A 115,343-nucleotide genomic window follows, 5' to 3' on the forward strand; every position below is an offset into this window, starting at 1 on the left:
TGGCTGGAGAAGGGCGCTAAGCCGGCAACGGGGACTATCGAGCTTGCCGCAGCGAACAAAGCTGTCATACAAGCAATGAGTGACCATATCACCCTGGGAAGCTATGAGGGAAAGCCGAATACCCTGCAATGGACCGGAACCGGGAATGGCTGGGTCGAATATAAGCTGGACGTTCCGGCCGATGGATTGTACGAGATGGAGGTTTCTTATCGTCCCATTACAGGTAAAAGTCTGAGGCGTCCCGCCGTGTGGAATATGTCGCTGGACGGGAAGAGCCCGTTCCGCGAAGCTTCTTCCATCACATTGTACCGGCAGTGGAAGGATGTCAGGCCGATTAAGAAGGATGACCGGGGCGATGATATTCGACCAAGATCGGAGGACATCTCCGGCTGGATGGTGACCTCCTTGCGAGATTCCGGCGGGGCCTACGCGGAGCCGCTGCAGTGGTTTCTTACAAAAGGGACGCACGTCCTGCGGATTGAAGGCTACGAGCCGGTTGCGCTGGAGTCCATTAAGCTGACGCCGCCTAAGAAGCTCAAGACCTACGCTGAAGTGAAGGCTGCGTATCCGGGCGCCAAGCCGATAGCTGCCGATGTACTGACGATTCAAGCGGAGGAGCCTGCTGTCAAGAACGATTCCTCCATCCAGATGGCTTCGGATACGGACATGCGTACCTTCCCGTTAGCTACGGGGAACATCACCTTTAATTCCATTGGAGGGAAGCGGTGGTGGAATCAGAACCAGGAGCTGACCTGGACGCTGAACGTACCGGAATCGGGTCACTATAAGCTGGCCATGCGTACGCTGCAGAACACGATTTCCCAGAAGGCCTCTTATCGGACGATTCGCATTGACGGAAAGGTGCCGTTCCAGGAATTCCTGACGTATCGTTTCCCTTACAGCACAGGCTGGGAAGGGACGATTTTGCAGCAGGAGGACGGCACTCCATATGAGCTCTACCTGGAGAAGGGAACGCATACGCTCTCCATGGCCGTCACTCACGCTCCATATAAGCCGATTATTCTAGGTATTGAGAAGCTTCTTGATCTTCTGTATACCGTAGATCAGGATTTGCGTTCCCTCACCGGCGGAACGGATGACAAGAACCGAACCTGGAGAGTGGAGAAGGAGCTGCCCGACTTGACTCCTCGCATGAAGGAGGCTGCGAAGCAGTTGACACAGCTCGCCGGGCTGACCGAGCAGGTGAACGGCCGGCAGGACAATATCAGCCAAGGCTTTGCTTCCTCGGCGCTTGATCTTGAGAAGCTGCTGCAGAAGGTCGATGACATTCCATATCACTTAAGCACTATCACCTCGATGGAGGAGAAGGTCGCCAAGTTTATCGATGTCTTGATGCAGCAGCCTTTGCAGCTGGACGAAATTTATCTAGCTCCGGCGAACAAAGAGCTTCCCAAAATGACAGCGTCATGGCCGGCCAAAATCAAAGGAGCCGTTGTTAACTTCTTCTACACCTTCCGGACCAAGGACAGATTAACGGAGATGAAGGACACGGAGCTGAACGTTTGGGTGCATCGCGGAAGAGACTACGTTACGCAGCTCCAGGAGCTTGCCGATGAATTGTTTACACCGGAGACGGGAATTAAGGTACGAGTCAATCTTCTCCCGAATACGCAGCTGCTCGTCATGGCGAATGCAGCGGGCATTCAACCGGATATCGCCCTCGGCCTGTCTCAGGATCTTCCGGTTGACTATGCGATTAGAAACAGCATTCACGATTTGTCCCAGTTCCCGGACTTCAATGAAATCTATAAGCGGTACAGTCCCGGGTCTTGGCTGCCGTTTTATTACAACAAGGGCTATTACGCGATGCCGGAAACCCAGTCGTTCCAGGTGCTGTTCTACCGTAAAGATATCCTTGACCGCTTAAATATGAAGCTTCCGAATACTTGGGAGGACGTATATGCATTGCTTCCGGATCTTCAGCAGAACGATATGAATTTCTTCGTCAATCCTAAGGAATTCATGATGTTCTTCTTCCAGAACCGCAATGACTTCTTCAGCAAGGACGGCATGAAGACCGTTCTGGATACGCCGGAGGGCTTCCAAGCCTTCAGGCAGTGGACGGACATGTTCAATATTTATGCGATGGAGCGCGAGGTGCCAAGCTTCTATCAGCATTTCCGCAAAGGCACGATGCCGATCGGAATCTCCGATTACAATATGTACATTCAGCTCTCCGCAGCGGCACCGGAAATTAGCGGACGCTGGGGTATTGCTCCATTGCCGGGTACCAAGCAGCCTGATGGAAACATTACCCGATGGGCCGGCGGCGGTCAGACGACGGGCGTGATCTTCAAGGCATCCAACAAAAAGGATCAGGCGTGGCAATTTATGAAATGGTGGAATTCCGCCGAGGTGCAGGAGCGTTACGGCGCGGATTTGGAATCGTTCAACGGCATCTCGTTCCGCTGGAACACCTCGAACATCGAGGCATTCACCAAGCTGCCATGGAAGCGGGAGGACGCGAACGTCATTCTGGATCAGTGGCGCTGGTATAAGGATATGCCGAACCTGCCTGGGGGGTATTTCCTGACACGGGAAATCACAAATGCCTGGAACCGCACCGTTGTCGATGGGATGAACTACCGGAATTCCCTTGAGCTTGCCGTAATGGAAATCGACCGCGAGCTGAAGCGTAAGCAGCAGGAATTCGGGTTCGTCGATGTGGACGGCAATGTGAAGAAAACGTTGGATTTACCGGTAGTCGATAAGCCGTGGGAAGGAGTGAGGACGTATGTTAAATAATGGAACCGGCGCTATACAGCCTGCGGTGAAGGGTGTGAAGGCACAAGGAAAGCCGAGCCTGGCATCCAAATTCATGGGTCTTCTTTCCGAGATCTGGGCTTATCGCCTCTCCTATTTGTTCATTGCACCGTTCATGCTGTGCTTTGCAGCATTCATCGTCATACCGGTAGGCGCGGCGATCGTATTGAGCTTTACTTACTTTAATGCGATCGAACCGCCGCGTTTTATCGGCTGGAGCAACTTTCAGTATTTGATTTCACAGGATTTGCTTTTCCTGAAATATGCGCTTCCGAATACGTTCAAATTTGCGATTATTGTCGGTCCGGGCGGCTATATCGCCGCTTTCCTTCTGGCATGGCTTATCTCGCAGCTGCCGGGCTCCACGCGCCGCTGGTTTGCGCTCGCTATGTACACCCCGTCTCTTACGGCGGGGATCGCGATGGCGATTGTATGGCTTCCGATGCTGACAGGGGACCGGATCGGTTACCTGAACAGCATCCTGCTCGAGCTGGGATTTCTGGATGAGCCTCGGCTTTGGGTGACGGATAAGGCGTATCTCATGAACTCGATGATTGCCGTTACGCTATGGTCCAGCATGGGGGTCGGTTTCCTGGCGATGCTTGCAGGGATACTCAACGTAAACAGCGAGCTGTACGAGGCGGCACGCATCGATGGAATGAAGAGCCGCTTACAAGAGATTTGGTACATTACGATCCCTTCGATGAAGCCCCAAATGCTGTTCGGTGCGGTCATGGCCATCGTGTCCACCTTTAAGGCAGGGGCGATCGGGGTGGAGCTGTCAGGTACGAACCCGACGCCGCAATACGCGGGTCACTTGATCATTAACCATATTGACGATTATGGCTTTATCCGTTTCGAAATGGGTTATGCGGCGGCCATCTCGGTATTCCTCTTGCTTCTGATGTACGCATCCAATAAATTTTGCTGGGGCTTGTTCGGCTCGAAGGAGGATGAATGATGCAGCGCACCTTAACCTGGTGGAAGCAGCTGCCGCGGCTGTGGGGAGGGGGCGGCTCCAAGCTCAAGTCCATGGACGGCTTCCAGAAGCTGTTGATCCTGTTCCTTATCATACTGTCGGCGTTTATGCTGCTGCCGCTCGTCTATATATTTAACCATGCACTGAAGCCGTATCATGAATTGTTCGTGTATCCGCCTACCTTTCTGGTAAGAGAGCCGTCACTTCAGAACTTTGTAGAATTGCTGCTGGTAGCCTCCAGCTCTACGGTTCCGGTAAGCCGTTATCTGTTTAACAGTTTGATCATCTCAGGCGGAGCGGTAGTATGTGTCACGATCGTTAGCGCGATGTGCGCTTATCCGATTTCGAAGCATAAATTTCCGGGGCATAAAATGGTTTTCGCCACCATTATCCTGACGTTGATGTTTGCGCCGGAAGCGGTTCAAATTCCGCGTTATCTGGTCGTCAGCAACCTTGGCATTATGAACACGTACTGGGGGCATATTCTCCCACTGGTAGCGATGCCGGTCGGCGTGTTTCTGTTGAAGCAGTTTATCGATCAGCTGCCCAATGAGCTGCTCGAGGCGGCGCGAATCGACGGAGCGGGAGAATTTCTCATATTCTTGCGGGTCGTCATTCCCGTTTGTATGCCGGCGGTAGCGACCGTAGCGATCCTGACCTTCCAGAGCTCTTGGGGGAACGTCGAGACCTCCACGCTCTTTATGCAGGATGACGAAATGAAGAATTTCCCGTTCTTCTTGTCCACATTGACCAATAACTTGGCTAACAGCGTGGCGAGACAGGGAGCGGCAGCGTCAGCAGCACTTATCATGTTCATCCCGAACCTGATCATATTCTTGTTCTTCCAGGGGAAAGTGATCGCTACGATGGCTCACTCCGGGATTAAATAGGAAGGAGGAGAACGTTAGTTGAACAAACGTCATTCATTCAGATCGCTTCTCCTTGTACTATTGGTTGTCCTTATGACGGTTTCGATCTGGCCGGTTTCCGCATTCGCTTACGTCCCATATGACACCAATTATAAAGATAGCTTCGGCCAGCTCGTCTGGACACAATCGGCCTATAACCCTGTTGCGGCACTTGGCCGCGACATCTATGTGCCTGATCCGAAGGACCCGAGCAAGCAGGTATATTCTCCGCTCGTACAGCCTAAGGATTTGTTCATCGACAGCAAAGATCATATTTACATTGCCGATACCGGGAATAGCCGGATCGTGCATCTGGACGAGAAAGGACAGCTGCTTCGGATTCTGGATGTCAAAGAAAGTCCGCTGAAGAAGCCGGAGGGGCTGTTTATCGACCAAAAGGGCGATATTTATGTGGCCGATACCGGCAATAAGCGGGTCGTTCGTCTCGATAACAATGGAAAGCTGATGAAGGAATTCAAGCAGCCGACATCCAAATTTTTGCCGGACACCTTCAAGTATGATCCGATCAAGCTTGTCGTCGACAAGCGCGGGTTCCTCTATATTGCCACACTAGGCGGATATCAGGGATTGCTGCAGCTCGATCCGGACGGCAACTTCCTGAGCTTCTTCGGGGCCAATAAGACGGAATTTTCGGTTATGGACGCGTTCAAACGTCTCGTCTATACCCGTGAAATGTACCTTCGCGAAATCAGCAAGCTGCCGGGCTCGGTAGCCAGTGTGACCATTGACCAGAACGGGCTGATCTACACGGCGACCAAGGAAGTAGCCTCAGGGCAGCTTAAGAAGCTGAACATAGCAGGGAAGGATCTGCTAGCATTCAAGGATGAATTTTCCGACTCAGTCACGACCAAATCGTTCGGGGAAGTCAGATTCCCTCCGAAGGATAAGCTTCAGAAGCCCCAGCTCAGCGATTTGACGGTGGATCGCAGCGGTAACATTACGGCGATTGATTCGACTCTCAAGTATGTGAACCAATACGACGGCAACGGCAATCTCCTCTTCTTCTGGGGCGGCTCCTCACCGGCCTCCTCCAATCGTCTCGGCGTGGTGAAGACGCCTTCGGCGATTGCCAACAACTCGAAGAATGAGCTGTTCATCTTGGATGAAGAGAACGGCGCGGTCCAAATGTTCCGTCTGTCGGAATTCGGCGCTCTGGTGCATAAAGCGAACCAGCTCACCCAAGATGGACGCTATGAAGAGAGCGAGAAGCCTTGGCAGGAGGTGCTGCGCTTAAACGCCTACTATACTCCTGCGGTGCTTGGGCTTGCCAAAGCCGCTTATAAGAAAGGCGAATTCGAGAAGGCGGAGAGGCTGTTCTTCGAGGCGGGCTTCGTGCAAGGCTATTCGGACGCCTACTGGCAAATCCGTCTGCAATGGTTCCAGAAGCATTTCGGCTTGCTGATGAATATCGTACTCATCGGGGGCTTGGCTCTTTATCTCCTGAACCGCTTCACCCGTAACACGAGCTGGAGAAAGGCATGGAAGCATCGCAAGCCGTCGGAGATTCCGCTGGTGAATCAGTTAAAGCATGCCTTTTATATTCTGAAGCACCCTCTGGACGGGTTTGCTGCGATTCGTTATGAAGGAAAAGGCAGCATGCTTAGCAGCGCGATCCTGTTCCTCGTTTCGGCAGCTTCCTTCTGCGTGATGCGGGCAGGCACCGATTTCATGTTCAATCCGTCCGCGGCGCAGGAGATCAACCTAGTGACGATTTTCACCCAGTTCGTCATCGTCTGGTTCGGGTGGGTGATCTCGAACTACTTGATCAGCACGATCTATCGGGGAGAAGGCCGCTTCCGCGATGTGGTGTATGGCAGCTCGTATGCGTTATTCCCGTTTGTACTGCTGGGACTGCCGCTCACGTTCCTATCCAAACTGATGACGCTCAGCGAGGCTGCGATTTTCTCCTTCCTGGAGACGGCGCTGATCGCATGGGTTGCCCTGCTTATGGTATGGAAGGTGCAGGCAATGCAAAATTACAGCGTCGGAGAAACGGGCATGAACATCTTCCTGTCCATGGCGACCATGACGATTCTAGGCGTGTTGATCTTCGTAACGTTCGGCTTAACCAATGAGCTGAAGGACTTCTTCTATTCCGTGTACCAGGAGGTGACGATCCGATGACCCGCAACTATCGGAAATTCAAAATGTTATCCGCAGCCGCCTTGGCAGCTGTTACGGCTGCGGGTCTGCTCGTGTCGCAGTCGCCGCCGCAGCTCGGTATGGCTGCGGCACCGGCGCCGGCTGCTCCTGCTCCGGCGCAGCCGGCGGATTCGAAGCCTGCCGCTCAGACCACACCGGCTCCTGCCCAAGCACCAGCCCAAGCGCCTGCTGCCCAGGCGAACCGGGCAGCGGAGCTCCCTGACGAGAGCAAGTTCCGCATGGTCGCTGAGAATGCACAGCTTCGTCTGTGGGTTGACAGCGCGACTGGTCATTTCAAAACGGAGGACAAACGAAGCGGCAAGGTGCTTCGCTCGTATCCGAATCCGGAGCATTGGTCGAAGGAAACGATATCCGGTACGTGGAGGAACAACCTGCGCTCGCCGATCATGCTCGAATACATTGATATGGCCAATTTCAAGTCTCAGCCGAAGATCATCAGCTGGGTGGAGGACAAAGGCGTTCTGGAAGGGTTTCAGACCACCTCGGACGGGTTTAAGCTGACGTATCATTTTGCCGGTACCGGGTTTAAAATTCCAGTAGAGGTCAAGCTGGCCGACGATTATGTGGAGACGAAAATCGTGGACAGCGCCATTGTCGAAGGCAAGCTGTCGCTGCTCAATCTAAAGCTGTATCCGCTTCTGGGCGCTGAGCCTTCACTGGACCAAGAAGGATACATGCTCGTGCCGGACGGTCCCGGCGCACTGATCCGCTTCAAGCCGAACCGTACGCAGGACAAATCGATTTATCGGGAAAGCATCTATGGAAGCGACTATGCGTTCTTCAACGAAGAAACGGCCAGACAATATGTCGTGGCTCCGATTTTCGGATTGAAGTCCGGAGATACGGCGTTTGTGGCTGTGATGACCAGTGGAGAGGAATATGCAAAGCTGTTCGCATCCCCGTCAGGGGCGTTCGGGATTTCAAACTGGATCACACCGGAATGGCAGTATCGAGTGAAATTTTTCCAAAATACGAGTCAGAAGGGCAATGCCGGGTTCTTCACCTATAGCAAGGAGAGATTCTCCGTACCGCGTACCGTGCGATATTATTTGCTTGACCCGGCCCAAAGCGATTACACCGGAATGGCCTCCAAATACCGGCAGTATCTGATGAAGGACAAAGGCCTAAAGCCGCTGCAGACGGTAAGCAAAAAGATTCCGATGTTCGTGGATATCGTAGGTGCAGACCGGAAACAGGGGCTCATCTGGGATAAGTATTTGAAGGGTACCACGACGTCGGAAGCGACGGAGATGATCAACCGGCTGTATGGGCTGGGCATTGAGAACATGACGATTAACTATTCCGGCTGGCAGGAGGGCGGCTACAGCAAATATGGGGATTTAACCGAGGTGGATTCCCGTCTGGGCGGAAATAAAGGGATGAAGCAGTTTATTCAATTCGCTCACAGCTTGAAGCTCCCGGTGTTCTTGACGGCCAACTACAGCCAAAACAATACGGAAACGAACGGCTTTAGGCCGAGATACGACGGGATGCGCAATTTGGCCGGACGCCTGATTGAGTTTACTAACTTTAATAACCGGGACTTGATCACCATGATGAGTCCGCGCTACGCAACCCAAATGATTTCCAAGGATCTGCAGCTGTTTAAAGAGCTGGGCGCCGACGGACTGCATCTGGAGGACGGCATCGGACGTTACCTGAACAGCGACTTCAATGATCGCCACAGGGCTCCCCGCTCTGAGGTCAGGAAGCTGCATGAGCAGGCTATGAAGGAGATCAAGGAAACGCTCGGCGGCGTCAGCGTCGAAAGAGGCAATATGTACGGTATCGGAGAGCTGAAGCACATTCATCGTATTCAGCAGGATCATTCCCATGATCTCTTCGTCGATGAGGCGGTTCCGTTCCTGCAAATTGCTTTGCACGGGCTGGTCAGCTACACGTCGGACTGGTCTAATCTAAGGGATCAGTATCAAGAGGAGTTCTTACGCTCGATCGAGTATGGGGCTTACCCGGGCTTCATCTTTACTCATGCGGATTCCGGGGAAATGAAGGGCGCGTATTCGATCTGGTACTACAGCTTGAATTACCGGGATTGGGAAGTGAAGGCGCTGGAGGAGTACCAACGCTTCAACGAGGCGCTTGGCGATGTGCAGAACAAGCTCATTACCGGCCACCGGACGCTCGCGCCGAATGTGAAGCAGACGGAATACGAGAACGGGAAGAAGATCATCGTCAACTATAATGCCGAGCCGTATACCAACGGAAGCATCAAGGTTCCGGCACAAGACTTTATCGTGATTACAGGAGGGAAGACTCCATGAACCGTCGCAGATGGAAGCTAAGCGCCGTCTCCCTTCGGAAGCTGGAAGGCTCATTGTTTATTGCACCGTGGGCCTTCGGGTTCCTCACCTTTCTTGCCTTCCCGCTCGCATACTCGCTGTATATGAGCTTTCAAAGGGTTCGGATTACCGCCAGCGGGATTGAGTATACCCCTGTCGGCTTTCAGTACTACCGGGAAATTCTGCTGGCGGACGGGGGCTTGCTTTACAACGACCTGCTGCCGTTTCTCCGTCAATCGCTTTTCATGATTCCGATCATCGTCGTGTTTTCCTTGATGGTGGCAATTTTACTGAATCAGAAGTTTCTTGGCCGCGGTTTCTTTCGGGTCATTTTCTTCCTGCCGGTGATCTTCTCCTCCGGTCAAATTATCCAGGAGTTCATTACCCAAGGGGAAGGGACGCTTGGCTTTGTACAAGAATTCGAAATCGGCAGCTTCATTACCACATATCTTCCTGCCGCCTGGTCCGCACCGATCATTAAAGTCATTAGCTCGTTCGTGCTGGTGCTGTGGTACTCCGGCGTCCAGATTCTGATCTTTCTGGCGGGACGTCAGACGATCTCGGTCTCAGTGTATGAAGCCGCGAGAATCGACGGTGCGGACCCTTGGGAAACGTTTTGGAAAATTACGCTGCCCGGCATGTCTCCGTTTATTTTCCTGAACATCATTTATACGGTCGTTGACCTGTTTACCTTCCCGTCGAACCCGATTATTACGAAGGTAACTACAGCGAATTACGGCTTATCCAGTGCACTGGCATGGATTTATTTTATCATCGTCATGATTTTCCTTGGCATTGCGATCTTCATCTTTAGCAGATTGACCAAAACCGCAACCGCCAGCCGATAGAAGGGAGGGAACGACATGCAACGACTCACGGAGATTGTGAGAACAAGATACAGCCCGAAGGAACTGAATACAAGAAAGCTGCTTCTGAACACGCGCAACACGCTTCTAGGGAAGGAAGCCAACCAAGGACTTATCTTCCGGCTGTTCATGTACCTGATTCTGGTGGACACGGCATTTATCTATGTCAAGCCGATTCTGTATATGGTCACCACCATGATCAAGGATGCCAACAACCTGCTCGACCCTGCGGTAATCTGGGTGCCGCGGTCTCTCTTCTGGGGGCACCTGCAGGAAGCATTCCGGCTGCTGAAATATCCCAGCGCATTCTCCATCAGCTTAACGGCCTCGTTGTCCGTAGCCGTACTGCAGGTGATTTCCTGCGCTATTGCCGGTTATGCGTTTGCGCGGCTCGAATTCCCGTTTAAGAAAACCATGTTCGTGTGCCTGATCTTTTCCTTCGTCATGCCGCCGCAGGTAACGATTCTTCCCTCCATCTTGCTCTTCAAGGAGTTCGGATGGCTGAATACGTACCTGCCGCTCATTATCCCGGCGATTTTCGGGCACGGACTGAAGGGTGCTTTATTTGTTATCATCTTCCGGCAGTTTTTCTCAACCCTGCCTAAGGAGCTGGAGGAAGCGGCCAAGATTGACGGAGCGAGCGTATTCCGGGTGTTCTTCCGGGTGATGCTGCCGATTTCGAGCTCGGCCATTATCGTCGTATTCCTGTTCTCCTTCGTGTGGAACTGGAACGACTTCTATTATCCGTCAATGTACATGTTCGGGGCCAAAGAGGTTCCCTTGTCCATCAGCTTGTCGAGATTGGCCGCTGCGCTTACGGCGGAAGCGGAGCAATCGGGACCTAGCGTCTTTGCGGAGCCGATCAAAATGGCTGCATCCTTCCTCATTATCATGCCTGTGCTGGCGGTATACGCCTTTACTCAGCGCTGGTTCGTAGAAGGAGTGGAACGTACAGGACTGGTAGAATAGAACGGTAGCTATGAAGGAGGCCTTCTTCCGGCGGAGCAATCCGCTTTAGGAAGGGCCTCTTTCTTGCATTCCTGCTTGTCCCAATTGGCAGTGAAAGATATGATAGAGAGAAGAAGAAAGATCAGGGGGGCCGCCATGCGGATTTTGGTTGTTGAGGATGAACCGAAAATACGGGAAGTGCTGATCGCTTATCTTCGGAACGAAGGGTGGGCGGTTGACGATACGGGAAGCGGCCGGGAAGCGCTGGAATGGTTTCAAAGCCGATCCTATGACCTCGTCCTGCTTGATTTGATGCTGGAGGAACTTTCCGGGGAAGAGGTGTGCCGGGAGATCCGGCGCCATTCTATCGTTCCTATCATTATGCTTACCTCCAAATCGAAGGAGAGCGATACGATCGAAGGGCTTAACCTCGGTGCGGATGATTATATTGCCAAGCCTTACCGGATGAAGGAGGTCATCGCCCGGATCCATGCGCTGCTGCGCAGGGTAAGGACCTATGCTCCCGAAGTGCAATCAGCGTCTGTTCTCACGTTTGATAAAGGCAAGCTGGTGTTAAATCTGGAGGAGAAGACACTGCTGGTGCGGGGCCTGCTGACCGGCTTGACGTTGACCGAATTCAAGCTGATGAGCGTGCTGGCCGAGAAGCCGGGCAAGCTCTTCAGTCGAACGGAGCTGACGCAGCTCGTGTTAGGCTACCGGTTTATGGGGGACAGCCGCTCGATCGACACGCACGTGAAAAATTTGAGGAAAAAGATCGAAGAGGATGTCAAGGAGCCTAGGTATATTTTGACGATGGTAGGAGCCGGGTATAAATTCGCCGCGGAGCCTGACCGCAAGGATTGATATCGATGAAAGCTTATTTTCGCAAAATGAATGTCATCCTGTTTATTACCCTACAGATCAGCTTCCTTATCCTGTTATCCATCATTACTTATGGCTACAGCTACAACTGGGGCGATGTTTTTCAGCAATATCAGCAGGAGCAGGTGAAGATCAATGCCTTTAAAATGATGGATGATCTTCGCAATGAAGAGATGAGCGTCGGTCCGTACACGGAGGAGCAGCAAGCCTGGTTAACACGCCGCGCCACGTTGTATGGCATTCTTATTCGTTATGGCGAGGACCGGCAGCAAATATGGTTCGATATGTTCTCGCGCATCACAGACCCTAAGGCGGTCTACCTGCAGGAATTTCCCGTCGTAGCCAAAGGGGAGCATCGAGGCTTGCTTCAGGTCGCGTATCTCAAGCAGATGAACGAGCTGGACCCCAGCTTCGTAGCCTATCAGGGCATGATGAAGAAACGCTCCGCTCTCTTATTCGGCGTTGCTCTCTTCCTTTCGATTGTGATCAGTGTGATGGTTTCAAGGCTGCTCTCGCGCCATCTTCAGCGGCTGAAGGATACTGCGGACAAGATTCGGACCGGGGACCGGGAGACGAAGGCGGTTGTGCTCGGCCCGGAGGAGATCCGGCAGCTGGCGCTGACCTTGAACGAGCTTTCCGTGGAGCTGCGTCGGCAGGAGGATTGGCGTCACAACCTGATGGAGGATTTGACTCACGAGCTAAGGACCCCGTTAACCTCCATGCTTTCGCAGCTGGAGGCTATGATCGACGGCATTTATGAGGTGGACGTAGAGTGGCTGCAGCAAATCTATGATGAAATCATCCGGCTGACCCGGCTTGTAACCGATATGGAGAAGCTATCGGAGGCGGAAGCGGCACGGTTCACCATCCATATCACCAAGGTGGATTTAATCCAACTGACGGAGCAAGTATTTCGAAGCTTTCAGCCGCTCGCCAAAAGCAAGGGCATCCGGATGCGGTTCAGCAATCCGAATGTACCGTGCTACGCTGAGGTGGATCGCGATAAGATCGTCCAGGTGGTCTCCAATCTGGTATCCAATGCAATCAAATACACAAACGACGGCGGCACGATCACGATCGGTGTGGACTGGCACGGCGATTATACGATTCTATATTGCAGGGATACGGGAATTGGCATCGGACCGCAGGACCAGCCCTACGTGTTTAATCGGTTGTACCGGGCAGACAAGTCCCGCTCCCGCTTCAGCGGCGGTGTAGGCTTGGGACTTAGCATTGCCAAGGCGCTTGTGGAAGCGCATGACGGTGTGATTGAGCTGGAAAGCGAGCTCGGTAAGGGGTCGCTGTTCCGGGTGACGATTCCAAATCAGTACAAAAATATGAAAGCCCTGCACAACGAATTGAACGCATAGACGTGCAAGGGAAAGAAAGCATAGGGGAAGCGAGCTTGCCGATGATCGCTATGCCTGGCTAAAAGTGCTATGGACGTGGCTGCAAAGGAAGCTATTCTCGTGGATACGGATTCTGCGTTGGCTAAGTTTGCGGACAAATTAGAGATCAGCGGTTGGGCGTCAAAGGATTTGGCCAAAACAGCGGAGAACGGTCTGGCGCTAGGAACCGGTGAAAACCTGGAACCGAAAGCAAACATGACTCGTGCTGAGACAGCCACTTTACTCCAGCGTTTGCTGTCAAAGTTTAAACTTATTAATAGTAATAAATGAGCTTGAGAGGGCGGCTGCTTTTGCAGCCGTTCTTATTTTTTGCGGTAAGCAGTGGTTCGGCTATAACCATGGAGATACCAATGCAAAGCTGCAAATGTGCAGAAATCTACGTTCCCAACCTAGGTTCAGAGCGTGATTTGTGCAAAACCGCACCTTTCAGAGCCCATAATGGCTGAAAACGAGCCTTAGGGTTTCGGAATGCTGCACATACGCAGAAATCAACTCGCTTTCTTGGAAAAAAACGGATAATTGCTGCACATTAGCAGAAATCCGTTCGACGGTGGGGCGGGGCCTTGGTACTGACGCGCTGATGCCGGTTAGTGTCGAGGTATTGTCAAGTACTAAAGGCTGAGTAGCTGCTTAAAGAGAAGATTCAAGAAAGATGGTTTATAAACGTATTTTCCCTTTCTTTTGGCAAACAGATATAGCATGATTGGTAGGGGCGTAATGGGGGGACCGGGAAGGGCTCACCTCGCGCATTTTTTTTCCGCCGTTAAATGACCAATGGTTAATAAGCGTATTTGGAGGTATATCATTACATGAAGTTTAGTGAGTTTCACCGAACGATTCAGCTTAGAATCGGTCTGGCCTTTGGAACGAGTCTTATGAACAACCTGACGACGCCGTTCATGGCCATTTATTTTGCAAGTAAGCTGGGCATGACTTTTGCCGGGATGGCTACGATCCTCTTTATTCTTGTCGGAGCCTTTAGCGGCTTTGTCGGCGGATACTACGCGGACCGGATCGGACGGAAGAAGCTCGTTCTTCTGGCAGAGGCCATGTGGGCGCTGAGCTGCCTTGTCATTGCTTTGGCCAATTCGCCCTGGTATACTTCGCCCGCTGTCACTTTCCTCATGACACTTGTGATCAACTTCTGCTGGGGGATCCATGGGCCGGCGGTTGACGGAATGATGCTGGACGCGTCGAAGCCGGAGGAACGCAAATATATGTACGGAATGATGTATTGGGCCAACAATCTGTCGATTGCTTTAGCTGGAGTGGTCGGGGCTTATTTGTTCAAGGATTACCTGTTCGGCTTGTTTCTGGCAGAAGCCGCTATGGTAGCTGTGTCCTGGTTTATCATGTACCTGTTCATAGATGAAAGCTACCAAGCTAAGTCCGTACCGTCAGCCAAGAGTGCCGGACTTCGTCTGTGGGACAACTACAAGAAGGTGTTTCAGGATAAAACCTTCATCATCTTCATTGCCGCCAGCATGCTGATTATGTCGGTAGAATTTCATTTAGGCAATTACATTGGGATCCGCTTGGAAAAAGAGGTGGCGGAGGCCAACATTTTTAACTGGGGAGCTTGGTCTTATCAAGTTAACGGCATTCAGCTGCTGGGTCTGCTGCGCACAGAAAATACGATTCTCGTCGTGCTGTTATCGTTCTTGATGCGGACGCTGATGCAGCGTTTCCCGGAAAAGCCGCTTTTGATGGGAGGCTTTCTCGCCTATGTTCTGTTTTACAGCCTGATCGCTTACAGCGACCGTCCGTGGTTGCTATTCGGCGCCATGGTTATCGCGACCTTCGGAGAGCTGTTATACGTTCCGATTAAGCAGGCGTATTTGGGGTACATTGTTCCCGAGCATGCCCGCGGCTCCTATATGGCCATGTATAGCTTAACCTGGCGAGGAGCTCTCCTTATTGCCGGCGGCGGAATCATGCTCGGAGGGTGGTTGCCGGCTTGGATGATGGCATCCATCATTTTGATTACCGGTTTAACCGGGATCGCCCTGTTCTATCTCATACCCCCGAGGATGGAAGCCAAACGGGTTGAGCCTGCATCTTCCGCTTCCGCTTTCACTTCCGCCGAAGCTGTTTCCGCTTAGAAATTTCGATGAGACCGATCCGAGCTTACGGGTCGGTCTTTATGCATGAGCTTCGTTTATGTATATTTGGACGGGGCGACGCCGGTTGCTTTCGTAAACGCCTTATAAAAGTTGGAATAGTCTTCAAACCCGGATAAGCGCGCGGCTTCCGCAGGAGGCACGGATAGCTTTAATAAGGCGGCTGCTTTGGACAGACGCTTGTTCAGCACATACTGCTTAAAGGAAACACCCATGGTCTTTTTGAATAAATGCGAGAAGTAATACTTATTGATATGAAATCTTCCTTCGATCTCATCCAATGTCATGTTGACGGACAAATGGTCATGGATGTAACGGATGATCCTCTCCAGCTTCTCATGCTGCTCAAGTGTCGGTTCATCAGGCCCGGAGTAGGAGGAAATCAATTCATTGATATGGACGAGCAGACGAATGAAGGTGAGTTCGATCAGCAGCCGGTTCTGAGGATTGAGCTCTTGGCCTAATTGTTCGATTTCGGTAAAATAACGCCGGAGCTGCGCTTCCTCGACGATGCTTGCCGGCAGCCGATTGAAGCTGGCGGGCTTCTTCCTTTCGAAATACTGGAGAAGATCATAGCCCGGGCTGCAATAATGGCTGCAAAATTGCGGCTTGAAAAAGACAAGGATCCGCTCATAGCTTTCATCCGTACTGAAATAAGGGCGGTGCATTTCCTTATTGTTAAAGATAAGCAGGTCTCCCGGAAGGAGACTATAGCTTTTGCCCTCTATCTGGTAATCAACGCTGCCGGAAATGAGGTAATACAGCTGATAACGGGATTCCAAATACAGCCGGTGCTGGTCGTTATCCGGCTTCGGTGTCAGGCTGTGCATGTAGGTGAAGGCTCCGTTCCCCAGCTGAAAGGCAACCATTGTTGTGGACATAGGACAATCTCCTTTCCCGAATGGCCAAAGCCGAAACGCGATGATGGTGACCTGGTAAGATGAAGGAGGTAAGACTAGCAATAAAATTGAAGAAATAGCAAGCTTTGCAATTATAATAGCAATATTTACCATACCCAGTAAAGTGGCCTTTGAATTATACTTAGCCCAGTCGGACCCAATGGAGGGGGGATATGGAATTTATTTTGACGAAACAGCCTGTAACTCTTGGACATCCAGTTGATGACTCGATAGTAAGCCACGAAATGGAAGCGCTTAACTAAATGATGGGAGGTCATCGAATGAAAGCTAGGAAAGCATTGGCAGGTTCTCTTCTAGCCTTAAGCTTAGGAATAACAACTGCTTGTACGGGAGGCAGCGCTCCGGAAGGCCCAGCGCCGCAGGCTGTTGAACCCAGCAAGACTAAAGAGCCGGTGGAGTTAATTATTAGTCCTTACTGGCTCAGTATGAGCGACCAAGAATTTGAGGATTTGATGTTCAAGCCGCTCAAGGAAAAATTCCCGCATATCACGATGAAGCTGGATCGGACGGATCCGATCAAGATGCAAGCGAACGGCCAGTTTCCTGACATATTCTACACGGCAAATTCCAGACTCAGCTTATATTTCGATTTAAATATTCCCTATGATATGAGCCAGTTGGTCAAGAAGCACAACCTGGACTTGAACAAGTTCGCCAAGCCCAACATTGATTGGGTTAGAGAGCTCGGTCCCAAGGGCGAAATTTACGGGATCCCGTTTGATTTAAATCACATGGCGCTTTTCTACAACAAGGATTTGTTCGATAAGCGAGGTGTTCCCTATCCTAAGGAAGGAATCACATGGGATGAGCTGTATGACCTGGCGAAAAAGCTGACATATGTAGAAAATGGAGTTCAATACCGCGGGGTCCTGCCGCAAAACCCGGAATTTTTCACCCGCGTGAAGTCTACGCCGCTGATTGATGCCCAGACGAATAAGAGCTTGATCGACACGCCCGAGAATAAAGTCATCTTGGAGAGAATTCAAAGATTTTTTCAAATTCCAGGTATGATTGTTAATAATGAGTATCCGATTAAGGGAGCGGATTTCATCAAGGATCAAACGGTGGCGATGTACGTGAATTGGCTTACCGACGTCTCCAGCACGATGCAAGCAGGCAATGTAACTATGAACTTTGACATCACGGCTGCTCCGGTGCTTACCGAATTGCCGGGTTTGACCATCGACCCTGGTGCCAAGCTGCTGGGAGTTTCCAATACAAGCCAGCATAAAGAGGAAGCGTTCGAGGTCATTCAGTTCTTGACGACTTCTCCCGAAGTGCAATCGCGAATCAACCGCAGGGCACGTCTAACGGCGCTTGCAGACGAGACGATCCGAAGCCAGTTTGGCGCTGACATGGAAGTGCTGAAAGGGAAAAATGTGCAGGCCGCTCTAAAGGTAAAGCCGGCCAAGATGATCCCGCCCAACATTCATACAATCACCGCTGCAGGCGGACTGAACGGCGTGCTGAAGGATTTGGCCTTGGGTACTAAGGATATTAATACGCTGCTGAGAGAAGCCCAGGAAGCCGCGGACAAGAAAATAGAGCAGGACATGAAAGCGAAAAAGTAGGGCTTAACTGTGCCGTATAAAATGTAACCGGATACAAGTGAAGAATTACTAGCGCTATCCATTCTTCTGAACTCTGAAAGGGGAGATTTCTTTGGGGGACAAGGCAAGAACAGCAGTGATGAAAGGAGCATGCTCACCCGCTTTCTTCTTAAGAATGACCATTATGATTGCGTTGCTTGTCGGGATGCTTCCCTTAGCGCCTGCACAGGGGGAGTCGGCGGCAGCGTTACCTACGGAGGGTCCGAACTTGCTTCTCAACGGCAGCTTCGAACAAATAACGAACGGCTTACCCGCTTCGTGGAGTAAATGGATTGCAAGCGGTTATACCGGCAATCCGCAATTTACTCTAGATGAGAATACAGTCAAAAGCGGCAGCCGCTCTTTACGGATACAATCGGCTGAACCCGCGAGGGCAAGCATCAATCAGTCGATCCGCGTAGAACAGAATCAAAGCTACAGGTTAAGTGTTTGGGCCAAGCTGGATAACATCGTCTCAACGGATAGAGGAGTTGTTATGCGCTATCAATTTTTCGACGCTAACAACACGAAGATCGGAACCGATAACTATGTGGGCGCCCGAAAGGGAACGGCGGAGTGGGACCAAATTACGCATCAAGCGACCGTTCCTGCCGGTGCTGCCAGGATGCTGGTCGAGTATTTTCTATGGGCCGCTTCCGGAACCGTATGGTTTGATGATGCGCAGGTATCCAAGGTCATACCGATCACCGATAGAATCAGATCGGAGCATCCGCGGCTGCTGGCAACCTCCTCGGATTTTGCCGCCTTAAAGGATCGTATTGCGGCAGATCCCAGACTTCAATCCTGGTATGACAAACTATACGCTAAAGCCGAAACGATATTGACGGAGCCGGCTTCCATCTATGAAATTCCGGACGGCGTCAGACTATTGGCGGTGAGCCGCAAGGTGAAGGACCGCATTCAAACACTGGGCCTGATGTACCGTCTAACGAAGGATTCCCGGTTTGCCGAAAGAGCCTGGAAGGAGCTGGAGGCCGCAGGCAGGTTTAAGGATTGGAACCCAAGTCATTTTCTCGATACGGCGGAGATGACCTATGCCTTTGCCATCGGCTATGATTGGCTCTACGATTATTGGTCCGCCGAACGGAAACTGTTTCTCCGCGATGCCACGGTCAACAAGGGCTTCAACCCGGCGCTGGCCGGCTACAAAAGACCTGACTTTTGGGTGAATACAAGCAACAACTGGAATTTTGTAGTCAATGGGGGCATCGGCATGGGAGCTCTGGCTTTCGGAGATGAACCGGAGGTGAAGGCGCTTGCAGAGGATCTTCTCGGGCGCGGCTTCCAATCGCTGCCTAAGGCGCTGGCACAATGGGCTCCGGACGGAGGCTGGTATGAGGGACCCGGCTACTGGGCATATTCCGTCGAGTACGCCGGACTATATATGAAGGCGCTGAAGACAGCCGTTGGAACGGACTTCGGCTTGTCTCAAAGCCCTGGTTTTCCATTAAACGGAGATTTTCCGATCCATATGTCGGGGCCGATTAACATGACCTTTAACTTTGCGGATGCGGGCTCGGGTCTGCCTAATTCTCCCTCGCTGCACTGGTTCGGATCCGAATTCAATAAACCGGAATACGGCTGGTGGCAGGCCCAACGCGCAGACCTAAGCCCGTCGCCGCTTGATTTGCTCTGGTATGCTCCGAACGACTATCCCGGACCGCGTTCTTCCCATTTGCAGCTGGATAAATACTTCCGCAATGTGGAAGCTGTCTCTATGAGAAGCTCGTGGGAAGACCCGCGTGCCGTTTTTGCGGGCTTCAAGGGAACGAGCAAGGAAAAGAATCACAACAACCTCGATGCGGGTACGTTTGTGCTCGACGCACTAGGCGTGCGCTGGGCGCAGGAGCTAGGGGCCGACAACTACAACTTGCCGGGATATTTCGGCGGGGAACGTTGGACGTATTACAGGATGAGAGGCGAAGGCCAAAATGTTCTTGTGATCAACCCGGATGAAAGTCCTGATCAAGAACCCGCCGCTACCATCAGCATCAGCAAATTTGCTTCATCGCCTCAGGAGTCGTTTGCCGTTGCTGACCTGACACAAGCCTATGCGAAAAACGTGGTGAAAGCGGAACGCGGCATCCGCCTACTGGACCATCGACGCCAATTGCTGATCCAGGATGAAGTGCAGGCGAAATCCCCATCCGATGTGTGGTGGTTTATGCATACCGCTACCCAAATGGAGCAGATCGCACCTGACGGACAATGGGCTATGCTTAACAGTAACGGAAAACGGCTGTGGGCGCGCATTCTTTCCCCGTCTCAAGCCAAGTTCGTGGTGATGGATGCCGTACCGCTGCCAACGTCCCCCAACCCGGAAGGTCAAAATTCGAATGCGGGAATACGAAAGCTGGCTATTCATCTGGAGGATGTACAGGATCTGAGATTAGCCGTTCTGATGGTTCCGCTGCGCGAAGGGGAATCTCCGCCGGTGGAGCTGCCTCAGGTAATGCCGCTTTCCGAGTGGAATACACCTGCTGCAGAAGTATCTTTGTTACATTCGATTACCGTTGGCGGCAAACCTCTAGAAAGCTTCACGGCTGAGGCGTTCACCTATGACGTTAATCTGCCCGATGGAACGACGACAGCACCGATTGTGACAGCAGTTGCAGCTGATTCGAATGCTTCGGTTCACGTGCGGCAAGCTTCGGGAGTCCCGGGAACGGCTTGGATAAACGTATCGACTCCCAGCGGGGGTACCGGAACGTATCAAATTCATTTCCAGAGCAAGGTTAGTGTAGGAGCCGTTGGTTTGCCCGTTGCCGATGTAACGGCCAGCAGCGATGACGGCAATATCGCACTGAACACGATAGACGATGATTTGGACTCCCGATGGTCGGCAGAGGGGGATGGTGAGTGGATCCGCTACGCTCTGGGTGCCCCGAGCACCATACGCAGCGTATCCGTTGCCTGGTATAGAGGGAACGAGCGGACTTCCTCGTTTGATATTGAAGTCTCGGGCGACGGCGCTTTGTGGACACGGGTATTCAGCGGAAGAAGCAGCGGCATTACGACAGGACTGGAGAATTACGCTATCGGCGAGCATCAAGCACGCTATGTCCGTATTATCGGCCACGGTAATTCGCAAAATCAGTTCAACAGTATTACTGAGGTTCGTATATATGATCGCGTCGTGAGTGATCCACACAGGACACCTGAGTTAAAGAGCGTGTCCCTTTCTACGAATACTACCGGTCTAAAGGTATCGCAGTCCACCCGGCTGCAGCTCTCGGGAGCGATGAACACCGGAGAGTCCGCCGACCTAACCAGGGCTAAGGTGGAGTACTTCTCGAGCAACCCTGAAGTGGTATCGGTAAGCGGTGACGGGGTAGTGACGGCAGTCGGCGAAGGCAGCGCAAGGGTAGTAGCCGCCGTGACACTGGACGGTTACCTTAAGTTTGCGGGGCTGAACTTTACGGTAATGGACCCGCTGAACCGCGTATTTACTCCTGCTAAGGACACGTTCGCACGAGACGGGAGCTACGCCGACATAAACTATGGAAGCAGCGGCAATTTGACGGTCAAGAGGAGCAGTATAGGGTTTCAGCGTGAGGCTTTCCTTCAGTTTGATCTCGGAGATCTGACCGGTGACGTAGACTCAGCGGTGCTGTACCTCTACGGCAATGTTGCCGACAGCGCAGGGACGGAGATCGATAATACGGTTCGTGCGGTGGAAAACGATAGCTGGGCGGAAACCGGTCTGACCTGGAACAACCGGCCATCCACAGGCGCATCATTGGCAACGACAAGAGTCAATAGTCAGCCGGCATGGCGGGAGTTTGACATAACGGACTTTGTCAAAGCTCAGGCCGCTGGAGATCGCACGGCAAGTCTCGCGGTCATTCAAGAAACGGAACCCGGTTTAAGCACCAATTTCTACTCCAAGGAATCAGGTAAATTCAAACCATATCTGAAGGTGAAACTGCTTGATAGTCATGTCCCTGCTATTAGTGTAACGGGGATCACCTATGGGGGAAGCTACGCGAACAGCGTTACCCCGGTCATAACGGCCGAGGACGCGGAGACCGGCGTCAAGAGTTTGTCTATTACGGTTGACGGGAAGCCCCATGATTCCGGAACAAACATAACGGCCTTGGGGGTTCACGAGCTTACCGCAACCGCTGCGGATTATGCCGGCAATGTTTCGAACGTATCCGTAACCTTTGCTGTTTATGACCCGACGGCAGGACCGGTAACCGCGGCGGGATGGTTCAGTGCCGCCAATACGGAAACGGTCACCGGAAGCACTTACGGAAGCAAGGTACACTTACAGGCAAACCTCGGATATAACAGCTTGGGTCAGCCGGAAGGGAGCTTGCGAATTCACGATGAACCGCGTGGAATCCGGTTCGAGCTGCAGCAGATCAAGTTCCTGGTCATTGCAGAACAAACGATGAGCCTGGTTGGGACCGGAATCGGTACGGACGGCCAACAGTACCATGCGCAACTAGAGCTCTTGAATGACGCCGCGATGAACGGAAAGCCTAAACCTACGGTTTCTGTGTCCGTATGGCCAAAGGAACGCAGCACCCCTGTGATGGAGGCAACCAGCCGACAGTTCACAGGAAACATAACGTTTCATAAATAACCTTTCCCGGGCAATTCTTGGATGATCCGTTCATCTAAAGAATTGCCTTCTTTTTCATGAAGCCAGGCAACCGCAAAAAAACACTCAAACACAGAAAGGAATCCCATGCCGAATGGCCCGAAAGAACGTATGATGGAATCGAAGGAGGGAGAGGGCGTCATGAAGCTATGGACGAAAGAATGGTTTGCAGAGATCAACGAGAAGGCGGCTCGCTCCCATCGGACTCAAGATGTCAAAACGCAGTTGTTTAACCGATTGGATTCCGAGGCTGAAAGGCCGTTGAGTATTCCGCTAACGGGAGGCGGCTGGTACCATCGTTACGTATGTCCGAAGGACGGAACACGACTTACCTATAAGGCACGTGATAGGCATCTTTGCCCCAAATGCGGGGCGGTGTGGTCGGGTTCGCCTTGGGACGAATGCGGTGTCGACCTGGAGCATAGGCGGTATGCCGAATTAGCCAGAGATGCAGCTATCGGTTATGCCTTACAAGGGGAGCCGCTGTGGAGTCAGGTGGCAAAATCTATCGTGCTTTTTTATGCCGAACATTATGAACGGTATCCGCTGCACGATAAGCATGGCGGAGCGGGAAAGACGTCGGGCAAGGTGCACTGCCAGACATTAACCGAGGCCTCATGGATCGTTCCTATTGCTCATAGCTATCATATTCTTAAGGAGCACGGGCTATGGACGGCAGTGGAAGAGGAGCATTGCAGAAGAGGTCTGTTTCATAAGGTTCCGCCCCTTCTGCGGCAAAATCGGATGGGCATTTCCAATTGGCAGTCGTATCATAATGCAGCGTTAGCGGCTATTGCAGCAGCGACCTATGACGAAGAGCTGTTACACGAGGCGATATTCGATGAAAACAACGGCTTTTTGTTCCAAATGGAGCATTCACTCGATGAGGACGGCTTCTGGTACGAGGGGGCTTGGGGTTATCACCTTTATGCGTTGTACGCGCATGTCCAACTGGTGATGGCAGCAGATACATTCAATATGGATCTGAAGAATCATCCGCGGTTCAAGAAAATGTTTGAAATCCCATTGCTCGCGGCGATGCCGGATGGAATGCTTCCGGCCGTCCATGACTCGGAGAAGGTGAATCTGACGGGACGCGCCGCACTCTATGAATGCGCTTATGCGTGGTGGGGGCTGGGGACGGACCTGTTAAGCTTATCCAAGCGCGACAGCTTGTACAGCTTGCTGTTCGGTAAAGATTTGGATAGAGCTGCACCGGCAAACGCACATGACGAGAAGATTGTAGAAGGGCAGCAGAGCATTTCTGCCATTCACCTTAAGAAAACGGGAATGATCGTGCTTAAGGAAAACGGAAGCCGCCCTAGAGCACTTCTTCTGGATTACGGACAGCATGGAGGGGAGCACGGCCACTTCGATAAGCTGCATTATTCTTTCTTCTCGGAGGGGAAGGAATGGGTCACCGATGCCGGAATGCTTCCCTACGGACATCCGCTCCATTACAGCTGGTTCCGCCAAACGATAGCCCATAACGGGATCGTGATTAACGGAGCGTCCCAGCGGCCGACCGAAGGTCAATTAACGGTGAACGAGTATCGGAATGGAGCTTATATGCTGCAAGCGGAATCGAGCGAGGCCTATCAAGGCGTGAAGCTTCGCAGGACGCTGTTCCTGGAGAGCCGATTTCTGCTCGATATATGCGAGGCGAAATCGGAGGCTCCCGTCACCATGGACTGCTTTCTTCATTTGGAAGGCGAACCGGAACCGGCGGATCTGATCCGCTTGGGCAGGGAACCTGCCGAAGGCTTGACCGGAGCCGACGGATATTCGCATTTGCAGAACGGAATCAGATTAGCTGACTGGCAGCGAAGCTGGCTGATCCGTTGGCGCTCCGGATCAGGTACGGAGCATCCTCTAAGGATGTGGGGGATCGAGGAAGCTCCGGGAGTACAATCCTACATGTACGACACCCCGGCCATGCCGACAGTTGGGCATAGGAAAACGCTCGTGCGCCGGCAGCAGGCAGTAACTTACGGCCGCTTTATTACAGGTTTTAGCAGGGAACAGCAGGATATGGAGGAGGTGCTGACATGGCTACAACACAGACTGCCGATAAACTAGGGACGAGCACTCCTTGGAAACTGCAGCGGATTCGTTATATGTGGAAATATCGTACGTTATATTTTCTGGCGCTTCCGCCGATTTTGTATTTCGTTGTATTTAAATATATTCCCATGTTTGGTTCCATTATAGCCTTTAAGAACTACAATATTTTCAAAGGCATTCTGGACAGTCCCTGGGCCGGGATGGATCATTTTCGCGCGATGCTGGAGTATCCCGAATTTCGGCGAATCCTATCGAATACGCTGCTGATTAATTTATACGATCTGCTGCTGTCCTTTCCGGCGCCGATTGTGCTGGCTCTTCTTCTGAACGAAATTCGAAGCACGCTTTATAAGAAATGGGTGCAGACCGTCATCTACATGCCGCATTTTCTGTCCTGGGTTATCGTCAGCGGGATTGTCGTAGGCTTTCTCTCCCCTTCCTCAGGGATGTTCAACACCGTCCTCGGCTGGTTCGGCGCAGAGCCGATTTATTTCATGGGAGACAGCGCCTATATTCGTTCGATCATTATCGGTTCCGGCTTGTGGAGAGACATCGGCTGGGGGACGATTATTTATTTGGCGGCCTTGGCCGGTATTCATCCTGATCTGTATGAAGCGGCCGAAATCGACGGAGCAGGCCGGTTTCAGCAGACTGTGTCGATCACGCTTCCCGCGCTTCTTCCCACGATTGCCGTGTTATTCATGCTAAAAATCGGTCACTTTATGGATTTCGGATTTGAACGTGTGTTCGTTTTCCTCAACCCGTTAAACAGCCAAAATGGAGAAATTATCGATACCTACATTTATAAAGCGGGTCTCTTGGAGCAGCAGTACAGCTATACCACAGCGATCGGGTTGTTCAACTCCGTCCTGGGACTGCTGCTGGTTTTCTTGGCGAACCATCTGCATAAAAAAGCAACCGGTGAAAGCCTGTATTAGCCTGTATTAAAAGGAGAGTGATTGCATATGCGAAGGGGAAGTTCAGGCTATCGGTTGTTTCTGAGAGCGAACAACATTCTGTTATTCTTACTAAGTCTCGTGATGTTCCTGCCGATGGTCAATATTGTGGCCAAATCCTTCAGCGACAGCAAAGCGATAGAATCGGGAAGGGTTGGCTTGTTTCCCGTAGATTTTTCGTTAACGAATTATGAGTTCGTATTGATGGATACCGCGATCTGGCGGTCCTTCGGGATTACGGTATATATTACGGCAGTAGGCACGCTGATTAACCTGATCATGACCGCGATGCTGGCCTACCCGTTATCCCGGCAAGAATTCGTTGGCCGCAAGTATATACTGCTCATGGTGCTCTTTACCATGATCTTCTCGGCACCGCTCATTCCGAATTTTTTATTGATTCGTCAATTGGGTCTAATGGATTCCTTATGGGCTCTTCTGCTGCCCGGGGCGGTAAGCGCCTTTAACTTTTTCGTCATGCGATCCTTCTTTTTGCAAATCCCGGCTGAGCTCATTGACTCGTCCCGAATCGACGGCTGCGGCGAAACACGGATACTCTGGAACATCATTGTTCCGTTATCCAAGCCTGCCATGGCGACAGTGGGCATTTTCTACGGGGTAACGCATTGGAACACCTATCAATCTGCGATCTATTACATTAATGACAAAAGCTTACAGCCCTTGCAGGTCAAGCTTCGGGAGATGATCGTGTCCGACAACATGAACTCCAGTTCCGGAGCACATCTGTTCGATGCCGCTCTGCTGGCTTCCCCCGAGGGCATCAAAATGGCCACCATCGTGGTAGCCACACTTCCGATTATTGCGATTTATCCTTTTCTGCAGCGTTATTTCATTAAAGGGATGCTGCTTGGTTCCGTAAAGGCATAAGCCTCCCGAAACCGCCGAAACATTAGAAGCCTATGAAGATACTGTAAAAAAAAACGGATTCACAGCAAAATATCCTTAAGACAGCTGCGATCATTCCAGTATACTGGATTCATCGGCAGCATCATTAAAGAAAAGGGGTTACGAAAGCATGAAACCAACCGTATCAGCCGTTCTTGCCGCTACTCTGGGGTTATCCGTGCTGGCAGGATGTTCAACCACTGCGAAGGATAGTACCCAAACGGGAACCGGTGAAGAAGGTAACAAGGGGCGCACGCCCATCTCCATGTCCATTCGGATCCTAAACGGTCCTCCGGAGTTCAGCCAGAACATAAATGAAGAGAAATGGCTGAAGAAGATGGAGGAGCTGGCTAACGTCGATTTGACCTTAAAGCCGATGCCTCATAAAGAGTTCGATCAGAAGATGGCGCAAATGTTCGCCACCAATGACATTCCCGATGTGGTGCAGGGGTATACCTTGACCGGAAAGGACATGGGAGGCTCCGTAGAAGCGGGGATTTTCATGCCGCTGGATGAGCTGCTTCAGAAGCATGCGCCGAACCTGATGAAGAAGATTCCGAAGGAAGCGTGGGAAGGCGTGAAATACAACGGGAAAATTTATGCCATCCCCGATGTATTGAATCATACCAGCCGGCGCGGAACCTACATTCGAATGGATTTGCTTAAGAAAACGGGATTGCCCGTTCCCAAGACGGTAGATGAGTACATTACGGTGCTGCGTGCCTTTAAGAAGCTCGGAGTAGAGCATCCGTACGCCGGCCGGGAAAATTTAAAATATTCCGACGTGTTCTTCGGTGCCTATGACGTATACCCTTACAACAGAATGTACGAGAAGCAGGGAGACCAAATACTTCCGAAATTTATGGACATCGAGAACATGAGCCAAGCGATTCAAACGTATAAAACAATGTTTGATGAAGGGCTTATCAGTAAAGAATTTGCCACGACCAACGGAACCATCTGGAAGAACAGCATCAACGCAGGAAAAGCCGGAATATGGAATTCCAACAGCAATGAGCTTGACACGTTTGTTAGAGAAATCAGAGCATCCGTACCCGATGCCGAGGTAGCGCTGATCCCTTCGCCGGTAGGTCCTGACGGAAAAGGCGGACAGATGGTGTATGATTCCGTGCTTCGAAGCCATTTTATCAACGCCAAGACGAAGCATGCCGTGGAAATTGTGAAGTTTTTCGATTGGATGATTTCGGATGAAGCTGTGAAGTTCTTTAACTTCGGTATTGAAGGCGAGAACTACACCATGGACAACGGAAAGATGAATTATAAGTATCCGACGGACAAAGCCGGTCTGGACGATCAGGGGATGCGCGGCTTCTTCAGCTTCATTAAGGACCCGACCTTCAAGGATGGTGTGGAGACGTTGACGCCGGAGGGACAAAGAACGAAGGAGCAGCAAATCAATATTGTGGATAAGGAAGGCCGTAACGGGATCAGCTTTAATCCTGAGCTGAAGTACAGAACCCCGGATGTGGCTCCGAAATTCGATGAGCCCGCGCCGATCATCCTGCAAGGCATTATCCAAATGATCTATGGAAAACGTCCTCTCTCCGATCTGCCGAAGGTCATTGAGGAGTGGAAGACGAAGGGCGGCAATGACTTGATCAAGGAAGCGACCGATCGATATAATAAGAAAGAAGGTGTCATTGTCCCTTAATCGAAAGGCGGTGCTCGTGCAATGTGGAACATAGTGGTAACGGATGACGAACCGATCATCGCCCGCACGGTGGCTAAGCTGCTTGCTCAAGGCCAATATAGCGAGCGCTTACATATTCGAACGGCCAAGAACGGAGCGGAAGCGCTTCAGCTGATGGAACAGGAGATTTGCCACATTTTATTTACCGACATTCGCATGCCGGTAATGGACGGTCTGGAGCTGACCCGAAGGGTTCGGGAGCAATACCCATCAACCTTAACCGTGGTCATTTCCGGCTATGGCGACTTCCATTATGCTCAACAGTGCATGCAGCATGGCGTAAAGGAATATCTGCTCAAGCCTCCCTCTAAGGAAGAGCTGAACCGTCTTCTGGGCAAGCTGGTCGGTGAGCTGGAGAACGCCTGGCCGGCGCCTGCTTCCATTACGATCATAGACACCTGGTCGGAACGGTTGGCCGAGGCGATCTGGTCGCAAGATCATCGGCTTATCGATACCCTTGTTCAAGAGCTGATTGAGCACGGAAGAGCCTTCTGTTATACTCCGGCGCAAACCGGCGTTTTCATCGAAGAAAGCTGCGGACTGCTTCTACGAAAAATTAATGCACGCGGGATATATTCACTGCAGGAAGAGGAGTTTGTCGATACATCCGCTGTTGAGGAGCCTATGGAAAGACTCAGGCAGCGTATCGCTTTTCTATCCGAATGGATTATGACTAAGCGAAGGGGGAATGCGAAGGATCCGATTGAGGAAGCGAAGACCTACATTGATCACCATCTGGCGGATGAAGCGGACCTGGAGGAGGTAGCGGAAATACTGGGCATTAGCGCGACTTACTTCAGTCATCTGTTCAAGCAGAGAACCGGTGAGACCTTCGTTAAGTACAGGATGAGGAAACGACTGGAACGGGCCAAGCTGCTGCTGGAGCTTCCCCAATACCGCATTACGGACGTCTCGATGGAGGTTGGATATACGGACCCGACTCATTTTTCCAAGCTTTTCAAAAAATATAACGGCCTGACTCCCTCCGAATACAGAGAAAAGCTGGGCATTTCATGAGAATCGGAAAAAGCTTGGCCGCTAGAGTTTATCTTGGTGTAATTTTGGTTACATTGCTTGCCATTTTTCTCTTGGGTGTCGGCTCCTATCTGCGCTCCTCCGGTGAACTGGAGGAGCAAACGGGGCAATATTTGCGTCAGATGGTTCGCACGGCGGCCCACCAGACGGACTTGTATTTCAAAACCTATGAATATGCCGCTACCACTTTGCTTATCAATACGGATTTGCGCCGTTTTTTCGAGATAGATAAGAGTGATTACGATTACGTCCATTATTACAGTCAGGTTCGGCGCTACGCGCTTCAGCCTACTCTTACCTTCTATCCTCAGATCAATTTCATCGCGGTCATCGGAGAAGACGGCAGGTATATTGCCGAGCAGCGGGAAGGGACATTTGTTCCGCAGCCCTCCGCGATTGCTTCGCATTACCGTTATTTAATCGATCAGATCGGTCCTGCGAATCGTCCAGCCATCATCCATCATGGCATTAGCTCAGTGGATGATAGGGCCATGATTACCATTGCCAGTAAGGTGAGGGAGCTTCGGAGTCTTCGCGATTCCGGAGTAGTGACCATGGAAATTAGAGCAAGTGAGCTCTCCCAGCTTTGGGCGAAGGTAGATCTTGGCGAAAAGGGGTTTTTCTTCATCGCAGATAAGCAAGGGAAGCTCATCTACCATCCGGACGAAGCGCTTATCGGCACTTTGTTGGATGAGAGACTCCTAACGGACACTCCTGATGAAGGCCCAGTCATGAAGGTCAAAGGAATGGACAGGATCTTCGTGTCAGCCGTATCCGAATATACGGGATGGAGATTATTCGTATCTTTGCCTGTTGAGGACGTAACCCGGCCGGTTTCCAATATTCGTCAAAGCACCCTCTGGGTGGGATTATTCGCATTGGTGGCGACCGCCTTTGTTGCCTTCCGTTTTGCCTCCTCCGTAACGAAGCCGATCCAAAAGCTTCGTTCTGCCATGAGACAAACGGAGCTGGATAGCTGGCAGCCCATCGCCCTGCCTGAACGCCAGGATGAGATCGCTCAGCTGTACCAAAGCTATAATCATATGGTGACACGTCTTGCTGCGATGGTAGATACCGTTTATAAAGAGAAGATGGAGCGGCAAACGGCGGAGTTCCAAGCCTTGCAGCTGCAGATCAATCCGCATTTCCTCTACAATACCTTAACGGCTGTATACGGTTACGCCGTGGAGCAGGAAGCTGAAGAAATTGCGGAAATGTCCCGAGCCTTATCCTTCATGTTCCGTTATGCGGTGCAAACGAATCTGGAGGAAATCACGGTTGCCAATGAGCTTAACCATGTACTGAATTTCATGATCATCATGAATCATCGCAACCAGCAGGAATTTGAGTTGGAGGTGCTCATTCCTCCGTCACTGCTGCTCGAGCACATGGTCCGGCTTACTCTGCAGCCGTTAGTTGAGAATTGCTTACAGCATGCCTTTCCCGAGGGGATTGCAAGCGGTCATTATATCCGTATTGATGCGAAGATACAGGAACGTTGTTTTCTCGTGACCGTTGAGGACAATGGGATCGGCGTCCGGCGTGAACGCCTTGCTGAGATTCAAGCCCGCCTTGCAGAGAATCGCTTGGGAGGGCAGGGCGCAACCGGTTATACCGGGGGGATCGGGCTCATGAATGTTCATCGCAGAATCCAAATGGTCTTCGGCGAACAATACGGGCTGCGAATCGACAGTACGTATGGGGCAGGAACAACAATTACTCTTGTCATGCCCAAACAGGTTGATAAGCTCAGGAGATAGTTCTAAGAACCGTGGGACTATCTCGGGTATCAATCACCACATTATGAAAGCGTTTACATTAATTTGATATAACATTTATTACGAGAGGGGATTTGATTTTCAATGAAAAAGAAGAAGTTGGCGCTACCCGCTTTGGCACTGTCTCTAACGATGCTGGCCTCCGCTGCATGCTCTACCCAAGAGCCGGCTGCCACCAAGGATGCGGAGGCTCCGGTCTCAAGTAAGTTTACCGAACCTGTCGAGCTGTCTTTCTACCACAACGCGGGGATAACCGAGGAGCAGTTCGAAGCCCAATTCGGCAGCTATATCAAGCAAAAGCTCCCTAATGTAACGGTGAAATTCGTTCCTAAGGACAAGAACGTGCAGTTGAGTGAAATGATTACCAGCGGAACGACCAAAATTGATATTTTTATCGATTCCATCGGTCAGATTGGGTTAAAAGGCTCCTTGTTAGATATTGGCCTCCAGCAAGACATTTCGGATTTAGTGAAAAAGCACAATGTCGATTTGAACCGGTTTGAGCCCAGTACCATCGAGGCCATTAAGGTCATGGGCGGATTATATGGTCTTCCGATCAGCAACAGTACGATGGTTATCATGTACAATAAAGACATCTTCGACAGGTTCGGCGTGGAGTATCCGAAGGACGGCATGACTTGGGAGGAGTTATCCGATCTTTCCCAGAAGCTGACCCGCAGTGACGGAGGCGTTAATTACGTGGGGTACTCGACTTCGATCAACCATTACTTACGGATGAATCCGCTCTCCCTAGTGAATGTCGATGCACAAAGCAAACGGGCCTCGCTCGATAACGAGCAATGGAAGCGTCTCATGCAGGAAACGATTCTAAATCCGATGAAAGCGGAAGGCTACAAAACGGTTGCCGCAGAGCTTAGCAAGCAGTGGTACAAGATCCCTTACATGGACGAGTTTAATAAAATACGAAACGTAGCCATGTTCTCCTTCATTTATGCAGATTATCCGTGGCTTAAGGACATGAACTACGATCTGGTGTCGCTCCCTTCGTTTAAGGATCGCCCGAAGGTAGGGGCCCAATCCTATCCGACCTATATGTTTCCGACGTCAACAACGGAGCATAAAGACGCAGCTATGGAAGTGATCAAGCTCTTTATCTCCGATGAATATCAAACGAATTTCTCCAAGACAGGCGGAATCACTACGCTGAAAAACGATGCCATTAAGCAGGTATTCGGACAAGAGACGCAGATGAAGGACAAAAATATGAAAAACGCCGTTTTCTACAATCAATTCGCACCTGCTACCGTGAAAACGAAATATGATACCTTCGTTGAAGAAGCCATTCGCGGTCAAATAACGAAGCTCATTACCGGGGAAACCGATCTGAACACGGCAATACGTACCGCAGAGGAGAACGTGAACAAAAAGATCGAGTCGGAAAACAAGTAAAGGGAAAGCGGACGGATGAAGGTGATGACAACAGCAGGTATACGACTCTCTCTTGTGGTTTTATTCGCTATGATCGCAGCTTCCTGCACAAGTCAAGGGGAGCATGACTCCAAGTGGAGGAGCGCTTTATATCCTAAGGACTGGAAGCCGGGCTTTAAGGATGCGGACGGACGATTCCTGCACGATTTCCCCTATGCGGGCTACCGCAAAGGGGAGAAGCCCCTTCCGGCGAAGCCTCCTGGTAAAACGTACAATGCTTTGGATTTCGGTGCCGATCCGACAGGGCTAAACGATTCCACCGAAGCCATTCAAAAGGCGCTGGATCAAGCGGGAGCGGACGGCGGGGGCGTCGTTTATTTGCCGGCCGGTACCTACTCGGTGCGACCGCCCAAGAATCAAGATTGCTCCTTGTGTATTCGCCATAACGGCGTAGTGCTGCGCGGGGACAGCAAAAGCTCCACCTTCATTACTAACGAAGAAACCGTGCTGCGCGGGAAGAAAGTTGTACTCATTGCACCAAAGAGTGGAGGCGATTGGCATCAACCGACGGGAAAGAAAACCCCCTTATCCAAGGATGTCCTTGAGCCGACAACGACGATTCCGCTTGAATCGACCGAAGGGCTGAAAAAAGGAGATTACGTTGTCCTTCATTCCAGCGCTTCGGAAGCCTTCATCGCTGAGCATGGCATGGCGGGTAAATGGGACAGCAGCCTCAAAGGGCCGACATTTTATAGACAAATCGTGCAGGTGGATAGCAAAAGCAAGGAGATCACCATTGATATTCCTACCCGCTATGCTCTCAAAACGCGGGACGGGGCAGCGGTCTACCGTGTGAGTCAGCCGATCGAGGAAGCGGGCATTGAGCAGCTGTCCATCGGTATGCGGCAAAACGAAAAAAACGGGTGGGGAGACTTGGACTACCAGAAAAACGGCACAGGAGCGTATGAAGTTCACGCCTCCAAGCTGGTACAGTTTCGCCATGCGCTGAATTGCTGGATGAACGAGGTCGATTCCTACCGCCCCAAGGGCAATAAAGATGATGTTCATACCTTGTCGGATGCGGTGGAAATTTACAAATCCCGTTCGATCACGATACGAAACAGTACCATGCAAAATCCGCAATATAAGGGAGAAGGCGGCAACGGATATGGCTTTATCCTTGCCGGAAGCGATAGTCTCATTGTTGGAAGTAACGCTGTAAAAAGCCGTCATGGCTTTAATTTCAAAAGCATGTGGACCAGCGGGAATGTCGTGCTCCGCAGCACGTCGGTTGAGCCCAGACTAGCCAGCGACTTCCATATGCATCTGAGTATGGTCAATCTGTTGGATAACATGACGCTGGACCGCGACTTTCTTGAGGCCAAGTACCGGCCTTACGGCACCGTCTTGCACGGACATACAACCAGCCAATCCGTATTCTGGAACACGAACGGGGTACAGTATATGAACGGCAAAACCCATATCATCGAGTCCAAGCAGTTTGGGCATGGTTACGTCGTTGGCACGAGAGGTCCGGCGAGTCAAGTGCTGACGAAGATTTCCGGGACGGATGCTTCCATGCCGGAGGATTTCGTGGAAGGCGTGGGGCAGGGAGAGCAATTGGAGCCGCAATCCTTATATATTGACCAGTTGAAGCGCAGAGGCTTCGGGTTTAAAGAGTAAGCCGGTCAAAAAGCAGAGGCTATCCTCAGGTCAGTTTGGACCTTTGGATAGCCCCTTTCAGTGCCATACCTAGGAGATGAAGGTGAGGACAAGATAAAGGGCGGTTCCCCACATAATGCAAGCGGATGTTTTGTTCAATCCCGTCATGAGCTTTCCGGATTGATCAAGTCTGCCGACTTGTTTACCGGCAAAGGCCAATGAGAAAAACCATATCCAAGATACTACGATGCAGGCGCAAGTGAATATTACTTTTTCCATGCCTGAATAGGATAAGGAATTGGTTCCAATGACGCCGATCGTGTCCATGATGGCATGCGGGTTAAGAAGAGAAACGGATGCCGCAAAGGCGATTTGCTTGCCTGGAGTAAGCGCGCTTGCCGTGTCGGAAGATGCGTTAGGCTTGCTTTTCCACGTAACGAAGCCCATATAGAGCAAAAAAACGATGCCCGTCGCCAGCAGCGCCGCTTTAATCCAATATACGCCAAGAACAATAACGGAGACCCCAAGTACAGCTAATGAAATAAGAACCGTATCGCAAACGGCGGCAGTAATGACAACAGGCATTGCTCTAAGCAGCCTGGGCTGCACAGCTCCCTGGTTAAAAACAAAAACATTCTGCACACCTAGGGGCAGGATCAGACCGAAAGCCAAGAAAATGCCGTGAAGAATCGCACTCGCCATGGATGAACTACTTCCCTTTCCTTAATGAGTTAGCACTTATCGTATAATGCCAATATACTAGTGTACCTGTATGGGAAAGTCAATCGATTTTCGGACTAACACGTAATAAGCACTCCATGCTGACATGGAGTGCTTATTTGCACAATATGCATTAATATATATCATTCTATGATGACAATTCGCGTAATTCGATAATAGGCGCAACCTCGCTAAAGTGATAAGGAACCGTCCAGCCGTTTTCCAATTCCACCGTATAGGGGAACGAGCTGCTAATGTCAACCTGAAGAATTTTTCCGGTAATCTCGCCGTGATAGGGAGCGGCCAAGATGCGGACCTGGCTTCCTTTTTGTATTTTGCGGACATTTCCCAATTCCCACATCTCCTTCCGGCAAATCTACCCCAAAGGAATTCGTTACTTTATGTGAATTTGTGTCCGTAGCGGAATTGCATACCGGTGACGACCTTATGAACATAAGAGGGAATTGCAGGGAAGCCGGCGAAATAAAGAGGCGAAGCGGTTGTTGCAAGCCGGAGGGGGCAGTGGAGTGGAAATCACCATTCAGGCGTTAAAATACGGGGACCGGCTGCATTATGAATGGAAAGCGACGGTTCTCGAGCAAACCGAGTCCTATATCATTGTGTTGGCTAAGAAAGGGAGAGAGCTGCATCACCATACCAAGCAGAGGGTGTTCACGGTACCTCATTGGACGATTGAATTTTTTCCTTTCGATTCCTGGTTTACCGTAAGTGCCGATATCGTAGACGGGCAGGTAAAGCAGTATTATTGTAATATCAACGAGCCGGCCAAATTATCGGGAGAAAAGGTGTCCTTCGTCGATTTGGATCTGGATTACGTGTATCGAAGCGGGGAATGGCGTGTAGTGGATGAGGATGAATTCGAGACCCATGCGGTTTTATTCGGTTATCCGGAGTGGTTGATACATAAAGCAAGGGCGGAGTTAGTTCAGCTTCAGCAACGGGTTCAAAGCAACCGGTTTCCATTTGACGGGACCCTAGAGGCATTCATTGCCTGTATCCCTGAAGAAACATGAACCGATTCCGCAAATCATTCAACCTATCCAAGCGGGAAAACAGGAGGTACAATGTAAGAATGGAATGGAACTACTGATCACTTGCGTGAAGGGAGCGAATGAGCTTGCATAGAAAACAGGTTTTTTCCGGTTCTCCTTGGGAACCCATTGTCGGCTACTGCCGGGCGATCCGTGTGGGCAACCGAATTGAAGTGGCTGGAACGACAGCGATGAAGGACGGAGATGTTGTCGGCGTCGGAGACCCTTACAAGCAAACGAAATGTATTCTGCAAACGATTGGGAACGCTCTGCTTGAATTGGGAGCCGAGCCTCGGCACGTCGTGAGAACACGGATGTTTGTTACGGATATTACGAAGTGGGAAGAGATCGGCAGGGCACACGGCGAATTTTTCAAAAATATTCAACCGGCTTCAACCATGGTGGAGGTCAAAGCGCTGATCGATCCGCGGCTGCTGGTGGAGATCGAAGCGGAAGCGATCGTAGAGTAAAGCAGTGAGTGCAAAGGCAATACGCCGGCCACATTGCCCATTGGAGGAAACGATGCGAAAAACAACCTTGATAGTTACCGGTTATTATGCTTTTATCTTTATGGCGCTGGGAGCGTTTGCTTCTTATATTAGCCTTTATTATGTGCATTTGCAGCTTACGACAGCGGATATCACATGGCTAACTACGATGGGCTCCGTTGTGGCTATTCTGCTGCAGCCGGTGTGGGGCACCGTTGGCGACCGCGCACGAACAAAGAACCAAATTTTGCTTATGGCGCTTGCAGGGGCGGGATTGGCCGTGTGGTTATTTCCTCTTGCCGCACAATCGCTATGGATGCTGATGCTGGCCGTGGTGGTTTTCTACGCGTTTCAATGTGCCGTGAACCCGCTTAGCGATACCATTGCATTGGAGCAATCGGCCAAAGGTTTGTTCCAATTCTCCCGTGTGCGCATGGCGGGATCGGTCGGTTATGCCATCATGGCAGCGGTGGCGGGATGGCTCTTCTCGAGAAATATTGAGCTGATGTTTCCGCTCTTTTCCGTATTTATGATCGGGGCATGGGTATTAGCATTTTTTGTTCCTAAGGTCGAAGGACATCAGCGCGGCAAGCCGAAGGTCAATCCGCTTATTATGCTTCGAAATCGAAACTTGGTCGTTATTTACGCGTACAGTTTTATTATTTCTACGACCCTCGGGTACTTCTATGCGTTTCAATCGGTGTACAGCTTCGAACAGGGCATCAGCATGGGGTGGATCGGGCTAGGCATTATGATCGGATGCGTTCTGGAGCCTTTGTTTATTTTACTGTTCAATCGAATGTATCAGGGAGCGGGTATCCGCAGTGTGCTTTTGCTGGTCGGGATGATTGCCGTGCTGCGCTGGATCCTGTTCGCGGTAGGGGTTAATCAGGTCACGTATCTCGTGATTTGGGCGCTGCACGGGGGCACCTACATTATCCTCTATCTGGCGCTTGCTGAATTTGTTGCGAAGCATGTACCTGCGGAGCTGAGAGCCGGTGGACAAACGATGAATGCGGTCGTCATGGGGGCCAGCCGTGTCGCGGGCTCTCTCTTCGGCGGTCTGTATGCGGCGGCTTACAGCCTTCAGTCCGCTTTCATGGTTTGCGCGGTAATATGTGCCGCAGCACTCCTTGTGCTCTATAAGTGGGGGAAAATCAACAAGGAGCAGCCGGCGATAGGGATTCACGGGGATTCATAAGGGGGCTGCTCCCGGGGGGTTGCCAAGTAAAGGTTCATTATAACGAAGAATTCCTTTGCGTCGATTGCTTACGGAAGGTAAGCTGAAAGGTGGCTTGTATTTTTTATTCAGGATAGAGAGGTAGTTATTCATGAAATTCGAAAAGTTTCCAACGGTTGAAACAGAGCGGTTCTTCTTGCGTCAAATGACTGTTGACGATGCACCTGCGATATTCGAAATTTTCTCCGATGGCGATGTGACAAGGGACATGGGAATCGATCCGTTCACCGGCATCCATCAAGCGGAAGAGCTGATTGATTTTATGAACCATCTGTTTATAGAGAATAAGGCATTCCGGTGGGGAATCGTCAAAAAAGACGACCTTTCCTTAATCGGCACTTGTGGCTTCAATGGTTGGGAAACGGACAGAGGCTCGCGCGGAGAAATTGCTTATGACCTAGGTAAAAAGCATTGGCGGCAGGGATATATGACGGAAATTGTTCAAGGCGTCATCACATTCGGGTTCGAGGCCATGGAGCTGTACCGAATCGAAGCTTTCACGAATCTGGATGCGATGCCCTCCATCCGGCTGTTACAGAAGCTGGGCTTTCACGAGGACGGGATCTTGCGAGGGTATTCCTTTTTTCGGGGAGCGTATGCGGATCAACGTTGTTTTTCTCTCTTGAGGTCGGAATGGTCGCATGCGGAATGATCCTAGTGCATTGACATTGCATTCGTTTGTTATAGAATAAGAATATACGTTCTTATTTTATTGGAGGCTGCTGCCATGCACAAGGAGTCCGTTCAAGACCACAAGGTCATACAACCTAGCATTTTATATTACGGCACACCCGTTGTCCTGTTAACCACCCTGAACGAAGACCGCACAACGAATATTAGTCCGTTGTCCTCATCCTGGGCATTGGGGCAACATATCGTTCTGGGGATTGGGGTAGGCGGGAAGGCTATGGAGAACCTGAGAAATCACGCAGAATGTGTGATCAATGTCCCGGATCCGAGTCTTTGGAGGCAGGTCGAGGCACTGGCTCCGCTAACGGGAAAGGATCCCGTGCCGGATTATAAATTACAAATGTCCTATCGGTATGAAAAAGATAAGTTCGGCGCTGCCGGGCTTACGAGCCAGGCGTCGGAGCTGGTACAGCCGAGCCGGATCCGGGAATATCCGCTGCAAATCGAGAGTGCCGTAAGGAACATTCGTATTCCGGAGCACAGTCCGAGCTTTGCTATTGTCGAAGTGGAAGCACTGCGGGTCCATGCACGCCAGGATATTGTCAAAAACGAGAATCACGTAGATGCATCCTCCTGGAGTCCGTTAATTTATAACTTCCGGCATTACTTCGGACTGGGGCCAGAGCTTGGAAAGACGTTTCGTGCGTAAAATGGAAGGCCCTGATCCAAATAAAAAAGAGAAAGTGACGGATTATCCGTCGCTTTCTCTTTTTTTTCCTTATTCGGCTTCTTACTTCCTGTAGCCAAGCTGAAGGGAGATATCCTGCGCCGTCTGGGTAACCAGCCTCGTAAATACGGGGATGGCCGGTGTCACACGGTCGCTCGGACCGATCATGCTGATCGAGGCATTGACCGTTCCGTCCGCATCATAGATGGGAGCGGCAATACCCGTCACACCGACGTTTCGCATGTCCGAGCTTAGCTCGAAGCCCTGCTCGCGTATGGTCTCGAGTCGTGACTTGAGCTCGTCCGCATTTTTCATGGAATAAGGGGTAAAGGTCTGCATTTCCCCCGTAAGCACTTCCTCAATAAAATCAGGGCTTCGAAAGGCAAGGATAGCCCGCGATGCGGATGTAGCGTAGAGCGGAAAGCGGCGATAAGCCTCCACATTGAACCGGATCGGATGCACAGAGTCAATTTTATTCACATAAATCGCTTCGTTCCCGTCTCTGACGCAAAGACAGACAAGCTCCTGGGTCGTTTCGGCAAGCCGCTGAAGGAAGGGCTTCGTGAAATCGACCAGATTATGATTCTTGAGCACGCGATTGCCAAGCTCCAGAAGGGTATAGCCGAGTGCATACTGCTTGTTAGCGGGGTTCTGCTTAATGAAGCCTTCACTTTCGAGCGTCATGAGGAGCTTATGAACGGCGCCTTTCGACAGTTCCAGGTGACGGCTAAGCTCGCTTACGCCCATTTCCTTGTCCGACGTAAGAAATAGCTTTAATAATCGGCAGCTGTTCTTGACTGAAGATAAGTGATTATCCATGGGGTGTAAGACTCCTTAGATGGGGTAGAGACCTAGAGACCGTCATCGACACGGCAATTTACGTGTAGTGTAGCAGAAGAGGTAGGGGATGACTAGTCAAAAAATGATCAAAAAACGTTAACAATTTCGTAATTATTAATTGCGTTAATACGGTAACGCATGCTATTATCTTACTATACATTTCACAAATAGTAAACAATGTTCATGCATAGTGAACAATTTACATCACGAGGAGGATTTTCTAATGAAAAAATGGGGATCAATTGTTACAATTGCAGCATTGTTCGGGACCTTGCTTGCGGGCTGCGGAACAGCAAGCACACCAAAGCCGGCAGAGAATACGGGAGCGGCTCCCGCTGCGGGCACACCTGCTGCGCTGGTACCTGAGAAGCAGCTGGTCATCGCAGGTAACGGCGCTACCGTGGAGCAGATGATGAAGGACGACATTTTCAAAAAATTCAATCAGAAATATCCTGACGTTAAGCTGACTTATGTTTCCGGGGTTTCCACAGAGATCGTGGCTAAGGTCAAGGCACAGAAAGCCGCTCCGCAAATCGACGTAACGATCATTGAAGGCGGGGAGCAGGAAGCCGGACGCGTTGAAGGTCTGTGGGATACACTCTCGGATAAAGATATCCCGAACATGAAGAAGGTAGGCGAGGACCTGAAGGTGAAGGATAACAGCGGTGTTGCCGTTAACTTCACACCGATGGGTATTTCCTACAATGCAGAGATGGTGAAGGCGAAGGGCCTCCCGGTACCGGAATCGTGGAATGATCTGGCGAAGCCGGAAATGAAGGGAAATATTACGCTCTCCGAAGTGTCCAGTAACTTCGGCCGTTCCGCACTCATCATGCTGGCATACGCAAACGGCGGCTCCGAGAAGAATATGGATCCGGGCTTTGAGAAGCTCGCAACGATCGCCGGATATATGCCTACCTTCGCGAAGAGCGCTGCTCAGCTGCAGCAAAATCTGCAGAACAAATCGGCGGCCTACACGGCTTGGACTATGGCTAGAAGCTTGGTACAGAAGGATGCCGGGCTGAATCTGGAATTCGTTATTCCGAAGGAAGGCGCGAACCTGGTTCCTAACGTAGCCACCATTGTAAAAGGCGCTAAGAGCCCTAATGCCTCCAAGCTGTTCATTGACTTCTTGCTGACCGACGAAATTCAGACCATGTACGGAGAGAAGCTCTACTACAACCCGGCAACGGATGTTAAGCTCTCCGGTGATGCAGCTAAGAAGCTGAGCTTCGATCGCAGCAAGGTCAAGAAGTTCGATCTTGAGGTTGTCGGAGGCAATACTCCGGTATGGCTGGACCGCTTCAACAAAGAAATCGCACCTAAAGTCGGAAAATAAGGTGAGCCTAGTGAGTAGAAGCATAGATGTAGAACTCGTCAATATTCAGAAAAAATTCGGAGACAACGTGGTCGTTGACAGCTTCAACCTGCAGATTGAGAAAGGGGAATGCATCTCCTTTCTCGGTCCTTCCGGGTGCGGGAAAACAACTACGCTTAACATGATCGCAGGCTTCCTGGAGCCGGACCAAGGCGACCTTCTCATCAAGGGCAAACGGATGAACGGCGTACCTTCCAACAAGCGCGAGCTCGGTATGGTGTTCCAGACGTATTCGCTTTTCCCTCATATGACTATTTTTGAGAATGTGGCCTACGGGTTAAAGCTCCGTAAGGTTGGCAAGGCGGAGATTGCCGAACGCGTACGCAAGGTACTGGAGCTAGTCAAGCTGCCCCATGTAGCCGACCGTTACCCGAAGCAGCTTTCCGGCGGCCAGCGCCAGCGTATCGCTATTGCCCGTGCGCTAGTGACGGAGCCTTCCCTGCTGCTGCTCGACGAACCGCTAAGCAATTTGGATGCGAAGCTTCGCGAGGAGCTGAGGGATGAACTGAAACGTCTTCAGCAGGAGATCGGGGTTACGACGATTTTCGTTACGCACGATCAGGAGGAAGCTTTATACTTATCCAACCGGATCGTGGTGCTGGATCATGGCAAGGTAGAGCAGATCGGCACGCCATGGGACATTTATAACCGCCCTGCTTCGGAGTTCGTACATACGTTCATCGGCAAGTCCAATCGAATGCCGGGCACTTTGCTGAAATCGGAAGGAGAGCAGCTGCTGCTGAGGACAGAAGCGGGCTTCACCTTGCAGGCACCGGCTAGGGGACGAACGTTTACCGGGAACCAGCCTGTATCCATCTATGTAAGACCGGAGAAGATCCGGCTGGTGGTGGCGGATACAGCTGCTGAGAGCGCTAATCAGGTTAAGGGGACGGTAAAGCTGACCTCCTTCCTTGGAGCTTACACGGAATGCGAGGTTGAAGTCGGTGGCGACGTGCTGACCGTTCGAATCGAAACCGGGAATGAAGACGCCGGCCTCACTGCAGGTTCAACGGTCTTCCTGCAATGGAAGTCCGAGGATGTATTTGTATTTGCAAGGAAGGGGAACGAGCGATGAATCAAGGACAAAGCCGCGGGGCACGAACGGCTCTCCTGCTGCTTGCTCCCGGGCTCGCGGTGATTCTGGGCGTTTTCCTGCTTCCTATGCTGTACATCCTTCTGCTTAGCTTTCAGGACAAGCACGAAGCCTTTTCTTTCGAAAATTATGTATTGCTGGTTAAGGATCCGTATTACCTGCAAATCCTATGGCGCACGATCAAGCTAAGCCTGCTTACCGTGGCAGCATGCTTCCTGCTGGGCTACCCGGTTGCGATGTATATGGCCCAAACGACAGGCAAGATGAGGGGAATCATTACCTTCTTGATTATCTCTCCCCATCTGGTGAGCGTCGTCATCCGTAACTTCGGCTGGGTGGTCATTCTCGGGGACAAAGGCTGGGTAAACGAAACCTTGCTTAAGCTCGGCTTGATCGACAAGCCGCTCAAGCTGCTTTATAACGAGCTGGGCGTAGTGATCGGATTAACGGATTCCTTTATCGTCTACATGATCCTGGCGATTGCAACAAGTCTTTATCAGATCGACGGCTCCTTATACAAGGCAGCCAGCATACTGGGGGCCGGAAGGCTGCGCACCTTCTTCACGGTAACCCTTCCGCTTACGCTGCCGGGAATGGTGGCGGGGACGACATTGGTGTTCAGCTTGTCGATGAGTGCTTTTGTCACCCCTGCATTAATGGGGGGAACCAGCGTGAAGGTACTGCCGGTGATTACCTATGAGAAGGTAATGGCCCAGCTGAATTGGCCGCTGGGAGCGGCGCTCGCTTTCCTTCTGCTCGCTTCCACGATTGTGCTGGTCACCTTGTTTACCCGCCTTGTGGAGACGAAGCGTTATAAGGAGGTGTTCTCCTCATGAGCCGGAAATTCAGTCCGCTGGGAGTCATTACGTTTTTTGTCGTGCTGTTCATTATCTCACCTTTGCTTGTCATCATACCGACGTCTCTGACCTCAGTGAAATATTTGTCGTTCCCGCCGGTAGGCTTTTCCTTTCAATGGTACGTCAAAATCTTCGATCGCCCTGAGTTTGTCGATTCGTTCTTGTTCAGTCTGCAGCTCGCGGCGCTCACGGCGGTCATCTCGACCATTCTTGGTACGCTGGCCGGAATTGCCTTGCATAAGTATAAATTCCGGGGCAGCGGCATGATTAACGGATTGCTACTCTCGCCGCTAACCGTGCCTGCGCTCATTATCGGTATTGCGGCGCTCCTGTTTTTTACCCGGATCGGGCTCGCCGGCACCTTCATCGGATTGCTGCTGGCCCATGTGCTGATCTCGATCCCGTACGTGGTTCGGCTTGTACTGACCGGGCTCAGCTCCTTCGATTACACACTGGAGCGGGCAGCTTATATCATGGGGGCCAAACCGTTCCATGTATTTCGGGACATTACGCTGCCGTTGATTAAACCGGCCATTATGTCCGGAGCGATCTTCGCTTTTCTGACATCTTTTGATAATGTGACGGTTTCGCTCTTCCTGGTTTCTCCGACGACAACGACGCTGCCACTGGCTATCTTCAGCTATATGCAGGAAACGTTGGATCCGCTCGTAGCTTCGATATCGTCGGTTGTTATTTTACTTAGCTTAGTTTTCATCATTCTCTTGGAACGCGTGTATGGCTTGGACCGCTTGTTCGGCTCCAATTCGCATTCCCATTAATGGAGCTGCATTACCTTCATGTCCACATCTATGATAGAGCAGTATAAACTATATCTACCGGAGCTGCTTCGGCTGCTTGAGGAAAGCGTCAATATGGATTCCCCTTCGCAAAGCAAGCTCCACAACGATCTAATGGCCGACTGGTACACCCAGCAGTTTGTAAGACTGACCGGGGGCAGCGTCCGGCGTGACCGCCACCCCGTTGCCGGCGATCGCTTGCTGTGCGAGGTAGGCGGCGGACCTGACCGGATCCTTCTGGTCGGGCATTACGATACGGTATGGCCGCTTGGGGAAGCGGAGCGGAGACCGTTTCGGAACGAAGGCGGGAAGGTATTCGGTCCCGGTGTTTATGATATGAAAGCAGGGTTGCTGCAAGCGATCTTCGCGATCAAGGCGCTGCAGGATACGGGTCGCTTCCCTGTGAATAAAAGGGTCGTTCTTCTGATGAACAGCGACGAAGAGATCGGCAGTCCGAACTCGCGCGCTTTTATTGAGGAGGCGGCAAGGGGAGCGAAGGCGGCGTTCGTGCTGGAGCCCCCGATGGAGCCGACCGGTGCGCTGAAGACGGCACGTAAGGGAAGCGGTCGTTACCAGCTGACGGTAACGGGCCGCTCGGCGCATGCCGGAGTCAACCCGCAGCTTGGCGTGTCCGCGATCGAGGAGCTTGCAAGGAAGGTTCAATTGCTGCATGGGATGACCGACCACGCCCTGGGGACAACGATTAACGTCGGAGTCGTTCGAGGGGGGATCGGCGCCAACGTCGTTGCAGATCATGCGGAAGCTGAGATTGACGTAAGGGTTTCGACGCTGGAAGAAGCCCTGCGGCTTGAGAAAGAGCTGACCGGGCTGAAGGCGAGTTTGCCGGATGCCCATGTGCAAATCACAGGCGGCATGAGACGCCCTCCTATGGAGCGCACCTCCGGAACGGAAGCGTTGTTCGCACTGGCTCAAGAAATTGCACGGGATGAACTCGGCTTCATATTGGAGGAAACGTCAACAGGCGGTGTAAGCGACGGAAACTTCACAGCTGCAGTCGGTACGCCTACGTTAGATGGCCTGGGAGCACGGGGAGATCACGCGCATTCTCCTTTGGAGTATGTGCAGGTGGACGAGATCCCGGTTCGCGGCGCTTTACTGGCGCGATTAATCGAACGTTGTTAAGAAACAAGGACAGTCCGGAAGGTGCGGACTGTCCTTGTTTTGTGCGTTAACGGATTATGGATCCGTAATTATGTCGGTTTGGATAGGCGTATGGTCATTAACGGATTTTGAGGGAGTTATATCCACAAATTTTCTCCGAAAACCGCGTTAATTCCGGCATCCCTTCGAATAAGTCCCTCAGAATCTCTTACTTGCGAAAAACCATTATTACGCCAGAAAATAAGTCCCCGAAAACCCGTTATTACTCTCGAGCTGCCCGTTACCGATAGAACGGGGATTGGAACGGCGTTAATGCGGCAATGACTGCTTCACTGAAAATAGCCGCACGAGTAATACGGCCACCGGTAAACAAGCCGTATGCTCCTTCCTGATGATTGCTCCCAGTTGTTCCGCTTAATTCGTCGATTACATGACGGAGCTCCAGGTTGTCGCGCTTCAGCTTCTCCCCAATCGCATGAGGAATGGGGAAGTACAATCCTTTGCCCAGATACAGCTGCTTGCCGTCCCAAGCGGCACACACTGAGAAGAGGTACCACTGATTCGTATGCACATCGTCATAGGTGAGCCCGCCCTCCAGACCAAGACCTATGTTCGCACCGGGGACGGCTTCCAGTACCCGTTTCGCCCGGTTAACGGCGCCTTGTATGGTTTCCTGCTCCGTCATGGGCTGATCGGATACGCCGGAAGGAACGCTCTTACAGATTGGCTCGGCACCCGTAGCCATCACGACGGCCGAGCGTTTCGCTTGATTGGTTGTACCGAGCGCATAGATCGGCTCTTTTCCATGCATGGTTTTGCACACTCCTATTCATTACTTAGAGGGGGAGGAGGGACCAGCGGAATCCGCCATGGTCCTCGGATGACCACTTGGGGCTCCCCAATATAAAACGTGATGCTTTTTGCCTTTGGCTCCGCTGGCAAGTGAATACTCTTCATCGCTAGGCTGTCCTCATGAACGCTCCAGCTGTATCCGTTATCCTCAGGCTGCCTTCTATCGATCTTCACCGTCTGGAGTGCTGCAGTCTTATTCATATCAAAGCCCAGATCGACTTCGATGAGTACGCCGCCCTCCAGACTGCGTTCTACTTTTGTGAATTGAACGGGAAACCCGTCAAGCGTTACACTTTCTTGAATCACAACGGCACCTGTCTCAGGAACCGGAAGGGTCACCTTCCGCCATTCAGCCGATGGGTTAACTACTAACACGGATGGAAGCGTGAGAGTATGCGGCTGCTTTCCTGCGGAAGGATCACGATATACAGCTTCATTTTGCAGCAGAAAGCCATAATGGTCAACCTTTATCTCCGCTTCCTTCCCGTCGGCGTCCGTAATGAGAAGGCGTTCCTCCGGAGTGATCGGCTGTGCGCCATAGCTCTGAATTCGCCGATTTCCCGGAAGCCGGGAGAGGAAATTCACTTTGGTCCAGCCATCACTGAGGGGCGTTGTAACTGCCGTAATAGTGATATCCTGCTGTGTGTCGCTGCTCCCGATCTTACTCATATCCTCGCCCTGAGTAGCCGGAATAAGCGTTAATGGCCCAACTTCTTGGTCACCAATCACTAGGGTGATCCTCGAGCCTTCATGTACCGGTAAACTGCCCTGATAATAGTAGGTACCGATCCAGGAGCCCGAATGGGTGAGAGTTGAAAATTTTAATGAGTAGCTCGCACCGTCCTCTATTTTAAGCTGAATGTACTCGGCGGATGCGCTGTTACTGCCGGAAAGCTGAACCAGTACTTGATCGCCGGTAACCGCCACGGCATCCACGGAAATCTCGCTAGCCCCGAAGCGATGAACATAAGGCTTCCCGAGTACAAGAGTCGTTTGATCAACAGGTGTTTCCGTTACGATCCCAAGCCCCGGCAGAAATTGCAGCACCTTTCGCAGCTCTGCTCCTACGTTAGTTGTGCTTGCAATGGCTGAAGCGGAAAGGAAAAGGACGCAGGCGGCGGCGATTGCCCAGCCACGCTTACGTTTTTTCGATGTTGCTGCTGCCATGTACTGCAGCTCCAGCTTGCCCTTCGTCCTCTGCTTGATTCTTTCCAAAATGTCCGCATCGAGCGGAGCTTCGCTGCTTTCCGATACACCTGACATGCTGCGTACCGCCCTAGGATCGAGCCGATCCAGCAGGTTCCTGACTTCACGTTCCTTTCTATCCATCATGGGAGGTCTCCTCCTTAAACCATAGACTCAGCTTGCTGCGAAGCTGGACTCTGCTGCGATAGAGCCGATTCTCGACGGCCTCCTTGGTCATGCCGTAACGTTCTGCGATAGCTTCCAACCGTTCATATAGAAAGTTCATAATTCTCGAGGCCAAGGAATACAGTACCCCGCTATACTCATTCATAAGAAGCTCGAGAGCTTGGGGAGATCGACGGCGAAGCTCCTGAAGCACATGGTCCTCCCGAATGGTCATGATTTCCTCCTGTTGTTCCTATAAAGGTTCCTTCCTATCTTACTACGCTGACGGAGGAGAGAAACACTCAAGCAATTGAAATAGTAGTTGTGAATTTATAATAAATGTATTAATATGGTAAAAACCAAACCTTTTAGTCTATCTGCACGGGATGAGAAAATGGAGAAAACCCAAGATAACTAAAACTACCTTTAAGAGGGTAGTTTTAGTTATCTTTTTTTATTCATACTACCGAAAAGGGGATGCTTGTGAAATTGATGAATACGGACAGCATCAAAAACAAACTGCTGGCGGCACAGTGGGGATGTACGCTTGCTTGGAGGATCGATAAAAAAATGTTTCTGTTCTGGACGATCCTTAACGTTGGAATAGCTGTACTGCCTGCAGTGGCCCTGTTTTATAATCGGAATATCATTGCTAATTTATCAGCATTTCTTTCTACCGGAACGGGAGACTTTTCAACGGTGACAACGGATATTGTCCTGCTGGGAATCATTCTGACCGTATCCGGCCTTTCAGCTCGAATGAACGACGGATTTCTTTATATGGTGATGTATGACTCCTACTATTTGGGGCTGGAGGAGTATATGATGGATAGCGCACAACGTATAGGGCTATCGGAAATGATGAAAAAGAAGGTAAAGGATGAATATTTTGCAGCAATCACACGCTGCGGCTCCCTCACCGATCTCATGAGCTCCGGGTGTGCGCTTCTTGCAAGGCTGGCCTCCATTGTCTCCCTGCTGGCCGTTGCCTTTGTTGTATCTCAATTTATATTTTTCGTCACCTGTCTTTTTATTGTAGTTGTTATTTACCTCAATTCCGCCCTTTCCGGGAAATCACGTGTTGCATGGAAGGAAATGAGGGAGATGCTTCGTAAGGCGGACTATTTCGAAAAGCTGGTACAGCATGGAGATACGTCAAAGGAAACGAGAATTTTTAATTCTGCGGAACAAATCAAACGCGAATGGGCGAACGCCTATCAGGGTATAGAGGTAAGCGGGAAACGTCGAGCATACGACATAGCGCAGCTAACGTTCTTTAGTAAAGCCGGGTTTTATTTGTTCATGGTTCTCATGCTGGTCTACTCCTTATACCAGGTTGCTGACGGCAAGATGGGTCCCGATGTACTGTTGATGATTTTTACACTCTGTATCAATATTGCCGATTCCGTCTCTACGATTTCCAAAAGCTATCAGCAGCTGGATTACGGGCTCTACGGCTTGGACATACAGAGGCGGTTCTTTGTGAGCAACGTTAAGAACGATGTAGAGGAGGATCAGTCGAAGGCCGGCACTGCGCTTGATCCTCATGTTTGCTTCGAGGTAAAAGATATGTCCTTCACCTATACCGAAGATAAACCGGTTCTCCAAAATATTACATTCCAAATCCGGCAAGGGGAAACGGTGGCTTTGGTAGGGGGGAACGGCAGCGGGAAAACGACCCTTATTAAGGTTTTATTAGGGCTCTATCGGCCTTCAGCAGGGGAAGTTAAGTTTATGGGGAGATCGCATTCGGATTACCGTAAAGATTTTGTGACGGAGAAGATCGGTGTGTTTTTTCAGGATTTTTATTTGTTTCATTTAACGCTTGGGGAGAATGTAGGAATCGGTAATGTAAAGGACATCGCCAACGATAATAAAATAAAAATTGCTATGGAGAAAGGCGGCGCAGCCGGTCTTATCCTAAAGCTGAGGAAGGGCTTGAATCATCTTCTCGGTAAGCAAGTAGATAAAGAGGGGGCGGTTCTCTCGGGGGGCGAGGGACAGCGTGTTGCTGTAGCCCGTACCCACATGAGCGACAAAGAAGTAATGATTTTCGACGAGCCGGCCTCGATGCTTGACCCTATCGCTGAGATGGAACAATTCTATTATATAAAGGAAAAATTAAAGGCAAGAACCTCGATTCTGGTATCGCATCGGATTGGCTTTGCCCGCTTGGCTGACCGCATCTTGGTGATGGATAACGGCAGCATTGTCGAAGACGGCACTCATGAGGAATTAATGAGAAAGAATAGTTTGTACGCCCATTTATTCAGAGAACAAGCCCAATGGTATGACCAAGAAAACAGTGAGATTGCTGCAGCCAGTCACGAGCAAGGTAAGGGGGCTAGAACATGACTCAGTTAGAAACCAATGAATCGCTAAAGCTGACTCAATGGGTACACATATCATGGCGCGCGTTAGCGGTAAGCCTTCGTACGAAGAGTAAAATGTCCTTGTTCATTCAAATGTTAGGCTTTATTATGGCATTTATGCCGGTTTGGATAGCAGGCTCTCTTCAGCGGTTTACGGACCATGTTCAAATGATCTCTCAAGGCCAAGAGACGGTCAGTAAGGCGCTTGTCATGTTCATTATCCTGATAAGCCTATATTTGCTTCAGACTGCGTACACATTCGCACATGATTATTATTCAGAGGTGGATCGTCAGCTCACAACCAAATATATAAAAAATGCCATCATGGAGTGTGCTAGCCGGGTACAATACAAATACATCGAAAACGATGGGGACTTTCGGGAAAAGCTGGCTTTTGCCGAAATGTTCGGAGGGGCGCGGGTTGCGGCAAGCATGCAGCAAAGTATCGTTATCCTTCAACAATTGGCTGCTTTCCTAAGCATTGTCACTGTACTGATGGGGGTTAGCGCTTGGATTGTTGCCATTCTGCTATTAGCCTGTATCCCCGCCGTCATACTTTCCATGATTCTAAAGGATGAGGAGTATAAGGAAAAGACGAAAAGTATGAAGGAAGGCGCGATGTCCGTACATCTGTTTTATATGGCATCCGGTGCCAATGAGCAATGCAAATCGTTGAATGATGTTAGATTTTATGGGATTTATCCATGGATTAAAGAGAAATGGCGCAAGGTCTCGAAGGACTATTTAAGTAAAAAGAATGCAGTGACCAAGAAGCATCTCCTCTATAACTCGATTGCGGATATTTTACGGAACGTTGTTTATATTGGTATTTTACTAATGGTTGCGAAGCAGATCTACAGTGACCCTGCCATAGGGCTAGGCATCTTTATGCTTGTGTTTACTTTGTCTGCACAGCTGCAAACGACGACCACGAAATTATTTGCCGGGGCCGCCCAATTTATCAGCGACATAAAGTATATGCGAGACTTCTTTCAATTACAGGATACCCCAAGGGAAAAGCTGGAAGAGAAGCCGGCGCTGCTTGAACGTGCGGACATTGTATTTGACCATGTGGATTTTGCCTATCCGAACTCAACGGGAAAGACGCTTAAAAATATTCATATAACCATCAAGCACGGGGAAAAAATTGCAATTGTCGGGAAAAATGGGTCCGGAAAGTCTACATTTATCAATTTGTTATGCGGAATGCATGAACCAACGGCCGGACAGGTTAAAGTCAATGGGATCGATGTCCGTAATCAGTTATCAACGGTGCGCAATGCGATCTCGGTCGTTTTTCAACATTTCGGAAGATACGAAACCTCGATTCGCAACAACATTACGATATCGGATTCCGACCGCTCCGTTACGGATGAGGAGCTGAAACGGCTGGCAAAGAGGGCAAATGCCTATTCGTTTATTGCAGCGCAGCCGGAGGGAATGGATGAACTGGTCGGAGCGTTCAGTGAGAGAGGAAATAATTTATCGGGCGGAGAATGGCAGAAGATTGCGATTACTAGAGCATTATTTAAAGAAAAGGCGAAGATCATGATTTTGGACGAGCCTACCGCGGCGCTTGACCCCGTTTCCGAAGCACAATTATATCGGGACTTTACCGATCTTACCGAAAATAAAACAACGATATTAGTGTCACATCGCATGGGTATTACCGCCTTGGTGGATCGCATTCTGGTTTTTGATAATGGAGAAATCGTAGAAGATGGGACTCACGAACAATTGCTTGCCAAGGGCGGTCACTATACATCCATGTACGTGGCCCAGGCCCAGTGGTATAAAGAGGAATTAACAAGCTAGCAAAAAACGTATCTCACAAGTGAACAACGGTCACCGAACGGGCAGTTTTCCGGCGGAATGTGCTATCATGGAGAGGTGGGTCCGGATGATTTGCTATCAGAAAAGGGTGATGACCAAATGAAGAGAAAAATAGGCTGCTTGCACGCCCATTATTCCAATATTGAGTATATTCAAACTGCTATGGCATCCGATGAGTGGGAAATGGTACATTTTGTGGATCCCGGTTTGATGAATAGAATTCTAGCAGATCAACATTTTGATGAAACAGCGGCGAAAAACAAAGTCATCGAACAAATGGAATGGATAGTACAATCCAATGTTGATGCGATTCTTATTACGTGCACCAATTACATTGCTCTCCTTGATGAAAGCCGACTTCATACGACGATCCCAATAATAAAAATTGATGAGCCTTTTTTCCGTTATGTCTGTGATATAGCCGAAGCGCAAATCTTATTATTCACCAACCCGGCAACCGTCGAAGGAACCATGAGAAGGCTGCATCAATTTGCTGCTGCGTACCATAAGCCAACAAGCCATATTGAGGTACGTGTTATAGAGAATACATTCGAGCTCATCATGCAAGGGAACAAAGAGCAGTATGAGCAAGAAGTATCTAAGTACATAAGAGACGTACTGGTCTCGGAAAATAACAAGAGAGTTTCTGTTGCTCAATTATCCATGGTAGATACGGCGAGGAATGTGGAGCGGGAGTTCGGTGTAACCATCGGAAATCCTTTACATTCATTGGTTGCGCATATGGATAACATTCTAATCGGCGGCAAGTAACCCCGGAGTGAAATAGCTCACCAACCTTGCACAGCACGGAGGTTTCCTGTGGGGAAACCTTCGCATGCCGGGGATCGGGTAGAGCCTATTGACCCCATCTAAGGTACATCGTTAATGTACAGCATTTAGAAGCTTGAGCTTGGGCGTGAATGGTGAGTAAAACCCCCGTTGGAGTGTATTGCGTTGTAACGGGTGCGCTTGTTCCTATTGATTTAATTAATCGGTCCACTTCCTGGCGATTCCCCATTTGTGCTGCTTCCATCAAATTGCGAGCATACTGCGGTTCGGCAAACTTGGTAAGGATAGCGCCTGCATCGGAAACCATTCTCTGAAAGGCGGCTACCGAATGCTCGAAGGTTGAGATGTCTATCGCGGGATAAGGCCGTAATTGTCCGAGGGATATGATATTTGCCTGGAATAGCTGCGGGGTAAAGGAAGGACTATAATAAGGGAAGGGCATATAATGAGGGGAAGGAGTAAAGTAAGGAGTTTCAAAGGTAACGCCCAAAAACGGATTGCCCAAGTGCCCAACACTTCCCAAATGTCCGTGAATGCCCATCGAATTGATCCTCCATTTTATAAAATGGTGCAGAGATTTCATTATGTATTGTATGGGCTTTTGTCATAAGGGTTCGAGGCGGTGGGGAAATAGGCGGCACAAAATAAAATAGACAAATAACCCGCAGATGAAACCTCGCTGCGGGTTGCTTATAACTGGAATAGGAGGTGTCCAGATGAAAAAGTTATTTCCCGGTTTGTTTTTTGTACTCGGAGTGATCGTGCTTTATTATGGAGTCCGTATCGTCTCAGGTATGATCGTTACGATGTATTATGTACCCAATATCATCAACAGCTATGCTTCGGTCGATTCGCTCCAGTCGAAGACGAGCTTCGGTGTTCAGCTTGGTTCCTATGGACGAGCAGTGGAGGCCTTGCTCGTAGCTGCTGCGGGGCTTGGGCTTTATGTGGCGGGAAAATGGCTGCTGCGAAAAAGAGGCTAAGCCGAAAGCGCCAATGCCTCCAGTGCGAGAAGGGCATTGCCGCGGAACTTTTATCAAGCAGGGGCAGCTCCGCAGTTCCCGATAGGCTTCCTCAACGGGTATAATTTTGAGGTAAGGTTGAACTTCCCGCAGTGTTGAATTATAGTTATAAACAAAATGCTAATAAAGAGGTTGCTGACAATGGAGTTGGGCAAACGGATTAAGTACTTCCGCAAGTCACAAAGAAGGACGCTGAATGAAATCGCACAGGTATGCGGTTTTACGAACAGTCTGCTTTCCAAAATTGAAAACGGCAAAACAACGCCCCCGATTTCCACATTGGTCAAAATAGCCAATGCATTAGGGGTACGGGTATCGGATCTGTTAGGCGAGAACGAACAGGTGGGTACCGTTCTTACGAAGAAGGATGCCATTGAGGGGAACCTGATCTCCACGAACAAGGGCTACTCCTTCTACACCTTCGCGCCGGAATTGAAGGACAAGCTGATGCAGCCGTTTCTTTTCCATGCTCGTAAGGATGAAATCAAACAGCATGTGTTTTCTCACACCGGCCACGAGTTCGTTTACATGCTGGAAGGGCAAATGAGATATAAAGTAGGTGCTGTGGAATACACGCTGCTGCCGGGGGATAGCGTTTACTTTAATTCACTGGAAGAGCATACGCTGGTTCCCATAACCGAGGAAGTGAAATATTTAGCTGTGTTTGCCGATACGGGCGAGACCCATCCGGAGAATCGGGAGGAAGAGTAGAGGGGTGTTTTGAAGCTGAACATCTCTCTGTTTTTTTGTATTGAAATTCAACTGCATTGAACTATAATTAAGGTAATTGAATTTTTTAATTAATTAAAGAGAAATCAGGAGGTCATCTAACATGCCGGAATTGAAAAACAAAAGGCCTAATATCGTGTTTATATTAGCAGACGACATGGGTGCCTGGGCACTCGGCAGTGCGGGTAATAATGAGATTCGCACTCCGAACCTGGATCGGTTGGCGGCGGAAGGCGTTCGGTTCGACAATTTCTTCTGCGCATCTCCGGTCTGTTCGCCTGCGCGCGCTTCGATCATGACAGGGCGTATCCCGTCCCAGCATGGCGTGCACGATTGGATTCGCTCAGGCAATGTGACCAAGAGCGAGCTGGAAGACGATGTGCGTTCGAACAAAGTGTTTGGCGAAGAGCGAGTTGCTATCGATTATTTAGAAGGGCAAACGACGTATACAGAACTGCTTGCCCAAGCAAATTATTCCTGCGCTTTAAGCGGTAAATGGCATTTGGGCAACAATGCGGTACCGCATAGAGGATTTGATCGCTGGTTCTCGATAGCGCGAGGCGGCTGTTCTTATATGAAGCCGGATATCGTGAAGGACGGAAAGATCTGCATCGAAGAAGGGTATATTACCGATTTCATTACGGAGCATGCTTTGCAATATCTGAGTGAAATGGCAGGAGAGGATAAGCCCTTTTATTTGAGCGTTCATTATACGGCACCGCATTCTCCCTGGGATCGTTCGGAGCACCCGGAGGAATACGTTACCCTTTATGACGATTGCCCGTTCCATTCGGCTCCCGAAATGCCGTTGCACCCGGACCAAGCTAGAACTTGCCCACAGGGGGTTGGAGAGAAGCGCAAGGAGCTTCTTAAAGGCTACTACGCGTCTATTACTGCCATGGATGCGGGAATCGGACGGATCATGGAGCGGCTGGGGCACCTGGGGTTGGACGACAATACCCTGGTTATTTTTATGGGTGATAACGGAATGAACATGGGGCACCATGGAATATGGGGCAAAGGAAACGGAACGTTCCCGCTCAATATGTTCGATACCTCAGTGAAAGTTCCGGCTATCTTCCGTCATGCCGGCGAGATACCCGCAGGTCAGGTTAGGACCGAGCTGTTAAGCCAATACGATCTGTTCCCTACTTTATTAGATTATGCGGGACTTGAGAAGCTTGAGCACAACGGGCAAACGGAGCTTCCGGGAATAAGCTTCGCCGGTCTGCTGAAAGGGGAATCCGGCTCTGATCATGAGAACATCGTTATTTACGACGAGTACGGTCCGGTAAGGATGATTCGTACCAGGGAGTGGAAATATGTGCATCGGTATCCCTATGGACCGCATGAGCTGTATGATTTGAGTAACGACCCGAACGAGGAAATCAATAGGATTGACGATCCGCAATGCAAGGATATGCTGCATTCATTGCGTGTTCGCCTAGGGGAATGGTTCGGGAAATACGTGAATCCGGAAAGAGATGGAGTATATGCGCCTGTCAAAGGCTTCGGACAATTAAGACCTGTCTCCCCCGGCAGGAGTGAGGAAAGCTTCAAGGATTTCTAGAAACCTTTATACTAAGAATCGCAGTAAAGCAGCCCGCACTTGGGGCTGTTTTATTTTTTATAACATTATATCCCGGCTTAGGGGAGCACCATTCACATGTAATATATACGGAATAACGGAGTATTGACTTATTTCCCAATCATTTCGGAAAGGGGGTTATGGGAAAGATCGTGTTCCTTTATTATGAAGATTGAACGTCCGACATATAGGAACGCAGTTCATTACAGGAGTAAAAATGGGCCCGGCCGTCAGAAAAAAACTGTTGAGCTTTTCGGCAAAGTAGGTATATAATGGATTTGTAGATAATTAATTCATTTAATTAATAAATGTGCAAAGAGGGATGGTTCATATTACCGATCCCTCATGCGGCAAGGGCGTGATATTGGAGATGGTGAAAATTCGTTACGGCATGGTCGGCGGGGGAGAGGGCGCTTTTATTGCTGACGTACACCGTAAAGGCGCCATGTTTGACGGACTATGCGAGCTTACGGCCGGCTGCTTCTCGAGAAGACAAGACAACAATGCGGCTACCGGACATAGACTCGGGCTGCATGACTCGCGTATATATGCTTCCTACGAAGAGATGGCAGTGAGCGAGGCGAAGCGGGAGGATGGCATCGACTTTGTTGTCGTCGTGACACCGAACGACTCACATTATGAGATCGTGAAGGCATTTCTGCTTCAGGGCATCCCCGTCATGTGTGATAAGCCGCTCGCCTTAACGTTGTCTCAAGGAGAGGAACTGGCAGCCTTATCCGCGGAGCGCGGGCTTCCCTGCGCGGTAACCTACGCTTACTCGGGTTACCCCATGATCAAGCAGGCGCGCGAGATGATACGCCGCGGAGACATCGGAGAGCTGAGAAGTGTGGTAGCCGAATATGCCCAGGAGGGGATTGCGAATCCTACCAGGAAAGGAACCAACTGGCGTACCGATCCGAAAATTCAGGGGGAATCGTTCGCCGTAGCCGATATCGGTACCCACATTGAACATACCGTCCGTTATATGACGGGGCTGCGCATCTCCTCCTTATGCGCCATGTTCAACGGCGCCGGCCTGGATAACGGCTTGGAGACGGACGCCAAGCTGCTGGTCCGGTATGAGGGCGGACCGAATGGGATGTATTGGTGCACCAAGCTCGCGATCGGCAGCAAGAACCGGTTCGTCATTCGGGTACAAGGTTCCAAGGGGACTCTCGAATGGGAGCAGGAGCAACCGAACGACCTGCGTGTATGTTTGAAGGGCGAACCGGTTCGATTGTATGCGCGGGGAAGGGAGCCGCTATATCCTGAGGCCGCGGCATTCAACCGCCTTCCCGGCGGCCATGCGGAGGGCACATATGAGTCTTTCGCCAATCTGTATCGCGCTTATGCATTGGCGATTGGGAAGTGGCGGTCGGGCTTGCCTCCAGAAGAGCTCGATTTCGACTATCCCAGCTTCGAGGATGGAGTGCACGGCTTGCGCTTTATCGACGCATGTCTGAACAGCGCCAAGGGCAACTCTTCATGGGTCTCCTTACCGTGCGGTGCCGACGAGAGTATGAAAGCGTTTTGACATCGGGCCGGATAATTATTATGATTCATTCTATATTAAGCTGATACTATCGAAAACAGGTGAGCCCGTGAAAAGAGTAGGACATAATACCGCCCGTACGAAACAAATGAATCGCAGCCTGGTACTGCAGACGTTATTTCGTCATTCTCTCATATCCCGGCAGGAAATTGCGGAGCTGACCAAGCTTACTCCCGCCACCATTACCAACATTACCCGCGAGCTGATGAACGACAATCTGATTACCGAGGCCGGCAGCCTAAGCGCCTCCGGAACCGGCCGAAGACGAATCGGGATGGAGTTGAATGCGGATGCATACTGGGTGCTGGGAGTGCACATTAGCTTGCGTCGGCTGGAAATCGGCTCTGTCAATCTTAAGGGGGAGGTCGAGGATCCGGAAGTCCATGAGCTATCGTCGCTGAACACGGAGGAGTTCCTTCGTCTTCTGCAGGAGCTGCTGGAACGCTACATCTCGAATCGTCCGGGGAGAATATTTCGTGCAATCGGCGCAGGTATTTTCGGGTTTGTCAGTTTCCGAACCGGTGTAGTCAATTGGATTCACTCCGGTTGGACCCATATCCCGCTGGCGGCATGGCTGGAAGAACGCTTCGGGCTGCCCGCCTATGTCGATAACAACGTTCGCGCGATGGCGCTTGGTGAAAAGATGTTCGGAGACAGCAAAGATATATCCGATTTTATGTCCGTATTTATCGGTACCGGTATCGGCTCCGGCTTGGTCATTAATGATACGATATTCCGCAGCGGTTATATGGAAACGGGAGAATTCGGCTTCGGTCATATGACATACATACCCGACGGAATTCCGTGCTGGTGCGGCAATCGAGGCTGTCTGGAGCGGTATGCATCCGAGTCGTCCATTCTGGAGACGCTCGGGCTTTCGAAAATGGACGAATTGCTCTCGAAATACCGGGAACAAGACCCCAAAGCGGTTGCGCTGCTGCATGAGACCGGTCGTATCATCGGCAAGGTACTCGTCTCGTTTCTCAACATGCTCCATGTGAAGCGAATCGTAATTGGAGGACGCCTCGCTTCGAAGGAGCTGCCGCTTCTGAAGGAAATCCGCGAAATTGTTCGCGAAAGGTCAGTCACAATGCGTTATTCGCAAATCGAGATTACGGCTTCAACGCTCGGCAGGGAGATCGGTATGATCAGTGCGGCGGCCCTAGCTATGCACGGTGAATTTTTCGGGGAACCGACTTGAAGAGGTGATCGGATAGTGTCGATTGGATGGAGGCGCGATCGGCGCCGGTGTTTCTCTCTACCAATATAGTCAATAAATTAACAGACATGGGTGGTTTCAAATGAAGCTGGCATTTCTCACAAACGCTCTTGTCGGCGAAAACATGAATAATATCGAAGAGATGGCGGCATGGGCGCAGAACCATGGCTTCAAGGCGATGGAGGTCGGCCCGAAGCTTCCGCTTGATGAAAGCGCATACATGCGTGTGGTCGAAGCTGGTAAGGTGCAAATTGCGGCGCTTACCTACTGCCGCAACTTTCTAAGCAGCGACCGTGAAGAAGCCGAAGCCCATCGCGCCGAGCTGCTTCGAAGAATCGAAACGGCCGGGAAGCTCGGTGTTCCTCTAGTAGTGACGTCTACGGGGATCAACAACAGGCGAACGAACGAAAGATACGATTCGTACGATTCAATACGGCCGCTGCCGGCGCGCAGCCTGAATGAGGTCGTATCGTGGCTCGGGCGTGTATTGGAAGCAGCGGAGAAGAACGGTGTCAACATCGCTGTGGAGAACTGTCCGCTCATGGGGAATATTGCTATATCCCCGGAAATGTGGACTCTGTTGTTCGAATGTCTGGACAGTCCGCGATTCGGGATTGCTTACGACCCGTCGCATTTGATATGGCAGTTTATGGACCCATACGCTCCGATAAGGGAGCTGGGTCGACGCATCTTTCACGTCCATGCGAAGGATACGGAAATCGACCGCGACAGGCTGCGCCGAACCGGCATTCTTACCGATTTCACGTGGTGGCGCTACCGGCTGCCCGGGCTGGGAGAGCTCGATTGGACACGGTTCTTCTCTGCTCTGCATGAGATCGGCTATACTGCGGCAGTTAGCATTGAGCATGAGGATCCGGTGTGGAGCGGGACGGTGGAGAAAACCAAGCAAGGATTATGCCTGGCAGCAGGCTTTCTACAGAGCGTTCCCGGCGCAGGCTTGACGGCGGGGACCGGAGAAATCATCCGATGACTTGGAGTGTAAGGTGCAGCCGGTTAAATGCTTCGCACATAATGAAACGGCTGAAAGACGGCAGCAACCGTCGTATCGGCTTATATTTTGGAGGTTAGCGTATGATAGAAGTGAAGGGTAAACAGATTGTATTCGTCGATAAGGATCGAGTCGAGCTGCATGAAGCTTCCTGGGCCGAGGATCAACTGAAGGAGCAAGAGCTTCTGATTGAAACGGAGGCATCCTTTATCAGTGCGGGAACAGAGCTTGCCATCCTGACAGCAAAGACACCGAAGGTATATCAAAAAGGCTCGTGGAACGCCTATCCATGGAAGGCCGGTTATGCCAGCGTCGGAACCATACGCGCAACCGGGCGGAACGTACGAGGCTTCGAGCCCGGCGCCCGCGTATTTCTACACGGCAAGCACGGCTCGGCTACCATTGCCAAGGCGGGCGAGCTGCTCGTGCCGGTACCGGAGGGCATGGATGCTTCGGTCGCGGCTGCGACCCGGCTTGCCAGCATCTCCGCGACGGCGCTGCACGTCTCCGACATCCCCCGGAATGGGTGGGTCGCCGTATTCGGTCTAGGACTTGTCGGGAACTTTGCAGCACAAGTTTACCGAATTATGGGCTGCCGTGTGATCGGCGTCGATCCAGCGGCGAGAAGACGTGAATTGGCCGAGGCGTGCGGAATTCCATATACGGTACATGGGACACCCGAAGAGGTAACCGAACGAATCCGGGACATTACCGGGGGAGACATGTGCGCCGTCACAGTCGATGCCGTCGGGCACAGCGCCGTTATCCGACAGGCGATGAAGGCTGCGGCGAGCTTCGGTCAGGTCGTGCTCCTCGGGACGCCGCGAACGCCGTTAGAGGGTAATCTGACCGAGCTGCTGGCCGATATCCATTTCCGCTGGTTGTCTCTGCGCGGTGCGCTTAACTTTAACGACCCCGACCGGCTGAAAGAGATCCAGCGGACCACGTTCGATTGGGTACAGTCCGGACGACTGCACATAGAACCGCTCATCTCTCACCGGCTGAAGCCGGAGGAAGCATTGAAGGCTTACGACGGCCTTCAAAACCAGACGGAGGAGTACATTGGCGTCTCCCTGTTATGGAAGTAGTTGACTAGTGGCAGCGATTGATTCTAAGGAGGAGAAGGAATGAATCAAGGAAATTGGCAGCCGGGCCATTATGTATTTATTGGCGCGGACAGGATCACGGAGCAGTATATCTTGGATAATTTCAAAGGTGTACAGAAGGCGTATCAATGGAAGGATCTCGAGCCTGAGAAGGGGCAGTACGATTTCACTGAAGTGAAGAAAGATCTGGAGTTTCTCGGCAAGCATGGCAAGTTTCTTGTCATTCAGCTTCAATATAAGGGCTTCACCAAAGGACACTCCATCATTCCTGCCTATGTAAAGGGTGCGGAATACGGCGGAAGTCCATTGGTTTCGAAGGTAGGGGCTCTGAATTCTGTCGTTTGGAATAAAAATGTGAGAGAACGAATCGGCGAGCTCATCCGCGCGCTAGGTAAAGAGTTTGACGGCAACCCGTTCCTGGCGGCAATCAACCTCCCCGAGACTGCGACAAACTACAATTTTAACAACCCGCAGGAAGGCATTGAGGAATACACCCATGCTAAATATGTCGAGAGCTTGAAGTATCTCATGAAAAGCTTGCGCGAAGCGTTTCCGAATACGGTGGTCATTCAGTATACGAATTTCCCGGCTGTCGTTTTGCCGGAGCTGATCGAGTACCAGGAGGAAATCGGAGTAGGTCTGGGAGGGCCGGACGTATACCCGGGTAAGATAGGCGTAAGTGATGTAAACGATCCGGAAAGAGGCGTTTACCGTTTTTATTCTCGGTTATCGGGAAAAGTTCCGCTTGGCGCGGCTGTACAGTCGGAAAACTATGCGGACATCCTCAAAAAACAAAATGCCATACGCCGTGGGGAGCAAGTGACGATACTTCCCGGCGATGAAATTCCGTTCCCGGTACGAGATCATCTAAAGCTAGCGCAGGAAAAGCTTCACCTGAACTACATGTTCTGGGCAAGGCTGCCGACCGACAGCTTCGAGAACGTCAAAAAACTATTGGCGGAGCCGGATGTGGCGGGCGACCCAGCTGGGGGCTTGGATGCTAGGCTGCCGGAAAAGACATTTCTGAAGTAACAGGCTGCAGTGACGATCGATGTTAAACGAGACCCCGGATAGACAGCAACCATCGGCCGGGTTTCGTAAAACATACATCAATCATGATTATTAGGGGGATTTCTATGAAAAGCACAGCGATGAAGGCAATGGCATCAGTCCTGGTGTTGACCACCGTTTTAACCGCATGCAGCAAAGAAGAACCTGCAGCCCAGAAGAACGATGCGCCGCAGGAGCCGGTCACCATCCGCATGATGCGCTACCAGGGCGGGTACGACAAGAGTGAATTTGAGAAATATGTCAGCGAGCCCATGAAGAAAAAATACCCGCACATTACGTTTGAATACGATGTAATGCCGCAAAACACAACGCTTCAGGATTTGATCGTTTCCGATAGGGCGCCGGACATCTTTTTGACTGGAGTAAGGGGTCTCAGTGACTTGCTCGCCGTCGATTTCCCGTTGGATGTCCGGGATATGTCGAAGAAACACAATTTGGATTGGAATGTCTATGAGTCTACTGCACAGAGCATGGTTAAGGCGTACGGCTCCAACGGTGAAATGTATGCAGTTCCTATGTGGCTAAACTACTATGTAACGTTCTACAACAAAGACATTTTCGACCGTTTCGGCATTGCGTATCCGAAGGACAATATGACCTGGGAGGAGATGTACGATCTGGCCAAAACGTTGACCCGTCTCGACGGGGGCATCCAGTATAAGGGACTGCAGCCGGGTCAAGTCAGCCTGATGGGCAGCGGACTGGCACTCCCTTACTTCGAGCCGAATTCCGATAAGGTCAATTTGGTGACGGATAGCTGGGCTAGGGTATTTAAGCTTGCGAAAGACTTCTATACGATCCCGGGCAACGAGCCGGTGCCTAACCTGGGCAGCATCTTCCCTAACTTTATCACCGATAAAAATATAGCGATGCTACCTTCCTACGGAAGCAGTATGACGAGATTGGCCGATCCTCAGTTTAACGCAGGAGTCAATTGGGATATCGTCTCTTATCCGAGCTATAGCGAGAAGAGAGGGTTCAGCGCCGAAACCGACGGCAACGTCCTTGTCATTAACAAAACGAGCAAGGTGCTGGATCAAGCGTTCAAGGCTGCGCAGGCAATGTCAACCGATCCGGAGATGCAGCTGGACCTTGCCAAAAGGGCGGCGACGCTGCCGGTCTTGAAGCTTGAGCAAACACAACAGGTGTTCGGGCAAGCGTTCCCGATGTTGAAGGAGAAAAACCTGAAAGCGATTTTCGCCGTGAAGATGCTGGATACCCATCCTTATAATCAATATGACAGCCTCGCAAGAGGACCGATTATGAACCGCAATTTCCAGACGTACCTCAGCAAAAATGAGGACCAGAATACGGTGCTGCGCCGGATTCAGGAGGAAGTGACCAAAGCGGTCGAAGCCGCCAAGCTGGATAAGCAGAACAAGAAGCAATAATGTATCGTTAGGAGGTTTACCATGCACACCCCATCTATTCGTACCGGGCCTCGCCGTCGCTTATCGTTCGATGAAGATTGGTCTTTCCGTCTTACGGATATCCCCGAAGCCTCGGCCCCTCAGTTTGACGATTCAAGCTGGAGAATGCTGGATCTACCGCACGACTGGAGCATCGAATGCGACTATCATCCGGACAATCCGACCGGTAAATTCGGCGCTTATTTGCCGGGGGGAATCGGCTGGTACCGCAAAACGTTCCTGCTGACTCCGGGGCTTCAGGACAAAAGGCTGTACCTCGAATTCGAAGGCGTGTACATGAATAGCGACGTCTATATAAACGGCCATCATTTGGGCCGCCGCCCGTATGGATATTTGGGATTCGAGTACGATCTGACGCCATACCTTGTGCCGGACCGCAACGTCATCTCGGTTCGTGTCGATAACTCGCTCAGCCCTAGCTCACGCTGGTATACCGGAGCGGGAATTTATCGCCATACCTGGCTCACCGTAACCGAGGATGTGCACGTCGCTCATTGGGGCACCTATATCACAACGCCGCAAGTCGACGAACGACATGCGGCCGTATCGGTCCGAACGGAAATTGTCAACCGTTCGGACCGGGCCCGCACCTTAACGCTGGTGTCGCGGTTTCTGAACCCGGAGGGCCTAGGTGTGGCTGAAGCCAGCTCGGAATTTACGGTCGAAGCGGGTGCCGTCCTGCCGGTACAACAGTCCGTGACGGTAACCAACCCGGCTTTGTGGTCGCCGGAACACCCAGATTTGTACTCCCTGCAAAGCGAAATTCGGGAGAACGGTCATCGCATCGACGATTATATCACCACCTTCGGCATACGTTATTTTGAGTTTTCTGCGGAAGCCGGCTTCAAGCTAAACGGAGTATCCATGCTGCTTCAAGGAGTCTGCTTGCACGACGACGGCGGGCCGGTCGGGGCGGCCGTGCCGGAGAAGCTTTGGGAGAAGCGGCTCCGCATGCTGAAGGAGATGGGCTGCAACGCCGTGAGAACGTCCCACAATCCGTTTGAGCCGGCCTTTTACGACCTGTGTGACGCTATCGGACTAATGGTCATCGATGAGGCGTTTGACGGCTGGAATACTCCCAAAATTCCATATGACTACTCGTTATACTTTGATGAGTGGTGGGAAAAGGATCTTGGCGATATGATTCGCCGGGACCGCAACCATCCGTCTATCATGATGTGGAGCATCGGGAACGAAATCAGGGAGCAGAAGGTAGAGACTACGGTCATGCTTCAGGATTTCGTACACCGGCTTGAACCGACTCGTCCAGTCACCTGCGGCATAAACTTCGTAGGGGAAGCAATGGATGAAAACCGCGGCGTACTGGATATCGCCGGATATAACGATGGAGGCGGTGCCTGCTTTGTATATGAGTCGGATCATCTCAACTACCCGGACCGGGTCATGCTGGCTACAGAAGCGCCGCATACGCTGCATACACGCGGGTTTTATCGTACCCAAACGTGGTGGAGGGACAAAGACCAACCCAGGATCGAGATCCCGAACTTGACAGAAGAGGAACTATTCACTAATGCGTCAATACATTACAGCTCATCGTATGACAACTGCGGTGTTCGAGCTTCCGCACGCCATTCTTGGGATTTTGTGAAAAAATATCCGTATCTGGTGGGCGAATTCCGCTGGACCGGTTTCGATTATTTAGGGGAGACGCGGCAGTATCCGGCGCGGAGTAACAGCGCGGGGGTTATCGACCTGGCTAACTTTCCGAAGGATCATTACTACTTCTACCAGAGCCAGTTTACGACGAAGCCGATGGTTCATCTGCTTCCGCATTGGACCCATCCGGGAATGGAAGGCAAGGTTATTCCGGTGTGGGTCTATACGAACTGCGAAGAAGCCGAGCTGATCGTTAACGGTTGTTCCCTCGGAAGGAAACCGATGGGCGAAGATATGTACATTTCGTGGGATGTCGGCTACGTGCCGGGTTCCATCGAAGCGATCGCTTATCGTGACGGGCATGCTGCTGCGCGAAAGCGGTTCGAGACCGCGGACCGTCCGGCTGCAATCAAGCTGAGTACGGACACGACCGATCTGAATACGGATGGTCGGGATTTGGCACAGGTATCGTTTGAAATTGTGGACAGCAAGGGACGACTTGTCCCATACGGCGACAATACCGTACATTTGGCGTCGACCGGACCGGTCGAGTTCCTAGGCTCCGAGAACGGAGACATCATCGATGTGACGCCTGCGAAATCACCCTCGCGGGCAGCCTTTTTCGGACTTGGAATGGGGCTCTATCGCTCTACCCTGGAGAGCGGGGATATTGAAATTACGGCAGCGGCCATTGTCGGCGAACGGATTTTCCTGAACGAGACGACGGTGTCCATATCGGTGGACAGCATTGCGCTTCGGGGCGCGCTTTCCGCTAAATCCTATGACATCTACTACACTACGGACGGCACCAAGCCGACCGCGGCATCTGCTGTATATGAAGGGTCTCTTCATATTGATGAATCCTGCACAGTTCGTGCCGTCGTGGTCGATCGAGATAGGGTTGTGTTTGAATTGGAGACGACATTTGTCAAAGGGGAGCAGGCTGCCGCCGTAGATACGTCTCACGGCAACCGGCGCGAGTACATCCCGCCGTTTCGTGACCGTCCGCAATCGCCTAAGGTATGCGGCGTATGGCTAGGTAACGGGACGCGCTTCCTATTGATGAATAATGGCGACGTATTCCTTTTTCACGGATCTCCGAAAGCAGAGCTTGCCGGAACATGGTGGTACGAACTCAGCGAGGGATCGGAGGATGCAGGGCGAGGAGAAATTCGCTGGGCGGACGGCACGGTTCAACCACTCGCTTTGGAATCCGGGGAAGGCCGGCGATTGCTGATGCTGTCGCAGGACAACGAACCGATTCACTTGGCGAGATGGAAAGGAGATATTACCCGCTAATGCGGCCGCTGCCATCCGAAATCCGGATGACAGCCCTAAGTGGCAGTTAATATTAGGAAGCCGAGATAACGGGGAACGGAAAATTTCGGATACTTTTGCTGGAGGCTGCATAATTGAACAATCATACGCAAGATCGGCCGAATATATTATGGATTTCATTGGAGGACACAAGCCCGCGATTCGGATGTTACGGGGATCGATTAGCAAGGACGCCCAATATCGATAGACTTGCTGCCGAAGGGATGAGATTTCCTTTAGCCTTTGCAACTGCCGGAGTATGCGCTCCCAGCCGTTCGGCTATCATCACGGGAATGTACCAGACCTCAATCGGCACCCATCATATGAGAACGACCCATACGGAGACTTGCGCTCCCGAACTGCCGACGCCTTATCATGCGGTAGTTCCACATTACGTCAAGACGTTTACCGAATATTTGCGGGCAGCCGGGTATTATTGCACAAATAACAAAAAAACCGATTACCAATTTGAAGCGCCGGTAACGGCATGGGATGAACTTGGCGATGATGCTCATTGGCGTAATCGGGAGGAAGGGCAGCCGTTTTTCTCCGTGTTTAACCCGATCTTGACCCATGAAAGCGCAATGTGGCCGGAGAAAGAAAGACATGCGCTGGAAACCGATCCCGAGGAAGTGACGCTGCCGCCGTATCTTCCGAATACGAGAAAATCCCGTGAGGCACTTGCTCGACATTACGACAATATCGCAGATTCGGATCAAATTGTCGGCCGGCTTCTGGGGCAGCTGGAGGAAGACGGATTAGCCGATAATACGATCGTCTTCTTATGGAGCGATCATGGCGAAGGACTTCCCCGAGCGAAGCGTTGGCCGTACGATGCGGGTATCCGTGTTCCGCTTATTGTATGCTGGCCCGGGCGGATCCGCCCGCAAACCGTCTCGGATCAATTGGTAAGCCTAATCGACTTGGGGCCGACAGTGCTGTCGTTGGCTGGCCTGGAGGTGCCTTGCCATATGCAGGGTCAACCGTTTCTGGGCGATCATGCAAGGCAAAGAGACTACATTTATGCAACGCGGGACCGGTATGATCAAGCCTATGATATGATTCGCGCCGTTCGAAATACAAGATACAAATATATCCGGCATTATGATCCCAATCAGCCCTACTTGATATGGATCTCTTATAATAATCAGCATCCGATCCAACAGGAGATGTGGCGCCTTCATTTGGAAGGTAAGCTGGAAGGCGTACAAAACATCATGTTTGGAAAAAGACCGGTTGAGGAATTGTATGATACGGTGAGTGACCCGTTCGAGTTGAATAACCTGGCGACTGATCCCGGCCATAGGGATCAGCTGCTAGAGCTGCGGCACGCTTTGGACGAATGGCGCAAGCAATATGACGAATATGGGGATATGTCTGAGGAGCAAATGGTCGAACGCTTCTGGCCAGGCGGCTTCCAGCCTCATACTGCAGCACCTATATTCGTGCCGATAACCGCAGAATGCCCGGGAATCGAAGCGACAACGGAAGGAGGCACTTTCCGTGGGCCTCTCATGATTCAGCTCTATTGCTCAACACAAGGCGCTTCCATTGCCTATACGACCGAGAGCGGCGAGAAAGCCCGGTGGAAGCTCTACACCGGACCTATTCGTTGTAACGCAGGATCGACGACTGTCAGGGTGAAGGCTTGTCGTATCGGCTACAAGACCAGCGAGGAAAGAGCGGCGACGTTTACGGTTACCGAGTAATTCCTTCCTTATGTGAGCCTTTCGAAGCCTTTCGAAGCGGAACATGAATCAAACGAAAAACGGCCTGTCCTTGCCGAAGCATGACGGGCCGTTTTTTTTTTCGACATAATGGAAGCGCTACTGCCTAAGCATGGGGATCGGGCAGGTCACGATCGGTTATAGGGATCGTGCCCGCGGAATTGGCTTGGGGATACTCCGTAACGGGTTCGGAACGTCCGGCAAAAGTACGGATAGCTTTGAAAGCCGGCATATTCAGCTATATCCTCCAGCTTCATTCCGCCGATCATAATGCGCTGCGTTGCAATGGACAGACGCACCTCCAGCACGTAGGACATAATCGTTTGTCCGAAGGATTGCTTGAACAGCTGGGATGCGGTAGAAACGCTGACGTTGTGATGTGCTGCAATGTGCGGTAATGTTAGAGGCTTTGTCGCATGTCTTTCGATATACGTCTTGATTTGGTAAGAAATATAAGTGCGGCTCCGGGGCGATATGGCTTTACTGTCCTTCAGCAGACGACCCAGAGACAGAAAGAATAATTTCAGCAACGTTTCCAGCATCTCGGAATTGTTCTCATGCACGTTCCTCTTCTCCATGATGAGCTTTCTCCATATAAAGAGAAGACCTTCGTCCAGCTCAATATTCGCTACATCAGGTAGGCTTGATTCTTCCCACCATTGCTTTATCCAAGGACCGTCGCAGATCAAATAGTAATCCGCGCTGTCAATCGGCTGATCGACTCCTCCGATGTCCAGCACATAGCCCTGATTCGGAATGGAAAATACCATATCGCCAGGCCCCAAATCGTATTCCTTCCCGCGAATGGAAACCCGGCATTTGCCTTTAATCTGAAGCCGAACCAGGTAGCAGTGGCGATTGAGCGAGCTTTTGTCATTAATGAAGGGCTTGGTATGCCGAGCGTAGTCAACGGCGATTACCGACAACGAATGACCTATCATGTCCATCACCTCAATGGCCGAATTTTCCTTACCGAATGAAAATCTGCGAAATAAGTCAAGTGCTCGGAATCCTGTGTATGTTGGGAACGGTTGAACGTACTTATAATCATTAGTATAACGATAGAATAGGGGGCAACACAATTGAAAAAATGGATAACCTCCGGAATATCCTCCATGCTGGCACTCTCTCTTGTAACCGCTTGCGGATATGACGGGGCAGCGCCAGGCAGTCCGTCTGATCAAGGAAGCTCGGCTGTAAACATGGACAAACCGATGACAATTACCATTGCAGTGCCTCCCTTTGCCGATAATGAATATGAGACGATCCTTAGCAAGGCGGCGAAAATGAAATTTCCCCAGGTGACTTTGGAAAAGGTTGCGCTTGGCCCTGGCGGCGATTACGAGGTAACGGTGCTGGCCAAAGGAATGAAGCCGGATATCATGATTGTCGGACTTGGCAGCAGCTTTCTCATTCCGCTAAGGGACACGGGAATCGCCTTCGATCATTCCGAATTGTCTAAGGCGAATCAAGTCGATCTTGGTCTCCTCGAGCCGGTTCGGATGGATTTGGCGCAGCATGTGGACGGAAATCCGGATGTAACGGCGATCCCTTATGCTCTGGATACGGCGGCCTTGTACTACAATAAGGATATATTCGACCGCTTCGGCGTTCCTTATCCGAAGGATAATATGACATGGGATCAAGTCTATGAGCTTGCGAGAGTCTTGACGAGAACGGAGGACGGCGTTCAATACCGCGGATTGGAGCCGGATATGATAGACCGGGTATCGGGACAAACGGGCCTAACCATCGTGGATCCCAAAACGAACAAAGCTTCCGTAAACACGGAGGGCTGGAATCGGCTCTTTACGATGATGAAGCAAATTTACGATATTCCAGGCAATAACCAGTTGAAGTGGGCGGCAGCGGCACGTGAGTCATTTTCCAAAACGAAAGACTTGGCGATGCACGCCGGGCTCGGTCCGGACGGGTACGACTCTGCTCACGGATTGAATTGGGATTTGGTCACTTATCCCGTAACGAAGGAGGCGCCTACAACAAGTTTGGCACTCGGTGGACGCGCATTCTCGGTGACATCATTAAGCACGCAGAAGGAAGAGGCGTTCCAATTGGTCAAATTATGGTTGTCCGAGGACGTTCAAAAGCAGCTGTCGGCTATTGGCAGAGCGCCCGCATTGAATTCTCCCGAAGCAAGAAAGCAATTCGGTACGGGTCTCCCCGGGTTTAAAGGCAAACACTTGGACGCACTGTTCATGCTGCAGGCCGCCAAATCGCCGAGCGTTTCCAAGTATGAGGCGGAAGGGGCCAAACAGCTTCGCAGCGCTTTTCAGAACATGATCAAGCAAAACTTGGATGTCAATACGGCCCTTCGCCAAGCGGAGGAACAAATCAATAAAGCCGTTGAACAATTGGCGAAATAACCGAGGTGCAATGAAGGGCGGCCGGTTGCGGCTGAAACCGCGCAAGCCGAAAGACAGAATGCTTCAGAGAGACGAGGCGTATATCGGCGTATCGTTTCTTTGGAGAAGAGGGCATTCAAATCATTTGAATTACATTTAAAAATATTGAATATCATGTGATGAGGAGACGGTTCCATGACGAAACTAACCATGCTGAACGCAATGGCAAGTCCCGATTTTATCCAATCACTGGATACTCAGGCGGCTTGGGGGATCGAAGTTCTTGATTTGAAGGACCGTATATGGGGGAAGTCGTTGCTTGAGCTATCGGAAGAAGATGCGGAAAGAGCAGCCCTGGCCATCAAGGAAAGAGAGCTCACTGTCCATTGCATGTCAACGAGCTTGTTCCATGACGATCTGGAGCGCGGGGAGAACTATTTCCGGGACACTCACCTCTCGCAAATCGAACAAACGATCAAGATCGCCCGTATTCTTCGCCCAACGGTCATCCGCCTGTTGTCTCCTAAGATAGAACGTATCGGCACCCTTACGGACAGCATCGGGCGCATGAAGAGTGAGTTCGCCTGGTTTTTCCCGATGCTGCGGGATGCGGTCGATCGACTTAGTGATGAGGGATTTGGGGTGACTATCGAGAATGAATGTGAGCGCAATATTTTCTCCCATCCGCAGGAAATCATAGAATTCTTTGAAATCCTGAATCGCCCCGATTCCGTCTATTTTACCTATGATGTACAAAATTTATGGCAGATGGGCACCTTTCCGACGCTAGACGTATACCGGACATTAAAGCCGTTGATAGGCTACTTTCATCTTAAAGGGGGCCGGGCCGGGGAAGACGGTCGTCTCCTGTGGAAATCAACGCTTGAGGACGCCTCTTGGCCGGTGGCTGAGATGACGCTGGAGGTTGTACGGGACGGAGTCAGTCCGGTCATCTGCCTGAACCCATCACACGGAGGTAAACTGGAGTGCTACGACTACAGCCGGATGTTTCAGCGTGATCTTGATTATATCCGGTCTGTGATTCTAGGGGAATGACATAGTGACGAAAGCGAGGGGCACCTGTTGACTTATCAACGCGATGCGGATAAAAAGCTGAAGGTAGCGGTAGTCGGTTTAGGCTCACACAGCTACCGTAACATTTTGCCGGCGCTGACCTATCTTCCGGTGGAGCTCGTCGCCGTTTGTGACTTGAATGGCGAACTGGCAGCCTTAACGGCAAAGCAATACGGCCAATGCGCCTGGTACACCGAAACGAAGTATATGTATGAGAAAGAGCAGTTGGACGCCGTTTTCCTAGTCGTTTCCCCTTACAAGCATCCTGAGCTTGCGATCGAAGCGTTTCATGCAGGTGTGAACGTGTGGATGGAAAAACCGGCGGCTATCCGTGTTCACGAGGTTGAAGCCATGCTTGAGAACAGGAAACAAACAAGGGCTATGGTGGGCTTCAAGAAAGTGTTTATGCCGTCCGCTGAGAAAGCGATGGAGGTATGCCGGATACCGGAGTTCGGGAAACTGAACTCGATGTTAGCGTCGTATCCCATGTGTATGCCGAAGAACGGGAGGGAGGTGCTGGAGCATCGGCGGTTCCAAAACTGGCTAGGTAACGGCTGTCACCCGTTGTCCCTGATGATGGCCGTCGGCGGCACCGTATCGGCCGTAACCACGCATGTCGGGGCGAATGGATATGGCTGCGTACTCCTTGACTTTGCAAACGGGGTGACAGGAACCTTACAGCTTGCCTCCGGGCCTCAGCCCATAGAATTTTACCATTTCTACGGGAGCAATTGGCACCTTGGCATTGATAACTGCTTGAAGGTAACGCTTCAGCGGGGCATTCCATTCGAATACGGCAAGACTACCAGCTACGTACCGGCTGGTCTGGAGTCCGGCGCTATCGTTTGGGAGCCGCAAAACTGTATGGCAACACTCGAAAATAAAGCGTTGTTCACCCAAGGAGTTTATGGCGAGCTGCATTACTTCTGCCGTTGCCTGTTGGATGATAAACCAGTGGAGAGAGGGTCGCTGGAATTTACACTCGAACTAATGAAAGTTTACGAGGCCGCGCTAATTTCAAACGGAGCGACCATTGAAATCCAATAAGTACAAGGTGAAAAATGCATGGTTGGTGTCAAACGGCCATCCATTTATACCATATCTTATTCATCAAAAAAAGGGAGGATAAGCAAGGTATGATGATCAGACGTGTATCAAAGAAAATGACAGCTATCATTCTGTCTTCAATGATGGCTGTGACGATGGGGCTGACCCCAGTAAGCGCCAAAGTGGTTCTACCGACTCACCGGGACGCGCAGACTTTTAGCTACGACGGCTTAACGAAAGACAATTATCTCCAAAAGCTGGCTGAAAGAGGGGTGGATGTGACAAGCGGTAAGGAATTTATCCCCATTCCATGGGGTTCGCTTCCCGGGCAGCCGCCGACTCCGTATGCACCTGTCACTGAGGGCATCGATATTAGCCCCCACCCTGAGCTGGGAAATCAGACCCTGGCTAAGCTCGGGATCCTCGACGTAACGGCGGGACCGTTCCATGTCGATAACACCGGGACGACAGATGTGACAGAACTATTGCAAAGCGCACTCGACTATGGCAAGAAACATCAACTGGCCGTATTTTTGCCCTCCGGGACTTATCTGGTGTCCGATACTTTACTGCTCCAAACGGGAATTTCAGCACGTACCAAAAACTTTATAGACACCATAGCTAACAAAAATGAAATGCCTACCGTGCTGCTCGGTTCTCGACTAGGAAACGGCACCACCATCAAATTGAAGGACAATGCGGCTACCTTTGATGATCCGCTGAATGCGAAGGCGGTTTTGCATTATTATCAGCCTGAAATCACGACAAACAAGAACACCAAGGAAGTCACGATTGAATGGGGCGGCAAGCATGCTGCCGATAAAGAAGGCAATATTACGATCGACCATATTAACGTCGTGACCGGTAATAACCCGGGAGCCATCGGCATTCACGCGGCAACGGCCCAGGGCGGTGTCATCAGCGATGTGAACATTAATGCTACCGGCGGTCTGGTCGGCATCATGGGCGGAGCGGGGAATGGGGGCAGCTGGACCAATATCACCGTAACCGGCGGGAAGTTCGGTTATGATTCCAGACTAACTACCATCTTACTTCAATCCATTCAAAATATGACGCTGCAGAACCAGACTCATGCAGCATGGCTCGCAGGCAACGGAGGCTCCGCTACCGTTACGGGCTTGAAAATTATAGCCGACTATGAAGGGCCTGCGATCATCAAAGGATACAGGGGGCAGCCTTTTTTCGGTTCGCAGAGTATCATTGACGCCGAGATCACCTATACCCGTTCCTACAATGGACCTGCTATTGCAGGCTCAACGGAAAATACCAAAGCGATCGATAATGTCGCCTGGCCAAACAATAACGTAGTCAGCAGCGCCGAAGTACCGGCTCTTTCAAGCTACTTGCCCAAAGGCTTATATCTGAATAATGTATACTTCAAAAATGTTTCCAAAGTGATTGATGCTTCCGATTTCAACGCCCAGGTGGATGCCAATCCGGACGGATGGTTCCATGTCAAAGAATTTGCGTATGGCAAAGATGAATCTTGGACGAATGCAGGCGCAACGGCGCCGAAAGTGAATTGGAAGAACGTTGTATACATCGATAAAGTCAATCAGGGAAATACATATCTTGGCTCGACAGCCCATGATATCGCCCCGCCTTCGGATTTGCAGGTGAGGCACGGATGGCTGCCGGGACAAATTCCGAGCTTTGAAACACCGGGTCTTGTCGATGTAAAGGCAGTATACGGTGTGACAGGGGACGGAAAAACCGACGACACCGCAGCACTCCAGGCGGCCATTGATGCAAATGAGTACGTATTCCTCCCTAAGGGCTACTACAGAATCACCGACACATTAAAGCTGAAACCAAATACCAAGCTGTTCGGTCTCGCTTCGGCCTATTCTTATATCATAACCGATGTATTCGATATTCCGAATTGGGGCTCCGGTCCAAAGCCGATGGTGGAGACAGCGGACGATAAGAACGCCTACACCGTGATCAGCGATATCACGATCACGCCTACCAAGGAGGTACCAAGCACCTTCGAGGGCAGCTATCCGCTTTATTCCATCAAGTGGCAATCCGGCAGCAGCTCGATCATGCGCACCGTCCAGATTGAGCCGACCCGTACCTACGGCTTTATCGGCTCGGATAATGCTGCGGCATACGGAATGAAAACGTCTCTTTATGAATATCCTACGCTGCTGATTACCGGGAATGGCGGAGGTAAAATTTATAACGTGTATAACCAGCTCTTCCTGGCAGCTCTTGTACCATCCGCTATGAGAGTAATGGCTGTCCGGGGGACGACGAGCCCGCTGTCTATTTACGCTGCGAACTGGGAGTATATTAAGAGCAGCGCGACAATAGAAGTCAGCAATAGCCAGAATGTTACCTTGTACGGGAACAAAACCGAGGATAACAACACCTATCTGGATATTAGCGATTCCAACAACGTCAGGGTCTTCGGACATAGTGGCAGCGGCGGCGCCGCTTACCAGTACTCGAACGATATTACAGCGAATATTAACAACACAACAATTCCGAACCCTATCGATCCGAATAAAAAAGGTGTATTTTACAAGGCGACCAACTCGACGAATTTGCTGATTACGAACTTGAACGATCAGGTTACGGTCAGAAATAATGCAAAAAACGGCTTAAATTTAGTCCAAGCGCGATATGACCTGTTCTGGCCGATTAAGGTAGATTCCGACCCGGTACCATCCGATACAAGACCTGTCATGTATAAGCTGGGTACACCGTCAGACGGCTTCTATGATGAAACCACGGCACCAATCTGGACTAACGGCAATTTGACAGCATCGAATGTCACCGGCAGCGGGGTAACTTTATCTTGGAGCGGAGCCTCCGATAATGTAGGGGTATCAGGCTACAAGGTGCTTCAAAATGGTGTGGAGCTGGGTACCGTAGTTGCAACGACCTATGGAGGTACTTATCATGTAAACGGACTGACCGCCAATATTCCATATACCTTCCGGATTGAGGCTAGAGATGCGGCCGGTAACTGGAGCACGAGCGGTCCTAGTCGCACGGTATTTGTCGATACCCTTGCACCGGCGTGGACCAATGCAAATTTGACGTCATCGAATGTAACGGGCAACGGCGTAAGCCTAGCATGGAGCGGGGCCTCCGATAATGTAGGGGTAACAGGTTATAAGGTGCTTCAAAATGGTGTGGAGCTGGCTACCGTAGTTGGAACAACCTATGGAGGTACCTATGATGTAACGGGACTGACCGCCAATACTTCATATACCTTCCAGATTGAAGCCGGAGATGCGGCCGGTAACTGGAGCACTAACGGTCCGAGTAAAATCGTAATGATTGATACCCTCGCACCGGTATGGACCAATGGAAGCTTGACCCCAACCCATGTCGATCAGACTAGCGTGACACTGAACTGGAGCGGGGCAAGCGACAATGCAGGGATTGCCGGCTATAAAGTCTACCAAGGAACTACGCTGATAGCTGCTTTGGACAATGTTACCAGCTACAAGATTCCGTCACTGGATGTCCGCACGGGTTATACCTTTACCGTTCAGGCAGGGGATGCTTCGGGTAATTGGAGCACATCCGGGCCGTCGGTCACGGTCACGACCTTATCCGTTGGCGGCGGCAACAACAGGGACGGCGATAAGGAAAAAGACAATAATAAGGACAAGGAAAAGGAAAAGTACAATAACGGCAACAACGGTAACGGTAACAAGTAAACGAAAGCCTCTGAAAAATTCCACTTAAATCAGGTGCAGTCTCCTTTCTATAGGGTAAGGAGACTGCATCTTTTCCTTTATAAGCGGGTGTCGTGGGACCATGAGGGAATCAGAAGGAGGGATGATCTGAAGTTGAATTAACAATCGTAAATTGTATTGACATTCAACTATGTTGAACTATAATTAATATGGGTGAAAGAAATAAGGAGGATCTACGATGGCGACAATAACCGATTTACGGAAGCAGCAGCATGTATTGGATATGGAATGGGGGAAGATTCAATGGCTGTGCGGACAGGAAATCGATCCCGATTGTGAGATGACCTTCGGTATGGTGTACATCAATGCGGGGGATACGAACCCAAGGCATATTCATCCGAACTGCGAAGAGTACATCTTCGTGCTTTCCGGGGAGTGCAATCATACGTTAGGAGACGAAACGTTCCATCTGGAGCCGGGGATGATGCTGCGGATCCCGCGCGGCGTACCACACAACGCCACGGTGACTAGCTGGGAGCCCTGCCGCATGATGATTATGTACTCGGCTCCGGATCGCCAAACAATCGGTGAATAGACTGCTCTTATTCTATGTAAAGGATGATAACCTATGGCTAAGAAAGCGCTATTGATCGGAGCCTTGGATACCAAGGGCGCTGAATTCGCATTTGTCAAAGACATCCTTATGCAAGCCGGCGTAGAGACGCTGGTGATCAATACGGGAATTCTGGAAGAACCGGCCTTTACCCCTGATATTTCAAGCGCCGAGGTTGCTGCTGAGGGTGGAGCTTCGCTTGACGAGCTGCGGGAAAAAGGATCGAGGCAAAGCGGTTGCGGCAATGACGGCGGGCACTGCGCAGATCGTCAAACGATTGGTAGCGGAGGAGGAGGTCGGAGCGCTGTTTGGCATGGGGGGCACTGCCGGCACTACAGTAAGCGCTTCCGCAATGCAGGCGTCGCCCGTCGGTATTCCGAAGCTGCTTGTGTCCACGATAGCCTCCGGTAATACTAGGCCGTACGTGGGCGAGAAAGATATCATGATGATGTACTCGGTCATCGACATCGCGGGCCTCAACTCCTTGTCGATGAGGATACTGAGCAACGCGGCTTATGCGCTGATCGGCATGATCCGGGGCCGACAAGGGGAAAAGGCGGCGGCCATGCAGAAAGCGAAACCGATGCTCGGCATGACGATGTTCGGGGTCACGACACCCTGCTGTACGAAGGTGAGGGAGGCGCTTGAGGCGAAGGGCTTCGAAATTCTCGTGTTCCACGCAACAGGCGCTGGCGGTATGGCCATGGAGGAATTGATCCGAGCCGGCTTTATTCAAGGCGTACTCGACATCACAACGACAGAGCTGGCTGACGATTTGGTCGGGGGCGTCTTCAGCGCCGGGCCGGACCGGCTCCTGGCAGCAGCCGAGAGAGGCATCCCTCAGGTTGTGTCCGTCGGAGCGCTCGATATGGTTAACTTCGGACCACCGGGAACGGTACCGGCTCAGTTCCAGGGACGGACGTTCTACCAGCACAATCCGACGACCACACTGATGCGGACAACGGTAGAGGAGAACCGGGAGCTGGGAAGACGATTGGCCCGGAAACTGAACCTTAATGCCGGTCGTACCATCGTCTTATTTCCGCACGGCGGCGTTTCTCTGCTCGATATGAGCGGCAAGGCGTTCGACGGGATCGAGGAACGTAAGGCGCTTTTTGAAGGGTTAAGGTCGGAGCTCGATCCGGCCATTCCTTTAATCGAAACACAGGACGATCTAAACCATCCAGCGGTAGCCGATACGATCGCCTCGCAATTTTTAACTTTATACGATAAATAAGTGGGTGATGAGAATGCCAATTTCCAGAACGGATGCGATTGCGCGATTACGCGAGCAGATCGATCGGAACAAGCCGATCATCGGCGGGGGAGCCGGAACCGGCTTGTCTGCGAAATGCGCGGAAGCGGGCGGCATCGATCTGATTATTATTTACAACTCGGGACGGTACCGGATGGCCGGTCGCGGCTCCCTCGCCGGCCTGATGCCCTACGGCGACGCCAATCAGATCGTCGTCGAAATGGGCAGCGAGGTATTAACCATCGTGGAGGACACACCAGTGCTTGCCGGGGTATGCGGCACCGATCCGTTCCGGCGGATGGACGTATTTTTGCCGGAGCTGAAGCGGATGGGATTCTCCGGCGTTCAGAACTTCCCCACAGTGGGCTTGTGCGATGGCGTGTTCCGTCAAAATCTGGAGGAAACCGGCATGGGCTACGACCTTGAGGTGGATATGATCCGCAAGGCGCATGAGCTCGATATGCTGACCTCCCCGTACGTGTTCAATGAGGAGGACGCACGCAAAATGGCTGAGGCCGGCGCGGACATTCTCGTCGCCCATGTCGGGCTTACCACGAAAGGCAGCATAGGGGCGCATACGGCACTGACGCTGGATGAAGCGGCCGAGCTTGTGCAGCGCATCCATGACGCGGGTAAGGCGGTCAACCCGGACGTCATTGTCCTCTGCCATGGCGGGCCGATCTCTGAGCCGGAGGATGCCGCCTATGTGCTGCAGCGGACCCGCGGAGTCGCCGGATTCTTCGGTGCATCCAGCATCGAGCGGCTGCCGACCGAGGTTGCGATCAGCGGCCAAGTGCGGTCCTTCAAATCGATTTCAATATGAATGAAATCCGGATTCGGGGTACAGGGTATCCGCTTGTGCGGAACATTGGATTTACGCATACCCAGGAAGGCTGGACACATCCCGACCGTCTGCTTGATTATCACGTGTTCATCTATGTCATCCATGGGCAGATGCAGGTCGTTGAGGACGGGACGGAATATATTTTACGGGAAGGCGACGCATTGTTCCTGAAACGGGGAATTCATCATTGGGGCGGTGCCGGGACGCTGCCGGGAACCTCGACATTCTGGATTCATTTTTATGATTCGCATCCGACTTCGGAGGACTTAATGGAAGCGGGGATAGGGGACCTGGAGAACTGGCTCATGTCACCTTCCTATACGGTATTTATGCCGGAGCATTACGACTTCACTCTGGAGCTCCCGAAACGGACACAAGTCCGGAACTTACCCTACATGTATCGCAAAATCAAAGAGCTGTACGACGCGTACAGCTCTTCCCGATACTACAATCATCTTCACATCACTATGGGCACGATGGATATTTTTCTCGATATGCTTCGTGCATCGCGGGAGACGCCGACGGGCAGTAAGTCGGATCTCCTCATTCGGCGACTGATCAGACATTTAGAGGAGAATTGTACGGAGGAACTCGAAACCGACCGGATCGCCGGCCAGTTTCAGTTGAATTACCGTTATATAAGCACGATGTTCAAGGCTCGCGTAGGCACGAGCATCTTCAAGTACCATGAACGTTTACGGATTCACCACGCGGCGGAGCTGCTCAAGAACACCTTGCTCAATATCTCGGAGGTCAGCGATCGAGTCGGTTTCAAGAGTCCTTATTATTTTAGCAGAGTATTTAAGAAGGTAATGGGCGAAGCGCCATCCGAATACATTCGGAACATTTACCGCAATTAGCCGCTTCAGCCGAAGCCGTCATTCAAAGGACGGGATCATCACTTCTTTCCCGCCGTTCATGGCGGATTCATGCGCGCAAATGCCGGCGGCCGTCCAATTGGCCGCAGTAACGGCGTCGATCGAAGGCTTGCGCTCCTCAACGATACTGCGGATAAATTCGTGTACCAGATGCGGGTGCGAGCCGTGGTGACCGTTGCCCTGCAGCACCGATTGGTGAGGATTGTTCGGGTCCACTTCCGCCTGATGCGTGATGTAGTAGGCAAGCTCCGGTGGCAGCAGGTCGGGTCTGGACGGCGGGGAGATTCGCTCGATGCTGATCGGTCTCGGCTTGCCGGGCTCCTTCAAGCCCATTCGGAACAGCACTTGGGGATCATTCTCCATATGCCATTCCATGGAGGCTTTCTCGCCGTAGATATTGAAGCTTTCCATATAGCTTCTTGCCGTCTCGAACAACGTGCGGGTGACCTCAGCGCTCAATCTGTCCCGATCAAGCTGAAAAATTGCTGTTTCGACCGGGAATGGGTTTCCGTATTGCTGAACGTGCGACTCCTTCATCACACCGGATCCGAAGCAGTGTACCTTCGTTGCGCGGGCTTCCGCAATGGCGAGCAGAGGAGAGACGGCATGGGTGGCGTAATGCATCGGCGGGAGACCTTTCCAATACTCGGGCCAATTCTCCATGTCCTGGTAATGGGCACCGCGAAGAAACTGAATGCGTCCGAACTCACCGTTCGCCTGCATCTGTTTGGCCAGAAGGAATTGGTACGTATAAACGGCCGTCTCCATCATCATATAGTTTCGGTTATTGCGCTTCTGCGCCTCGACGATTTGCTTCAACTCTTCAATGGATGTAGCCATCGGCACGGTACAAGCGCAATGCTTGCCGGAATTAAGCACATCCAGTGTTTGCTGCGCATGCGCATGAATCGGCGTGACGAGGTGAACCGCGTCATACTCGTCGGAACGGAGAATATCCGCAAGATCAGTGTATCTTCGCTCGAATCCGAATTTCTCGCCGTATTGATCCAGCTTCTCGCGGTCCGAATCGCAGATCGCTACGTACTCAACGTCCGGATGAGCGTGATAGATGGGAGCGAACGCTCCGCCGAACCGTAAGCCGACAACGGCGACGCGCAATTTTCGAGGTAATGGGGTGGACATATGTTTCATCTCCTTCGTGAATAAAGTTCTCGTTTCTATTATCATGGAATAAGAGAGGTATGTGAATGAAGAAAACCTCAGAAAAGCTGTACTTTGTTCAGATAAGTGCTGCTCCGCATTGGCGGGGAAACAAATTCATATTAAGATCGGAGTGTCTGTGATGGCGCGAAAGCTGAAATTTATCCATGTCGGTACCGGAGGCTTCGGATCCAACTGGTGCAAGAACGTGCTGCCCTATGCCGTAAATGAATTGCAGGCTGCGGAGCTTGTTGCTGCTGTGGATATCAATCCGGAGGCTCATACCAATGTCATTGAAGCCTTAAACTTTGATCCCAAGCAGTGTTATACGGACCTACGGCAGGCGCTGCAGGAGAATCCGTGTGATTTCGTCAATATTGTAGTACCTCCATTTGCTCATGAGTACGCGGTCGACTTGGCACTCGAATTCAACTGCCATATCTTGATGGAGAAGCCCATTGCCGAAGATATGGAGTCGAGCTGCAGAGTTTATCATAAGGTGAAGCAATCCGGGAAAAAGATGGCGATCAGCATGAGTCACCGTTACGACCAGGACAAAAAATCGCTGGAGGCTTTAATCAAATCCGGAGATTACGGCAAGCTACATTACTTGATCGGGCGGTTTACCGCGAATAACCGGCATGCTGTGAACAACCTGAAGGAATACGCGCATCAAAACTTTTTAATCTCCTCGGTGATTCATCACTTTGATATTATTCGGACACTATCCGGAGCTAATGCCAAAACCGTCTATACTCAGTCATGGAACCCCGATTGGGCGCCGTTCAAGGAGCATGCGACAGCGCTGATTCAAATGGAAATGGAGAATGGGGTACGCGCCTTTTTTGAAGGCTCCAAGACGAATGCCACTGCTCTGAACAACTGGACCCGCGATTACTTCCGGGCGGAATGCGAGCTGGCGACGCTTGAGCTGAACCACCGGGAAATTACACTGCGCAGCGACCTCGATCCGGCACAGAAAATCAACCGGCCCGTTCCGCTGTTAGAGGGAGATAGCTGGAGCCACCGGCTTATCATGAAAGAATTTATGGAATGGGTGCAGGGCGGGCCGGAGCCGGCTAACAGCATTGACGACAACATTCAAAGCACAGGATTGCAATTTGCGGCCATTCAAAGCGGCTTGACAAAGCAAATTGTGGATGTTCAGGCATTTCTGGCGGAGCATCTGCACCGGACGGCCGTCCGATAGAACGGCAGACAGGCTTGGGGCGAAACCCAAGCCTGTTTACTGCAATAAATATGCTACAATATGGAGGATGTTTCCAAAGTGAATCGGATTCCGAATGAAATGGTAGATGACATTATTTGGAACCGTTAAATAGGAGGGAAAATAGCAAATGACCGAAGATTTGCAACGGCTCAAATCACTTTTTACCGGCTGCTTGAGTGTGGCGGAAACGGAGGAAGGTGTTGCCCCGGTTCGGTTTACGGAACGGCAGCTAGGCGTATATGCACAGAAAGAAGCGCAGAGTCTGCGGAGCCGTTGTCTGGCAGGATGCCGGCTGGAGATGCGGACCGATAGCGAATATATTCGCTTTGATTACGTCAGGAAAGGAGGTGCCCGGAAATATTTGTATTTCGATATTTGGGTGGATGGCAGATGGGTGGCGGAAATCGGAGAAGACAACCCGGAGCAGCCGGAAGGCTCGTTCAGCTATGAGATAATCGGGAACAGAGTCGGAATGAAACAAATTTGCATCGATCTGCCGCATAATGCGGAAATTGTATTCCATTCGTTTCAATTGTCGCCGAACGCCCTGTGCGAGCCTATCGGTCAAGCACATGGCGGCTTGTTATGTCTCGGAGACTCAATCACACAAGGAATGGATGCCAAACATCCGTCCAGCACGTATCCGGCACTTCTGGCGCGAGCGCTCGAAATGCCGCTGCTCAATCAAGGCGTTGGAGGGTACATATTCAACGCCGACAGTTTGGACGAGAATTTGCCTTTTAAGCCACAAATCGTGACCGTTGCTTACGGGACGAATGATTGGGTCCGCTATGAAACGATGGCTCAATTTCGTTACCAATGTTCCGCATACATCGATGCCGTCAGCCGGCACTATTCCTATGCCCGCATATTCGTCATGACACCTATATGGCGCAGCATCAGAAATGAAAGAAAGCCGCTCGGCACTTTCGATGAGCTTGTCCAAACGATAAAGGAGATTTGTGCCGATCACCCTTCCATCCATGTAATCGACGGGGAAAGCCTTGTCGCTCATTGCGGGAGACTATTTGCCGACGGCACTCATCCTACCGATGAGGGATTCGCTCATATGGCATTGAATTTATACAAACAAATCCATAATACGTTGTAATCCTCTATATGATAAACGGAAGCATTCTATGTTGTGGCCTTTCGGGCAACTGTGTAGAATGCTTTCATTTTTTTGCGCGTTGCGTTGACAACAAAAAAGGAGCCCGATTCTTCATCGGACTCTACGGTGGCTGAGGGTTACTTTTATTTGAACTGGGTTACCTGCCGATTTCCACGATTTTTTTGTCGGCGGATTCCTGCGCTCTCATCAGTGCTGTGTTGATGTCCTTCGCCCCGCTTGCTACCTCATTAAACGCAGTATTCATTTCGCTCGATAAAGCCGAGTCATAAGGGGTAACCGGAGCGAGCGGGGCCGGCTTCGTCTTCAGGATGGAGGCCACGTTTTTCCCTTTCAGCAGGGACAAGTTGCTCCCGAACTGCTTCCGAATTTCTTCGCTGCCAAGCACGGTCATTTTCGCGTTTTTCGTCATTTCAGTATGCAACGGCTCATACGTTGACAAATGCTTGATTACTTCGAACGCAAGCTGCTGATTTTTGCTTGCTTGGGAAACCATCATGATTTGAAAGTCTACGCGGCGTCCAACCCCCGGAAGCTCCTTATGGCTAGGCTGAGTTGTCATATCCCAGTTGATCGGTGCACCTTTTTTCTCGAGATCCGCTAAAATACCAAAGGCATTTACATCCCATTGCGGCCACATGGCCGTTGTGCGCTCCTCTACAAAGCCGCGGTTTAGCGGAGGCACTTTACCGGTGGAATCAAGCACGCCCGGAATTTCATAAAATTGCTTCATGAGCTGCATGATCTTGGGCCACTGGTCATGGGTCGTGGCTGTCGACTTTTTGGTCTTGGCGTCAGCATAGGGAACCGATCTCTGGTCGGCGAGCACGTTCAGGCCCGGAAGCACAACTCCACGATACTGCACCCCACCGTCCGTCCGGGTCAGCTTTTTGGACAATTCCAAAATATCCTCCCATGTGGACGATTCTTTCGGATAAGGTACGCCGAACCGGTCGAAAATGTCTTTATTGTAGAAAAGCACGCCGAGGTTCATTGTAAAGGGTAAAGCATAAATCTCCCCATTGTCGCCATATTTGCGCAAAGCATCGATAACCACCGGATCAAACTTAGCCAAATCCAAATTCGAGCGTTTCATCTCCGGATCAAGGGGAATAGGGTATTGCAGGGTGCGGAAATGCATCAATGAAAAATTGCTTGTAAAAATAATGTCCGGTGCATTGCCGGTGGACAATATATTTTCCGGTGACATATTCCCGGTCGTTTCCCCTTTGACGAAGTTCAACGTGACATTGGGAAACTTCAATTTCACCGGCTCGACAATGTATTTAGCAAACTCGTCGTCAGTAAGGCCCGTGAAATAACGGTAAAAGTTAAGCGTCACCGGGTCCTTTGTCAGCTGAGCCACGTCCGGCTCTTTTGCGCTTGGCTCCGGCTCTGCCGGTTTCGAGACGGAGCAGCCGGCTACGGTAAGAAGTGACGTCAGAAGCAGCAGTGATACGATGCGTCCCATTGTCTTCCCCCCTAAGTCAGATAGGTCAATTAGCACATTACACCTTGAATTATAACGATTTCAAAGCGCTTTCAACATGCACAAATTGGCGGGCTATTGACTTATATCTTAAGAATTGTTTTGTGTTCTTCGCTTTGATTTCACGGGGAAAAAAGTCGCAAGGGGAATGGTATCGGTGGTCGGGATTCCTACAGTCTTCTGTCGCGTGCCGCATATGCGGTCGGTGACATGCCTGTATACTTGCGAAACATTTTGTGAAAATAGGAGGTATCGTAATAGCCTAAGTGATGAGCGATGAAAGTGACGGTCAACGTTGTATTCTGAAGCATCTCCATGGCGGAGGCGATACGCAATCGGTGCTGGTATTCTAACGGCGTCTGGCCTACCGCTTCCTTGAACAGCGTTAAAGTATAGTTTGGAGACCGACCTATAAGCTCAGCGAGCTCTTGCAGTACAAGAGGCTTGCGGTAATTCTGGGAAATGTGATGCTCCAGCTTGTCCACGTGATCCGCACGGCGCTTCGGCAATGGAGGAGCTTCAAGCTCACGGCACGCGTTACCAAGCATTTCAAGAAGAATACCCGTCTGGATTGTGTTGTAATATTCCCTACGCTCCATAGACTGTCGGTGGAGAGAAATGAAACGCTCTCGATAATAATCGAACATGCGGACCCGTATAAATTGCGGCTCCGTTTTTTTGATTAACGGCAGGCTCAGCTCGGGTGAGCAAGTGAAGGTGACGGCATACTTTTGATGAAGAACCTCCTTGTCGTTGAAAGCTTCCCGCTGTGTGCCGGACGGAATGAAAACCAGATCGCCCTTCGATGCCTGCCTGGTTACATCGTTCAGCCGATAGAGCAGCTTCCCGTCCGTTACGAGCACGAGAACATGATATTGTACATGCTGCAAACGATTGTGCCAATGCGGTATGAAATCGTCTAAATATACATTGAGGTTATATATCATATGGACAGGAACCCCCTGTCGAAGTGAATGTGGTTCTATACATGTAATCGTAACTTTATACATGGAGTTTGTAAAGCGTTTCCGTCTATACTGGACATGAGGTGAAGACGATGAATGCCAACAAAAGGCCGAATATACTGTTCATCATGTCCGATGATCATGCTTCCCATGCCATGAGCTGTTATGGAAGCCGCATTAACGAAACGCCTAACATCGATCGTATTGCAAATGAGGGAATGCGCTTTGACAACTGCTTTTGCACCAACTCCATATGTTCCCCGAGTCGCGCGGCGATTCTCACCGGAAAGTACAATCACTTGAACGGTGTGAAATCGATCAACGACGACTTCGACGGCAAACAGATGACCTATCCGAAGCTGCTGCAGGCGGAGGGATATCAGACCGCCATAGTCGGCAAGTGGCATCTGGGTCACGGGGGTGATGCCGACCCGACGGGCTTCGACTACTGGACGGTCGTACCAGGGCAGGGCCATTATCATGATCCCGTCTTTATCGAGATGGGGGAACGAAAGCAATACCCTGGATATGTAACGGATCTGACAGCGGACTTTTGCATCAACTGGCTGGATCAGCGCGACAAGGATCGTCCGTTTATGCTGATGTGCCATCATAAGGCGCCGCATCGGCCATGGGAGCCGGCGGCCAAGTATGCGAACCTGTATGAGGATATCGAAATTCCGGAACCGGAGACATTCTACGACGATTATTCCAATCGCTCACAAGCTGCCGTTGAGGCAAAAATGCGAATAGATCGCGATATGGTGGACGAGGTGGACCTCAAAGGATTGCCGCCTGAAGGGCTGACGCCACTTGAGGAGAAAAAGTGGAGATATCAGCGGTATATTAAGGACTACTTGCGATGCGTCGCTTCGATCGATGAGAATGTCGGACGACTGCTTGATTATTTGGACAGGGAAGGCTTGACGGAGGATACCATCGTTGTTTATACATCGGATCAGGGCTTCTTCTTAGGGGACCATGGCTGGTATGACAAACGGTTTATGTACGAGGAGTCTTTGCGTATGCCTTTCGTAGTTCGTTACCCGCGCGCGATTAAGCCGGGCTCGGTAACGGAGGCAATGACGCTCAATATCGACTTCCCGTCGACATTCCTTGATTATGCGGGGGTTGCGATTTCGAAGGAAATGCAGGGACATAGCCTGCGTCCGATCTTTGAGGGAAGTAAGCCGGATGATTGGCGAACCTCGATGTATTACCGTTATTGGATGCATCTGGACGAGCACCACAATGTATATTCCCATTACGGCATCAGAACAAACCGTTATAAGCTGATCTATTATTATGCAGAGGCTTTGGGAACGTCAGGGTCCATTGAAGAGAAACGCCCGCCGGAGTGGGAACTATTCGACTTGGATAAGGATCCGCATGAAATGAATAATGTATATTCAGATCCTGCTTATGCTGAGTTAATACCTGCGCTTAAAGCGGAAATGCATACACTTCAGCGGGCAGTTTTAGACGAGCCGGTTGAAGAGATCGAGTAAATCAATTGTCGGCAAAAGCAGGAAAAGCCCCGAAGCGGGGCTTTTTCTTCGTTTAGGATGGCATCGTGTGGGGCTAGGCTGGGTTCCTTACCCATTCGACCCGGCCCCATCTTTCTATAATTTTACGCGAATTTCCTCGATCGATACCCTGCGTTGGCCTCCCGGTCTAGATTCTGCCGATGCGATAACCGGTTCTGGTTCACCGATCTCAACCAAACGGGAAATCAGTCTTCGCTTCAAATCGTCAGCCACGCTTCGATATGATTCAAGCCCAATCAGGTTGACGAGCTCATATGGATCCGACTCGAGATCGTACAACAAATCCTCGACATAATGCTCGGAAGCGGAATCGCTCCAGCCGTGAAGCTGCGGCGCAGTGACGCTATACTTCCAGCGGTCGGTTCGAATCGCTCGACCCACCTGAGATTCGCTGATTTGTACCAGAACCTCCTCAGGCCATTCCCCGGATTGTCTCCTGACAAGCGGCATAATGGAACGTCCCTGCATTTCGGAAGGAACGGGGATGCCGGCTGCATCCAGCAGCGTCGGAGGGAGGTCCACCAAGCTGACCAGCTGCCGCAGCTGTCCGCCCTGCATAAAGCCTGGACCGTAGATCGCCGTAGGGGTCCGAATGGAGCTGTCATGGGCACTGCGTTTATATTCGCCGTTGCGGGTTTTGAAATGGCAGCCGTGATCGGACGTGAAGAGGATGATCGTTTTTCTCGTCAGGTCCAGACTCTTCAGTGCATCCATCAGGCGTCCCAGCGCTTCGTCCAACCGCTTGACCATCCCATAATAACCACCCAGGTGCTGAGGCGCCGTACCGACTAACGCCTTCAGATCAGGCGGTGTCCACCGGTCCGTATACATTCTCTCGTACCCGTCGGGCGCCGGGTAATTGTCCCGATGATTCTGGTGGTGCGGTTCAATATACGATAGGAAGAGGAAGAACGGATCCTGCTGATGCCGATCGATATACCGAATGGCCGCATCCGTCTGCGCATCCACACGATAGCCCGGCAGCTTCACCTCTTGGCAGTCGTTATCGTAAAGCACGGTATTATACGCATCGGAGGAGAATTCAAGGACGTTGGCCGCCAGCCAATACTCGTAGCCGCCGCGGTCCTCCACGGGAACAGGCTCATGCTGCGAAAGATGCCACTTACCGATATAGCCCGTTTCATAACCCGCATCTTTAAAATAATGAGCTAAAGTACGCTTCTCATGAGGAAGCGGAATGTTGTTACGGTAACAGCCCGTTGTTGTAGCATACATTCCCGTTTGGAGACAGGAGCGTGCAGGGCCGCATACCGGCTGACATGTGAAGGAGTTGTACAAATGCGTTCCTTCCTGTGCCATTCTGTCAAAATTCGGTGTCAACCCGAGCGGGTTGCCGTGCACTCCCGTCGTATCCCAGCGCTGCTGATCGGTGAAAAATACTATCACATTTGGACGTTCGTTCTCTTTCATCGCCATCCGCTACCACTCCTCAAGGATCATATCGTATTCCGAAGATATATAATAAATTATAATGATCATTGGCAATTTGATTAGAGGATAAACGACGGTATAATATAAGAAAACGAAGATTGTGCGATTCGGGGGAACAGCCGTGGACCATCAGCTGTATCGCAGGGCAACCGGCGAGTACGACGTGACCTTTTATTTTGTTTTTGAGTGGCAAAGAGAGGCAGATTGGAATTTTACCGACTATAGGATACCCGTTACAACGTTCTGGTACATCATTGAAGGGAGCCGGCTCCTCATTGCTTCCGGCGAGCAGCACGAGCTGAAGCCCGGTATGCTGGTAGCCTTGCCGACGAACACGAACATTTCTACAACATATGGAAGACAGGATAAGGCACCGATTCATTATTTGTCCATGGGGATTCAAGCGATCGCGGGAGGCCTCGATTGGACGGAGCGATACGGCATTCCCATTGCCATGCAGGCGTTTCCCCGGCATGAGCCACGGGAATTAACCCGCATTTGGCATAAGCTGAAGGAGGAGGCCCCCATGTTCCGGCAAATCCTCTCTGAGGGGGCGGAAACCTTCGTCTCCGCTGCACACGCCGGCTTTGCACTGGCCTGGGAGAGCAAGCTCAAAATGTGGCTTTCCCTGATGACGCAAGCCATGCTTCCCTATATGACCACGCCGAACCCCGTTATCGACCGAAGAGTCAGCGACATCTGTACGTATATCCGAAGAAATTATGCCCGCAAGCTGCAGGCGGATGAACTGGCGAGGCAGGCGGCTCTAAGTGAAGGACATATGCGCGCGGTGTTTCGGCAGGTCATGGGTATGTCACCGCATCAATATATCCTTCAGACCCGCATCGAGAAGGCCAAGGAGCTTCTAGCCGCAAGCGGACTTTCCTTAGCCTCCATTGCCGAGCTGACGGGCTTCGAGGATCTTAGTCACTTCGTCCAAATGTTCCGGAAGCGCGAAGGCGTGACCCCAGCAGCGTATCGTAAAAGGTTAGGAGCGTGGGAAGGGTAGCTTGCTCAGCTTGCAGCCTCGGGGAACAGCATACTAGCGAACCGCTCCGCTGCCAGGGATAGCCGGACGTCTCGGCGTACCGCGAAGCCGATGCAGCGGGGGGGAAAGGCTTCCTCCAGCTGAAGTGCGAAGAGTGCTTTGCTGCGAAGCTCCTCTTCGACGAAGGAGCGGGTGATGAAAGCGGCGCCATACCCGCGTATTGCGAATTCTACCAATAAATCGATGCTCCCGAGTTCGAAATCCGGTTTAACCGCCAAGCCTCTTGATCCGAACCATTGCTCAACAAAGCTCCTCGTACTGCTCCCTGAAGAGAGAAGAAGCAGCGGGAGCTCCACCAGCTCTTTCGATGTTAACGGACGCCCCGCAAGTTCCTTATAAGCCTCCCCAACTACGAAGCATTCCTCCAGCTTTGCTAATGGTCGTATCTCCAATAAGGAATCCTCCAAAGGCAGATGAACTAAAGCACAATCGATCTTGCCTTCCCGTAAACGCTGGGCAAGCTCCGGCGACTTTCCGTGAGATAACCGGATACGAACCCCCGGATGCATGCGGTGAAATAAATCTAGCTTCGGCAGCAGAAGATGCTTGATCAGGGATTCGCTTGCACCAATCCGAAGCTCACCCTCCGTCAGCTGCTTAAGCTCCTGCACATGCTTCTGGGCGGCATCGAGCAGAGAGAAGGATTGCTCTACGTAAACCAGCAGCGACCGCCCCTCCTGTGTCAGCTCAACCCCCTTGGATAGTCTGTAAAACAGCTTCAACCCGAGCGCTTCTTCCATCTGCTTTAACGCATAACTCACGGAGGGCTGGGTAATGTGCAGCTCCTGGGCTGCCTTCGTTAAATTCCCATGCCGAGCCGTTTGTAAAAAAATGCGATACCACTCCAGATTCATCATATGTTATAGAACCTCTCTATGGGTTTATTCGAAAATTGCGATTTCACTTATTTCATTGCTCTTATTATAATCGGGTTAAGTTAACCGATCAATGGAGAGGTGATAGCAAATGGAACAGCACAACCCGGATCTGGAATCGCGGTCCCCGTGGTCCATGAATCATGAGAAACCGATGATAACCATCCATCCTCCTAAGGCTGCGGTAGCAGGCACAATAACTTTATCCGGCAGCAAAAGCCTGACCAATCGGGCTCTGATTATAGCAGCGCTTGCCGAGGGCACCTCCCGGCTTGAAGGGATCTTACGAAGCGACGATTCCTATTGGTGCTTGGATTGTTTAACCAAGCTTGGTGTGAACGTATCCATGGCAGGAGAGACGGCCTACGTAACAGGCTGCGGCGGCGCTTGGCCGGTTCGCTCCGGCGAGCTCTACGTAGGCGCGGCAGGCACGGTAGCACGCTTTCTGCCTGGGGCGTTAGCCACCTCCGATCACGGTTGCTGGACCGTCACAGGCAGCAAACGGATGGGCGAGAGGCCGCTGGCGCCGCTGCTGAGCGCGCTGTCGGATCTGGGTGCAAGCATTCGAAGCGGAGAAGCGGACCGAAGCGTGCCGTTCACCTTGGAGGCACGGGGGCTTCGAGGAGGAGAGGCCGCGCTGCCGGGCGCGACCTCCAGTCAGTTTATCAGCGGTTTGCTGATAGCCGCACCATACGCGGCAAGCCCGCTGACGATTCGCATCAATGGCGAGGTAGTTCAGCGCGATTATGTGGACATGACATTATCTATGATGCGATTGTTCGGTATTTGCCCCAAGGTAATCGATAACGGTCAGGCTATAAGCGTCCCGGCAGGCAAATACCAGGCACATTCCATTCGGTTGGAGCCGGATGTGTCCGCATGCTGCTACTTCTGGGCATTAGCCGCGATAACAGAAGGCCGTATTCGAATCGAAGGCATATGTGCCGCAGCAACAAGCCAGCCGGATATCGAAATACTGAAGGTGCTGGAGCGGATGGGCTGCTACGTCGTTCGAGGCGATGATTTCGTGGAGGTTACGGGAACGAGGCAATTGAAAGGCGGATTCACCGTAAGTATGAAAGCCTGGTCCGATCAGACGCTTACGATTGCTGCTATGGCTGTATTTGCGGATGCGCCCATTACAATGACCGACGCGGCTCATATCCGGCACCATGAATGCGATCGCATTTCCGCCGTTTGTGCCGAGCTTCGGAAGCTCGGCATCCGGGTCGAGGAGCGAATGGATGGATTGACGGTGTACCCCGGTCAGCCGAAAGCGGCGGTACTAGAAACCCATGATGATCACCGGATGGCCATGGCGCTATCGCTCATCGGTGCTAGAAGCGAGGGAATCCGCCTCATGGACCCGGGCTGTGTATCGAAGACCTGCCCGGATTATTTTGAACGATTGGCCGCTTTGGGGATAGGAATAGAATAAAGATGCTAAGGAGGAAGCCTTATGGCAGGAAATACGTTCGGAGAGCTGTTTCAAATAACGACCTTCGGGGAATCCCACGGCGAGGCCGTCGGAGTCATTGTGGACGGAGTCACCCCAGGCGTCGATCTCTGTGAAGCGGACGTACAGGTTCAAATGGACAGGAGAAAGCCGGGACAATCCTCGGTGACCTCTCCGCGCAAGGAATATGACCGGGTTCACATACTGTCGGGAGTGTTCGAGGGTAAGACCACAGGTACACCGCTTATGGTCATGCTGTATAACCAAGATATGAGACCGGAAGCTTACAGTGAGATTCAACACGCCTTTCGTCCGGGGCATGCAGATTATACGTATCTGCAAAAATACGGCATTCGCGATCACCGGGGAAGCGGGAGGGCCTCCGGAAGGGAGACCGCCGGCCGGGTTGCGGGCGGAGCTATTGCCCGTAAGCTGCTTGCTCGAAGGGGGGTACATGTGCTGGCATATACCCAAGAGCTAGGCGGGATTGCATGCCAATCCTTCGATGAGCAGGCGATCGAGCGAAATGCTGTCCGTGCTTGTGACCCCGAGGCAGCGGTAAGGATGATCGAGAAGGTGGAGCAGCTAGCTGAGGCGGGCGACAGCTGCGGAGGCATTGTGGAATGCCGTATCCGAGGTGTGGCTCCGGGGCTGGGCGAGCCCGTATTCGATAAGCTGGATGCAGAGCTGGCTAAGGCGATGTTGTCTATAGGCGCGGTAAAAGGCATTGAGTTCGGTGCCGGCTTCTCCGCCGCCGGGATGCTCGGAAGCGAGCATAACGACGGGATGTGCGCGGAAGGCTTCATGACCAATCATGCGGGAGGCATTCTAGGCGGGATCAGCACAGGGCAGGACATCGTGTTCCGGATCGCTGTGAAGCCGACTTCGTCGATCTCCGTTCCGCAAAGGACGGTCAACGTTCAAGGTGATGAGCAGGAGATTCGTACGATAGGCAGACACGATCCGTGCATATGCCCGCGTATTGTGCCTGTTGTTGAGGCGATGGCCTGTCTTGTGCTGGAGGATCAGTATAAACGGCAGGCAGCGATGCTAGGCTAAGGCTTGACTCTCCCCATAACAATGGTGCTGTAGTAATGGCCGTCGGAGAGCAGCTTGTCGTATTTCAGTACGCCTTCGACTTCAAAGCCAAGAGACGTGTACAGTTCGATGGCCTTACGGTTCGTTTCCAGAACCCGTAAGGTCATTTTTTTCAGCCCTGTCTCTTCAGCCCAAGCTATCGATTGCTGTAAATGCTGCTCCCCTATGCCATATTCCCAACAATCCCGCAATACGCCTACTCCGAATCCCACCTTATGAGCGAGTCTCTTCAGCTGATCTCCTTCACGCCGTGAAAACCCGACAATACGTTCATGAGCTTGATTCATGTTCACAAGGAGTTGTATGTATGTTACATTAAAAATAATGGATAAATATACCACATTGAACGATAGATTCATCCGATTTATGGCATCTAAGCCTATGGAGGGATGTTATGGTAAGCGGTTTCGATCAAGAGCATACGACAGCACGCTTTCGTCAAGCGCTGCAAGCGTTCGTCAAAAAGGTAGAGCAAGACGACCAAGTGATAGCTGCGATTCTTCTAGGCAGCTTATCTTATGATCAAGTTTGGGAAAAATCGGACATTGACCTGAAGCTCATCGTCCATGACCAGAAGCTGGGTGTCGGCTACAAGTGCTTCGTTGAAGATGAGGTTCCGATGAATACCGGCATCCTGACGCGCAATGAGTTCAAACGCTGGGTAGAGCGTGCGATAGCGGGGTCATTTCACCATTCCATGCTGGTGCGCAGCACATTATTGTTCACGAAGGATGCTTCGATTGCAGACTACTTTGAGCGAATTCGGTACGTAGGGAGCCGGGACCGGCAGCTGCAGCTGCTTCGATTGGGAAGCCATACCCTCAGTATGCTGGCGAAGGCGGAGAAGTGGCTCTATGTCAAACGGGATGACTCTTACAGCGCGTTCTGGATTATAAAGATGGTCGACATCTTGTCGCAAATCGAGGTGTTACTGCACGCCGATGTACCGATGCGGGAGGCGGTTCATCAGGCGCTGGGCTATCATCCTGAATTTTTCCGAGCTATCTACACAGAGATGATCCGTGGGGAAATAAGCGAAGCGAAGGTTGAGTCGGCCTTGCAAAAAATCAATGACTATTTGAATGACAAGGCGGAGCAGCTGTTTGAGCCGATTGTAACGTACCTCAAGGAAGAGAAGGATATCCGTACGGTTACGGAGCTCGTGGACAAGTTTCGGGTCGTTATTGAGATCGATGCAGGGTCAGTGACGACGGCTTGCGATTGGCTGGCGGAACGCGGCCTCTTGATGAAGGCGGAGGCGGAGACGAAGGCTACGCCGAAGAGCCGGGTAGCCTTGACGGAGCCGGCTTATGCCTTCGAAAGCGAAGAAGATACGGATTGGGAGCTGATGGGGAGCTAATGAAGCAGTACATTGAAGTACGCGGCGCAAGACAGAACAATTTGCAAAATATTGATGTCAATATTCCTCGAGATAAACTAACGGTTATTACCGGGGTCAGCGGCTCGGGCAAATCCTCATTGGCGTTTGAGGTGATCTACGGAGAGGGACAGCGGAAATTTCTTGAATCTCTCTCCAACTTCTCGAAGAGCCGCATGACGCAGCTGAAGAAGCCGGACGTCGATTTTGTCTTCGGTTTGTCCCCGGTCATTGCAATCGAGCAGAAAAAAGGGATCGTCAATCCCCGCTCGACGGTAGGGACGATGACGGATATTTATGATTTCCTTCGGCTCCTGTTTGCCTCGGCGGGGGAAGCGAGCTGCCCGTTTTGCGACCATCCTGTGCCTATCCGTTCGGCTGCCCAGATGATCGATCGAATCCAGCAGCTTCCTGATGGGACCGTGCTGGAGGTACTGGCTCCGATTTTTAAAATATTCGGCGAAACCTATGAAACGACATTTGATGAAATACGGGGAAAAGGCTTTCGAACGGTCAATATCGACGGAGTACGCCATAGTCTCGGCGATCCGGTCGAGCTGGATGAGGAAGCGGACTACCGAATGGAAGTTGTGGTTGATAAGGTGATCGTGGGCCGCGATGTATTCAAGCCGCTCACTAAGACGATTGAGAACAGTCTGAAGCTCATTGGAGAAGGCTACATTCGCTTTGAAATCGTCGGTCATCCTAACGGGGCGGAAGCTAACATCGAGAAATTCTATAACGGCTTCGCTTGTCCCGAGCATCATTTAACGATGGGGGAGCTGCAGCCGAACTATTTTTCCTTTAACGATCCGGACAGCGCTTGCCGTACCTGTGGCGGCATCGGCACGTTCATGCGGGCGGAGGCGCGGTTCTTATTGAAGAACGGGAACAAGTCCATCAACAAAGGCGCGATAGATCCGAAGCTGATTAATACGAGCAATCCCTCCACTTGGATTTGGTCGCTGGTACGAAGTATGGCGAAGCATTACGGCATCGATCTCGATGCGCCGTTCCATGAGCTTCCGGAATCGGCGCGTCAACTGCTGTTCTACGGCACGAAGGGGGAGAAGTTCCCCTTCCTTCCGGAGGAGGCGGCATCGAAGACACAATCGCGGCACGCCGGAAAGCTGATGAGCTTCGGCGGCTTCGTGGGCATAACCAACCGGTGGTATAAGCTGTATTTGAAGCGCAAGGCTTCATCCCCAAGCGAGGAGGAGTTCTACAAACGCGTGATGGTGGAGCATACGTGTCCCGACTGCGAAGGCAAGAAGCTGAAGCCCCAGCGGTTTCGAGTCAAGGTGGGCGGAGCGGATATTCACGAGCTTTGTGAGCTTTCGCTTCAAGAGCTATACCCGTTCCTGAATCGTGCGGAGCTGATGCCCGCTAAGGCGCATGTCGGTCGGCAGATTATCGCCGAGATCGTTTCCCGGCTTACGCTGCTGCTGGATATCGGGCTCGATTATTTGAGCTTGGGACGGCGCTCGGATACGATATCCGGCGGCGAAGCGCAGCGCATCCGGCTTTCGACACAGATCAGCTCAGGGCTCATGGGAATGTTATATGTATTGGATGAGCCCAGCATCGGGCTCCACGCAAGGGACAGCATCCGGATTATCGATACTCTGAAGAAGCTGCGAGATATCGGGAACACGATCATCGTGGTGGAGCACGATATCGATACGATCTGCAGCGCCGATCATATTATCGAAGTGGGGCCAGGTCCGGGAACCCGCGGCGGAAGAATCATTGCCGAGGGTTCGGCGGAGGAGCTAAGGGTCCATCCCGAGTCGGTTACAGGCTCCTTCCTTAAGGGAAGCAGCCGTATTGAGATTCCTCCGGTTCGCCGGTCTTCGAACGGCTCCGTGTTATCTATTCGCGGCGCCCGAGCCAATAATTTGCGCAATGTGGACGTGGACATCCCTCTCGGAGCTCTTGTCTGCATCACCGGGGTTTCCGGTTCAGGCAAAAGCACGCTCATTAACGAGGTCATGAGCAAGCAGCTTTATGCCCATTTTCACGATGCCCGCATTGTCCCGGGGGAACACGATGCCCTGCTGGGGCACGAGCACTTGACCGGGATCGTGACCATAGACCAGTCACCGATCGGGCGCAGCACCCGCTCGAATCCGGCGACGTATGTCGGCTTCTTCGATAAGATCCGCGAGCTGTTTGCCGCCGCCGCCGTCGATGAGGGCAAGGGGCTGACGAAGAATGATTTCAGCTTCAATCAAAAGAACGGCGGACGCTGCGAGCACTGCCAAGGCGAGGGAGTAGTAACGACGCAGCTGCAGTTCATGCCTGATATCGAATCCGTTTGTCCGGCATGCCAAGGGGCGAGGTTCAACGAAGAAGTGCTGGAGGTTCGCATCAAGGATCGTCACATCGCTCAGGTGCTGGAGATGAGTATCGAGGAAGCGGTCGAATTTTTTGAGCATCAGCCCTACATTCAGCACAAGCTCCGAGTATTGAATGAACTAGGTCTCGGATACTTGAGGCTGGGTCAATCCTCGACAACGCTTTCGGGCGGAGAAGCGCAGCGTATTAAGCTTGCAACGGAGCTAAGTAAAATAAAACGGGGCTCCCACAACCTGTACATCCTTGACGAGCCCACGACAGGCTTGCATTTGCGCGATATTCAGAAGCTGATTGATTGTATTCAAAAGCTGGTGGAGGCCGGGCATTCGGTTGTGGTGATCGAACATCATTTGGATATGATCAAGGTAGCGGACTACGTGATCGATATGGGACCCGAGGGAGGGAAGAACGGAGGCAGGGTCGTCGCCTGCGGCACGCCGGAGGAAGTAGCACGTTCGAAAGGTTCGTTGACAGGAAAGTTTTTGCGCGAGCTTCTCTAGTTGATAGATTTCTTTGACCAATGGCATCCGGTAAGTAAGGGGGAAGGAGGGCGGCTATTGCTGACGGTAGAAGGTATAGGCAAGACCGGATTAGGCGGAAAAGCCGCGATCCTCAATAAAGCAAGCTCGGAAGCGGATCGGGAGCTGGTTGAACGTGCGCGGAGCGGGGATCAGGAAGCTTTCGGCGAGCTGGTGCGGGCTCATCGGGCACAGGCCTACGGCTGGGCGAATACGATCGCGCGGGACGCCTTTTTGGCGGAGGATATCGTTCAGGATGCACTAATTCGGGCATTTTTACATTTGGGAACTTTGGCGGATACCCGGCGGTTTCTGCCGTGGCTTCACACGATCATTCGCAATCAGGCCTATATGAAGCTTCGCCGCGGCGGTCCTTTTCGCAAAGAACAGCCGTTCACCTCCTTAAACCCCCGATCCAGCCGTTCAGAGGATGCCGGCGGTGAGACGGATTGGGGAGATCTCGACCGCATTCTGTTTCGGATGTCCCGATCGGCAGCAGAGGAAGTCACAAGAAACGGCGACCCTGCACAGAGTGATCTTCGAAGAGAACTGATGGAGCAAATTCATGCACTGCTGCACTGTCTCAGTAAGCGGGAGAGGCAAATCTTTGAAGCTCATTTCTTCGGCGAGCTGTCCCCTGTCGACATAGCGCAGCTGTTCGACACGTCTACGGCGAATGTATATAACCTGTTATCGAGGTCGAGAGCAAAGGTGCAGAGGGAACGAATTCGCGTAACGATCAGCGGGTATGTTCAGAAACGAGCGGAGACGGGGCGAAAGCGGGTTAACATTTTGTCCTGCCCCTCAATCTAATGAAGAAAGGAGTTAGTATATGGCAGAAGTCCAAAGCAGCGTAAAGGATTGGACGAAAACCTGGACGAGCGCCGCAGCCGCCATTCACGGAGCCGTCGCCTATACCGATAAGAAGCATTATTCCTTGGTTGACGTGATGGGGATTACCGGCCATGCGTTTCGGATCAATATCGACCCCGACCACATTGATGTTGCGGGCCCTACCATGTTTCCCGGGGGGTATTTGGTTCGCCGAAATCTATGTAATTTAGGCTTTATCAGCAATCTGTCGGATACTACGAAGCCTTATTCGCCGGAGAAGGTGGAGCAGGTGATGGCCCTGATTCAAGAATCGATCGATAAGGGTATTCCCGCCATTGCCTTCGATCTTTTCATTCCGGAATTTGGTTTGATATACGGTTATGATGACGACAGGCAGCTGTTCCATGCGAAGGATGTATCGAAGGAAGGGACGGTCACGTACTTTGATTTTGTTGAAAAGAGAAACATGCTCTGGGTAACGACGATCAGCGAAAGCCTCCCTCATTCCAAATATGAGATTCTGCGCATGGCCCTTGATATGATCGTCGATCATGCAAGGGGAAGGGAATGGCAGCATATTTTTAAAGGAAAGTACCATATCGGACTTGAAGGTTATGATGCCTGGATTGACTGTATGGAGAGGCGGGCGGCTGATCCTTTCGGCAACGCCTATAATATTGCCGTGGTCAGCGATGCCCGCGAATATGCGGCACAGTTCCTGCATGAGCTTACGATACGTTGGAGCGGGGAGAATGTCGTGGAGCGTACGGTACGGAAATTAGCCGGAGAAGCGGCGGTACATTATGCCAAGGCAGCCGCGACGATGGTTGAACTGAGGCAGATGTTCCCCTTTCCGCAGGGAGGACAGCCGGATGATCCCGCTGCGGCGGATCGCGCTGCCCAGCTGCTTCGGACGGCCAAGGAAGCCGAGACATTAGGAATTGAGATGCTGGAGCGTCTGCTGTCCTTTATGAAAGCCTATTGGTCGGAAACCTGGATTAAGTAGCCCATAGCTATTCGGATAGCATCATCGTGAAGGATTCGGGTATAATGAATTGGAAGAAGTAAACAATAAAACGAATCCGATAGAGCAGAAGCCGAATGAAATGGGAGATACGATGACAGAGAAAAACAGCAAACAAGGAGCGGGCTGGAGCTTCGACAATAGCTACGCCCGGCTGCCTGAGTTATTTTATTCCAGTCAGAGCCCGACGCCTGTTCCTTCACCGAAGCTGGTTATCCTTAACGAGCCGCTTGCTGCATCCTTAGGCTTGGACGTAAAGGCGCTGCAAGGGGAAGATGGGGTTACCGTATTTGCCGGCAATCAGGTTCCCGAAGGGGCCTCGCCCCTTGCTCAAGCGTATGCGGGGCATCAGTTCGGTTATTTTAACATGCTGGGGGACGGACGCGCTTTGCTGCTGGGGGAGCAAATCACGCCACAGCAGGAACGGTTTGATATTCAGCTCAAGGGCTCGGGAAGAACGCCCTATTCCCGCGGCGGCGACGGCAGGGCTGCACTAGGTCCGATGCTGCGTGAATATATCATTAGCGAAGCCATGCATGCGCTCGGCATTCCTACTACCCGGAGTCTGGCGGTGGTATCGACCGGTCAAATTGTGAATCGCGAAACCGGTCTTCCGGGTGCCGTCCTTACTCGCGTGGCGTCAAGCCATCTGAGGGTGGGCACGTTTCAATACGCCGCGAATTGGGGGGAGACCGAAGATCTTCGGGCTTTGGCGGATTACACGATCCAAAGGCATTATCCGGAAGCAGCTGCAGATGCAAATCGCTACCTTAGCTTGCTCGAGCAGGTAATCCGTCGTCAGGCCGCGCTTATTGCCAAGTGGCAGCTCGTCGGCTTCATCCACGGAGTGATGAACACCGACAACATGGCTATCAGCGGGGAAACCATCGATTATGGGCCATGTGCCTTCATGGATGCTTATGATCCGGCAACGGTATTCAGTTCGATCGACTCCTCCGGACGTTATGCCTACGGCAACCAGCCGCCTATTGCCGCTTGGAATCTCACGAGATTCGCAGAGTCACTCTTGCCGCTGCTGCATGAGAACGAGGAGCAGGCCATCGAGTTGGCCCAGCAAGCTCTTTCCGCATTCTCCGAGCAGTTCCGCAGCCATTGGCTCACGGGGATGAGGGCAAAGCTGGGGCTTTTGGATACGGAGGCTGAGGATGAGGTGCTGGTGGAAGAGCTGCTTCGTACGATGCAGAAGTACGGTGCCGATTACACGAATACGTTCCGTGCCCTCACGATGGAGAAGCAGGAGGATACGGTTTTATGGGATTCCCCTGAATTTGCCTCCTGGCACGGGCAATGGGAGGCAAGACGAGGCAGACAGCAGGGGTCCAAAGAAGCTTCGCAGCAGCTTATGAAGCGCAGCAATCCTGCCGTCATCCCTCGCAATCACCGGGTAGAAGCCGCGTTGGAAGCGGCAGAGAACGATGGAGATCTAAGCGTTATGAAGAGCCTGCTCGAAATTCTACGGTGTCCGTACGCTTATTCTCCCGAGCAGGAGGAGTACACTGCACTGCCTGCCCCTTCGGCGCGTCCCTATAGAACGTACTGCGGTACATGATCAGGAGAAGGCTGCCTGTTTAAGGGCAGCCTTCTCTGTTATAGCTGCCGGATCCGCAGCTTCCACTCTCCTTGCTGTACCGCATTGTTCGCCTTGAGTACTATGCGATACAGCTGATCTCCCCAAACCGAACGTACGCGACTATCGGTTAAAGGAATCTCCTCTACCACGGCGGACAGTTGATCCTCGTCGTAATCCAGCTCCACCCCCGTACCGGAGGAGGGGTCACGTACAAGGAGCTTCCCTTCGGCCGCAGACGGAGCATGCAAGCTTATAAGGCTTAGCATAAGCTCGGATACAGGATGCTTCAGCATGAATCGATCCGACACCGACACCTCAGCGGGCGAGCCCTCGCCGCGGTTCAAACGGAAGGTTCTTATCCACTGTTCGATTCCGGCCTCCTCAGGATAAGCCCCGGCAAGCTCCATACGAAGCTCGGCGAAGCTGTCGTCAGCGGCATAGTGGACATCCCTCGCCCGATACGCCTTGCCTGCCGCTTGTTGTATTCCCCCAACGGTAGGCAATGAATGGAAGGCGGATTGCATCGTCCAAATTTCGTATCGTCGCGGACTGAAGGTTTTGGAGGTATAATTCTCTACTCCGACATCAATCAGCATGGGCTTGCCGTCGGCATAGACGATAAAGTGTCCGACATCGTTGTGATTGTGGCTCTCGTCATTGTGCCCGCCCTTGGCGGCAAGATAGAGGCCTTGGGCCGAGCCCTCCCGCTCCCGCGCGGCGAACACCTCGATCCCGTCCATCCACACGTCTCTTGGATAGGCCGGGACTTCCTTATGTGTCGTGAGCTCGGTGTACAAGGAAAGGCTTGGCACAATGCGTAGCAGCGGAGCAAACTTCTGCTCTTTCCAGCCGCGCCGTTGAAAGGCATACGCACCCAGTGACTGCATACCGGGATCCTCGATGCGTTTTCCGTACCGGTACACCACATCCCCGTATATGCGCAATCGGGCATCCCCGTCGGCGAAGTTCACGAACCAATCCCCGTCAATATGGACCTTGGCAATATATCTTCCGATAGCCTGCACAAGCGGCAGCCGGAAAAAGTTCATTTGACCGTCCGTGGCAGTGTAGAGCAGATCCAGACAATCGAACAAGGAAGCTCCCGCATGTCCCCAGTAGCCGGGTCCTTCGTCACAGCCTCCGTCGGGATGGTAAACGGCCAAGAAAGCTTCCAGACTGCGAAGAGCTTTATGTATAGCCGACGCCCGGCGTACTTCATCCGATTCCATCAATAAGAAGGAAGCGATGACATTGGAAAGTATCCACGGATTCCAATTATTCACTTTGCGGTCCTGGAAGCCCATCCACCAGAAGTCGTCCCGTTCCAGGAACGGGTTCAGCATTCTGCGCTCGAGTTCACGCCCGATTCGGCGCCCTAGCATAGGACAAGCCTCGTCCAGCGCGGGAGACAGCAGGTATAGCGTCCATGACAACAACGATGCAGTCTCCGCGGAGAACAGGTCGATGACCGCATCATCCACATCCGGCAGAGCGAACCCACGGCTTAGCAGAGAGATGCTCATGTGTGCAGGTACGACCCAATTGGATTCTTCGCAAATCAGCCAGACGCCGTTGACGATTTGTTCCATGAACCGCCCCTGACCTTCCACGCATTCGGCGAGCACAAGCTCGGCAAGCGCTATCCTTCGATCGAAATACACCTCCTCGAAGCGGCTTCGGTTCCCGTTCTTCACAAAATCCATGTAGCGTGAGGCGAGCAGCGGGGGCCAACCGTAATCGAAGCGCGCCTGGCCTCTGGTCACCCATTCCGACTTCACAGCCTCAGGGAGAGCGTCCCAGTATTCCCTTTCGTTCGCTTGGGGGACCGGGCGAAATTTCTCTTGACTCCGTAGGATTCCGCGCAATCGTTCTTGGGGGTAATCTTCGTGCAGCACCGACATCACCCTGCCTTTTCTATTGGAAATGAATTACCTCTCCATTGTAAGTCCTTCCCCCAAGAACGGGAATAATCTTTTGAACTGATTACGGCACAAAAGCCCATAGCTGAAAGGAATTTCGAATGATCATCTGAAATGAGCACTGAGCCAGCAGGTGAAAATGTAAGCGTTCTATTCTCAATTGAAATGATTATATCCATTTCCACAACTTCCAAATATAATCAATTCCACGAGGCAAGCATTCCAAAATAAAGGAGCGTGGCAGAGCATGAGTCTTGAAGCGGCGGAGCTGGAAGTAACGGCTGTCCGTACCAAGCGAAAGAGACGAAGCGGCATATTCATGGATTGGGATTTGTACTTGCTGCTGCTGCCGGGTCTTCTCTACTTCCTGGTGTATAAGTACATCCCTATGTGGGGCATCGTGATTGCATTTCAGGATTATTCCCCCTTCCGAGGAATTCTGGGGAGCGAATGGGTGGGAATGAAGCATTTCGTCACACTGTTTACCTACGATAAATTTTGGCAGATTTTCCGAAATACGCTGCTGATCAGCTTTTATAATCTGCTCTTCTTCTTTCCGGCACCGATCATCATGGCATTGCTTCTTAATGAGCTGAAGAATCAGATTTATAAGCGAACCGTGCAAACCATCATCTATTTGCCGCATTTTATTTCGTGGGTTGTCGTGGCCGGGATGACGTACCTGCTCCTCGGGACCCAAGGCGGTCTTGCGAATGAAATGATCAAATCGATGGGCGGAGAAGAGGTTGCTTTCCTGACGACGCCCGAGTATTTCCGAGGACTGATTGTTTCTCAGAGCATTTGGAAGGAAGCCGGCTGGGGCACTATCATTTTTCTCGCGGCACTGTCTGGAGTGGATACGCAGCTCTATGAAGCAGCAATTGTGGACGGTGCAGGGCGATGGAGGCAGCTGTGGCATATTACGCTTCCCGCCATCCGAAGCACGATTTTCATTCTGCTGATCTTGCGCCTCGGCAACATTCTCGATGTCGGCTTCGAGCATATTTTCCTTATGCTGAATTCAACGGTCACTAGCGTAGGGGATGTGTTCGAAACGTATGTATACCGCGAAGGCTTGATCGGCGGCAAATTCAGCTATACGACGGCTGTCGGCTTGTTCAAGTCTCTGATCGGCCTGGTGCTGGTCATGGGAGCGAACTGGCTAACCAAAAAATTCGGCGAAGAGGGCGTTTACTAAGCCCGGGTCGATGGGAAAGGAGCTGGCTTCACATGCATTATAAACCATCCTTCGGAAGCCGATTGTTCGATACGGCGAATGTGCTGATCTTGGCTTTGTTTTCGCTGATCACGCTGTTTCCCTTCTTATATATAATGGCGACATCGCTCGCTCCTTTGCAGCAGGTGCTGCGCGGCGGCGTGATCCTGTGGCCGGAGAAGGTAACCTGGGATGCTTACCAAACGATATTCGGCAACACGCACTTTGTGCGCTCCCTTTATACGACCGTGTTCATCACGGTGCTCGGCACCTTGACCAATCTGCTGTTTACCGTGTTCATGGCCTACCCGCTTGCGAAGAAGAGACTCAAGGGCCGCGAGGTCATCCTGTTTCTTGTTGTCTTCTCGATTCTTTTCAGCGGAGGGATGATTCCCACATACATGGTCGTGAAGGGCACCGGATTGATCAACACGCTGTGGGCGCTGATTATTCCCGGAGCCATTAGTGCCTTTAACCTGATTATCCTGAAAAATTTTTTTCAGAGCATCCCCGAGGAGCTGGAAGAGGCGGCACGTATCGACGGCTGTAAAAATCTTGGCGTGCTGTCCCGCATCGTGCTTCCGCTCTCTCTTCCGGCATTGGCAACCTTTACGCTGTTTTATGCCGTAGGGCATTGGAACCAGTTCTTCGCAGCCATCATGTACGTGACCAAATCCAGCCTTTGGCCGATTCAGGTGGTGCTGCGGCAGATGATCATCGAAGGCTCCACGCAGGAGTTCGAGGTGGCGATGGGAGAGCTGAAGATCATCCCTACAACCATAAAGATGGCGGCTATTATCGTGGCAACCGTCCCTATCCTGTTTGTGTATCCGTTCTTGCAAAAGCATTTTGCCAAAGGAGTTCTACTTGGCTCCGTCAAAGGGTAGCAGCATCAATTGATGAAAAATAAGGAGGTCGACGGTATGGTTAACAGAAAAGGAGCAGCCGTTTCGATGACGGCATTGCTGCTGGCGGCAGCGGCAGCGGGTTGCAGCGGAGGGGATGCCCCCGGTGCCGGAACAGGCAGCGGCGGAGCGGATTCAAGCAAGCGGATCAAAGTCAGCATGATGTATCCGCTCTATGCCGAGCCGCCGCAAAAAACGGAGGCGTGGAAGCTGATCGAGGATAAGTTCAATATCGAATACGAGCCCATTGCCGTTCCCAACAACAGCTATAACGATAAGCTGAAGGTAACGCTAGCCTCCGGAGACATGCCGGATTTGATCCTGTGGACCAACTATCCGGACCCGGAGCTGGTCAAGTATGTAAATCAAGGCGCCTTTCTCCCGTTGGATGACCTGATCAAAGCATCGCCGAACATTATGAAAACGCCGCAGGACATTTTCGATAATGTGAAGATCGAAGGGAAGCTGTACAGCGTACCCAGAACACGCGCATTGAACCGCTCCGCGGTGATGATTCGTAAGGATTGGCTCGATAATCTGGGGCTGCCTGTACCGAAGACCGTAGATGACCTCTATAAAACGGCGCTCGCTTTCACGAACAACGACCCCGACAAGAACGGGAAAAACGATACCTTCGGCATAGCGATGGGCGAGAATCTCAGCCACTTGGACGCTCTCTTCATGGCGTTTGACACCGGCAGCGGCTGGCGCAAGATGGAGGACGGCTCCTTAATGAACGATGTCATTACACCGGGCAGGAAGCAAGCTCTCGAATGGCTGCGGAGGCTGTATGCCGATGGCGGGCTTGATAAGGACTTCGCTGTGCTGAAAAACACGCAGGTATGGGAGAAGCTGGAGGGCGGCAAGGCGGGAATCCTGATCGGCGGACAGACGAGCGATTATGCCCGTTATGTGGAGAATCTCGGCAAAATCGATCCGAAGGCGAATCTTATTATGATCGCGCCACCGACAGGGCCAAGCGGCAAATCCGGCTACGGCGAGACGTCCGGCTTCTTCGGACAATGGCTGATCCCGGCCAAGACGGATAAGGAAAAGGCGAAGCGGCTGATGCAAGTTCTCGATTGGCAGGCCGGGGATGAAGCCTACAAGATGAAGCGTTATGGCGTCGAAGGAGTGCATCATACGATGGAGAACGGCAAGCCTAAACTGAACGCGGACAAATACAAAGCGGACGGCGTGGACAACTTGATTCCGCATAACCCGTACGATCCTTACAGCTACGTGGTTCTGACCGCTCCGGAGGCGGTGCAGAAGGCACAGAAGGATAACCTTGATTTTGTCGCCAAGCTCGGGATCAAGAATCCTGCCTTGTCCTTCGTAGCGCCGACTTCCGTGGAGAAGCAAAGCGATTTGAATAAGCTGAAGGACGAAACCTTTGTGAAGATTGTGATGGGCAAAGCACCGCTGGAGGATTTCGATAAATTTACGAAGGAATGGCTTGATAAGGGCGGAGCGCAAATCACCAAAGAAACCAATGAGTGGTTCAAAAAGCAAAAGTAATCCGTTACAAAAGGAAGCCACTATCCCTGGGAGCCTCGGCACTTCTTGTCGAACCCCTAGGACCGTGGCTTCATTTTCTTTTTTCGGGAAGGAATCGGAAGAGGTGAAGCGTATACTTTATGTATGAAGCGCTTTCAGCTTGTCAGGTAAGGAGGGGACTGGGTTTGCTGCTGCGTATATTCGGAGATATGTGGTCGAGAGGCTCGATGCGCCTCAAAATCCTCATTGCCGCCTCGCTGCTGTCCATCGTGCCTGTCATTATTCTGGGAAGCGTTACGTATATGATTGCCGAGTACTCCCTATTTGATGAGGTGGGGAAGGCAAACCGGGAAACGGTGAAGCAGGTACAGCAGCGTATCGACGAGAAGCTGGTCGGCTTGGATAAGGCTGTGCTGCAGCATGCGTTTAATCCGATGCTCCTGCACTACTTGACCCTCCCGAACCCCTATGAGAACGGGGAGCAATTCCGCGATGTGATGACTGTGCTCTCCTCTATGGAAGGGCTTATTGATGATGCGAATGCCGTTTATTTATATATGAAGGATCAAAATCTGATGATGAGCCCGAGCCAAGGGATAACGACAACGGATCGGCTTCCGAGGGATGTGCTTGAGAAAATCCAAACGGACCCGAGGCCTTATTTCTGGCTGGACCGCAAATCGGCGTCCACCATTACAAGAGGCGGCTCCAATATTGTCACCTTTGTTCGAAAGCTGCCCGTGAACATGGACAAACCGCTCGGATATTTGATCGTCGAGCTGAACGACCGGGCTTTTTTTGATATTTTCGCCCATACGAAGGTTGGAATGAACGGGGAGATGTTGATTGTCACCTCCAGCGGAAATTATATATCCGATTGGAACAAAAGCCTGATCGATCTGAGTGTACAGAATCCGGTGATCGATCGGCTCTTGCAATCCGAACAAGAGGAGCATACGTACACGGAAACGATCGGCGGACAAGAGCTTCTGCTGAATTACAGAAAATCACCCTATAACGAGTGGAAATACATCTCACTGCTGCCGGTCCATGATTTAACTTCCCGGTTCAATTGGATCAAGCAGACCACGCTGGGGCTCGGGGCTGTGCTGATCGGGATCAGTCTTGCAGCGGCGGCGGTGTTGTCGGGAAGCTTCTTCCGTCTAATCTACAGCGTTGTAGAGACGATTAAGCAGGCGAGGGGGGAGCTGCCGCAATCTCTCTCCAAGCTGAACGAAATTGGGGTGATCCGATACTACGTCGATTTGCTGCACCGCTCGAATCATGCCCTAGAGCAGCAAATTGCCGATTCCATGCCGATCCTTCGCACCAATTTTCTCCACCGGCTGCTTACTGAACCGATGAAGGAGAAGGAAATTGCCGATAAGCTGGCATATTACGGCATTGATATACCGCATCCGTATTATACCGTGCTATCCATTGAGCTGGACAACCTGCGGGGGCAGACGGAGCAGGATCTCCATCTGTTTCTCTATGCGGCAATGAATATCGCGAAGGAAATTATGGGCAGATATACGAACGGCGTTGCCTTTCAAAGTCCGTCGGATCATATAGCCGTCATCCTGAATCATGGTCCCGGGGACGCTCATGACCGGCAAAAGCTCGTATTTCAAATTGCCGAGGAAATGCAAAGCGTGGCAGAGCGGCTGCTGAGGGTTACAGTAACCATTGGAATCGGGTATAGCTACGAAGGGCTGGAATTCATCAGCCGCTCGAATAAGGAAGCGCTGGAGGCGCTGCAATTCCAGCTGGTGGAGGGAAGCGGCAGGGTAATTTATATCGGCTCCGTCCTGCCTGAAGCGAATAGCGTCAGTTACCCGTCGGAGCAAGAGCAGATGATTATTAACGGAATTAAGCTGTGCCATGAAGAGCAGGTGGTCCAGGGGGTTGCGGATTTTGCCGCCGTCCTTAGCGCAAGGGCCCGCCAAGCTTCGTATGACCATATTCATCAATCGTACATCCAGTTGATTGCAACCTCGCTCAAAACCTTATTCGAGCTGGACCCCGAGGGAGGACCGAAGCTGTTTGATTTCAATCCGTATCAACGGCTGGCCAAAATCAAAACCCATGCCTCCATCGTGTGCTGGCTTACCAAAGAAATATATCCGGCCCTCATATCCCACGTACATGAGCACCGTAACAGAAGACAGCGGACTACCATGGACCGCGTACTTCAGTACATTCATGAGCATTATGATGAAGAGCTGTCCCAGCCGATGCTGGCCGAGCTCGTTTCCCTCCCGAATTCCCAATTCAGTGCTATGTTCAAAGAAGAAATGGGCATGACCCTAACCGATTATATTATCGCTTATCGCATCGACCGGGCCAAGGAGCTGCTCCGCACCACGGATATGAAGATTTCGGATATCGCCGAGAAGCTTTGTTACAACAATGCGCAAAACTTTATTCGGATGTTCAAGCGCAGCTGCGGCATCACACCGGGGGAGTACCGGTCGCGTGCTGTGAGCAGAGAAGAGATGCCGAACTAGTCATAGCCGTCCACCTGCCGTCAGCAGCGTCACGGCCAACTGTCATTCCTGACGGTTAGCCGCGGCGTCCGGGTACTTAGACTTTATTGCAGGCATTGCACCAATTCTCCACGGAACCAACCGATAAGCCAGAAAACATGGATATATGAGCTTAAGACTACGCGAAATCCCCGACAGGGCAAGGTTTCGCGTATTTGTGCATGCCATGGAGAAATGGTCAGTTGAATTCACAAGCCGGGGGGCGGTAAGATGGCGGTATCGAAGCAGAGGAGGTAGTGGCGGTGGCAGAAGTGTACCCACAGAAGAAGCTAGTGTCCGCCAAAAGCAAAGCACCGGCAGGCAAGCCCACATTAGTAAGTATGTATCTCGCGAACATGAGAAAACATTGGATGCTGTATCTGATGGCACTTCCAGGTGTGGCATTTTATCTTGTCTTCAAGTACGTGCCGCTGGCGGGCAGTATCATTGCATTTCAGAAGTACCAGATTTTCAAAGGTATTCTGGGCAGCTCCTGGGTAGGTTTGGACAACTTCATTTATTTGTTTACTTACCAGGATTTTTACCATGTGCTCCGCAATACGGCGGTCATTGCGCTGTATCAGCTGATCTTTGGTTTTCCGGCGCCGATTATTTTGGCCCTTCTATTAAATGAGCTGCGGGTCATGCTGGCCAAGCGGGTCATACAAAGCGTCTTTTATCTCCCCCACTTCCTGTCCTGGGTCGTCGTAGGGGGGATTGTATTCGAGCTGCTGGCTTCCCAAGGGGTCGTCAACTCGATTCGCGGCTGGTTCGGCTTGGAGCCGGTTCTGTTCATGCAGGAGCAAGCTTATTTCCGAACCATCGTGGTGATCTCCGGAATTTGGAAGGAGGTCGGCTGGGGAACCATCATTTATTTAGCGGCCATCGCAGGTATCAACCCGAATTTGTATGAAGTGGCCGTCATGGATGGCGCGAACCGGTGGAAGCAGACTTTGCATATCACGCTGCCGGTGATGTTCCCGACCATTCTGGTGCTGTTCTTGCTCAACATAGGGAATTTCCTGGAGCTCGGCTTCGACCAAATTTTCAACCTGCTCACACCGATGACGTATTCCGTCGGGGATATCATCGAGACGTATGTGTACCGCGCCGGGGTGCTGCAGGGGCAATACAGCGTAACGACCGCGATCGGGTTATTCCAATCGGTCATCGGCTTCGCCTTGTTATGGACATTTAACCGGCTGGCACGAAAAACGGAACAGGGGTTGTGGTAATGAGACTATCCGCGGGAGAGAAACTTTTTCAGACATTAAACTACGCCATGCTGGCGATCGCCGCCGCTACGATGCTGTTTCCTCTATTGCAGCTGCTGGCCGTGTCGTTCAGCTCGCCGATCGCCGCCGATTCGAAGCAGGTGTTCCTGCTGCCCGTGGAGTTTACGCCGGCCTCCTGGGTACATATTTTGAAGAACAAGGGCTTGTGGATGTCTTTCGGCGTTACCGTATACATTACGGTGCTCGGAACGTTCCTCAGCATGCTGTTCTCCGTGCTCATGGCTTATCCGCTGTCGCATAAGGAGTTCCTGCCCAAGAAGGCGATCATGCTGGCCATTGTCGTGACGATGATCTTCAATGCTCCGCTCATTCCGTTCTTCCTGACGGTTCGCGAGCTGGGGCTGATGAATTCGCTATGGGCATTGATTCTTCCCGGCCTAATCGGTACCTTTAATATGATCATCATCCGAACCTTCTTTATGGGATTACCTTCGGAGCTCTACGATTCGGCCCGAATCGACGGATGCAGCGATGCCGGCGTGCTGTTCCGCATTTACCTGCCGCTCTCGAAGCCCGTTCTCGCCACGGTCAGCCTGTTCTATGCTGTAGGGTACTGGAATTCGTTCCAGCGGGCGGTTTTATTTATCCGGGATCCTTCTTTGTGGCCGCTGCAAATGAAGCTTCGCGCCTATTTGACCTCACCGGAGGAGCTTGCGGCTGTGAATTTGATCCTGGGCGATTATGAGTTCAATACGACCACGCTGAAGGCGGCGACGATTTTGTTCGCCACCATTCCTATCGTGTTGGTATATCCGTTCTTGCAGAAGTATTTTGTAAAAGGCTCCATGGTGGGGTCGTTGAAAGAGTAGAAAAAGGGAGGATCCACACATGACGAAATCCGCATTCCTAACATCAGCCAAGCTATCCGCACTCACCGCCGTGATGGCTGCCGCCGCCCTGAGCGGCTGCTCGAACGGGGGCGAAGCCCCTCAAGCTTCAGATACCCCTGCTAAAGACGGGAAGCCAGTTCAGGTGAAGGTGTTCAAGAGCCATATGGGCGTAGGCACTATCCCCGACAGCAATAACCCCCACGTGAAATATGTTGCCGAGAAAACCGGGGTAGAATACAAGCTCATGACGACGCCACCGGGCTCCGAGCCTACCGAGTATCTCAATTTGCTCATTGCTTCCGACGATCTGCCGGACATTCTTCGTCCTATCGGCGGGGTAGAGCAGACGCTCATCGGACAGGGAGGCGCACTGCCGCTGGACGATTTGCTGCCGAAATATGCGCCGAACGTGTGGAAGAACATTCCGAAGGAGGCTTGGGATATCGTTCGCTCCGCCTCTCCGGACGGCCATATTTACTACATTCCGAAAGTGTTCCTCGTACCGGAGCGGGCTCCGATGATCCGAAAGGACTGGCTCGATAAGGTAGGCATGCAGATGCCTAAGACGACGGAGGAATACAAGGAAGTGCTGAAGGCATTCCGCGATAAGGATCCGAACGGCAACGGGAAGAAAGACGAGCTGCCGACCTCGGGACGCGAATTCGGCAAATGGATGGACCATCTGTTCGGCATGTACGGCGTAGCTATGTGGGAAGGGAACCCCGAGTGGGATATTTATGACGGCAAAATCCAATACGCAGGTGTAACGCCGAACATGAAGGCCGCAATCGCTTATATTCGCGAGCTGTATGCTGAGAAGCTGCTTGATAACGAAACCTTCTTGAATAAAGGCGATGTGTGGCAGGCCAAAATCAACAACAACCTGGTCGGCAGCTGGTATCACCTTCCGGCCAACGTTCGTGACCGGTACACGGCCATGCTGAAGGGACAGCCGGACGCTTACATCGTCGGTATGCCTGTGCCTAAGGCGAACGGGTTCCAGGGCTTCGTCACCCAGAAGAGCATGGGCGAGCCGGAATGGATTATTCCTGCCGCAGCGAAGAAAAATGCGGAAGCGTCCCTGCGCCTGCTGGATTTCTTCTACGACCAGAACAACGATGAATTCATTCGTTTCGGTCTGGAGGGTCAGCAGCACCAGGTGGTGAACGGCAAGAAGGTGCTGCTGCCGCCGGAGGACAGCCGTCCGATCGCCCTCGGCATGCGCAACCTGACAACGAAGGCGGATATGGATATTCGGATTAAGGAGACGATCCCGGAGAACATGCAGAAGATGGTGCAGGACATCTTCGCTATCAGCACAGCGGATGCCCGCAGAATAGCGGGAGACGGTCTGCCGAATACGGTATACGAAGGGTACCCCGACATTCAGTCGCATAAGCTGTTCCAAGAGTATTTGACCAAAATCGTCATCGGCGATTGGCCGCTGGAGAAGTTCGATGAATTCGTCAGCCGCTGGAAGCAGGCGGGCGGCGATGCCGTTACGAAGCGTGTGCAAGACTGGTACGCCAAGGTGAAGAAATAAGAGGGAACGGTGATCTGATCATGAAGAAGCGTTATGCAATCTGTGGAGTAAGCGGTAGGGCGCTCGGCATGTTCGCCAAGCCGATTCTGAGCACGTTCTCCGCCAGCTGCGAGCTGGTGGGGCTGCTCGACCGGGACCCGGTCCGATTCGATCTGTACCGGTCCAGGTACCCTGAGCACGCCGATGTGAAAACATACGGGGAGCAGGACTTTGACCGGATGGTAGACGAAACCCGGCCGGACGTCATCATCGTAGCCGGGCGTGACGATACGCACGCCCGGTATGTGATCGCTGCGCTGGAGCGCGATCTGGATGTCATTACCGAGAAGCCGATGGTTACGACGGGCGAGGACTGCCGACGCGTGCTGGAAGCGGAACAAGCGAGCAAAGGGACCGTAACGGTAACGTTCAATTACCGTTACGCCCCGATTCATACGCGGATTAAGGAGCTGATCCTCGAAGGAAAGCTCGGCCGCATTACTTCCATCGACTTGAACTGGTATTTGGATACGTATCACGGATCCAGTTATTTCAAGCGGTGGAACCGGGTCCGCGAGCATTCCGGCGGACTCTCCATACATAAGTGCACGCACCACTTCGACCTCGTGAACTGGTGGATCGACCAGAAGCCGATGGAGGTGTTCGCTTACGGCGCTTTGAACTATTACGGCGCGGAAGGCGAGGCGAATCCTAAGAAGGAGGACGGCCGATACTGCGGCACTTGTGAATACACTGCTGATTGCGATTACTATTCCCGGTGGAATGCCCGCAGCAAAAATATTCGCATACCGGACGATCACCTTGAATCGCTCACGGCGGAAAAACAGGCTTTCCCTTACTCCGATTATCGTCCGGACCGATGCATTTTCGACTCCGAAATCGACATCGAGGATACGTATACGGCTTCCATTCGGTACAACGGCGGCGCGCTGCTCAGCTATTCGGTGAACTTCTCTCTGCCGTATGAGGGCTACCGTCTGGCCATTAACGGCACGAAGGGACGCCTGGAAACGATGGAGTACCATGCTCCGAAGAGAACGCCGTTCCCGACACCGGTGCAGACAATCGACTATTTCCCGCTTTTCGGCTCCAAGGAAACGATTCACGTGGTGCATAAAGAAGGAGGACACGGCGGCGGCGATCCTCTGCTGCTGGAGGATCTGTTTATGGGAGAGGACCAAAGCCGGCCTTACCGCGTGTTATCGGGGGCGGAAGCCGGAGCGTATTCGGTCGCTACCGGAGAAGCGGTATGGCGATCCGTCAAGGAGCATCGACCTATCACGATTGCCGAGGTCATCTCCGGGGAGAAGCAGGACGCGGCGAAGTCGCTTGTAAGGAATGGAGGATAACCCAGCATGAACCCATATTTCGACCCGGCCGACAGCATGGCATCCCAAACGGAGAGCGGCAGCATCCCGCATGTGCTCTCCGTCATGGCCCAGCGCTACATCGGTGATAACCCGCCCCACGGACCGGTGTACCGGGTGACCAGGGAGAGCGGCATTCGCAAGCTTGAACATCACGTCTATGAATTTCCTGTCGCCCGCATGTTTCCGGAGATGCAAGAAGGGCAGTACGTCTATGCATGGGCAAAGCTTTGGATCGATCAAGCACAGGACTTCATCTTCTTCATCCGATGCCATGGACCGGTGCGTTTGTTCCATAACGGGGAGAAGCGCTTCGGCTCGTCTCCCGCTGAGGAGGGGGCGGAAGCGGCACCGCTGAAGCTGAAGCTATCGCTCACCCGCGGCTGGAACCACTTCGTGCTGGAGCTGGCCAAAGGGGCCGGGGGAGCATGCGGTGCGGAGTTCGGCACGAGCAACCGCAAAAACAAGCCGTTTCACTTCCTCGCCCCGTCCAAGGAGCGGGAGGGGGAGGAGGGCTGGCTCTATACGGCCCCGTTGGAGCGTCAGCTGACGGACATACCGCAGGCTACGGTGTCCGAGAAGGCGACGGAAGCCATGTGGCTGCCGGTGGTGAATCGAATTGACCAAGGCCGGCTCGATCAGCTGTTCGGGAACCGCTCGGATGCGGCGGCTTACGCATGGACGACCGTTGTGAACAAGACCGGGTCGCAGAAGCAGGCGGTGATCCGCGGCAGGGCGAACAGCCCTCTATCGATCCAGTGGCAGGGCCGGACGGTTCACTCTGTACTGGAGGGCGGTGAGTTTACCGTGATGCTCGAGGCGCCGCCGGGAAGCTCGGAGCTGTTGATCCGATGCTCCGCTGGGGAGCAGGGCTGGGGCTTTCAGCTGGAGCCGCTGCAGGGAGGTCTTGAGCTCGCCGCCCCCCGCAAGGTGCACGGTTATTCCGGTTCATGGCTTTACTTAGGACCGTTTCCGCAAGAGGAGGAAACGGATGCGTCGGCGTATTTGAGCATGGACACAGTAGCTTCAACCGGAGAAGGCACGTTCTTCTGGATGACGGATCAGCCCGGAGCCCATGTTCGGCCGTTTCTGGAAAACGAGCTGTTCGGAAAATGGAACTACCCGCTCGGGGTCACCCTATCCGGATTGCTTGAAACCGGCAAGCTGCTGCAGCGCAGCGACCTGATCGATTACGTAACCCGGCATGTAGAGTTCGCTACCTCGACATACGCTTACTCGTTATGGGATCGCGAACGGTTCGGAGCGGCTGGTTTGAACAATCAGCTGTCGCATATCGATAGTTTGGACGATTGCGGCTCCTTCGGCGCTTTGGCGATTACTGCAAGCCGCGTTCGGCCGCTTAAGGGCGCAAGCCACGTATTTGACGACATTGCGGAGTACATTATGAACGTGCAGGACCGGATGGAGGACGGGGCGCTTTACCGCCGAATCGGCGTCTCGCCTAACATGCACAATACCATGTGGTGTGACGATATGTACATGAGCGTGCCGTTCCTGTGCAGGTATGCCGAGCTGACCGGCGACTCCCGTTACATCGACGAGGCCGCCCGACAGCTGTTGTTGTACAAAAAGTATTTGTTCATTCCGGAACGCAGCATTATGGCGCATGTCTTTGACGTCAGCAAGGGATTGGCCTCCAAAGCAACCTGGGGGAGAGGCAACGGCTGGGTATTCTTCTCCTTGGCCGTGCTGCTCGGTGTCCTGCCGGAGACCCATGAGCGGTATGATCCGGTGCTTGCCTTCTACCGGGAGCTGGCCGAAGGGTAT

At 51.8% G+C, this 115,343-nt stretch carries 87 protein-coding genes and 2 pseudogenes (2 of these 89 cut by a window edge); 73 read left to right on the forward strand and 16 right to left on the reverse strand.

Annotated elements, in window-relative coordinates; genetic code table 11:
- The 11 genes from RAC89_RS23640 to RAC89_RS23690 form a co-directional block, all read left to right on the forward strand.
- Positions 1 to 2,766, forward strand: partial view of an extracellular solute-binding protein gene (locus tag RAC89_RS23640; RefSeq protein ID WP_373430049.1) — the 3' portion only. 195 nt of this gene lie to the left of the window's left edge; the window shows 2,766 of its 2,961 coding nt (coding positions 196-2,961); its start codon lies off the left edge, out of view; its stop codon occupies positions 2,764 to 2,766.
- Positions 2,767 to 2,839: 73 nt separating this feature from the next.
- Positions 2,840 to 3,745, forward strand: coding sequence for a carbohydrate ABC transporter permease (locus RAC89_RS23645; RefSeq protein ID WP_284646680.1), 906 nt, complete (start codon positions 2,840 to 2,842; stop codon positions 3,743 to 3,745).
- Positions 3,745 to 4,653 (forward strand): carbohydrate ABC transporter permease, encoded by a 909-nt coding sequence (locus RAC89_RS23650; protein WP_284645391.1) that lies wholly within the window; start codon positions 3,745 to 3,747, stop codon positions 4,651 to 4,653. Before RAC89_RS23645 ends, RAC89_RS23650 begins: the two co-directional genes overlap by 1 nt.
- 18 nt (positions 4,654 to 4,671) lie before the next feature.
- The gene (locus RAC89_RS23655; protein ID WP_306616217.1) at positions 4,672 to 6,816 is read left to right on the forward strand and encodes a YIP1 family protein; all 2,145 of its coding nucleotides are present in this window, start codon (positions 4,672 to 4,674) and stop codon (positions 6,814 to 6,816) included.
- The gene (locus tag RAC89_RS23660; RefSeq protein WP_306616218.1) at positions 6,813 to 9,137 is read left to right on the forward strand and encodes a DUF5696 domain-containing protein; all 2,325 of its coding nucleotides are present in this window, start codon (positions 6,813 to 6,815) and stop codon (positions 9,135 to 9,137) included. The genes RAC89_RS23655 and RAC89_RS23660 overlap by 4 nt, the downstream gene beginning before the upstream one ends.
- Entirely contained in the window at positions 9,134 to 10,003 is an 870-nt protein-coding gene (locus RAC89_RS23665; RefSeq protein ID WP_284645394.1) for a carbohydrate ABC transporter permease, read from the forward strand. The genes RAC89_RS23660 and RAC89_RS23665 overlap by 4 nt, the downstream gene beginning before the upstream one ends.
- Positions 10,004 to 10,018: 15 nt before the next feature.
- Positions 10,019 to 10,990 (forward strand): carbohydrate ABC transporter permease, encoded by a 972-nt coding sequence (locus tag RAC89_RS23670; protein WP_284645395.1) that lies wholly within the window; start codon positions 10,019 to 10,021, stop codon positions 10,988 to 10,990.
- A 135-nt stretch (positions 10,991 to 11,125) separates the two neighbouring features.
- Positions 11,126 to 11,833 (forward strand): response regulator transcription factor, encoded by a 708-nt coding sequence (locus RAC89_RS23675; protein ID WP_284645396.1) that lies wholly within the window; start codon positions 11,126 to 11,128, stop codon positions 11,831 to 11,833.
- A gap of 5 nt (positions 11,834 to 11,838) precedes the next feature.
- Positions 11,839 to 13,221, forward strand: coding sequence for a sensor histidine kinase (locus tag RAC89_RS23680; protein ID WP_306616219.1), 1,383 nt, complete (start codon positions 11,839 to 11,841; stop codon positions 13,219 to 13,221).
- Positions 13,222 to 13,338: 117 nt separating this feature from the next.
- Positions 13,339 to 13,530, forward strand: coding sequence for an S-layer homology domain-containing protein (locus tag RAC89_RS23685; protein ID WP_306616220.1), 192 nt, complete (start codon positions 13,339 to 13,341; stop codon positions 13,528 to 13,530).
- 539 nt (positions 13,531 to 14,069) lie between these two features.
- Positions 14,070 to 15,362 carry an MFS transporter gene (locus RAC89_RS23690; protein WP_306616221.1) on the forward strand — a complete coding sequence of 431 codons (1,293 nt, stop codon included), beginning with the start codon at positions 14,070 to 14,072 and terminating at the stop codon, positions 15,360 to 15,362.
- Positions 15,363 to 15,418: 56 nt separating this feature from the next.
- Here the strand turns inward: RAC89_RS23690 and RAC89_RS23695 are convergent, their stop codons facing one another.
- Positions 15,419 to 16,261, reverse strand: coding sequence for an AraC family transcriptional regulator (locus tag RAC89_RS23695; RefSeq protein ID WP_306616222.1), 843 nt, complete (start codon positions 16,259 to 16,261; stop codon positions 15,419 to 15,421).
- A gap of 299 nt (positions 16,262 to 16,560) precedes the next feature.
- On the opposite strand from RAC89_RS23695, the gene RAC89_RS23700 reads away from it, so the two are divergent.
- From RAC89_RS23700 to RAC89_RS23745, 10 genes are all read left to right on the forward strand, one after another.
- Positions 16,561 to 17,871, forward strand: a complete 1,311-nt coding sequence (locus tag RAC89_RS23700; protein ID WP_306616223.1) for an ABC transporter substrate-binding protein — start codon at positions 16,561 to 16,563, stop codon at positions 17,869 to 17,871.
- A gap of 154 nt (positions 17,872 to 18,025) precedes the next feature.
- Entirely contained in the window at positions 18,026 to 22,501 is a 4,476-nt protein-coding gene (locus tag RAC89_RS23705; RefSeq protein ID WP_306616224.1) for a CBM96 family carbohydrate-binding protein, read from the forward strand.
- A gap of 159 nt (positions 22,502 to 22,660) precedes the next feature.
- Positions 22,661 to 24,598: a heparinase II/III domain-containing protein gene (locus RAC89_RS23710; protein ID WP_306616225.1), complete on the forward strand. Its 1,938-nt coding sequence runs from the start codon at positions 22,661 to 22,663 to the stop codon at positions 24,596 to 24,598.
- The gene (locus RAC89_RS23715; protein WP_306616226.1) at positions 24,568 to 25,521 is read left to right on the forward strand and encodes an ABC transporter permease; all 954 of its coding nucleotides are present in this window, start codon (positions 24,568 to 24,570) and stop codon (positions 25,519 to 25,521) included. The genes RAC89_RS23710 and RAC89_RS23715 overlap by 31 nt, the downstream gene beginning before the upstream one ends.
- A gap of 27 nt (positions 25,522 to 25,548) precedes the next feature.
- Entirely contained in the window at positions 25,549 to 26,427 is an 879-nt protein-coding gene (locus RAC89_RS23720; protein ID WP_306616227.1) for a carbohydrate ABC transporter permease, read from the forward strand.
- A 148-nt stretch (positions 26,428 to 26,575) separates the two neighbouring features.
- On the forward strand, positions 26,576 to 28,117 hold the full coding sequence (locus RAC89_RS23725; RefSeq protein ID WP_306616228.1) for an extracellular solute-binding protein: 1,542 nt from the start codon (positions 26,576 to 26,578) through the stop codon (positions 28,115 to 28,117).
- Positions 28,118 to 28,138: 21 nt separating this feature from the next.
- A complete protein-coding gene (locus RAC89_RS23730) occupies positions 28,139 to 29,173 on the forward strand; it encodes a helix-turn-helix domain-containing protein (RefSeq protein WP_306616229.1) in 1,035 nt (344 codons plus the stop codon).
- A complete protein-coding gene (locus RAC89_RS23735; protein ID WP_306616230.1) occupies positions 29,170 to 30,951 on the forward strand; it encodes a cache domain-containing sensor histidine kinase in 1,782 nt (593 codons plus the stop codon). Before RAC89_RS23730 ends, RAC89_RS23735 begins: the two co-directional genes overlap by 4 nt.
- A gap of 102 nt (positions 30,952 to 31,053) precedes the next feature.
- Positions 31,054 to 32,379 carry an ABC transporter substrate-binding protein gene (locus tag RAC89_RS23740; RefSeq protein ID WP_306616231.1) on the forward strand — a complete coding sequence of 442 codons (1,326 nt, stop codon included), beginning with the start codon at positions 31,054 to 31,056 and terminating at the stop codon, positions 32,377 to 32,379.
- Between the two features lie 54 nt (positions 32,380 to 32,433).
- Positions 32,434 to 34,041: a glycosyl hydrolase family 28-related protein gene (locus RAC89_RS23745; RefSeq protein ID WP_306616232.1), complete on the forward strand. Its 1,608-nt coding sequence runs from the start codon at positions 32,434 to 32,436 to the stop codon at positions 34,039 to 34,041.
- A 69-nt stretch (positions 34,042 to 34,110) separates the two neighbouring features.
- On the opposite strand, the gene RAC89_RS23750 is transcribed toward RAC89_RS23745, so the two are convergent.
- Together RAC89_RS23750 and RAC89_RS23755 are read right to left on the reverse strand one after the other, a co-directional pair.
- The gene (locus RAC89_RS23750; protein ID WP_306616233.1) at positions 34,111 to 34,722 is read right to left on the reverse strand and encodes a LysE/ArgO family amino acid transporter; all 612 of its coding nucleotides are present in this window, start codon (positions 34,720 to 34,722) and stop codon (positions 34,111 to 34,113) included.
- Between the two features lie 166 nt (positions 34,723 to 34,888).
- Positions 34,889 to 35,092, reverse strand: a complete 204-nt coding sequence (locus RAC89_RS23755) for a hypothetical protein (RefSeq protein ID WP_306616234.1) — start codon at positions 35,090 to 35,092, stop codon at positions 34,889 to 34,891.
- Between the two features lie 175 nt (positions 35,093 to 35,267).
- Here RAC89_RS23755 and RAC89_RS23760 point away from each other — a divergent pair, with 175 nt between their 5' ends.
- The 5 genes from RAC89_RS23760 (at position 35,268) to RAC89_RS23780 (ending at position 38,859) form a co-directional block, all read left to right on the forward strand.
- A complete protein-coding gene (locus tag RAC89_RS23760; RefSeq protein ID WP_306616235.1) occupies positions 35,268 to 35,774 on the forward strand; it encodes a DUF402 domain-containing protein in 507 nt (168 codons plus the stop codon).
- A 104-nt stretch (positions 35,775 to 35,878) separates the two neighbouring features.
- A complete protein-coding gene (locus RAC89_RS23765) occupies positions 35,879 to 36,262 on the forward strand; it encodes a RidA family protein (protein WP_284645415.1) in 384 nt (127 codons plus the stop codon).
- Between the two features lie 52 nt (positions 36,263 to 36,314).
- On the forward strand, positions 36,315 to 37,481 hold the full coding sequence (locus RAC89_RS23770; protein WP_306616236.1) for an MFS transporter: 1,167 nt from the start codon (positions 36,315 to 36,317) through the stop codon (positions 37,479 to 37,481).
- A 130-nt stretch (positions 37,482 to 37,611) separates the two neighbouring features.
- Positions 37,612 to 38,172 (forward strand): GNAT family N-acetyltransferase, encoded by a 561-nt coding sequence (locus RAC89_RS23775; protein ID WP_306616237.1) that lies wholly within the window; start codon positions 37,612 to 37,614, stop codon positions 38,170 to 38,172.
- Between the two features lie 75 nt (positions 38,173 to 38,247).
- Positions 38,248 to 38,859, forward strand: a complete 612-nt coding sequence (locus tag RAC89_RS23780) for a flavin reductase family protein (RefSeq protein WP_306616238.1) — start codon at positions 38,248 to 38,250, stop codon at positions 38,857 to 38,859.
- Between the two features lie 81 nt (positions 38,860 to 38,940).
- Here the strand turns inward: RAC89_RS23780 and RAC89_RS23785 are convergent, their stop codons facing one another.
- Positions 38,941 to 39,696 (reverse strand): IclR family transcriptional regulator, encoded by a 756-nt coding sequence (locus RAC89_RS23785; protein WP_306616239.1) that lies wholly within the window; start codon positions 39,694 to 39,696, stop codon positions 38,941 to 38,943.
- Positions 39,697 to 39,940: 244 nt separating this feature from the next.
- Here RAC89_RS23785 and RAC89_RS23790 point away from each other — a divergent pair, with 244 nt between their 5' ends.
- The 5 genes from RAC89_RS23790 to RAC89_RS23810 are packed head-to-tail and all read left to right on the forward strand — an operon-like array spanning position 39,941 to position 44,985.
- Positions 39,941 to 41,056, forward strand: coding sequence for an ABC transporter substrate-binding protein (locus RAC89_RS23790; protein WP_306616240.1), 1,116 nt, complete (start codon positions 39,941 to 39,943; stop codon positions 41,054 to 41,056).
- A gap of 10 nt (positions 41,057 to 41,066) precedes the next feature.
- Positions 41,067 to 42,170 carry an ABC transporter ATP-binding protein gene (locus RAC89_RS23795; RefSeq protein WP_306616241.1) on the forward strand — a complete coding sequence of 368 codons (1,104 nt, stop codon included), beginning with the start codon at positions 41,067 to 41,069 and terminating at the stop codon, positions 42,168 to 42,170.
- Positions 42,167 to 43,024, forward strand: coding sequence for an ABC transporter permease (locus RAC89_RS23800; protein WP_306616242.1), 858 nt, complete (start codon positions 42,167 to 42,169; stop codon positions 43,022 to 43,024). The genes RAC89_RS23795 and RAC89_RS23800 overlap by 4 nt, the downstream gene beginning before the upstream one ends.
- Positions 43,021 to 43,824 carry an ABC transporter permease gene (locus tag RAC89_RS23805; RefSeq protein ID WP_284645424.1) on the forward strand — a complete coding sequence of 268 codons (804 nt, stop codon included), beginning with the start codon at positions 43,021 to 43,023 and terminating at the stop codon, positions 43,822 to 43,824. The genes RAC89_RS23800 and RAC89_RS23805 overlap by 4 nt, the downstream gene beginning before the upstream one ends.
- A gap of 18 nt (positions 43,825 to 43,842) precedes the next feature.
- Complete coding sequence (locus RAC89_RS23810; protein WP_306616243.1) at positions 43,843 to 44,985, forward strand: M20 family metallopeptidase; 1,143 nt, start codon at positions 43,843 to 43,845, stop codon at positions 44,983 to 44,985.
- A 259-nt stretch (positions 44,986 to 45,244) separates the two neighbouring features.
- On the opposite strand, the gene RAC89_RS23815 is transcribed toward RAC89_RS23810, so the two are convergent.
- From RAC89_RS23815 to RAC89_RS23825, 3 genes are read right to left on the reverse strand one after another with little or no spacing between them, the layout of a single operon-like run.
- On the reverse strand, positions 45,245 to 45,775 hold the full coding sequence (locus RAC89_RS23815) for an inosine/xanthosine triphosphatase (RefSeq protein ID WP_306616244.1): 531 nt from the start codon (positions 45,773 to 45,775) through the stop codon (positions 45,245 to 45,247).
- 14 nt (positions 45,776 to 45,789) lie between these two features.
- On the reverse strand, positions 45,790 to 47,148 hold the full coding sequence (locus tag RAC89_RS23820) for a hypothetical protein (RefSeq protein ID WP_306616245.1): 1,359 nt from the start codon (positions 47,146 to 47,148) through the stop codon (positions 45,790 to 45,792).
- A complete protein-coding gene (locus tag RAC89_RS23825) occupies positions 47,138 to 47,401 on the reverse strand; it encodes a hypothetical protein (protein WP_306616246.1) in 264 nt (87 codons plus the stop codon). Before RAC89_RS23825 ends, RAC89_RS23820 begins: the two co-directional genes overlap by 11 nt.
- A 257-nt stretch (positions 47,402 to 47,658) precedes the next feature.
- Here RAC89_RS23825 and RAC89_RS23830 point away from each other — a divergent pair, with 257 nt between their 5' ends.
- The 3 genes from RAC89_RS23830 (at position 47,659) to RAC89_RS23840 (ending at position 52,142) form a co-directional block, all read left to right on the forward strand.
- A complete protein-coding gene (locus tag RAC89_RS23830; protein WP_306617745.1) occupies positions 47,659 to 49,521 on the forward strand; it encodes an ABC transporter ATP-binding protein in 1,863 nt (620 codons plus the stop codon).
- On the forward strand, positions 49,518 to 51,353 hold the full coding sequence (locus RAC89_RS23835) for an ABC transporter ATP-binding protein (protein WP_306616247.1): 1,836 nt from the start codon (positions 49,518 to 49,520) through the stop codon (positions 51,351 to 51,353). Before RAC89_RS23830 ends, RAC89_RS23835 begins: the two co-directional genes overlap by 4 nt.
- A 117-nt stretch (positions 51,354 to 51,470) precedes the next feature.
- Positions 51,471 to 52,142: an aspartate/glutamate racemase family protein gene (locus RAC89_RS23840; RefSeq protein WP_306617747.1), complete on the forward strand. Its 672-nt coding sequence runs from the start codon at positions 51,471 to 51,473 to the stop codon at positions 52,140 to 52,142.
- Positions 52,143 to 52,227: 85 nt separating this feature from the next.
- Here the strand turns inward: RAC89_RS23840 and RAC89_RS23845 are convergent, their stop codons facing one another.
- Positions 52,228 to 52,701: a YuzC family spore coat inner layer protein gene (locus RAC89_RS23845; protein WP_306616248.1), complete on the reverse strand. Its 474-nt coding sequence runs from the start codon at positions 52,699 to 52,701 to the stop codon at positions 52,228 to 52,230.
- A 175-nt stretch (positions 52,702 to 52,876) separates the two neighbouring features.
- On the opposite strand from RAC89_RS23845, the gene RAC89_RS31760 reads away from it, so the two are divergent.
- The 11 genes from RAC89_RS31760 to RAC89_RS23900 all read left to right on the forward strand — a co-directional run bounded on the left by RAC89_RS31760 (position 52,877) and on the right by RAC89_RS23900 (position 67,529).
- Positions 52,877 to 53,143 carry a hypothetical protein gene (locus RAC89_RS31760; RefSeq protein ID WP_373430051.1) on the forward strand — a complete coding sequence of 89 codons (267 nt, stop codon included), beginning with the start codon at positions 52,877 to 52,879 and terminating at the stop codon, positions 53,141 to 53,143.
- Positions 53,144 to 53,323: 180 nt separating this feature from the next.
- The gene (locus RAC89_RS23855) at positions 53,324 to 53,893 is read left to right on the forward strand and encodes a helix-turn-helix domain-containing protein (RefSeq protein WP_306616249.1); all 570 of its coding nucleotides are present in this window, start codon (positions 53,324 to 53,326) and stop codon (positions 53,891 to 53,893) included.
- Positions 53,894 to 54,014: 121 nt separating this feature from the next.
- Complete coding sequence (locus RAC89_RS23860; protein ID WP_306616250.1) at positions 54,015 to 55,481, forward strand: sulfatase family protein; 1,467 nt, start codon at positions 54,015 to 54,017, stop codon at positions 55,479 to 55,481.
- Between the two features lie 376 nt (positions 55,482 to 55,857).
- Positions 55,858 to 57,033 (forward strand): Gfo/Idh/MocA family protein, encoded by a 1,176-nt coding sequence (locus tag RAC89_RS23865; protein WP_306616251.1) that lies wholly within the window; start codon positions 55,858 to 55,860, stop codon positions 57,031 to 57,033.
- 67 nt (positions 57,034 to 57,100) lie between these two features.
- Positions 57,101 to 58,252, forward strand: a complete 1,152-nt coding sequence (locus tag RAC89_RS23870) for an ROK family transcriptional regulator (protein ID WP_306616252.1) — start codon at positions 57,101 to 57,103, stop codon at positions 58,250 to 58,252.
- Positions 58,253 to 58,352: 100 nt separating this feature from the next.
- A complete protein-coding gene (locus RAC89_RS23875) occupies positions 58,353 to 59,261 on the forward strand; it encodes a sugar phosphate isomerase/epimerase family protein (protein ID WP_306616253.1) in 909 nt (302 codons plus the stop codon).
- A 101-nt stretch (positions 59,262 to 59,362) separates the two neighbouring features.
- Entirely contained in the window at positions 59,363 to 60,367 is a 1,005-nt protein-coding gene (locus tag RAC89_RS23880) for a zinc-dependent alcohol dehydrogenase (protein ID WP_306616254.1), read from the forward strand.
- 39 nt (positions 60,368 to 60,406) lie between these two features.
- The gene (locus RAC89_RS23885) at positions 60,407 to 61,417 is read left to right on the forward strand and encodes a hypothetical protein (RefSeq protein ID WP_306616255.1); all 1,011 of its coding nucleotides are present in this window, start codon (positions 60,407 to 60,409) and stop codon (positions 61,415 to 61,417) included.
- A 104-nt stretch (positions 61,418 to 61,521) separates the two neighbouring features.
- Complete coding sequence (locus RAC89_RS23890) at positions 61,522 to 62,847, forward strand: ABC transporter substrate-binding protein (RefSeq protein WP_306616256.1); 1,326 nt, start codon at positions 61,522 to 61,524, stop codon at positions 62,845 to 62,847.
- Between the two features lie 21 nt (positions 62,848 to 62,868).
- Positions 62,869 to 65,802, forward strand: coding sequence for a glycoside hydrolase family 2 TIM barrel-domain containing protein (locus RAC89_RS23895; RefSeq protein ID WP_306616257.1), 2,934 nt, complete (start codon positions 62,869 to 62,871; stop codon positions 65,800 to 65,802).
- 113 nt (positions 65,803 to 65,915) lie between these two features.
- Positions 65,916 to 67,529, forward strand: coding sequence for a sulfatase family protein (locus RAC89_RS23900; protein WP_306616258.1), 1,614 nt, complete (start codon positions 65,916 to 65,918; stop codon positions 67,527 to 67,529).
- 146 nt (positions 67,530 to 67,675) lie between these two features.
- On the opposite strand, the gene RAC89_RS23905 is transcribed toward RAC89_RS23900, so the two are convergent.
- On the reverse strand, positions 67,676 to 68,488 hold the full coding sequence (locus tag RAC89_RS23905) for an AraC family transcriptional regulator (protein WP_306616259.1): 813 nt from the start codon (positions 68,486 to 68,488) through the stop codon (positions 67,676 to 67,678).
- 141 nt (positions 68,489 to 68,629) lie between these two features.
- On the opposite strand from RAC89_RS23905, the gene RAC89_RS23910 reads away from it, so the two are divergent.
- The 8 genes and pseudogenes from RAC89_RS23910 to RAC89_RS23945 all read left to right on the forward strand — a co-directional run bounded on the left by RAC89_RS23910 (position 68,630) and on the right by RAC89_RS23945 (position 79,280).
- Positions 68,630 to 69,931 (forward strand): ABC transporter substrate-binding protein, encoded by a 1,302-nt coding sequence (locus RAC89_RS23910; RefSeq protein WP_306616260.1) that lies wholly within the window; start codon positions 68,630 to 68,632, stop codon positions 69,929 to 69,931.
- Positions 69,932 to 70,105: 174 nt separating this feature from the next.
- On the forward strand, positions 70,106 to 70,966 hold the full coding sequence (locus tag RAC89_RS23915) for a TIM barrel protein (RefSeq protein ID WP_306616261.1): 861 nt from the start codon (positions 70,106 to 70,108) through the stop codon (positions 70,964 to 70,966).
- A gap of 27 nt (positions 70,967 to 70,993) precedes the next feature.
- Positions 70,994 to 72,031, forward strand: coding sequence for a Gfo/Idh/MocA family protein (locus tag RAC89_RS23920; protein WP_306616262.1), 1,038 nt, complete (start codon positions 70,994 to 70,996; stop codon positions 72,029 to 72,031).
- Positions 72,032 to 72,120: 89 nt separating this feature from the next.
- Positions 72,121 to 75,729 (forward strand): fibronectin type III domain-containing protein, encoded by a 3,609-nt coding sequence (locus tag RAC89_RS23925; protein ID WP_306616263.1) that lies wholly within the window; start codon positions 72,121 to 72,123, stop codon positions 75,727 to 75,729.
- A 217-nt stretch (positions 75,730 to 75,946) separates the two neighbouring features.
- Positions 75,947 to 76,303 carry a cupin domain-containing protein gene (locus RAC89_RS23930; RefSeq protein ID WP_284645448.1) on the forward strand — a complete coding sequence of 119 codons (357 nt, stop codon included), beginning with the start codon at positions 75,947 to 75,949 and terminating at the stop codon, positions 76,301 to 76,303.
- A gap of 33 nt (positions 76,304 to 76,336) precedes the next feature.
- Positions 76,337 to 77,558 (forward strand): annotated as a pseudogene (locus tag RAC89_RS23935) (Tm-1-like ATP-binding domain-containing protein).
- Between the two features lie 13 nt (positions 77,559 to 77,571).
- The gene (locus tag RAC89_RS23940) at positions 77,572 to 78,399 is read left to right on the forward strand and encodes a phosphoenolpyruvate hydrolase family protein (protein ID WP_306616264.1); all 828 of its coding nucleotides are present in this window, start codon (positions 77,572 to 77,574) and stop codon (positions 78,397 to 78,399) included.
- A complete protein-coding gene (locus RAC89_RS23945; protein WP_306616265.1) occupies positions 78,396 to 79,280 on the forward strand; it encodes an AraC family transcriptional regulator in 885 nt (294 codons plus the stop codon). The genes RAC89_RS23940 and RAC89_RS23945 overlap by 4 nt, the downstream gene beginning before the upstream one ends.
- 18 nt (positions 79,281 to 79,298) lie before the next feature.
- Here the strand turns inward: RAC89_RS23945 and RAC89_RS23950 are convergent, their stop codons facing one another.
- Complete coding sequence (locus RAC89_RS23950; RefSeq protein ID WP_306616266.1) at positions 79,299 to 80,441, reverse strand: Gfo/Idh/MocA family protein; 1,143 nt, start codon at positions 80,439 to 80,441, stop codon at positions 79,299 to 79,301.
- Between the two features lie 160 nt (positions 80,442 to 80,601).
- Between RAC89_RS23950 and RAC89_RS23955 the strand changes: the two genes are divergently transcribed.
- Both RAC89_RS23955 and RAC89_RS23960 read left to right on the forward strand, forming a co-directional pair.
- Positions 80,602 to 81,669 carry a Gfo/Idh/MocA family protein gene (locus RAC89_RS23955; protein WP_306616267.1) on the forward strand — a complete coding sequence of 356 codons (1,068 nt, stop codon included), beginning with the start codon at positions 80,602 to 80,604 and terminating at the stop codon, positions 81,667 to 81,669.
- 148 nt (positions 81,670 to 81,817) lie between these two features.
- Positions 81,818 to 82,801 carry an SGNH/GDSL hydrolase family protein gene (locus RAC89_RS23960; protein ID WP_306616268.1) on the forward strand — a complete coding sequence of 328 codons (984 nt, stop codon included), beginning with the start codon at positions 81,818 to 81,820 and terminating at the stop codon, positions 82,799 to 82,801.
- 157 nt (positions 82,802 to 82,958) lie between these two features.
- Here the strand turns inward: RAC89_RS23960 and RAC89_RS23965 are convergent, their stop codons facing one another.
- Positions 82,959 to 84,290, reverse strand: coding sequence for an extracellular solute-binding protein (locus tag RAC89_RS23965; protein WP_306616269.1), 1,332 nt, complete (start codon positions 84,288 to 84,290; stop codon positions 82,959 to 82,961).
- 188 nt (positions 84,291 to 84,478) lie between these two features.
- Positions 84,479 to 85,255, reverse strand: coding sequence for an AraC family transcriptional regulator (locus RAC89_RS23970; RefSeq protein ID WP_306616270.1), 777 nt, complete (start codon positions 85,253 to 85,255; stop codon positions 84,479 to 84,481).
- Between the two features lie 110 nt (positions 85,256 to 85,365).
- On the opposite strand from RAC89_RS23970, the gene RAC89_RS23975 reads away from it, so the two are divergent.
- A complete protein-coding gene (locus RAC89_RS23975; protein WP_306616271.1) occupies positions 85,366 to 86,781 on the forward strand; it encodes a sulfatase family protein in 1,416 nt (471 codons plus the stop codon).
- A gap of 114 nt (positions 86,782 to 86,895) precedes the next feature.
- Here the strand turns inward: RAC89_RS23975 and RAC89_RS23980 are convergent, their stop codons facing one another.
- Complete coding sequence (locus RAC89_RS23980; RefSeq protein WP_306616272.1) at positions 86,896 to 88,257, reverse strand: sulfatase family protein; 1,362 nt, start codon at positions 88,255 to 88,257, stop codon at positions 86,896 to 86,898.
- A 136-nt stretch (positions 88,258 to 88,393) separates the two neighbouring features.
- Here RAC89_RS23980 and RAC89_RS23985 point away from each other — a divergent pair, with 136 nt between their 5' ends.
- Positions 88,394 to 89,281, forward strand: a complete 888-nt coding sequence (locus RAC89_RS23985; protein WP_306616273.1) for a helix-turn-helix domain-containing protein — start codon at positions 88,394 to 88,396, stop codon at positions 89,279 to 89,281.
- Between the two features lie 5 nt (positions 89,282 to 89,286).
- Here RAC89_RS23985 and RAC89_RS23990 read toward each other — a convergent pair whose 3' ends face one another.
- Entirely contained in the window at positions 89,287 to 90,177 is an 891-nt protein-coding gene (locus RAC89_RS23990; RefSeq protein ID WP_306616274.1) for a LysR family transcriptional regulator, read from the reverse strand.
- Between the two features lie 109 nt (positions 90,178 to 90,286).
- Here RAC89_RS23990 and aroA point away from each other — a divergent pair, with 109 nt between their 5' ends.
- Together aroA and aroC are read left to right on the forward strand one after the other, a co-directional pair.
- Entirely contained in the window at positions 90,287 to 91,633 is a 1,347-nt protein-coding gene (aroA, locus tag RAC89_RS23995) for a 3-phosphoshikimate 1-carboxyvinyltransferase (RefSeq protein ID WP_306616275.1), read from the forward strand.
- Between the two features lie 21 nt (positions 91,634 to 91,654).
- Positions 91,655 to 92,710 (forward strand): chorismate synthase, encoded by a 1,056-nt coding sequence (aroC, locus tag RAC89_RS24000; RefSeq protein ID WP_306616276.1) that lies wholly within the window; start codon positions 91,655 to 91,657, stop codon positions 92,708 to 92,710.
- On the opposite strand, the pseudogene RAC89_RS24005 reads toward aroC, so the two are convergent.
- Positions 92,707 to 93,027 (reverse strand): annotated as a pseudogene (locus tag RAC89_RS24005) (N-acetyltransferase family protein); the annotation flags it as partial. The gene aroC and the pseudogene RAC89_RS24005 overlap by 4 nt on opposite strands.
- 116 nt (positions 93,028 to 93,143) lie before the next feature.
- Between RAC89_RS24005 and RAC89_RS24010 the strand changes: the two are divergent.
- The 5 genes from RAC89_RS24010 to RAC89_RS24030 all read left to right on the forward strand — a co-directional run bounded on the left by RAC89_RS24010 (position 93,144) and on the right by RAC89_RS24030 (position 100,431).
- Positions 93,144 to 94,109, forward strand: coding sequence for a hypothetical protein (locus RAC89_RS24010; protein ID WP_306616277.1), 966 nt, complete (start codon positions 93,144 to 93,146; stop codon positions 94,107 to 94,109).
- On the forward strand, positions 94,109 to 96,985 hold the full coding sequence (uvrA, locus tag RAC89_RS24015) for an excinuclease ABC subunit UvrA (RefSeq protein WP_306616278.1): 2,877 nt from the start codon (positions 94,109 to 94,111) through the stop codon (positions 96,983 to 96,985). Before RAC89_RS24010 ends, uvrA begins: the two co-directional genes overlap by 1 nt.
- 57 nt (positions 96,986 to 97,042) lie before the next feature.
- Positions 97,043 to 97,816, forward strand: a complete 774-nt coding sequence (locus tag RAC89_RS24020; protein ID WP_306616279.1) for an RNA polymerase sigma factor — start codon at positions 97,043 to 97,045, stop codon at positions 97,814 to 97,816.
- Positions 97,817 to 97,835: 19 nt separating this feature from the next.
- Positions 97,836 to 98,843, forward strand: a complete 1,008-nt coding sequence (locus RAC89_RS24025) for a hypothetical protein (protein WP_306616280.1) — start codon at positions 97,836 to 97,838, stop codon at positions 98,841 to 98,843.
- Positions 98,844 to 98,955: 112 nt separating this feature from the next.
- Entirely contained in the window at positions 98,956 to 100,431 is a 1,476-nt protein-coding gene (locus RAC89_RS24030) for a protein adenylyltransferase SelO (protein ID WP_306617749.1), read from the forward strand.
- A 38-nt stretch (positions 100,432 to 100,469) separates the two neighbouring features.
- Here the strand turns inward: RAC89_RS24030 and RAC89_RS24035 are convergent, their stop codons facing one another.
- The gene (locus RAC89_RS24035) at positions 100,470 to 102,317 is read right to left on the reverse strand and encodes a heparinase II/III family protein (protein WP_306616281.1); all 1,848 of its coding nucleotides are present in this window, start codon (positions 102,315 to 102,317) and stop codon (positions 100,470 to 100,472) included.
- 301 nt (positions 102,318 to 102,618) lie between these two features.
- On the opposite strand from RAC89_RS24035, the gene RAC89_RS24040 reads away from it, so the two are divergent.
- The 9 genes from RAC89_RS24040 to RAC89_RS24080 form a co-directional block, all read left to right on the forward strand.
- On the forward strand, positions 102,619 to 103,569 hold the full coding sequence (locus tag RAC89_RS24040) for an ABC transporter permease (RefSeq protein ID WP_372516739.1): 951 nt from the start codon (positions 102,619 to 102,621) through the stop codon (positions 103,567 to 103,569).
- 32 nt (positions 103,570 to 103,601) lie between these two features.
- Positions 103,602 to 104,474 carry a carbohydrate ABC transporter permease gene (locus RAC89_RS24045; protein ID WP_306616282.1) on the forward strand — a complete coding sequence of 291 codons (873 nt, stop codon included), beginning with the start codon at positions 103,602 to 103,604 and terminating at the stop codon, positions 104,472 to 104,474.
- Between the two features lie 36 nt (positions 104,475 to 104,510).
- Entirely contained in the window at positions 104,511 to 106,013 is a 1,503-nt protein-coding gene (locus RAC89_RS24050; protein WP_306616283.1) for an extracellular solute-binding protein, read from the forward strand.
- Between the two features lie 164 nt (positions 106,014 to 106,177).
- Entirely contained in the window at positions 106,178 to 108,502 is a 2,325-nt protein-coding gene (locus RAC89_RS24055) for a helix-turn-helix domain-containing protein (protein ID WP_306616284.1), read from the forward strand.
- A 359-nt stretch (positions 108,503 to 108,861) separates the two neighbouring features.
- The gene (locus tag RAC89_RS24060) at positions 108,862 to 109,755 is read left to right on the forward strand and encodes an ABC transporter permease (protein WP_306617751.1); all 894 of its coding nucleotides are present in this window, start codon (positions 108,862 to 108,864) and stop codon (positions 109,753 to 109,755) included.
- Positions 109,755 to 110,624, forward strand: a complete 870-nt coding sequence (locus RAC89_RS24065) for a carbohydrate ABC transporter permease (protein ID WP_306616285.1) — start codon at positions 109,755 to 109,757, stop codon at positions 110,622 to 110,624. Before RAC89_RS24060 ends, RAC89_RS24065 begins: the two co-directional genes overlap by 1 nt.
- 19 nt (positions 110,625 to 110,643) lie before the next feature.
- The gene (locus tag RAC89_RS24070; protein WP_306616286.1) at positions 110,644 to 112,188 is read left to right on the forward strand and encodes an extracellular solute-binding protein; all 1,545 of its coding nucleotides are present in this window, start codon (positions 110,644 to 110,646) and stop codon (positions 112,186 to 112,188) included.
- A gap of 20 nt (positions 112,189 to 112,208) precedes the next feature.
- Positions 112,209 to 113,537 (forward strand): Gfo/Idh/MocA family protein, encoded by a 1,329-nt coding sequence (locus tag RAC89_RS24075; protein WP_306616287.1) that lies wholly within the window; start codon positions 112,209 to 112,211, stop codon positions 113,535 to 113,537.
- 6 nt (positions 113,538 to 113,543) lie between these two features.
- On the forward strand, positions 113,544 to 115,343 hold the 5' portion of the coding sequence (locus tag RAC89_RS24080; protein ID WP_306616288.1) for a glycoside hydrolase family 88/105 protein. Its footprint extends 366 nt past the window's final position; only the first 1,800 of its 2,166 coding nucleotides appear in the window; the start codon lies at positions 113,544 to 113,546; the stop codon falls past the right edge of the window.

It is taken from the genome of Paenibacillus sp. GD4, assembly GCF_030846225.1.
GTDB classification, from domain to species: domain Bacteria; phylum Bacillota; class Bacilli; order Paenibacillales; family NBRC-103111; genus Paenibacillus_G; species Paenibacillus_G silviterrae.

Bases quoted from the DNA above. Each gene is read 5' to 3' on its own strand.
- RAC89_RS23645 (WP_284646680.1), top strand. From the start codon at position 2,840: ATGGGTCTTCTTTCCGAGATCTGGGCTTATCGCCTCTCCTATTTGTTC.
- RAC89_RS23650 (WP_284645391.1), top strand. From the start codon at position 3,745: ATGCAGCGCACCTTAACCTGGTGGAAGCAGCTGCCGCGGCTGTGGGGA.
- RAC89_RS23660 (WP_306616218.1), top strand. From the start codon at position 6,813: ATGACCCGCAACTATCGGAAATTCAAAATGTTATCCGCAGCCGCCTTG.
- RAC89_RS23665 (WP_284645394.1), top strand. From the start codon at position 9,134: ATGAACCGTCGCAGATGGAAGCTAAGCGCCGTCTCCCTTCGGAAGCTG.
- RAC89_RS23670 (WP_284645395.1), top strand. From the start codon at position 10,019: ATGCAACGACTCACGGAGATTGTGAGAACAAGATACAGCCCGAAGGAA.
- RAC89_RS23675 (WP_284645396.1), top strand. From the start codon at position 11,126: ATGCGGATTTTGGTTGTTGAGGATGAACCGAAAATACGGGAAGTGCTG.
- RAC89_RS23680 (WP_306616219.1), top strand. From the start codon at position 11,839: ATGAAAGCTTATTTTCGCAAAATGAATGTCATCCTGTTTATTACCCTA.
- RAC89_RS23690 (WP_306616221.1), top strand. From the start codon at position 14,070: ATGAAGTTTAGTGAGTTTCACCGAACGATTCAGCTTAGAATCGGTCTG.
- RAC89_RS23695 (WP_306616222.1), bottom strand. From the start codon at position 16,261: ATGTCCACAACAATGGTTGCCTTTCAGCTGGGGAACGGAGCCTTCACC.
- RAC89_RS23700 (WP_306616223.1), top strand. From the start codon at position 16,561: ATGAAAGCTAGGAAAGCATTGGCAGGTTCTCTTCTAGCCTTAAGCTTA.
- RAC89_RS23705 (WP_306616224.1), top strand. From the start codon at position 18,026: ATGACCATTATGATTGCGTTGCTTGTCGGGATGCTTCCCTTAGCGCCT.
- RAC89_RS23710 (WP_306616225.1), top strand. From the start codon at position 22,661: ATGAAGCTATGGACGAAAGAATGGTTTGCAGAGATCAACGAGAAGGCG.
- RAC89_RS23715 (WP_306616226.1), top strand. From the start codon at position 24,568: ATGGCTACAACACAGACTGCCGATAAACTAGGGACGAGCACTCCTTGG.
- RAC89_RS23720 (WP_306616227.1), top strand. From the start codon at position 25,549: ATGCGAAGGGGAAGTTCAGGCTATCGGTTGTTTCTGAGAGCGAACAAC.
- RAC89_RS23725 (WP_306616228.1), top strand. From the start codon at position 26,576: ATGAAACCAACCGTATCAGCCGTTCTTGCCGCTACTCTGGGGTTATCC.
- RAC89_RS23730 (WP_306616229.1), top strand. From the start codon at position 28,139: ATGTGGAACATAGTGGTAACGGATGACGAACCGATCATCGCCCGCACG.
- RAC89_RS23735 (WP_306616230.1), top strand. From the start codon at position 29,170: ATGAGAATCGGAAAAAGCTTGGCCGCTAGAGTTTATCTTGGTGTAATT.
- RAC89_RS23740 (WP_306616231.1), top strand. From the start codon at position 31,054: ATGAAAAAGAAGAAGTTGGCGCTACCCGCTTTGGCACTGTCTCTAACG.
- RAC89_RS23750 (WP_306616233.1), bottom strand. From the start codon at position 34,722: ATGGCGAGTGCGATTCTTCACGGCATTTTCTTGGCTTTCGGTCTGATC.
- RAC89_RS23770 (WP_306616236.1), top strand. From the start codon at position 36,315: ATGCGAAAAACAACCTTGATAGTTACCGGTTATTATGCTTTTATCTTT.
- RAC89_RS23775 (WP_306616237.1), top strand. From the start codon at position 37,612: ATGAAATTCGAAAAGTTTCCAACGGTTGAAACAGAGCGGTTCTTCTTG.
- RAC89_RS23780 (WP_306616238.1), top strand. From the start codon at position 38,248: ATGCACAAGGAGTCCGTTCAAGACCACAAGGTCATACAACCTAGCATT.
- RAC89_RS23785 (WP_306616239.1), bottom strand. From the start codon at position 39,696: ATGGATAATCACTTATCTTCAGTCAAGAACAGCTGCCGATTATTAAAG.
- RAC89_RS23790 (WP_306616240.1), top strand. From the start codon at position 39,941: ATGAAAAAATGGGGATCAATTGTTACAATTGCAGCATTGTTCGGGACC.
- RAC89_RS23800 (WP_306616242.1), top strand. From the start codon at position 42,167: ATGAATCAAGGACAAAGCCGCGGGGCACGAACGGCTCTCCTGCTGCTT.
- RAC89_RS23805 (WP_284645424.1), top strand. From the start codon at position 43,021: ATGAGCCGGAAATTCAGTCCGCTGGGAGTCATTACGTTTTTTGTCGTG.
- RAC89_RS23810 (WP_306616243.1), top strand. From the start codon at position 43,843: ATGTCCACATCTATGATAGAGCAGTATAAACTATATCTACCGGAGCTG.
- RAC89_RS23815 (WP_306616244.1), bottom strand. From the start codon at position 45,775: ATGCATGGAAAAGAGCCGATCTATGCGCTCGGTACAACCAATCAAGCG.
- RAC89_RS23820 (WP_306616245.1), bottom strand. From the start codon at position 47,148: ATGATGGATAGAAAGGAACGTGAAGTCAGGAACCTGCTGGATCGGCTC.
- RAC89_RS23825 (WP_306616246.1), bottom strand. From the start codon at position 47,401: ATGACCATTCGGGAGGACCATGTGCTTCAGGAGCTTCGCCGTCGATCT.
- RAC89_RS23830 (WP_306617745.1), top strand. From the start codon at position 47,659: ATGAATACGGACAGCATCAAAAACAAACTGCTGGCGGCACAGTGGGGA.
- RAC89_RS23835 (WP_306616247.1), top strand. From the start codon at position 49,518: ATGACTCAGTTAGAAACCAATGAATCGCTAAAGCTGACTCAATGGGTA.
- RAC89_RS23840 (WP_306617747.1), top strand. From the start codon at position 51,471: ATGAAGAGAAAAATAGGCTGCTTGCACGCCCATTATTCCAATATTGAG.
- RAC89_RS23845 (WP_306616248.1), bottom strand. From the start codon at position 52,701: ATGGGCATTCACGGACATTTGGGAAGTGTTGGGCACTTGGGCAATCCG.
- RAC89_RS31760 (WP_373430051.1), top strand. From the start codon at position 52,877: ATGAAAAAGTTATTTCCCGGTTTGTTTTTTGTACTCGGAGTGATCGTG.
- RAC89_RS23855 (WP_306616249.1), top strand. From the start codon at position 53,324: ATGGAGTTGGGCAAACGGATTAAGTACTTCCGCAAGTCACAAAGAAGG.
- RAC89_RS23860 (WP_306616250.1), top strand. From the start codon at position 54,015: ATGCCGGAATTGAAAAACAAAAGGCCTAATATCGTGTTTATATTAGCA.
- RAC89_RS23875 (WP_306616253.1), top strand. From the start codon at position 58,353: ATGAAGCTGGCATTTCTCACAAACGCTCTTGTCGGCGAAAACATGAAT.
- RAC89_RS23880 (WP_306616254.1), top strand. From the start codon at position 59,363: ATGATAGAAGTGAAGGGTAAACAGATTGTATTCGTCGATAAGGATCGA.
- RAC89_RS23885 (WP_306616255.1), top strand. From the start codon at position 60,407: ATGAATCAAGGAAATTGGCAGCCGGGCCATTATGTATTTATTGGCGCG.
- RAC89_RS23890 (WP_306616256.1), top strand. From the start codon at position 61,522: ATGAAAAGCACAGCGATGAAGGCAATGGCATCAGTCCTGGTGTTGACC.
- RAC89_RS23895 (WP_306616257.1), top strand. From the start codon at position 62,869: ATGCACACCCCATCTATTCGTACCGGGCCTCGCCGTCGCTTATCGTTC.
- RAC89_RS23905 (WP_306616259.1), bottom strand. From the start codon at position 68,488: ATGATAGGTCATTCGTTGTCGGTAATCGCCGTTGACTACGCTCGGCAT.
- RAC89_RS23915 (WP_306616261.1), top strand. From the start codon at position 70,106: ATGACGAAACTAACCATGCTGAACGCAATGGCAAGTCCCGATTTTATC.
- RAC89_RS23925 (WP_306616263.1), top strand. From the start codon at position 72,121: ATGATGATCAGACGTGTATCAAAGAAAATGACAGCTATCATTCTGTCT.
- RAC89_RS23930 (WP_284645448.1), top strand. From the start codon at position 75,947: ATGGCGACAATAACCGATTTACGGAAGCAGCAGCATGTATTGGATATG.
- RAC89_RS23940 (WP_306616264.1), top strand. From the start codon at position 77,572: ATGCCAATTTCCAGAACGGATGCGATTGCGCGATTACGCGAGCAGATC.
- RAC89_RS23945 (WP_306616265.1), top strand. From the start codon at position 78,396: ATGAATGAAATCCGGATTCGGGGTACAGGGTATCCGCTTGTGCGGAAC.
- RAC89_RS23950 (WP_306616266.1), bottom strand. From the start codon at position 80,441: ATGTCCACCCCATTACCTCGAAAATTGCGCGTCGCCGTTGTCGGCTTA.
- RAC89_RS23955 (WP_306616267.1), top strand. From the start codon at position 80,602: ATGGCGCGAAAGCTGAAATTTATCCATGTCGGTACCGGAGGCTTCGGA.
- RAC89_RS23960 (WP_306616268.1), top strand. From the start codon at position 81,818: ATGACCGAAGATTTGCAACGGCTCAAATCACTTTTTACCGGCTGCTTG.
- RAC89_RS23965 (WP_306616269.1), bottom strand. From the start codon at position 84,290: ATGGGACGCATCGTATCACTGCTGCTTCTGACGTCACTTCTTACCGTA.
- RAC89_RS23970 (WP_306616270.1), bottom strand. From the start codon at position 85,255: ATGATATATAACCTCAATGTATATTTAGACGATTTCATACCGCATTGG.
- RAC89_RS23975 (WP_306616271.1), top strand. From the start codon at position 85,366: ATGAATGCCAACAAAAGGCCGAATATACTGTTCATCATGTCCGATGAT.
- RAC89_RS23980 (WP_306616272.1), bottom strand. From the start codon at position 88,257: ATGGCGATGAAAGAGAACGAACGTCCAAATGTGATAGTATTTTTCACC.
- RAC89_RS23990 (WP_306616274.1), bottom strand. From the start codon at position 90,177: ATGATGAATCTGGAGTGGTATCGCATTTTTTTACAAACGGCTCGGCAT.
- aroA (WP_306616275.1), top strand. From the start codon at position 90,287: ATGGAACAGCACAACCCGGATCTGGAATCGCGGTCCCCGTGGTCCATG.
- aroC (WP_306616276.1), top strand. From the start codon at position 91,655: ATGGCAGGAAATACGTTCGGAGAGCTGTTTCAAATAACGACCTTCGGG.
- RAC89_RS24010 (WP_306616277.1), top strand. From the start codon at position 93,144: ATGGTAAGCGGTTTCGATCAAGAGCATACGACAGCACGCTTTCGTCAA.
- uvrA (WP_306616278.1), top strand. From the start codon at position 94,109: ATGAAGCAGTACATTGAAGTACGCGGCGCAAGACAGAACAATTTGCAA.
- RAC89_RS24025 (WP_306616280.1), top strand. From the start codon at position 97,836: ATGGCAGAAGTCCAAAGCAGCGTAAAGGATTGGACGAAAACCTGGACG.
- RAC89_RS24030 (WP_306617749.1), top strand. From the start codon at position 98,956: ATGACAGAGAAAAACAGCAAACAAGGAGCGGGCTGGAGCTTCGACAAT.
- RAC89_RS24040 (WP_372516739.1), top strand. From the start codon at position 102,619: ATGAGTCTTGAAGCGGCGGAGCTGGAAGTAACGGCTGTCCGTACCAAG.
- RAC89_RS24045 (WP_306616282.1), top strand. From the start codon at position 103,602: ATGCATTATAAACCATCCTTCGGAAGCCGATTGTTCGATACGGCGAAT.
- RAC89_RS24050 (WP_306616283.1), top strand. From the start codon at position 104,511: ATGGTTAACAGAAAAGGAGCAGCCGTTTCGATGACGGCATTGCTGCTG.
- RAC89_RS24060 (WP_306617751.1), top strand. From the start codon at position 108,862: ATGTATCTCGCGAACATGAGAAAACATTGGATGCTGTATCTGATGGCA.
- RAC89_RS24065 (WP_306616285.1), top strand. From the start codon at position 109,755: ATGAGACTATCCGCGGGAGAGAAACTTTTTCAGACATTAAACTACGCC.
- RAC89_RS24070 (WP_306616286.1), top strand. From the start codon at position 110,644: ATGACGAAATCCGCATTCCTAACATCAGCCAAGCTATCCGCACTCACC.
- RAC89_RS24075 (WP_306616287.1), top strand. From the start codon at position 112,209: ATGAAGAAGCGTTATGCAATCTGTGGAGTAAGCGGTAGGGCGCTCGGC.